This window comes from Micromonospora sp. NPDC005305 (genome assembly GCF_040607315.1).
Taxonomy (GTDB): domain Bacteria; phylum Actinomycetota; class Actinomycetes; order Mycobacteriales; family Micromonosporaceae; genus Micromonospora.
This window is the reverse complement of the sequence record NZ_JBEXGL010000007.1, coordinates 168,375-280,792: the sequence shown is the minus strand read 5'-3', so window position 1 is coordinate 280,792 and position 112,418 is coordinate 168,375. Positions and strand designations below refer to the sequence as shown.

Genomic DNA, 112,418 nt, shown 5'->3' with positions numbered 1-112,418 from the left:
ACCTGCTGCCCCTCCTTGACGGACACCGCCGAGGAGTGGCCGTAGATGGCCTCGCTGCCGTCCGCGTGCTGGACGATCACCGCGTAGCCGTAGCCGCCGAACCAACCGGCCTTGGTGACCTGGCCGTCGTGGATCGCCCGGTAGGGCGTGCCCTCGGGGGCCACCAGGTCGATGCCGGTGTGCAGCTTGCCCCAGCGCATGCCGTAGGGCGACTGGAAGTCGTAGCCGTGCAGGGGGAGCAGCCAGGTGTCCTGCTCGGCGGCGGTCTTGCCGGCGCGGTCGTCACGGGTGGCGCGGTCCGCGCTGTCGGCCCGGGCCGCGGCGTCCTGGCTGGTGATCGAGGCCTGCTTGAGCTCGTCGAGGACCGACGGGCTGACGCTCTTGGCGTCGGGGAGGGCGTTCGCGCCGAGGGCGACGATGCCGGCGCCCACGAAGGCGGTGGTCACGACCGCCGCGTAGCGGCTCCGCGGGGGGGTGGGTACGCGGCGGCGGCCGCGATATCTATCGGGCTCAGACGACAGGCGCTGGCGCACGCACACCCTCCGTTGTCGGGGATCCGATGCGACCTCGGACCGTTCGGTGAAGCTCCGCCGAACCTCCGGTGTCGCGTCATCACCCGTCCGTGGACCTGATGACAACCGTGGACACGTTAGCCAACTGCCACTCTGGTCACAAGCTGAAGCGCCGAATTGGCGTTTCGTTCTGTCCGTTTCCATCCCTTCTTGTCATAGCTCGTGCCGCCGGTCGGGTGGCCCGACCACCGCCCGTTCGTCGCGGACAGTGACCGTTCGGCGGAGGTGTCCGGCTTCCCGCGCGTGGCGCCGGGCGGTAAGGCGCAGCCCGGGTTTCCGGCCCCGGGAAGGGCGGGTTACCGTTCGTTCAGGTCAGGAGTGCCGGAGCCGGTGAAAGGTGTGCGCTGATGAGCTCTCGTATCCGGGTCGTCGTCGCGAAGCCCGGCCTGGACGGCCACGACCGGGGCGCGAAGGTGGTCGCCCGCGCCCTGCGGGACGCGGGCATGGAGGTCATCTACACCGGCCTGCACCAGACCCCGGAGCAGATCGTGGAGACCGCGATCCAGGAGGACGCCGACGCGGTCGGCCTCTCGGTGCTGTCCGGCGCGCACATGACCCTCTTCAAGCGTGTCCTCGAGCTGCTCGCCGAGCGCGACGCGGCCGACATCGTCGTCTTCGGCGGCGGCATCATCCCGGACGCCGACATCCCGGAGCTCCAGCGGCTCGGCGTCGCGAAGATCTTCACGCCCGGCGCCACCACCCAGTCGATCGTGGAGTGGGTCCGGGAGAACGTCGCCCAGCCGGTCGCCTGACCCTTCCCGGCGTCGGCGGTTGGCTCCCCATCCCGCTGCGGACCGGATACGTGCCCCTTCCCGGGCGGTGCCGGCGTGGCGGGCCGTTCGGTCGGGTGCACAGGTGTCGGTCGGCCGCTACGAACGTGATGACGTGAACGGATCGGGCCCTACGGCTCTCTCAACGCGCCTTTCGAGCTGACGTCATCGGTGATGCAGCGCGGTCAACGAGGTCCAGCCGTGAGTCGTTCACGACATCAAGTTGGTAGCGGGTCCCGGAACTGACCGAGGACCGCCAGGTCCGGCGCCGCCGGGGACTGCCAGCGAACCTGGCAACGCGTTCGGGATCGCGCCGGCTCGCCGAGGTGGCGGTGCCGGGCCGGGATGCCGCCCGGGCGGCGAGGTGATGGCGGGCCGCCGGTGTGCGGACAGGGGGAGGGGCCGGACGCACCCCTCACACGCCCGGCCCCTCTATGCACGATGCCCCGCCGCCACCCCTCGACCGACAGGGCATCGGCCGCTCCCGCCGTCGCGCCTTACCAGCGCTCCGACATCAGACTCAACGACGCCCCCAACAGGGGGTTACGCCCGTTCCGCAACATCCCCCGGACGGCTGACGGCCCGCGTCCCGGGCCGGCCGGACGGGCCGGTTTTCCGGGGGCCTCGTGGCACGGAGGTGGCCCGTATGGTGTGCCTGCCCGAACCGCGTTCCCGCGGTCGACGACCCCGCCGGGAGTTCGCCGTGACCCAGCCGCCGTACCCCCAGCCGGACCCCGCGGGCGGCCAGCCCTCGCCGACCCCGCCTCCCGGCGGGTGGCCGGCGCCGCAGCAGGCACCCCCGCCGGGCGCCCCCCATCCGGGCTGGCCCGCTCCGCAGCAGCCCCCGGCGGGTTGGCCGGCCCCGCAGCAGCAGCCGGCACCCGGTTGGCCCGCCCCGCAGCAGCAGCACGGGGCGCCGTACCAGCAGCACGGCGGGCCGTACCAGCAGCACGGCGGGCCGTACCAGCAGCCCGCGCCGGGCTGGCCGGGTGCGCAGCAGGCGTATCACCCCGGTGGCGTCGGGCCGGGGCAGGCGCCCGCCGTGCCGACCGGGAAGCGGATCCCGGAGGACCTGCCGTTCGTGGTGCGGCCGAGCCTGCGCAAGCGGGCGCTGACGCTAGGCCTCGTGACCCTGGTGATCGGCCTGGTGATGGCCTGCCCGATCGGCCTCGCCGCGTCGTCCGAGGGCGGCGGCGCCGGGCTGCTCTTCATCATCCCGGTGGTCATGCTCGTCTTCGCCGTGCCGGTGGGCCTCCAGCTCTGGCTGGTCTCCTCCGGCGGCCCGGTGCTCGCGCTGGGGCCGGCCGGGCTGTGGATCAAGACGCGGCCGACCCGGGGGCAGGCGATCTGGCTGCCGTGGGAGCTGGTCGAGCGGATCTACCTGCGGCGCTGGGGGCTGGAGAAGATGCTCTGCGTGAAGCCCCGGGACCCGCGGGTCGGCAGCGGCCTGGGCGCGTTCACCGCGCTCGATTCCGGGATGCAGCAGGCCTTCTTCGGCACCGGCTTCACGGCCACGGTCAACCACGCCGACCGGAGCGAGGACGAGATCATGCGAGCCGTGGTCGGGTACGCGGCCGGTCGCTGCCGGGTGGGCTGACCCCGGCGCGACGCAGTGGTGGCTGTGCATTACCGCACACCGTGCACCCGCTCGGTTGCCCCCGGTTCCCATCTCGTTAGGCTGCGGCAAATGGCCTGTCTCATCTGATGACAGGCGTCAAACTGATTTTCCAACGCTGGTGGCGGCGCGACGGCGCGCCGCGGAGACGGGACGGGACGCGCAATCGTGGACCTGTACGAGTACCAGGGGCGGGACCTGTTCGAGCGGCACGGCTTGCCCGTGCTCGCCGGCGGCGTCGCCACTACCCCGGAGGAGGCCCGCGCGATCGCCGAGCGCCTCGGCGGCCGGGTTGTCGTCAAGGCGCAGGTGAAGGTCGGCGGCCGCGGCAAGGCCGGTGGCGTGAAGCTGGCCGAGGGCGCGGAGGAGACGGTGGCCCGCGCCACCGACATCCTCGGCATGGACATCAAGGGTCACACGGTCCACAAGGTCATGATCACGGTGACCGCGGACGTGGCCGACGAGTACTACTTCTCGTACCTGCTCGACCGGGCGAACCGCACCTTCCTCTGCATCGCCAGCGTCGCCGGCGGCATGGACATCGAGCAGGTCGCCGCCGAGACCCCCGAGAAGGTCGTCAAGGCTCCGATCGACGCCAACACCGGCGTGGACGAGGCCAAGGCGCGCGAGATCGTCAGCGCGGCCGGCTTCCCGGCCGAGGTCGCCGACCAGGTGGTCGAGGTCGCGGTCAAGCTGTGGCAGGCGTTCGTCGCCGAGGACGCCACGCTGGTCGAGGTGAACCCGCTGGCCACGACCAAGGACGGCAAGCTGCTGCTGCTGGACGCCAAGGTCACCCTCGACGAGAACGCCGCGTTCCGGCACCCGGACCACGAGGCCCTGGTCGACCAGGCGTCGGTGGACCCGCTGGAGCAGGCCGCCAAGGAGAAGGACCTCAACTACGTCAAGCTCGACGGCGAGGTCGGCATCATCGGCAACGGCGCGGGTCTGGTCATGTCCACCCTCGACGTGGTCGCGTACGCGGGTGAGCGGCACGGCGGCGTCAAGCCGGCCAACTTCCTCGACATCGGCGGCGGCGCGAGCGCCGAGGTCATGGCGAACGGCCTGGAGATCGTCCTCTCCGACCCGTCGGTGAAGAGCGTCTTCGTCAACGTCTTCGGCGGCATCACCGCCTGCGACGCGGTCGCCAACGGCATCGTGCAGGCGCTGGCGCTGCTCGAGCAGCGCGGCGAGAAGGCCACCAAGCCGCTCGTCGTCCGCCTCGACGGCAACAACGCCGAGGCCGGTCGGGCGATTCTCGACGGCGCGAACAACCCGCTGATCCAGCGGGTCGACACCATGGACGGCGCGGCCGAGCGGGCCGCCGAGCTGGCAGCTGCGGGGGTCTGACAATGGCTATCTGGCTGACCAAGGACTCCAAGGTCATCGTGCAGGGGATGACCGGTTCCGAGGGTTCCAAGCACACCCGGCGGATGCTCGCCGCCGGCACCAACGTCGTCGGCGGCGTCAACCCGCGCAAGGCGGGCCAGAAGGTCGACTTCGACGGCACTGAGCTGCCGGTCTTCGCGTCCGTCGCGGACGCCATGAAGGAGACCGGGGCGGACGTCACGGTCATCTTCGTGCCGCCGCAGTTCACCAAGGCCGCCGTGGTCGAGGCGATCGACGCCGGCATCGACCTGGCCGTGGTGATCACCGAGGGCGTGCCGGTGCACGACACCGCCGCGTTCTGGGCGTACAACGTGTCCCAGGGCGAGCGGACCCGGATCATCGGCCCGAACTGCCCGGGCATCGCCTCGCCGGGCGCGTCCAACGCCGGCATCATCCCGGCCGACATCACCGGCTCCGGCCGGATCGGCCTGGTCAGCAAGAGCGGCACGCTGACCTACCAGATGATGTACGAGCTGCGCGACATCGGCTTCTCCACCTGCGTCGGCATCGGCGGCGACCCGATCATCGGCACCACGCACATCGACGCCCTGGCCGCCTTCGAGGCGGACCCGGAGACCGACGCGATCGTCATGATCGGTGAGATCGGCGGTGACGCCGAGGAGCGGGCGGCCGAGTTCATCAAGGCCAACGTCACCAAGCCCGTGGTCGGCTACATCGCCGGCTTCACCGCCCCGCCCGGCAAGACCATGGGCCACGCGGGCGCCATCATCTCCGGCTCGGCGGGCACCGCCGACGCCAAGAAGGCGGCGCTGGAGGCGGTCGGCGTGAAGGTCGGCAAGACCCCGACCGAGACCGCCAAGCTGATGCGGGAGATCATGTCCGGCCGCTGAGCGGTCGCATGACGTGCCGAGGGGGTCGACCGGGTCCGGTCGGCCCCCTCACGCTTCCTACCGGTACCAGTAGGGGGTGTAGTAGTTGCCCCGCGTCCGGATGATGGCGCTGGCGATGATGTTGATGACGCCGAACGCGATGGCCAGCCAGCCGAGCAGCGGGGACTTGCCGGAGCGCTTCGCGTCCCGGATCGACAGGTAGCCGAAGACGATGCCCAGGATGCCGCAGCAGAGCAGGCCGGTGATGATCCCCAGGACGCCCCAGAGGGTGGTCCGGTCCCGACCGGCGGCCGGTGGCGGCGGGGGCGGCGGATACGGAGCGTTCACGGCTTCCTCCGAGCGGTCTGTGCCGCGACAGGAAAGGTCGCGTCCTGGGCCGAGGCTAAACCGGATCCGCGCCGCCGAGCCGGTGGATCAGGGAACTCGCCGCGGTCCCGGGGCGGTATCGGACTGCCGTCGCCCGCGCGGCATGCCAGAGTAGAGCCGATGTCACGCGTCACCCCTGACCAGCCCCGCCACCCCGCCGCCGAGGTCACCGCCGACGCCCGGCCGGGCGGCCGTGCCCGGCCGGCGCCGCGGGTGCCCGCGCCCCGGTCGGGGGAGTCGCCGCGCGGCCGGGCCCCACTGCCCGTCGCCGCCGGGGTGGCGGCCCTCTGGGCCGCCGTGACGTCGTGGCTGCCGGTCACCCTGGTGCTCGGCCTGGCCCAGCTCAGCGAGGACGCCGGCTCACTGCCCGGCGCGCTGCGCGCCGGCCTGGTCGGCTGGCTGCTCGGCCACGGCGTGCCGCTGGAGACCTCCGCCGGGCCGCTCGGTCTGGCGCCGCTGGCCCTGACCGCGCTCGCCGTCTGGCGGCTCACCCGCGCCGGGGTACACGTCAGCCGGGCCGTCGGCGCGCGGGGCAACCGTTCGCCCGGGCGGGCGCTCACCGTCGCGGTCGCGGTCGGCATCGCGTACGGGCTGCTCGGCGCCCTCGCGGCGATCGCGGTCGGCGCGGGCGGGTTGCGGGTGTCCCCGCTCCGGGCCGGGGTGACCTTCGCGGTCCTCGGCGGGCTCGCCGCCCTGGTCGGCGCGCTGCGGACCACCGGCGTCTGGGTCCTGCTGGCCCGCCGTTCCCCGGCGGCGCTGCGCGACGGGCTGCGCACCGGGCTGGTCGCCGGCCTGCTGCTGTTCGGCGCGGGCGCCGGGGCGGCCGGGCTGGCCGTGGCCACCGGGGGCGGCGACGCGGCCGACATGATCGGGGCGTACCGGACCGGGGTGGCCGGTCAGGCGGGCATCACCCTGGTCAGCCTCGCCTACGCGCCGAACGCCACGGTCTGGTCGGTCAGTTACCTGCTCGGTCCGGGGTTCGCCGTCGGCACCGACACCGCCGTGCAGACCAGCGAGGTCTCCGTCGGCGCGCTGCCGGCCGTACCGTTGCTGGCCGGTCTGCCGCGGGGCCCGGTGGACGGGCTGGGCGCCGCGCTGCTCGCGGTGCCGGTGCTGGCCGCGATGGCGGCCGGCTGGCTGCTGGCCCGGCGGCTGCTGCGGCTCGCGGCCGAGGACCGCGCGCCGGTCGGGTGGTCCACCCTGCTCGTTCCGGCGGCGCTCGCCGGCCCGGTCGCGGGGCTGCTGCTCGGCCTGGCCGCGGCGGCGTCCGGCGGCCCGCTCGGCGGCGGCCGGCTCGCCGACATCGGTCCGTCGGCCTGGCCGGTGGCCGGCGTGGCCACCCTGGTGATCGCCGTCGGGACCGTCCTCGGCGCCGCGGCCGGCCGCAGCCTCACCCGCACCCCGGCCCGCACCCCCACCCCGCCGCGTCCCGGCCCCACGTCGCGTTGATCAAGAAGTTCGCGTCACGGCAGCGCCGGATCACGACGCAAACCTCTTGATCAGCAACTCCGGGGGCGCCGGGAACGGGCGAGGGGGCGGCCGGCACGCCGGACGCCCCCTCGTCGGAACCCGTCAGGAACCGAGGTTGCTCAGGTTGATCGCGGCGCCGGCGATGGCGTTGATGATGCCGATGACCACGCCGATGCCGCCGCAGATGAGGGCGGCCTTGACCTGGCCGGCGTTGCTGGCCTCGCCCGCCTGGACCTTCTTCTGGCCCATGAAGCCCAGCACGATGCCGGCGATGCCGGCCGGGATGCCGATGATCGGGCAGCAGAGGCCGAGCACGATCGAGGCGATACCGGCGATCATGCCGATCAGGCCGAGCGTGTTGTTCTGGCCGCCGCCGGTCGGGTGACCGGCCTGCGGGTACTGGGGCGCGGCGCCGTACGGCTGCTGCTGCTGCGCGTACGGGTCCTGGCCGTAGGGCTGGCCGGAGGTCGGCTGGCCGTACGGCTGGCCCGAGGCCGGCTGCTGCCCGTACTGCGGCGCCTGCGGCGGCTGGCCGTACGGGTCCTGCCCGTACGGCTGCCCCGAGGTGGGCTGCTGCCCGTACTGCGGGGCCTGCGGCGGCTGGCCGTAAGGGTCGTACTGCGGGGAGGTCGGGTCCTGGTTCGGCTGCTGGCCGTGCGGGTCCTGACCGGGGTAACCGGGCTGCATGTGCGGAGCGCTCCTCAAAGTGGGGGTCGACGGTCCATGGTCGGTTGTTGCCGCTCATCATTCCGCCCGGACACGGGACGCCGCGGCACACGGGCCCGGGACCAAGGTCAGTCACGATGCCGACGCCGGGCCGGGCGTACGCACGGCACCGGGCGACGGCAGCGTATCGTGCCGGCGCCACGAGGGAGATCACCAGCGGCGGCGCGGCCCGAGCGTGGGACACCGCCGCAGGCCCGATAGGGTTGCCGCGTGACCGAGCCCGCGTCCGTCGCCCGCCTCGTCGTCCTCGTCTCCGGCTCCGGCAGCAACCTCCAGGCGTTGCTGGACGCCGCCGCCGACCCCGCGTACGGGGCACGGGTGGTGGCCGTGGGCGCCGACCGCGACGGGATCGCGGGCCTGGACCGGGCCGCCGCAGCCGGTGTGCCGACCTTCGTGGAGCGGCTGAAGGACCACCCGACCCGCGCGGACTGGGACAAGGCGCTGACCGCCCGGGTCGCCGAGCACCGGCCGGACCTGGTCATCAGCGCCGGCTTCCTCAAGCTCGTCGGCCCGCAGTTCCTGGCCGCGTTCGGGGACCGCTACCTCAACACGCACAACACCCTGCTGCCGGCGTTCCCCGGCATCCACGGCCCGCGGGACGCACTCGCGTACGGCGTGAAGGTCACCGGGGCCACCCTGTTCTTCGTCGACGCCGGAATGGACACCGGCCCGATCGTCGCCCAGGTCGCGGTGCCGGTGCGGGACGACGACGACGTGGAGACGCTCACCGAGCGCATCAAGTCGGCCGAGCGGCGCCAGCTCGTCGAGCAGGTCGGTCGGCTGGTCCGTGAAGGTTGGACGATCACCGGCAGAAAGGTCACCGTTCCGTGAGTGCCACTGAGGACGCCCGCCGCCCGATCAGGCGGGCGCTGGTCAGCGTCTACGACAAGACCGGCCTGGTCGAGCTGGCCCGGGCCCTGCACGAGGCGGGGGTGGAGATCGTCTCGACCGGCAGCACCGCGTCGACGATCTCCGGCGCGGGCGTGCCGGTGACCCCGGTCGAGCAGGTGACCGGCTTCCCGGAGATCCTCGACGGCCGGGTGAAGACGCTGCACCCGAAGATCCACGGCGGTCTCCTCGCCGACCTGCGCAAGGACGCGCACGCCGCCCAGCTCGACGAACACGGGATCGCCGGCATCGACCTGCTGGTCTCCAACCTCTACCCGTTCCAGGCCACGGTCGCCTCCGGCGCGGGCCAGGACGAGTGTGTCGAGCAGATCGACATCGGCGGTCCGGCGATGGTGCGGGCCGCGGCCAAGAACCACGCCTCGGTGGCCGTGGTGACCGACCCGGCGGCGTACCCGGCGCTGCGGGACGCGCTCGCCGAGGGCGGCTTCACCCTGGCCCAGCGCCGGGCCCTCGCGGCCCGCGCGTTCGCCGACATCGCCGACTACGACGTGGCCGTCGCCGAGTGGTTCGCCCGGGAGCTGGCGCCGGCCGCTGACGGGTGGCCGGCGTTCGCCGGGCTGGCGCTGCGCCGCCAGGCGGTGCTGCGCTACGGCGAGAACCCGCACCAGGCGGCCGCCCTCTACGCCGACCCGGCCAGCCCGGCCGGCCTCGCCCAGGCCGAGCAGCTGCACGGCAAGGAGATGTCCTACAACAACTACGTCGACGCCGACGCCGCCTGGCGGGCCGCGAACGACTTCCCCGAGCAGCCGGCGGTGGCGATCATCAAGCACGCCAACCCGTGCGGCATCGCGGTCGGGGCGGACGTGGCTGAGGCGCACCGCCGGGCGCACGCCTGTGACCCGGTGTCCGCGTACGGCGGGGTGATCGCGGTCAACCGGCCGGTCTCGGTGGAGCTGGCCCGGCAGGTGGCGGAGATCTTCACCGAGGTGCTGGTGGCGCCCGGCTTCGACGAGGGCGCCCTGGAGGTCCTCCGGGCGAAGAAGAACATCCGCCTGCTGCGGGCCCCCGGGTTCGACCCGCTGCCGGCCGAGTGGCGGCAGGTCACCGGTGGTGTGCTGGTGCAGCTGCGGGACCGGATCGACGCCGCGGGCGACGACCCGGCGAACTGGACGCTGGCCACCGGCGAGGCGGCCGACGAGGCCACCCTCCGCGACCTGGCGTTCGCCTGGCGGGCGGTCCGGGCGGTGAAGAGCAACGCGATCCTGCTGGCCCGGGAGGGCGCCACCGTCGGCGTCGGCATGGGCCAGGTCAACCGGGTCGACTCGGCGCAGCTCGCGGTGAGCCGGGCCGGCGCCGAGCGCGCCCGCGGCTCGGTCTGCGCCTCGGACGCGTTCTTCCCGTTCGCAGACGGCCCGAAGATCCTCATCGAGGCGGGCGTCCGGGCGATCGTCCAGCCCGGCGGCTCGATCCGCGACGAGGAGACCATCGCCGCCTGCAAGGAGGCCGGTGTGACCATGTACCTCACCGGCACCCGGCACTTCTTCCACTGACCGCGGACCCGGAGCGGGGGGCGCGGCCGACAGGCCGTGCCCCCGTTTCACATTGTGTCGTCCCGATGCCCAGATGGTGTCACGTCGACACGGCTGACCAGCCGATGTGCGACCGCCCACCGTTGCCCGCCCGCAATTGTTGTTGCTAGCGTGGCGCCAGCGATCGATCCATCCCGTTGTCTCCGCTGGCCGCAGCGGCCCCCGTCCGACAGGTGTCCCCATGCGCGTGCTCGACCGGTTGACCGCCGTCGCCGTCGCGCTGGCGTTCGTCCTAGCCGGTCTGGGCGTGCCCGCCCACGCGGAGACCCTCGAAGCCGGCGCGGCGGGCACGGCCGCCCAGCGGTCGATCATGCACGACGGGCACGCGCCGTCGGAGCTGCGGACGGAGTTCTCCGGCGGACCCCGCGGTGACCACGTCGCCGGCGTCGCCTCCGGCGACGGACCGGACGATCTCCTCCTGGTCGCGCCCCCGCGGGTCGCCGACGTGGCCGGGTTTGCCGTCGCGGCCGTCCGCTACCGGCCGCCCGCCGTCCCGTCGCCGTCGCCGTCGCTCCCACCCGGGCCCCGCCGGCCGGCGTCTGATCCCACCCCGGTAGATCCCGGTGTCGCCCCGGCGGCACCGCGGCCGACCCTGGCGTCCCGTCCGATGACGACACGGGGACGCCTTCCGCCACGCCGCGCACGCCGCCGCCCGGTGGCCCCGTGCCCCCTTCCTCCGGGGCACGGGGCTGCGGGACCGACGGGTCAGGCGCCGGGGCGTACCTCGGCGAAGTGGCAGGCCGAGGGGTGCGGGTCGGCCGCGCGCAGCACCGCGTGCGGCTCCTGGGTGGCGCAGACCTCCTGCGCCTTCCAGCAGCGGGTGCGGAACCGGCAGCCCGAGGGCGGGTCGGCCGGGCTGGGCACGTCGCCGGTGAGCCGGATGATGGTGCGTTCCTCGCGGGCGTCCGGGTCGGGCACCGGCACTGCGGACAGCAGCGCCTGGGTGTACGGGTGGGTGGCCCGCTCGTAGATCTCCTCCTCGGTGCCGATCTCCACGATCTTGCCGAGGTACATGACCGCGACCCGGTCGGCGATGTGCCGGACCACCGACAGGTCGTGCGCGATGAAGATGTACGACAGCCCGAACTCGTCCTGGAGCTGCTCCAGCAGGTTGATGACCTGGGCCTGGATGGAGACGTCCAGGGCGGAGACCGGCTCGTCGCAGACGATCACCTCGGGGCGCAGGGCGAGCGCCCGGGCGATGCCGATGCGCTGCCGCTGGCCGCCGGAGAACTGGTGCGGGTAGCGGTTGATGTGCTCGGGGTTGAGACCGACCACGTCCAGCAGCTCCTGCACCCGCCGCTGCCGGCTGCCCTTCGGCGCCGCCTCCGGGTGGATCTGGAACGGCTCGCCGATGATGTCGCCGACCGTCATGCGCGGGTTCAGCGAGGTGTACGGGTCCTGCATCACCATCTGCATGTTGCGGCGCAGCCGGCGCAGCTCCGAGCCGGACGCCTTCAACAGGTCCCGGCCCTCCAGGGTGGCCCGGCCCGAGGTCGGCGTCTCCAGGCGCATGAGCAGCCGGGCCAGCGTGGACTTGCCGCAGCCGGACTCGCCGACCACGCCGAGTGTCTCGCCGCGGCGCAGCTCGAAGCTGACCCCGTCGACCGCCTTGACCGCGCCGATCTGCTTCTGGAACAGCACGCCCCGGTTGATCGGGAAGTGCTTCACCAGGTTGTCGACGGAGAGGATCGTCTCGCCGCGGACCTTGGTCGGGCTAGCGGGCGCTGTCATCACGGACCTCCTGCGCGAAGTGGCACGCGCTGGTCCGGCCGTCGCCGAGGACCAGGTCGTGCGGCACCACGTCCACGCAGACCTGCTGCACGTACGGGCACCGGGGGTGGAACGGGCAGCCGGAGGGAATCCGCATGAGGTTCGGCGGCAACCCCTTGATCGTCGACAGCGCCTGGCCGCGGACGTCCATGCGCGGGATCGACTCCAGCAACCCCTTGGTGTACGGGTGGGCCGGCGCCCGGTACAGCGAGCGCACGTCGGCGTGCTCGACGATCCGGCCGGCGTACATGACGGCGATGCGGTCCGCGACGCCGGCGACCACGCCGAGGTCGTGGGTGATCAGGATCATCGCCATGTTCAGGTCGCGGCGCAGGTCGGCCAGCAGGTCCATGATCTGGGCCTGCACGGTGACGTCGAGCGCCGTGGTCGGCTCGTCGGCGATGAGCACCTTCGGGTCGAGGGCGAGCGCCATGGCGATCATGACGCGCTGCCGCATGCCCCCGGAGAACTGGTGCGGGTAGTCGCCGAGCCGCTTCGCCGCGGCCGGGATCTTCACGAGGTCCATGAGCTCGACGGCCCGCCGGCGGGCGTCGCCCCGGGACATCCCCTCGCGCTGGCGCAGCGTCTCGCCGATCTGCCAGCCGACCGGGAAGACCGGGTTCAACGCGGAGAGCGCGTCCTGGAAGATCATCGCGATCTCCTTGCCGCGCACCTGCCGGCGCTGCTCCTCGGACTGGGTCAGCAGGTCCCGGCCCTGGTAGAGGATCTGGCCGGAGCGAACGTGCGCCGGGGGCGTGTCCAGGATGCCCATGATCGCCTGGGCGGTGACGGACTTGCCGGAGCCGGACTCCCCGAGCACGGCCAGGGTCTCGCCCGCGTCGAGGTGGTAGGTCACCCCGTTGATCACCTTGGCCACGCCCTCGGTCGTGCGGAACTCGACGTGCAGGTCCCGTACCTCGAGCAGGTGGCCACCGGGCGGGGTGGGGGAGGCCGGCGTGGGCCGGACCGCGGACTGGCTCATGAGGTTCTCACCGCAGCTTCGGGTCGAAGGCGTCGCGGATCGCGTCGCCCAGCATGATGAAGGCGAGCACGGTCAGCGCCAGGAAGGCGGACGGCACGATCAGCGGGGTCGCCGACTCGCGCATGTGGATGCGGCCGGTGTCGATGTCCTGGCCCCAGGAGATGGTCGGGGCCTTCAGGCCGATGCCGAGGAAGCTCAGCGTCGCCTCGGCGGCGATGAAGGAGCCGAGCGCGATGGTGAGCACCACGATCGCCGGGGCGAGCGCGTTCGGCAGGATGTGCCGCCACATGATCCGGCCGTTGCTGGCGCCGAGCATGCGGGCCGCCGCGACGTAGTCCTGCTCCTTCGCGGTGATCACCGAGGAGCGGACGACCCGCGCCGCGGTGGTCCAGCCGAGCACCGCCAGCACGAAGATCACCGCGAACAGCCGGACGTTGTCGCTGCTGGTGCTCAGCCGCTTGAGCAGCACGATCGCGGCGAGCAGCAGCGGGATGCCGAGCACGATGTCGATCACGCGGGAGAGCACCGCGTCCACCCAGCCGCCGAAGTAGCCGGCGAGCATGCCGACGACCAGCGCGATCACGCCGGTGGCCAGCGCGGCGAGCGCACCGACCAGCAGCGAGGCCCGGGTGCCGTAGACCGCCCGGGCGTAGACGTCGCAGCCCTGGAAGTCGTACCCCAGGATGGCCCCGCCGGACGGCGCGGCGTGCTGCCGGGAGAGCAGACAGTCGCGCGGGTCGTTGGCCGTGAACAGCGACGGCACCGCGGCCATCGCGGTGATCAGCACGACCAGGCCCAGGCTGACCCAGAAGATCGGGTTGCGGCGCAGGTCCCGCCAGGCGTCGCCGGCCAGGCTGCGCGGCTTCTGCGGCTCGCCGACCCGGTTGGGCGTGCCGGGCTCGCCGGACACACCCCGCCGCGCGGCCTGGTCCTCCGTGGCCGCCACAGTCTCGAAATCACTCATGCCCGCACCTCGCTCGGCTCGGCGCGGTCATGAGCGACCCGGCACACTGCGCTGACGATTCGTTCGCTGCGCTCACTCATAGCGGATCCTCGGGTCGAGTACGGCGTAGAGCACGTCCACCACCAGGTTGGAGATCAGGTAGACCACGACGAGCACGCTCACGATGCCGACCACCAGTGGGCCGTCCTCGGTGCGGATGCCGCGAAAGAGGTTGAAGCCCACGCCGGGGATGTTGAAGACGCCCTCGGTGATGATCGCGCCGCTCATCAGGTTGCCCAGCTCGACGCCGAGGAAGGTGACCACCGGGATGAGCGAGTTGCGCAGCACGTGCACGCTGACGATCCGGCGCTTGACCAGGCCCTTCGACCGGGCGGTCCGGACGTAGTCGGCGCGCAGGTTCTCCGCCACCGAGGTGCGGGTCAGCCGCAGGGCGGTGGCCAGGGACAGCGAGCCGAGCACGATGCCGGGCAGCAGCAGCGCGTAGAAGCTCGGTTGGGTCCCGGCGGTGGGCGGGAAGAGCTGCCACTTGACGCCGAGGAAGTACTGCGCGAGCGGCGCCAGGACGATGGTCGGGATGCCCAGCACCAGCAGGGTGAGCACCAGCGTCGAGTTGTCGAAGATGCCGGCCCGCCGGATGCCGGCGATGACGCCGGCCGTGACGCCGAAGACGATGGCCACGGCGAGCGCGATGAGCGCCAGCCGCACCGTGACGGGCCAGGCCTGCTGGAGGATGTCCCCGATCTGCCGGCCGGTGAGCGACTGGCCCAGGTCGCCCTGGAGCAGGTTCTTGACGTAGTCGAGGTACCGGTAGAAGAAGCCGCCCACGCCGGTCTGGTCCAGGTGGTACTTCTGCGTGAGGTATGCCCGCTGGGCTGCCGTCACCGGCCGCTCCCCGGCGAGGGCCTGGATCGGGTCGCCCTGTCCGGCGAACATCAGCGCGTAGACGATCAGCGTGGTCCCGAAGAACGCGAGGACCATCTGCAGGAGGCGCCGCAGGATGAAGCGGAACATGCTGTCCAGTCTCTCCGGAAAAACGCGAATGGGGCGCTGGATGACATCTCTGGCGTACCGGAAGTTGGCGGCCGGCGCCCTCCGGCCCGGGCCGCGACGTGCTCGGGCCACCCGGGTCGCCCCGGGTGGCCCGTGCCACGGTCAGCTCAGCCGGCCGCCTCGATCTTGACGAGGTTGACCCGCTGGAACAGGTCCATCTGGACGTTCTTGACCTTGCTGGAGTGCCCGTACACGTTCTCGCCGAAGCGGAGCGGGATCACCGGCATGTCCTTGGCCAGGATGTCCTCGGCCTGCTGGTACTTCTTGATCGCCTCTGCCTGGGTGGGCGCGGCCGCGCCCTCCTTGACCAGGCGGTCGAACTCCGGGTTGCTGTAGCCGTAGTAGTTCGACGAACCGTTGGTGCTGTACAGCGGGCCGAGGTAGTCCTCCATGGACGGGTAGTCCATGACCCAGCCCATCCGGAACAGACCCACCGGCTGCTTCTTCTCGACCTTGGTCAGCAGGTCGGCGAACTTCGGCTCGGCGGAGCCGACGCAGTCGACGCCCAGGTTGGCCTTGAGCTGGTTGCAGGTCGCGTCGACCCAGTCCTTGTGACCGCCGTCCCCGTTGTAGGAGATGGTGATCTTCGACGGGCCGCCGGCGGCCTGGTAGAGCTTCTTGGCCTCGGCCGGGTTGAACTGGCCCGCGGCGCCCGTGGTGTTGTCCCGGTAGCCCGGCAGGACCGGCGAGACGAACGAGCGGGCCGACTGCTGCGAACCCTTGAAGATCGACTTGGTGATCTCGTCACGGTCGATCGCCATCGAGATCGCCTTGCGCACGTCCGGCTTGCTGTAGTCCTTCTCGAACGTGGGGAAGGCCAGGAACTGGAACGACGACATGGGGCTGGTCTGGTAGTTGTCGCCCAGGTCGCTCGGCGCGGTGCTCAGGTTCTCGGTCGGGATCGTCGGCAGCACGTCGAGGTTGTCCGACTGCAGGTCCGAGTACGCCGCGGTGAGCTGCTGGTACACCCGGAACTCGACGTCCTTCACCTTGGGCTTCTCGCCCGGGTACGCGTCGTAGCGCTCGACGTCGAGCTTGCTGTCGTGCTGCCAGGTGCCCTTCATCTTGAACGGACCCTGGCCGATCGGCGCCTGCTCGTACGAGTCGTTGAGCACGCCCGGCGCGGAGAACGCGGCCTTCGGCAGCGGGTAGAACGCGGTGTAGCCGAGCATGGACTTGAAGTCGATGTACGGCTCGGCAAGCGTCACCTGGAAGGACTGGTCGTCCAGCTTCTTCAGGCCGGACATCGTCTTGGCCTTCGGCTTCTCGCCCTGCAGGTCCTGGTAGCCCGCGATCTTCTCGAAGAAGTAGCTGGCGCCCTGGCCGTTGGGCGCGTACGCGCCGTAGTTCCAGGCGTTGATGTAGTCGTCGGACGTGACCTTCTCACCGTTGTGGAAGGTGAACCCGTCCTTGAGCGCGATCGTCCAGACCTTGTTGTTGTCGGACGGCGTCACCGACTTGGCCGCGACCTCGTACGGCTTGTTCTGCGCGTCGTAGTCGACGAGCGGGCTGAACAGGCCGGCGAGCACCTGCGAGCCGGACGTTTCGGTGGTGTTGGTCGGAACCAGGTGCTGCGGCTCGGAAATCTGGATACTGACCGCCGCGTCCTGGCCGCCGCCACTCGATCCGCCGTCCCCGCCGCTGCCGCAGGCCGCCAGGCCCAGCGTCACCACGAGCGGGAGGGCGGTCCAGGCGGCGAGTCTACGAACCCGCATGAACTCTCCTCATCTCCTCATGCTGCGCAGTCAGGCCCGGCGCTGGGTGACGCTACGCAACGAGCGGTAACGGTAGGTCGCGATCCGCCCCGTCGACAACGACCGCGTTGCGAACCGATAACGGAACGTGCCGCCAGGGGTGGTCGGCGCCTGGCTGGCGTGCTACAGAGCTGGCCCCTCAGGGAGCCGGCCAGGGCTTTCGCGCCACTCGGCCGCGCCTTCCGGTGGGGTCGCGGTGCGCTCGGGGGGATGAGCCGGCCGTGTCCGGCCCATCCCGTCCGGTGCCCGCCCGTCCGTTCCGGCGTGTGGTGCACTCCACATTTGGTGACTGTCCGTGACTTAACCCACGTCACGGTTCGTCACCCTTCGCCGTCGTCGGCCGGCCGGGCGCGGGGCGTGAGACGATCCAGTCGTGACGGCGACGATCCTGGACGGCAAGGCGACCGCGGCGGAGATCAAGGACGAACTGCGGACACGGGTCAAGGCGCTGGCGGAGCGCGGCATCACGCCCGGGCTCGGCACGGTCCTCGTGGGCGAGGACCCCGGCTCGCAGGCGTACGTCAACGGCAAGCACCGCGACTGCGCCGAGGTGGGCATCGCCTCGATCCGTCGCGAGCTGCCCGCCGACGCCACCCAGGAGCAGCTCGACGCGGTGCTGACCGAGCTGAACGCCGACCCGGGCTGCCACGGCTACATCGTCCAGCTGCCGCTCCCGGCCCACCTGGACACCCAGCGGGCGCTGGAGATGATCGACCCGGACAAGGACGCCGACGGCCTGCACCCGGTCAACCTGGGCCGGCTCGTGCTCGGTTACGACGCCCCGCTGCCCTGCACCCCGCGCGGCATCGTCGAGTTGCTCCGCCGGCACGACGTGCCGCTGCGCGGCGCGAAGGTCGCGCTGGTCGGCCGGGGCAACACCGTGGGCCGGCCGCTCGGCCTGCTGCTCACGAGGCGCAGCGAGAACGCCACCGTGACCCTCTGCCACACCGGCACCCTGGACCTCGCGGCGCAGACCCGTGAGGCCGACATCGTCATCGTCGCGGCCGGCGTGCCGGGGCTGCTCACGGTCGACATGGTCAACCCGGGCGCGACAGTGGTCGACGTGGGCATCACCCGGGTGATCGGGTCCGACGGCAAGGGCCGCTACACCGGCGACGTCGACCCCGAGGTGACCGAGGTGGCCGGCAAGCTGGTGCCGATGCCCGGCGGGGTCGGTCCGATGACCCGGGCCATGCTGCTGACCAACGTCGTGGAGCGGGCGGAGCGGCAGGACTGAGCCGCCCAGGCATGTCATAACCGTCCGCCCCTGGCCCGATCGGTGCCAGGATGGCTGATACGGTCCGGAAAACCGACTGGTATCAGGGAGTGGGACGACCATGGGTAAGAAGGTCACTGTCGTCGGGGCCGGCTTCTACGGCTCCACCACCGCACAGCGCCTGGCCGAGTACGACGTCTTCGACACCGTCGTGATCACCGACATCGTGGAGGGCAAGCCGGCGGGTCTCGCGCTGGACCTCAACCAGTCCCGCGCCGTCGAGGGCTTCGAGACCAAGGTCGTCGGCGTCACCACCGGGCCGAACGGAGAGGGCTACGAGGCCATCGAGGGTTCGGACGTCGTCGTCATCACCGCCGGCCTGCCCCGCAAGCCGGGCATGAGCCGCATGGACCTGCTGGCGACCAACGCCAAGATCGTGCGTCAGGTCGCCGAGAACGTCGCCAAGTACGCCCCGAACGCCGTCGTCATCGTCGTCTCCAACCCGCTCGACGAGATGACCGCGCTGGCCCAGCTCGCCACCCAGTTCCCGAAGAACCGGGTGCTCGGCCAGGCCGGCATGCTGGACACCGCCCGCTTCACCAACTTCGTGGCCGAGGCGCTGAACGTCCCGGTGAAGTCGGTGAAGACCCTGACCCTGGGCTCGCACGGCGACACCATGGTGCCGGTCCCCTCGAAGAGCACCGTGGACGGCAAGCCGCTGCGCGAGGCCATGCCGGCCGAGCAGATCGAGGAGCTGGTCGTCAAGACCCGCAACGGCGGCGCCGAGGTCGTCGCGCTGCTGAAGACCGGCTCGGCGTACTACGCCCCGTCGGCCGCCGCCGCCCGGATGGCCAAGGCCGTCGCCGAGGACTCCGGCGAGGTCATGCCGGTCTGCGCCTGGGTCGACGGGCAGTACGGCATCTCCGGCGTCTACCTGGGCGTCGAGGCCGAGATCGGCGCCGAGGGCGTCAAGCGGGTCGTCGAGACCGACCTGGACGCCGACGAGCTGGCCGCCCTCAAGGAGGCCGCCGAGGCCGTCCGCGCGAAGCAGGCCGACGTCGCCTCCATGTGACCCGAAAACACCCGTGAAGGGCGGGCCGGCTGACGCCGGCCCGCCCTTCACGCATCCCAACCCCGCCCCTCCGGCGTTGATCATGAAGTTATTGCCCGCCATCTCGGCGTGTCGTGGCAATAACTTCATGATCACCGGGGTCGGGCGGCGGGGGGAGCGGGGGAGGGGTGGGGGGTGAAGGGGGTGCCCAGGTGCGGGGTGGCCAGGGTTACCGGGGCGAGGGTGTCGAGGAGGTTCGTTCGGGAGGTGGCCGCCGTCGGCGCGTCCTCCTCGTGGGCGTACGCCAGGGTGGGGTCGATCAACTGGAGGGTGTGGACCAGGAGGTCGCCGGTCACCAGGAGGCGGTCGGCGCCGTCGTCGACCAGCACGGACTGGTGGCCGGGGGTGTGTCCGGGCGTCGCGAGCACGCGTACCCGCGGGGTGAGGTCGGTGTCGCCGTCGACCACCCGGAGCTGGCCCGCGGCGCGCAACGGCCCCAGGAGCCGGGCCGGCAGCTCGGGATGGAACAGCTCCAGCGCGGCCAGCTCGGCGCGCTGCACCAGGTGGTCCGCGTTCGGGAAGAGCGGGCCCGCCCAGCCGATGTGGTCGGTGTGCAGGTGGGTGAGCACCACGGTGCGGACGTCGGCCGGGTCGATGCCGGCGGCGGCCAGCTCGGCCGGCAGCCGGCCGGGCACGGGCGCCCAGCTCGCGGCGAGCGCGTCGGCCGGGCCGATCCCCGCGTCGACCAGGGTGACCGGCCCGTCCCCGGCACGCAGCGCGAACGCCCGGAACGGCAGCCACCAGCGACCGTCCGGAGTGACCGTGTCCGGGTCCCGCCGGTCGGCCTCGCGCCACTGCTCGGCGGTCGCGTTCGGGAACGCCTCGGCGCGCGGTTGGAAGAAGAGACCCGCGCCGTCGAGCAGGGCGGTGACCGTGATAGACCCGACCGTGTGAGTCAGCGGCATCCGGGAAGGATGTCACCGCGGCCCGTCCCGGGCGACCCCGTTTTCCCGCGGGGTGAGGCCGGCTGGGGAGCCCCGGTCAGTTTCCAGTACGCTCGTACTGCTTGAGCACGTGTCCCCCGAGAGGAGCGCCGGCCGATGGCGAAGATCAAGGTAAACAACCCGGTCGTGGAAATCGACGGCGACGAGATGACCCGGATCATCTGGAAGCAGATCCGGGAGCAGCTGATCCTGCCCTACCTCGACGTCGACCTGCACTACTACGACCTGTCGATCCAGCACCGCGACGAGACCGACGACCAGGTCACCGTCGACGCCGCCAACGCCATCAAGGAGCACGGCGTCGGCGTCAAGTGCGCCACCATCACCCCGGACGAGGCCCGGGTGGAGGAGTTCGGCCTCAAGAAGATGTGGCGGTCGCCGAACGGGACCATCCGCAACATCCTCGGCGGCGTGGTCTTCCGCGAGCCGATCATCATGTCGAACGTCCCGCGGCTCGTCCCCGGCTGGACCAAGCCGATCATCATCGGCCGGCACGCGCACGGCGACCAGTACAAGGCCACCGACTTCGTCGTCCCCGGCCCCGGCAAGGTGACCGTCACCTACACCCCGGCCGACGGCGGCGCGCCCATGGAGATGGAGGTCGCCAACTTCTCCGGCGGCGGCATCGCCATGGGCATGTACAACTTCGACGAGTCGATCCGGGACTTCGCCCGCGCCTCGTTCCGGTACGGCCTGGACCGCGGCTACCCGGTCTACCTGTCCACCAAGAACACCATCCTCAAGGCGTACGACGGCCGGTTCAAGGACATCTTCGCCGAGGTGTTCGAGAACGAGTTCAAGGCCGAGTTCGACGCCGCCGGCATCACCTACGAGCACCGGCTGATCGACGACATGGTCGCCGCCGCGCTGAAGTGGGAGGGCGGCTACGTCTGGGCCTGCAAGAACTACGACGGTGACGTCCAGTCCGACACCGTCGCGCAGGGCTTCGGCTCGCTGGGTCTGATGACCTCCGTCCTGCTCTCCCCGGACGGCCGCACCGTCGAGGCCGAGGCCGCGCACGGCACGGTCACCCGGCACTACCGGCAGTGGCAGAAGGGTGAGAAGACCTCGACCAACCCGATCGCCTCGATCTACGCCTGGACCCGGGGCCTGGCCCACCGGGGCAAGCTGGACGGCACCCCGGCGGTCACCGAGTTCGCCAACACCCTGGAGCAGGTCATCGTGGAGACCGTCGAGGGCGGCCAGATGACCAAGGACCTCGCGCTGCTCATCTCGCGGGACGCCCCGTGGCTGACCACCGACGAGTTCATGAACGCGCTCGACGAGAACCTGGCCCGCAAGCTGTCGGCCTGACCGTCACCGTTCGCACCGGAGCCCGCCGGACCTGTCCGGCGGGCTCCGTCGTGTCCGCGGCACGGCGTCACCCGGGGTGGGCGCGCCTCGTTGAGCAGGGTGGACGTGATGCCAGTCCCGTCCAGGAAGGTTGACCGCGGTCGCCTCGCGGCTTGAGTGCCGATCAGCCAGCCTTCCCGGCTGTCGCGCACAGCCAGCCGTCCCTTCCCTTGCGGGGGGCCCTGTCCCGGGCCCCCCGCGCCCTGTTGTGGGGCGGGAGGGTCAGGCGGCCCGGAGCAGCTCCGCGGCCCGCTCGGGGGCGATGTCGTTGATGAACACGCCCATCCCCGACTCGGAGCCGGCCAGGTACTTCAGCTTGTCCTTGGCGCGTCGGATGCTGAACAGCTGCAGGTGCAGGTGCCCCAGCTCCCGGTCGACGCGCACCGGGGCCTGGTGCCAGGCGGCGATGTAGGGCATCGGCAGGTCGAACAGCCCGTCGAAGCGGCGCAGGACGTCCAGGTAGAGCGGCCCGAAGGCGTCCCGCTCGGCGTCGTCCAGGGCCGGGATGTCGGGCACCGGGCGGTGCGGCGCCACGTGCACCTCGAACGGCCAGCGGGCGGCGGCCGGCACGTACGCCGTCCAGTGCTCGTTGCTCGCCACGACCCGGTCGCCGGCCGCGCGTTCGGCGGCGAGCACGTCGGCGTAGAGGTTGCCCCCGGTGCGGTCGACGTGCCGGCGGGCGGCGGCCAGCATGGTCCGGGTCCGCGGCGTGACGAACGGGTACGCGTAGATCTGGCCGTGCGGGTGGTGCAGGGTCACGCCGATCTCCACGCCCCGGTTCTCGAACGGGAAGATCTGCTCCACGCCGGGCAGCTCGCTCAGCGCGGTGGTGCGGTCGGCGATGGCGTCGAGCACGGTCCGCACCCGGCCGGGGGAGAGGCTGGCGAACGAGGCGTTGTGGTCGTCGGTGAAGCAGACCACCTCGCACTTGCCGAGCCCCGGGCGGACCGGGGTGAACGGGGTGATCTCGGCCGGCTCCTCGGCGACCCGCTGGCTCAGCGACGGGAACCGGTTCTCGAAGACGACCACGTCGTAGTCGGGTGCGGGGATCTCGCTGAGCCGGTCACGCCGGGAGGGGCAGAGCGGGCACTGGTCGGCCGGGGGGAGGAAGGTCCGGGTCTGCCGGTGCACGGCGACCGCCACCCACTCGTCGGTCAACGGGTCGTACCGGAGCTGGGACGCGTGCGGGGGCGGCGGCAGCTCCCGCCGGTCCGGCTGGTCGCGGACCGCGTCGTCCCGCTCGTCGAAGTAGATCAACTCGCGGCCGTCGGCCAGCTCGATCTGCCTACGCTTCACTCCGCACCCTCCGTGCCCGGCACGATCACCAGTTCGCCAACCCTGTCCTCGAGTACCCGTCGCGCGTCGGGCTCCAACCGGTCGTCGGTGACCAGCACGTCCGCCGCGTCCAGGCCGACGATCGAGGAGATGCCGACCGTGCCCCACTTGGTGTGGTCGGCGAGCACCACCAGCCGGTCGGCGGCCGCCACCAGGGCCCGGTCCGTGTCCGCCTCCATGAGGTTGGGGGTGGTGAACCCGGCCCGCTCGCTGATCCCGTGCACGCCGAGGAAGAGCAGGTCCAGGTGGAGCGCGCCGATCGCGGCCACGGCCAGCGGGCCGACCAGCGCGTCCGAGGGGGTGCGCACCCCGCCGGTGAGCACCACGGTCTGGTCCGGCCGGCCGCCGACGTGCAGGATCTCGGCCACCGGCAGGGAGTTCGTCACCACGGTCAGGCCCGGCACGTCGGTCAGGCGGCGGGCCAGCTCGGCGGTGGTGGTGCCGGCCGAGAGCGCGATGGCGGCGCCGGGGCGGACCAGCCCCGCGGCCCGGCCGGCGATGGCGGCCTTCTCGACGGACTGGCGGACCGACTTCGCGCGGAAGCCGGGTTCGTCGGTCGAGCCGGGGCCGGCCAGCGTCGCCCCGCCGTGCACCTTGGCGAGCAGGCCCTGGTCGTGCAGCGTCTCCAGGTCGCGCCGGATGGTCATGTCCGAGACGCCGAACTCGGTGGCCAGCTCGGTGACCCGGACGCCTCCGGCGGCGCGGACCCGTTCCAGGATGACCGCCTGCCGCTGTCGCGCCAGCACCCCGCCGTCACCTCCCGACTCCCGACCCGTTTCCACGCGGTCGAACGTGTTCCAACAAAGACGAACACTACCGCGCAGCGAGGGACAACGGAAGTAAACGCGGAACCGCCGCCGTCCCGGGGCGGAACGGCGGCGGTCGGTCGTGCCGGGGGTCAGGCCGGCTGGAGGCGGGGCTCCACCCAACCGCTCTCGGTGAGGTGCTCCATGACCCGCTGGACCGCCTCCTCGACGGTCATGTCGGTGGTGTCCACCACCAGGTCGGCGTCGGTCGGCTCCTCGTACGGGTCGTCGATCCCGGTCATCCCGGTGATCAGGCCGGCCCGGGCGCGCGCGTACAGGCCCTTGCGGTCGCGCTGCTCGCAGACCTCCAGCGGAGTGGCCACGTGCACCAGCAGGAAGCCAGCCCCGGCGGCGTGCGCCATCTCCCGGGCGGTGGCCCGGGCCGCCGCGTAGGGGGCGATCGGGCAGCAGATGCCCACCCCCCGGTGCCGGGCGATCTCGGCGGCCACCCAGCCGATCCGGCGCACGTTGAGATCCCGGTCGGCCTTGCTGAAGCCCAGCCCGGCCGAGAGTTCCCGGCGCACCACGTCCCCGTCGAGCAGCGTGATGGTCCGGTCGCCGCCCTCGCGCAGATGGTCGGCCAGCCCACGGGCGATGGTCGACTTCCCGGAGCCGGACAGGCCGGTCAGGAAGATCACCAGACCCCGGTGGCGGCGCGGCGGGCGGGCCCGGGCCAGCTCCTTGGCCACCGCCGGCGGGGTGTGCCACTCCGGCAGCGGGAAGCCCCGGTCCAGCAGGTCGTCGATCTCCTCCTGGCTGAGCGCCAGCTTCCGGTTGCGCGGCGGGATGTCCTCCCGCCACCGCCACTGCCCGTCGCGGCTGTCGTAGGCCAGCTCGCGGGGGACCAGCACCCGCAGGCCCGCCCCGGAGAGCATGCCCTCGGTGGAGAGCAGGTGGGTCACCCCGTAGGCGGCCGCGACCCGGGCGCGCAGCAGCGCGTCGCTGATCTCGTCGCGCCGCCGGGCCAGCGGCACCGCCACGAGGGTGGCGGGGGGCATCCGGTCCCGGGCGGCGAACACGCTGCGCACCAGCGCCTCGGCCGGCACCCCGCCGGTCGCCTCCTCACCCACCGGGATCAGCACCAGCAGGTGCGCGCCGAGCGTCCGCGCGGCGTGCGCGATCTGCGCGAGCTGCGGCCGGTGCAGCGGACGGTCGGCGAAGACGCCGAGCACCCGCCCCGGGGGCAGCAGCCCCCGCACCTCGTCCGGGCTGCGCCGCAGCCGCTGGAACGGCCCGTGGCCGCCGTCACCCAGCCGGCGCACCACGCCGCCCACGCCCGCCACGCCCTCGCGGACCGGCCAGACGTCGGTGACGTCCATCGCGGCCACCGGCGCGCCCTCGCCGTCGGTGAGCACCAGCGCCCGGCGCAGCGGGTCGTCCAGCACCAGCCCCTCGGCGAGCGCGGCCGGCACCTGCAGCGTCACCGGCACCGGCCACGGCGTGCCGTCGGCGAGCCGGCCACGCCGGCCCAGCGAGGCCAGGTCGGCCCGGGTCATGAAGCCGGTCAGCGGGGCGTACGCCCCGGTCAGCAGCAACTCCAGATCGGCCAGCTCACCGGGCCTTGGCGCGTACGCCGGCGCATCCCGGAGAACGTCCTCGGGCAGCACCCACCCGTTGCTCATGAAACCCCCAACTCACCGGCCGGCACATAGTTTCTCAGCCCACCGGCGATCGGTCGAGAGCGCCACTCCACCTCCCGGTAACCGGCCGGCAAACCGGCCGTCCCGGGGCGGTCTCAGCCGGCGGCGGTGAGCGGGGCCGCGCCGAACGAGACGGCGAACCGCTCGCACCAGATCGAGACGCTGGTCAGCCCGCTGAAGTCGGTCCCGGCCGGAATCTCGTACGCCTGGTCGCCGCGGTTGCCCTTGAGCGGGCCGAGCGCCACATGCCGGCCGTCGTCGAACACGTGCCACCCGGACGGCCCGGTCCGAACGGGCTGGTCGGTCAGCCAGACCTGAAGATCCGGACCGTTCGAGGTGTCCAGCCCGACCAGTTCCAGCCGGTGCCGGCCGTCGGCGGTGCGGACGATCCGGGCGCCGCCGCGGGTCTCGTGCTCGTGGCTGACGAAGTCACCCCGGCTGACCAGCACCGGCCCGGTGGACGCGGGGGCGGCGGCCGGCGTGGCGGTGCCGGGCGGGGGCGTCGGCTCGGCGGAGACCGCCGTGAGCTTCTCGTGCACCTCGGTGTCGGTGACCAGCTTCCACGGCTGGAACCAGTACAGGCCGGTGGCCGCGCCGGCGGCGAGGACCGCGACGGCGACCCAGGTCAGCGGAGCGCGGAGCAGGCGGATCGACATGGGTCGAGTCTGCCGCCGCGGCGGCCCACGGTCACCGGCCCGGCCGCTTACGGAAGCCTTACCGACCCGTCCGGGCGGAATCAGGGGCAACCCCGAGCGTTTCCCGATACCGGGAGGGGCTCGGGCTACCTACGCTGGCCGCGTGACACTGCTCGCGACCGAGTCGCTGACCAAGACGTACGGAGGCCGGGTCACCGCGTTGGCCGACCTCACCGTGTCGGTCGAGCCGGGGATCATCGGGCTGGTGGGCGCGAACGGCGCCGGCAAGTCGACCCTGATCAAGATCCTGCTGGGCCTGCTCGCCCCGACCAGCGGCCGGGTCTCCGTGCTCGGCCTCGACCCCACCACCGATCCCGCGGCCGTCCGCGCCCGCGTGGGCTACATGCCCGAGCACGACGCCCTCCCGCCCGACCTCTCCGCCGCCGAGCTGGTCACCCACCTCGGCCGGATCAGCGGGCTGCCCCGCACGGTCGCCCGGGAACGGGCCTCCGAGGCGCTGCGTCACGTCGGCCTGCACGAGGAGCGGCACCGGGCCGTCGGTGGCTACTCCACCGGCATGAAGCAGCGGGTGAAGCTCGCCCAGGCCCTGGTGCACGACCCGGACCTGCTGCTGCTCGACGAGCCGACCAACGGCCTCGACCCGGCCGGCCGGGACGCCATGCTCGCCCTGATCCACCGGATCGGCACCGAGTTCGGCATCTCGGTGGTGGTCTGCTCGCACCTGCTCGGTGAGGTGGAGCGGATCTGCGACACCCTGGTCGCCATCGACGGCGGCCGGCTGCTGCGCGCCGACCGGATCTCCGCGATGACCACCGCCACCGACGTGCTCGCCGTCGAGGTGAGCGAGGGTACGGACGAACTGGCCGCCCGGCTCGCCGCGCTCGACCTGCCGGTGTCCCGGGAGGGGCGGCTGCTGCTGGTCCCGCTCGCCGACGACGCCACCTACGACCTGATCATCGGCGCGGTCGCCGAGCTGGACCTGCCGCTGCACCGGCTCGACCAGCGGCGGCACCGGGTGGCCGAACTCTTCGCCACGAGGGAGCCCAGCCATGTCTGAGCCGACCGGCGTCATCCACGACATCGGCTATCAGCGCTACACCGGCCCGCGGCTCGGCCGCCGGCACGTCTTCGGCGCGCTCTACCTGCACGGCCTGCGGACCGCGTTCGGGCTGGGCCGCTCCGCCAAGGCGAAGATCTTTCCCTGGCTGGTGGTCGGCATCGTGCTGATCGTCGCCGCCGGGCTGACCGCGGTTCGCACCCAGACCGGCCAGGTCGTCATGACGTACGCCCAGTTCGCCGACGCGATGAGCTGGCTGGTCATCTTCTTCGTCGCGGTGGTCGGGCCGGAGCTGGTCTCCCGCGACCTGCACAGCGGCGTGCTGCCGCTCTACTTCTCCCGCCCGCTGCCCCGCGGCGACTACGCCCTGGCCAAGCTCGGCGCGCTGGGCACCGCGCTCTGGCTGCTGCTCGGCGCGCCGCAGCTGGTGATGTTCCTGGGCGCCGCGTTCACCACCGACGACGGGATGCACGGGGTCTGGAACGAGCTGCTCGACCTGCTGCCCGGCCTGCTCTACGCGGCCCTGTGGGCGGTGGTCTTCGCCTCGGTCGGACTGCTCATTGCCTCGCTCACCGGCAAGCGGGCGTTCGGGGCCGGCGGCATCGTGGCGGTGTTCCTGATGACCGCCCCGATCGTCGGCATCCTGTCGATCATGCCGTCCCGCACGGTCAACGAGCTGGCGATGCTCGGCTCGCCCACCGCCCTGGTCCATGCTGTCGGCCAGTACACCCTCGGTGACCTGCTCATCCCCGGCGGGCAGACCGAAGATCAGATCGGTGGTTTCGGGCCGGTCTACGTGGCCGTCGCCGTGCTGCTGGTGGCCGGCTGCGTCGCCCTGCTGTTGCTGCGATACCGGAAGGTGGCCGCCCGATGACCACGATCAGCGCGGAGCCGGCGGCCCCGGCCACCCCCGCCTCCACCCTCGACCTGGCCGGCGTCTCCCGCTGGTACGGCAACGTGGTGGCGGTCAACGACGTCACCATGCGGCTCGGCCCCGGGGTGACCGGGCTGCTCGGCCCGAACGGCGCCGGCAAGACCACCCTGCTGCACATGATGGCCGGCTTCCTCTCCCCGTCCCGGGGCGAGGTCACGCTCGACGGCATGCCGACCTGGCGCAACCCGGAGGTCTACCGGCGGCTCGGCCTGGTCAGCGAGCGGGAGGCGGTGCACTCCTTCCTCAGCGCGTACGAGTTCGTGCTGGCCAGCGCCAAGCTGCACCGGCTGTCCGACCCGGAGGCGGCGGCCCGCCGGGCCATCGCGCTGGTCGAGATGGAGGACGCGCAGGACCGGAAGATCGGCACCTACTCGAAGGGCATGCGGCAGCGGACCCGGGTGGCCGCCGCCCTGGTGCACGACCCGCAGGTGCTGCTGCTCGACGAGCCGTTCAACGGGATGGACCCGCGGCAGCGGCTGCACATGATGGCCCTGCTGCACCGGCTCGGCGACGCCGGCCGGACCATCCTGTTCAGCTCGCACATCCTGGAGGAGGTCGAGCAGGTCTCCGGCACCGTGCAGGTGATGGTCGCCGGCCGGCTGGCCGCCTCCGGCGACTACCGGACCATCCGCCGGCTGATGACCAACCGGCCGCACGTCTTCCGGGTCCGCTCCACCGACGACCGGGCTCTCGCTGTCGCGTTGATGGCCGAGGAGTCGGTGACCGGGGTGGAACTGGGCCGGGACGGGCTGACCGTGCAGGCCGGCGACTACGGCGCCTTCACCCGGGCGCTGCCGAAGATCGCGCTGGCCCGGAGCCTCCGGGTCCGGTCGCTGACGCCCGAGGACGAATCGCTGGAGAGCGTCTTCTCCTACCTGGTGGGGAGCTGAACGATGTCGACCGTTTCCTGGATCACCGCGCGCGGCCTGTTCGGCCGGCGCCGGTTCCTGCTGCTCCTCCCGCTGCCCGCGCTGCTGCTGGTGTTGGCGATCCTCTCCCGCTCGCTCGGCGTCGACCCGGGCGAGTGGGGGCCGGCCGTGCTGGTCGGGCTCGGCCTGGCCGTCGTGCTGCCGGTCGTCGCGCTGATCGTCGGCACCGGCGTACTCGGCGCGGAGATCGACGACGGCACGGTGGTGCACATTCTCACCAAGCCGCTGCCGCGCTGGCAGATCGTCCTGCCGAAGCTGGCCGTGGCCGCCGGCGTCACGGCGGTCACCGTCGCCGTGCCGCTCTACGTCGCGGGCGTGCTTGCCCATTCGGTACGCCTCGGCCTGGCGCTCGCCGTCGCCGCGTCGATCGGGTCGCTGGCCTACTGCGCGTTCTTCGTCGCGCTCAGCCTGGTCACCCGGCGGCCGGTGCTGCTCGGCCTCGTCTACGTGCTGATCTGGGAGGGGCTGCTCGGCAACTTCGTCAGCGGCACGAAGGTGCTCTCCATCCAGCAGTACGTGATCACCCTCGCCGACCGGATCGCGCCGACCGGACTGCTCACCAGCGACGTGTCGGTGCCGGTCGCCTCGGTGATGAGCGCGCTGATCGCGGTCGGCTTCACCGCCCTCGCGATCGACCGCCTCCGCTCGTTCAGCGTGGCCGGCGAGACCAGCTGACCCGCCGCGCGCAAGGGCCCTGCCCCGGCGCCGCCGACACCAGGCGCGCCGGGCGGGGCCCCGCTCGTATCCGCGAACGCCCACGTCCCCAATGGACCGCGGCGCCACCGGACCGTCGATGTCCGGCACCGCGACGACCTCACGGTCTGGTAGCTTCCGGCGGGCCCAGGCACGAGACCAACGGGGAGAAACGAATGCGCAGAACTCGGCTCGCACTGCTGATTCCGGCCGCTGTGGCGGTGCTCGTCATGACCGGCTGCGACGACGGCGCCAAGCCGGCGGCGTCGGGTAGCACCGACGCGACGACCACGACGCCGGCCGCCGCGCCGAGCGCCACCGCGCCGGCCACGCCCGCCATGGACGCCGCCACGAAGGCCGCTTGCGCCGCCGCGGACAAGGACATCAAGGCCGCGCTGAAGAAGGTCGCCTCGGCGGAGAAGATCGGGCCGCCGGCCGGGCACTCCGCGGTCAGCGCCCAGTACTCCGCCGGCGCCGCGTCGCTCTACGTGAACGCCTTCACCACCAGCGACACGGTCAACGACGCCGTGAAGGGGGTCGCGACCGCGATGTCGGAGCTGGCCGACACCTGGGCGACCGCTCCGAAGAAGGCGCCGAGCAAGGCTCCGCTGACCACCGCCGTGAAGCAGCTCGAAACCGCCTGCTCGGCCACCTGAGCCGGCCGCTCACCGGGAACGGAGTGACCGAGCAGCCACTCCGTTCCCGGCGGACCGGGCTAGTGCGGCGGCTCAGAAGGCGCAGGCGACGACCAGTTCGGTGGTGCGGTCGGGGAGCAGGTCGAGCTTGGCGATCCGGCCCGCCGCCCGCACGTCGTCGGCCACCAGGGTCAGCCGGTCCAGCAGGGCCGCCGGCCCGAGCGCCTCGGCCAGCGGCACCTCCGCCTTCATCGACAGCTTCCGCTCCGACTTCGCCCGGCGCACCTGACCCAGCGCGTCCGCCGCCAGCCGCAGCAGCTCCGGGTCACCTGGCCCCTGCACGGCCCGGCCCACCTCGTAGGTGGTGGGCCACGGCGCCCGGTGCACCGACCCGTAGCGCCACCACGACCAGACCTCCTCGGTGACGAAGGGCAGCACCGGGGCGAACAGCCGCAGCTGCACCGAGAGCGCGGTGGCCAGCGCCGCCCGGGCCGAGTCGGCCCCCGGCCCGGTGCCGTAGGCGCGCTCCTTCACCAACTCGATGTAGTCGTCGCAGAACCGCCAGAAGAACGCCTCCGTGGCGATCAGCGCCGCCGTGTGGTCGTACCCGTCGAAGGCGGTGGTCGCGGTGGCGACCACGCCGGACAGCTCGGCGAGCATGGCGGTGTCCAACGGGGCCGTGGCCGGGGCCCGCAGCGCGTCCGCGGCGCCCAGCCCGAGGGCGAACTTCGACGCGTTGAGCAGCTTCGTGGCGAGCCGGCGACCCACCTTGATCTGCGCCGGGTCGAAGGCCAGGTCCATGCCGGGCTTGCCGTTGGCCGCCCAGTAGCGGACGGCGTCCGAGCCGTGCTGCTCCAGCAGCCCCACCGGGGTGACCACGTTCCCCTTGGACTTGGACATCTTCTTCCGGTCGGGATCCAGGATCCAGCCGGAGAGCACGGCGTCCCGCCAGGGCAGCACGCCCTGCTCCTGGTGCGCCCGCACCACCGAGGCGAAGAGCCAGGTCCGGATGATCTCCTGGCCCTGCGGGCGCAGGTCCATCGGGAAGACCCGCCGGAACAGGTCCTCGTCGGTCTCCCAGCCGCCGACGATCTGCGGGGTCAGCGACGAGGTGGCCCAGGTGTCCAGCACGTCCGGGTCGCCGACGAAGCCGCCCGGCACCCCCCGCTGCGCCTCCTCGTAACCCGGCGGCGGCTCGCTGGACGGGTCGACCGGGAGCATCGACTCATCCGGTGTGAGACGCTGGGACCAGTCCGGCTCGCCAGCGTCGTCGAGCCGGTACCACACCGGCACCGGCACGCCGAAGAAGCGCTGCCGACTGACCAGCCAGTCACCGGTCAGGCCGCCCACCCAGTGCTCGTAGCGGTGCCGCATGTGCTCCGGCACCCAGCGCAGCTCCCGCCCCCGGGCCAGCAGCTCCTCGCGCAGGTCGAGATCCCGGCCGCCGTTGCGCAGATACCACTGCCGGGTGGAGACGATCTCCAGCGGCCGGTCGCCGCGCTCGTAGAACTTCACCGGGTGGGTGATCGGCCGCGGCTCGCCCACCAGGTCACCCGCGTCGGCCAGCAGCTCGACGATCGTGCGCCGGGCGCCGTTCACGGTCTGCCCCGCCACCGCCGCGTAGGGCTCGGCCGGCACGCCGGCCGGCGGCTCCGGCAGCAGCCGCCCGTCCCGGCCGATCACCACCCGCGTGTCCAGCCGCAGCTCCCGCCACCAGGTCACGTCGGCCAGGTCACCGAAGGTGCAGACCATCGCGATGCCCGTGCCCTTGGCCGGGTCCGCCAGCGGATGTGCGCGCACCGGCACCTCGACCCCGAACAACGGGGTACGCACCGACGTGCCCACCAGACCCGCGTAGCGCTCGTCGTCGGGGTGGCAGACCAGCGCCACGCAGGCCGGCAGCAGCTCCGGCCGGGTCGTGTCGATCAACACCTCGCGCCCGCCGGGCGCCTGGAAACGCAGCCGGTGGTAGGCGCCCGGTCGCTCCCGGTCCTCCAGCTCGGCCTGGGCCACCGCGGTGGCGAAGCCGACGTCCCAGAGCGTCGGCGCCTCGGCCTGGTAGGCCTCGCCCCGGGCCAGGTTGCGCAGGAACGCCCGCTGGCTGGTCGCCCGGGCCGCCCGCCCGATCGTCGTGTAGGTCAGCGACCAGTCCACCGACAGGCCGAGCCGCCGCCACAGCGCCTCGAAGACCTTCTCGTCCTCCGCGGTGAGCACCTCGCACAGCTCGATGAAGTTGCGCCGGGAGATCGCCACCGGGTCCTTCCGGGCCGCCTCACTCACCGGCGTCGCCGGCGGCCGCCAGCCCGGGTCGTAGGGCAGCGCCGGGTCGGGACGCACCCCGTAGACGTTCTGCACCCGCCGCTCGGTGGGCAGGCCGTTGTCGTCCCAGCCCATCGGGTAGAAGACCGTGCGGCCCCGCATCCGCTGGAACCGCGCCACCGTGTCGGTGTGCGTGTAGGAGAAGACGTGCCCCATGTGCAGCTCGCCCGATACGGTCGGCGGCGGGGTGTCGATCGCGTAGACGTCCGACCGCTCCTTCGTGCGGTCGAACGCGTACGTCCCGTCCTCCTGCCAGCGGCGCGCCCAGGTCTCCTCGATGCCGTCCAGGGTCGGACGCTCGGGGACGCCGGCGCGGGCCGTCCTCGCCGTATCGGTCATCAGCCGATCGTAGGCAGCCGGCGCGCGCCGCTCCACGACTTTCGGCCTCGTGGCGGTATCGGGCCCCCGCTCCGCGGGGACAGCGAGCCAGGGCGGCGTGTGACAGCATCGGCCCGTCCACGGACGCGGGGGAGGCATCGCCATGGACGACATCGCACGTACACCGTTGGTGACTTGGTCCACAATGGCCGGCACGGTCGCGGCCATCGCCGTCGGCGCCTTCTTCGGGGCCCGCGGGCTCGCCGTGGCCCGGCAGACCGGCTTCGCCGACCTGACCCAGGGCTTCCCGTTCGGGCCGGCGGAGTTCACCGTCACGCTTGTCGCACTGGCCGGCGGCGCGCTCCTCGCCGTCGTGCTGGCCGGCGTCGCCGCGTTCGGCCGGCTGCCCGGCTGGCCGGTCGCCGCGGCCGGCCTGGCGCTCGACTACCTGGCCGGCGAGCTGGCCTTCGACCACGGAGTCGGGCTGGTGCCCCGCCAGTCGCCCACCACCGGGCAGGTGCTGACCGTGCTGGCCGGCGCCCTCGGCGCCGGGCTGGTGCTGGGCGGGGCGCTGCTGGCGCTGTCCCGGCCCGCCCGGTCGCTGCGCTGGCCCCTCGCCGCCGGGCTGGCCGCCGGCCTCGTGCTGCACTCCGCCGTCGAGGACCTGCTCCGCCAGGCGGCGGGGGTGGGCTACCCGGACGGCGGCCGCGTGTGGCCGGCCCAGGTCGGGGTGACCATGCTGGTCGTGGTCGTCGCCGCGGTGCTCGCCCACCGCGACCGGCCCGGCCCGGGCGCGCCCTCCGGTCGGCCGTGGATCGGCCCGCTGGTGGCGACCGCCGTCGCGGCGCTGGTCACCCTCGGCGGGCTGGTGATCCGCTGGTGGGTGGTCGACGTGTTCCGGATCAGCCAGGACGGCCTGGTCGGGCCGCGCCGGGAGCAGTTCGTCGAATCCTTCGCCTACTTCTCGCCGGTGGCCGTCGCCACCGTGGCCGCGCTGGTGCTGCTCGGCTACGCGTACCGGGCCGGTCGGGCGGTGGCCGCCCGCTGGGTGGTGCTCGGCTTCGCCGCGGGTCCGCTCCTGCTCGTCGGACTGCGGCTCACCTTCGCCGGCGACCCGGCGCAGGCCTCCCTGGTCGCGCTGGTCGGCCTGGCGGCGGTCACCGCGGGCGCGGCGCTGGCCCGCTTCACACCGAACCTGCTGCCCTGGGACGCGGCCGGCCTGCTGCTGGCCGCGCTGGCGATGCCGCTCGCCGCACCGGTCGTCCGCGCCGAGCTGCCGGCCACCGGGCAGGTGCCGTCGCTGCTCTCGGCGATCGGGCTCGGCCTGGCCGTCGGCTTCGGCCTGGCGCTCGCCGCCACCACCGGCGCCACCACCCCCGGCGCGACCGTCCCGGGCGCGACCGTCTCTGGCGGTGGCGTGGCGGGCGGTGGCGTGGAGGAGTCGGGGCGGGTGGCGGGGGTGCTGGCGCTCGGGATGGCCGCGCTGGTGCTCTCCGCCCTCGCGTTGGCCCCGCCGCTGCTCCGCGGCTTGAGCACCGACCGGGGCGAGCCGCCACTGACGATTCCGGTGCTCACCGGGGTGGCCGCGCTGGTCCTGGTGCTGCTCTTCGGCTTCGGCCGGGCAATCGACCGCATCCGCCGCGATCTGCGCGCCGAGGCCGCCCTGGTCGCCGCCCAGGCCCCGCCCTCGCCACCCACCGCCCCGGCCACGGCTCCGCCCTCGGCATCCGCCGCGCCGGCTCCGGCCGGCGTCGGGCAGTCTTCGGGTCCGGAGACCGCAGCTCCGGTGGGACCAGGTGCGGACGCGGCCGGGGATCCCGCGCCGGGTCCGGGTCCTGCCGGGGAATCCCCGCCCGGTTCCGGCGCTGCCGGACAGGCGGAGCGGGAAGAACCGCGCGCCGACTGACGCGCCGAACCGAACCGGTCGGCGAAACCCGCCGGCACCCGTCGAGATCTTGGAAGGAAACCGCCCCTCCAGGGGCGCTCAGCTTCCAACATCTCCCTGATCGCGGGCGTCGTCCCTGCGGGGCGGGCGGGTCAGAGCAGGGAGTCGCGCCACTGGCGGTGCAGGGCGGCGTACCGGCCGCCGGCGGCGGCCAGCTCGGTCGGGGATCCGTCCTCCACGATCCGCCCGTCGTCGAGGACGAGCACCCGGTCGGCGGTCTCCACGGTGGAGAGGCGGTGCGCGATCACCAGCGCGGTGCGGTCCCGCAGGACGCTGCGCAGGGCCCGCTGCACCATGCGCTCGGTGGGCACGTCCAGCGACGAGGTGGCCTCGTCGAGGATCAGGACCCGAGGGTCGGCCAGGAACGCCCGGGCGAACGCGACGAGCTGCCGCTGCCCGGCGGAGAGGCGGCCGCCGCGCCGGTGCACGTCGGTGGCGTACCCGTCGGGGAGCGCGGCGATGAAGTCGTGCGCGCCGATGGCGCGGGCGGCGGCCTCCACGGTCGCGTCGTCGGCGTCCGGGCGGCCGAACCGGATGTTCTCGGCTACCGAGCCGCTGAACAGGTGGTTCTCCTGGGTGACCAGCACCACCGCCCGGCGCAGTTCGGCGTCCGCGAGGTGGCGCAGGTCCACCCCGTCGAGGCTGACGGTGCCGGACGCCGGGTCGTGGAACCGGGCCAGCAGCTTGGCGATGGTGGACTTGCCGGCGCCGGTCGGCCCGATCAGCGCGACGGTCTGCCCGGCCGGCACGGTCAGCTCCAGCCCGGACAGGATCGGCGCCTCGGGCCGGTAGCCGAAGTGGACGCAGCGGAACACCACCGCTCCCCGCCCCGGGCCGGCGGGCAGCGGCACCGGTCGCGCGGGCTCGGCCACGGCCGGCCGCTCGTCGAGCACCCCGGCCAGCTTCTCCAGCGCGGCGGTGGCCGACTGCAGCGCGTTGTAGAACTGGCTCAGCTCCTCCATCGGCTCGAAGAACCGGCGCAGGTAGAGCAGGAACGCGGCGAGCACCCCGACCTCGGTCCGCCCGCCCAGCACCCGCCAGCCGCCGTAGCCGAGCACCGCCGCGGCGGTGAGGTTGCCGATCAGCCGGATGCCCGGCGAGTAGACCGCGATCAGCCGGAACGCGCGCAGGCTGGCCTGCCGGTAGTCGTCGTTCACCGCCGCGAAGATGCGCTGGTTGCGGGGCTCCCGCCGGTAGGCCTGCACCGCCCGGATCCCGCGCAGCGACTCGACGAAGTGCACGATGACCAGCGCCACCGCCTCCCGGGTCCGCCGATACGCCCCGGCGGAGGCACGGGCGAACCAGCGGGACAGCCAGAACAGGAACGGGAAGGCGAGCAGGGTGACCGCGGCCAGCGGCAGGTCCAGCCAGAGCAGGATGCCCGCCACGGACAGCACCGACAGCGCGGCCATCACCAGCTTGTCGATCCCGCCGTCGACGAGTTCGGCGATCGAGTCCAGGTCGCTGGTCAGCCGGGACACCATCCGGCCCGAGGTGTAGCGCTCGTGGAAGCCGACGTCGAGGCGGAGGAAGTGGCCGTACACCCGTTTGCGGAGGTCGAGCAGGACGGCCTGGCCGATCCGGGCGGCGAGGGCGAGGAAGGCGCGCCGGGTCGCGTACTCGGTGGCGGTGGCGACGACGAACGCGGCGGCGACGGCGACCAGCGGGCCGGGGTCGCCGGCCCGCAGCGGCCCGATGCCCCGGTCGATGCCGAGCATCACCAGGTACGGGCCGGCCATCGCGGCGGCGTTCTGGGCCAGCAGCAGGGACACCGCCAGCCCGAGCCGGGCCCGGTGCGGGCGGAGCAGGTCGCGGATCAGGGCTCGGCTGCGGGTCCGGAGCCGGGCCACCGCCTCCGGCGACGAGTCCTCGGCCCGGCTGCGGTCGGCGTCGGGGTCGGTGGCCCGCCCGCGCCACCGGGACAGGTCGAGGTCGGGGTCGCCGCGCTGCCGGGCCCGGTCGGGGTCGGGGTCGCCGCGCTGCCGGGCCCGGTCGGGGGCGCCCCGCTGCTGGGGTATCCGGGGTGGGCCGGCGGCCCCCGTCACGACCGCACCAGGCCGACGCCGTCCGCCTGCCGCTCCGGCGCGGCCGAGAGCACCGCCCGGTAGGCCGGGACCTCGGCGAGCAGCTCGCTGTGGGTGCCCACGGCGACGATCCGGCCGCCGTCGAGCAGGGCCACCCGGTCGGCGAGTGCCACCGTGGACGGCCGGTGCACCACCAGCAGCGCCGTGGTGTCCCGCAGCACCCGGCGCAGGGCCGCCTCGACCAGGGCCTCGGTGTGCACGTCGAGCGCGGAGAGCGGGTCGTCGAGCACGAGCAGCGCGGGCCGGCCGAGCACCGCCCGGGCCAGCGCCAGCCGCTGCCGTTGCCCGCCGGAGAGGGAGAGCCCCTGCTCGCCGACGCGGGTGGCCAGCCCCCACGGCAGGTCGTACGCGAATTCGGCCTGGGCCAGCGCGAGCGCGGCCCGGACCTCCTCCTCGCCGGCCTCCGGCCGGCCCAGCGTCAGGTTCTCCCAGACCGACATGGAGAACAGGGTCGGCTCCTCGAAGGCCACCCCGACCAGCCGGCGCAGCGAGCCGAGCCGCAGGTCGCGCAGGTCGTGCCCGTCCAGCGTGACCCGGCCGCCGGTCACCTCGTGCAGCCGGGGGACCAGGGACAGCAGTGTGCTCTTGCCGCAGCCGGTCGCACCCACGAGGGCCAGCGTCTCACCGGGCTCCACGGTCAGCTCGATCTCGCGGAGCACCGGCGCCGGGCTGCCGGGGTAGCGAAAGCTCACCCGCTCGAAGCGGAGCCGGCCGCGCACCTCGGTGCGGTCCAGCGCGCGGGCGTGCGGAGCGTCGACGATGGACGGCCGGGTGTCCCGCACTTCCTGGATCCGGTCGGCGGCGGTCGCCGCCTCCTGCCCGTTCGCGATGATCCAGCCGAGCGACTGCACCGGCCACACCAGCATGAGCTGGAGGCTGACGAAGGCGACCAGCTCGCCGATGCTGAGCGTGCCCCGGGCGACGGCGGCGGCGCCGGCCACCAGCACCACCGCGAGGGTCAGGTTGGGCACCAGGTCGAACAGGGCGGAGGTGCGGGCCAGCAGGCGGGCCTTGCCGATCCCGGTGTCGTGCAGGCGGCGGGCGCCGGTGGCGAACCGGGCGGCCAGTTCGGGCCCCCGCCCGTACGCCCGCATGGTGCGCAGGCCCTGCGCGGTCTCCTCGACCAGCGTGGCCACGTCGCCCTGCTGGTCCTGCATGCGGCGGGACGCCGCGTGGTAGTGCCGGGCGAACCGGCGGCTGATCAGGAACAGCGGGATGGCGCTGGCGCCCACCAGCAGGCCGAGCCAGGGGTGCAGCCGGATCAGCAGCACCACCACGGCGGCGTAGGTGATCAGGTTGAGCACCAGGAAGAGCAGGCCGAAGGAGAGGAACCGGCGGATCACCGACAGGTCGCTGGTGATCCGGGAGAGCAGCTGGCCGGACTGCCACCGGTCGTGGAAGTCGGTCGGGAGGCGTTGCAGGTGGGCGTAGATGTCGGCGCGGATGGCCGCCTCCATGCCGACCGAGGAGGAGGACTGGGCCCACCTCCGGATGAAGATCAGCACCGCCTCGGCCAGGCCGAGCAGCAGGGCGAGGGCGCCGAGCCGGAGCAGCCCGGCCTCGTCGTGCCGGGCCACCGGCCCGTCCACCACCCGCTGCACGACCAGGGGCACGGCGAGGCTGGCCGCCGTGGCGGTCAGCGCGGCGAGCAGCAGCCAGGCGAACTCGGCCGCGTGGGGGCGCAGGTAGGGCCGCAGTCGCCAGAGGTTGCGCAGCGGGTGGGGACGGGCGTCGGGACACGCCACGTGGTTGCCGTCGCTCTGCGCAGGCACTACCCGACGGTAGCGTCAGGGGGCGACATCACCGCTGTCAGCTAGCCGTCACCCGTCCCTCATGCCCGAGAAGCCACTTCTTCACGTCCAGCCCCCAGCGGTAGCCGCCGAGCGTGCCGTCGGTGCGCAGCACCCGGTGACAGGGCACGAAGAGCGCGGCGGCGTTGCGGGCACAGGCCGCCGCGGCGGCACGGACCGCCGCCGGCCGCCCGGCCAGGGCCGCGAAACCGGTGTACGTCACGGGGTCGCCCGGCTTGACCTCCCGCAACACCTGCCAGGCGTGGGCCATGAAGGCGCCGCCGGTCTGCTGCGCGACCGGGACGGTGTCGATCGCGGTCAGGTCCCCGGCCAGGTAGGCGCGGACCGCCGCGGTCACCGGGCCGAGGTCGGCCCGCTCGCGCAGCGCGCCGCGCAGTCCGGGATGGACCAGGGGTACGAGGGCCGCCGGGTCGGCGGTGAAGCCGGCCGCGCGTACCGCCCCGTCGGGGCCGGCGAGCACGCTCAGCGGGCCGGCGGGGGTGTCGATGACGGTGCTGTCCAGTGTGGTCATGCCGCTCTCCAGAGTCGGATCACCGCGTACGACCGCCAGGGGCGCCAGCGGTCCGCGTACGCGTTCAGGGTCTTCGGGTCGTCGGGCAGGCCGAGCGCGGCGGCGCCCCGGCGTACGCCCAGGTCGGTGGGGAGGAGGACGTCGGGGTCGCCGAGCGCCCGCATGGCCACGTAGCCCGCGGTCCACGGCCCGACCCCGGGCAGCGCGGTGAGCCGCCGCACCGCGTCCTCCCGGTCCCCACCCGGTGCCAGGTCCAGGTCCCCGTCGGCGACGGCACGCGCCACCGCGCGGATCGTCTCCCGCCGCGCCCCCGGCATCCGGAACGCGCTGTCCGCCGCCCCGAGCACCTCCTCGGCGCTGGGAAACGCCCGCAGGCCCCGTGGCCGGTCGTCGGCGGCGTCGCCGTCGACCTCGTCCGCGGGTGGCGCCGCGGTGGCCGCCAGGAGGTGGGTGAGGGTGGTCCTGGCCGAGCGGAGGGAGATCTGCTGGGTGGTGACGGCGCGGACGGCCATCTCGAAGCCGTCCACGGCGTGCGGGAGGCGGACGCCGGGTTCGGCGGCCACCGCCGGGGCCAGGGCCGGGTCCGCCGCCAGGGTGGCGTCGACCGCGGCCGGGTCGGCGTCCAGGTCGAGCAGCCGCCGGCAGCGGGCCACGGCCGGTGCCAGGTCGCGCATGTCGGCCAGCCGCAGGGTGGCGGCCACGTGCCCGTCGGCCGGGGCCAGCGACACGGTGCCGGGCCCGTGCGGCAGGCGCAACCCCCGGTGGTACGCCCCGTCGCGGACCTCCTCGACGCCGGGCAGCGCGCGCAGCGCCAGGAAGTCCAGCAGCGCCCCCACGTGCAACGGCGGCCGGTACGCGAGCCGCAGCGTGATGGTGCCCGCCCCGCCGACCGCCCGCCGGCCGCCCCGGCTCACCCGCAGCTCGGACGGGGTGGCCCCGTACACCTCGCGGACGGTGTCGTTGAACTGCCGGACGCTGCCGAACCCGGCGGCGAACGCCACCTCGGCCAGGCCGAGCCCGGTGGTCTCGATGAGGATGCGGGCGGTCTGTGCCCGCTGCGCCCGGGCCAGCGCCAGCGGCCCGGCGCCCAGTTCGGCCCGGAGCATCCGGTGCAGGTGCCGCTCGGTGTAGCCGAGCCGCGCCGCCAGCCCCGGCACGCCGTCCCGGTCGACCACCCCGTCGGCGATCAGTCGCATCGCCCGCCCGACCACGTCGGCCCGGACGTCCCACTGCGGGGAGCCCGGGGCGGCGTCGGGGCGGCAGCGGCGGCAGGCCCGCAGCCCGGCGCCCTGCGCGGCGGCGGCCGACGGGAAGAACCGGACGTTCTGCCGCTTCGGCGTCGTCGCCGGGCAGGACGGCCGGCAGTAGATCCCGGTCGACGTCACGCCGGTGTAGAACCAGCCGTCGAACCGCTGGTCGCGGCTGTCGACGGCCCGGTAGCACCGCTCGAAGTCGAGTTCCATGACACCGATCCTGCCTCGCAGGTCGGGCCACCGGCTGGCGGGATTCGGACGCGGCCGTGCGCGCGCTCGAAACCGGGCTCCGGGAGGGGTCGCGCGGCCGCCTCCCGCCGCCGTGCCACCGGTGAGTGGAACGCCATGGAGGCCACCGGGGCCGGGACACCTCCATGGCGTTCCACCCGTCGCGGTCGACCCGCCCGGCCGCCGCCTGCCGGGGCGGTGACGGCGCCCGCCGGGCCGTCGGGGTCAGCGGCGCGGGCTGGGGGACGCGGTGGGCAGGGGGCCCGGGGCGCCGCCCGGTGCCGCGGGGGAGGGGACCGCGGTGGGCTCGCCCGGCCGGCTCGGGCTCGGCACCGGGCGGCCCGGGCGGCCCGGCGGCGAGGCGCTGGGCACGGGCCCGGCCGTCGGGTCACCGGGCGGGCCCGGCACGCCGGTGGGCGACGGGACCACGGTGGGTCCGGCGGGGGAGGGGGACGGACGCACCGTGGGTACGGCCGGGGACGGGGACGGGCCCGCTGGGGTCGGGGGCGCCGACGGCGCGGCCGGGCGGGGAGCGTCCGCGCCGCCGGCCGCCAGCGCGATCGGCGCGCCGATCAGCACGGCGGCCACCACGCCCGCCACGCCGAGCGTCACCGTGGTCCGCCGGCGGTTCCGGAACCGGCGCTCCGCCGGGGTCAACTGGTCCTGCACTCTGGGTGCCTCCTCGGCAAGGTCGGAGAGGGTGGCGCGGATGAGGTCCTCGAAGGGCGTGGTCACCGCCGTACCTCCAGGAGTTCGACGTCCGGCATGAGCTGGCGCAGCCGGGTCACCGCCCGGTGGGTCCGGCTGCGCACCGTGCCGACCGTGCATCCCAGCGCCTCGGCGACCTGGGTCTCGGTGAGGTCCTCGTAGTAGCGCAGGACCAGCACCGTGCGCTGGGCCGGCGGCAGCAGCCGCAGCGCCGCCCGCATCGCCAGGCGTACGTCGGTGCCGCCGCTGGGGTCCGGCTGGACCGCCTCGGCGGCCCCGGTGAGCGCCGTCTCCCGGCGTCGCCGCAGCCGCCGCCACCAGCTCACCTGCTCCCGGTACATGACCGTGCGGAGGTAGCCCTCCGGGTCGGCGTGCCGGAGCGTCCGCCACCTCGGGATGGTCTTGGCCAGCGCCGACTGGAACAGGTCCTCGGCCGCATGCCGGTCGCCGGTGAGCAGGTACGCGACCCGCATCAGCGCCGGCGTGCGGCTGGTCACGAACTCGGCCAGCCGGGCCCGGTCGTCCTCGTCCACCCACCCTCCCGCTCGTCGTCGTCACCAATACAGACGCCCCAGCTCACGCCAGCTATCCCTGGCGTGGCAACGGATCCCGGCGACGAAAGTGTCGGTAGTGGTCGGTACGGTCGCGCCACCAACTCAAGAAAAGGTGCGGGGCATGGCGAGCGTGGCCGGGCGGGGTGTCCGCTGATGCGGTCGGGGCGGGCACGGCTGGACGCGGCGGTGGTGCAGGGCTTCTACGACCGGATGCGGGTGGTGGCCCCGGCCGCGTACGGGGCGATCGAGCGGGACCGGGCCGACGACCCGGGGCGGGCCTTCGCCGACACCGCGTGCGGTCGGCTGGTCAGCTCCCTCGACGCGCCCGGGCTCCGCGCGCTCGGCATGTGGGCCCACCACTGGTGCATGCGCTTCTACGACGACGACACGCGTGTCGGCCTGCGGCTGGTCCGGGAGCTCGCCGGCCGGGCCGGGCTGGGCTGGACGGTCGACGAGGTGCGCTGGCTGCTGGACCAGTCGCACGCGGCCGTGCCGTCCGCGGCGCACCGGTTCACCCTGCCGCTCGCGGCGGCGGCGGAGCTGCCGCCCGGGGCGTTGCCCGAGGGCGTGGCCGCCGACGTCCCGCTCGACGACTGGCGCCGCCTGCGCGCCGGCTGACGGGGGCCTCCACCGGGCGAGGCCGCTCCGGTGAGCTGGCCGGGCAGTGCCGGCTGGCCGCCCCGCTCGCCCGGCGTGGTCCGTCCGGGGAGCTGGCCGAGCACCATGGCGGCGACGGCCACCGCGAAGCCGGCGAGCTGGGTCGGGTCGAGCGCCTGGCCGAGCACCAGCCAGCCGAGGGTCGCGGCGGTCAACGGGCTGAGCGCGCCGAGCACCGACACCCGGGTGACCGGCAGCCGGGCCGCGCCCCGGAACCACAGCGCGTACGCCAGCGCGGTGCCGACCAGCCCGAGCCAGGCGTACCCGAGCAGGGCCGGCCCGTCCGGCGTGGGCGGCGCGCCCTCGACGGCGGCGGCGACCGGCACGATCAGCAGGCCGCCGGCGACGAGCTGCCAGCTGGTCGCGGCGAGGGTGCCCACCCCGGGCGGCCGGCCCCAGCGGCGGGTGAGCACCAGGCCGGCGGCCATGGCCGCGGTGCCGGCCAGGCCGGCGGCGACGCCCAGCGGGTCGAGGCCGGCGCCCGGCCGCAGCACCACGAGGGCGACCCCGGCCGGGGCGGCCAGCGCGGCGAGCAGCGCCGGCCGGCCGGGCCGGTCCCGGAGCAGGGCGACGGTGAGCGCGGCGACCAGCAGTGGCTGGGCGGCCCCGAGCACGGCCGCGGTGCCGCCGGGCAGCCGGTACGCGGCGACGAAGAGCAGTGGGAAGAACGCGCCGATGTTGAGCGCGCCGAGCAGGGCGGCGCGCCCCCACCAGACGCCGCGCGGCAGCCGGCGGGTCAGCGCGAGCAGCAGGAGGCCGGCCGGCAGGGCGCGGATCGCGCCGGACCAGAGCGGCCGGCCGGCGGGCAGCAGCTCGGCCGTGACCAGGTAGGTGGTGCCCCAGACGGTCGGGGCGACGGCGGTGAGCGCGATGTCGGTCCAGCGGCGGGTCACGACCGACCTCCTTTCCTCGATGCTAAGTAGCTTAGCGCTAAGCTAGTCAGTGCCGAGTAAAAGCGGAAGTGCGAGGTGGGGCACAATCGACAGCCGTGGCAACCGACGACGTGGACCTGATCGTCGAGCAGTGGCGCCGGGAGCGGGCCGGCATGCGGCCCGAGCCGATGGCCGTCTTCGGCCGCATCTACCGGCTGGCCCGGCTGGTCGGCGACCGCCAGGAGAAGGTGTACGCCGGCTGGGGCATCGGCCGGGGCGACTTCGACGTGCTCGCCGCGCTGCGCCGGTCCGGCGCGCCGTACACCCTGGCGCCGAAGGCGCTCGCGGCCGCGCTGATGCTCACCTCCGGCGGGATGACCGGCCGGCTCGACCGGCTGGAGCGGGCCGGGCTGGTCCGGCGCTCGCCCGACCCGGCCGACCGGCGGGCGCTGCGGGTCAGTCTCACCGACGCCGGCCGCCGGGTGGTCGAGGAGTCGGCCGAGGCCGGGCTGGAGGTGCAGCGGCAGTTCCTCGACGCGCTGCCCCCCGCCGACCAGGACCGGCTGGCCGATCTGCTGCGCACATTGCTCGCCGCGGTCGAGGCGGAGCCGGCGGATCGGGCAGGATGATCTCCATCAGCACCGACCGGAAGGACGGCCATGCCCGCCAGTGAACCGACCATCGTCGCCACCAGCATGGGTTTCTTCAGCCGGCACCGCGGCCCGTGGGACGCCCGGCCCAGCCAGCTCTTCGACCTGATGGCCGAGTTGGCGCAGGCCGGCGAGGCGCCCCGGATCTGCTACCTCAACCAGGCGGTCGGCGACCAGCCCACCTCGTTCACCGTCTTCTACGGCGCGTTCGCCGGCACCCGGTTCCGCCCCTCCCACCTGGCGCTCTACCCGATGCCCAACGTCGAGGACATCCGCGCCCACCTGCTCGCCCAGGACATCATCTGGGTCGGCGGCGGCAGCGTGGCCAACCTCTGCGCGGTGTGGCGGGTGCACGGCCTGCCGGACATCCTGCGCGAGTGCTGGGAGGCCGGCGTGGTGCTGGGCGGGGTCTCCGCCGGGTCGATCTGCTGGCACCTCGGTGGCGCCACCGACAGCTACGGCCCCACCCTGCGCCCCTTCACCGACGGGCTCGGCTGGCTCCCGTACGGCAACGGCGTGCACTACGACAGCGAGGACCAGCGCCGGCCGCTCATGCACCGGCTCGTCGCCGACGGCACGCTGCCGACCAGCCACTGCACGGACGACGGGGTCGGGCTGATCTACCGGGGCACGCGGCTGGCCGAGGCCGTGGCCGACCGGGAGGGCGTGGCCGCGTACGAGCTGGCCCGCGCCGAGGACGGCACCGTGCGGGAGACCCGGATCGAGCCCCGGCTGCTGCCCGCCGGGCCCGCCTGACCGGTTCCCGCCGCCAACCGCGTAAGCTGGCTCGTCGTGAGTCTCACCATCGGCATCGTCGGCCTGCCCAACGTGGGCAAGAGCACCCTGTTCAACGCGCTGACCAAGAACGACGTGCTCGCGGCGAACTACCCGTTCGCCACCATCGAGCCGAACGTCGGCGTGGTCGGGCTCCCCGACGAGCGGCTGGCTACGCTCGCCGAGATCTTCTCCTCGCAGAAGGTGCTGCCGGCGCCGGTCTCGTTCGTCGACATCGCCGGCCTGGTCCGGGGCGCCTCCAAGGGGCAGGGCCGGGGCAACGCGTTCCTGGCCAACATCCGCGACGCCTCGGCGATCTGCCAGGTCGTGCGGGCCTTCTCCGACCCGAACGTGGTGCACGTCGACGGCAAGGTCTCCCCGGCCGACGACATCGAGACGATCAACACCGAGCTGATCCTGGCTGACATCCAGACGCTGGAGAAGGCGCTGCCCCGGCTGGAGAAGGAGGCCAAGCTCCGCAAGGACCGGGCCGCCGCCGTCGAGGCCGCCAAGAAGGCCGTCGAGGTCCTCGACGGCGGCACCACCCTGTACGCGGGCGCCGCCGCCGCCAAGATCGAGCTGGAACACCTGCGCGAGCTGCACCTGCTCACCACGAAGCCGTTCCTCTACGTCTTCAACGTCGACGAGGCCGAGCTGGGCAACGCCGAGTTCCTCGACGAGCTGCGCGGCCTGGTCGCCCCGGCCGAGGCGGTCTTCATGGACGCCAAGATCGAGTCCGAGCTGGTGGACCTGCCCGAGGAGGAGGCCCGCGAGCTGCTGGAGTCGATCGGGCAGTCCGAGCCGGGGCTGGACCAGCTCGTCCGGGTGGGCTTCCGCACGCTGGGGCTCCAGACGTACCTGACGGCCGGCCCGAAGGAGGCGCGGGCCTGGACCGTCCCGGTCGGCGCCACCGCGCCGGAGGCCGCCGGGGTCATCCACAGCGACTTCCAGCGCGGCTTCATCAAGGCCGAGGTGGTCTCCTACGCCGACCTGGTCGAGGCCGGATCCATGGCGGCGGCGAAGGCCGCCGGCAAGGTCCGGATCGAGGGCAAGGAGTACGTCATGCAGGACGGCGACGTGGTGGAGTTCCGCTTCAACGTCTGAAACCGGCCCATCTCCGCAGGTCAGGCCGTCCTGACAGGCGTCGGCTAGTCTGTGGCCGATCTTGGAGAGGGTGGGCGATGCGCCGCTGGCTTGTGACGCCTGCTGTCGTGGTTCTCGGGTTGATCCCCGCCGGGTGCGGCACATCATCCGTGGGTGCCCCGGACCCGGTCGACAACACAGCGCAGGTCTGTGGCGACTTCCGCACGGTCTTCGACCGTTACTCGAACGGCGATTCCCCGGAGCGGCTCGCCTACGTGCAGGCGGTGCAGGCGGACTACGCGGGCAACGGGAAGCCAGGCGCGGCAAGCGCGGCGAAGGTGGCCTACTTTCAGGCGTGGGCTCGTGACCTCCGTCCGGTCGCCGTCCACGCGAGTAGCCGGGAGCTGGAAGCAGCTCTGAGCCGGGCAGCCGATGCCCTCGACGCGGTCGCTGATGGGCGGGCATCGGCCACGGCGGAATTGACCAACACCTGGCAGCCGCTCCTCGACACCTGCCCGGAGTCGTCACCCGGTGTCTCACCCACCCGGTAGACGCACCGCCTGGGCGGACGCCGTCACACCGCCGGAGCTGGATCGTGCGCGGTGCCGTCCGGCGTGGTCTCGCCGTCCAGCTTCCGCCGCTTGAGCCGGGCCAGGCCGACGATGTTCAGACCGACACCCCAGATCAGGAGTACGACGAGCCACTGGGCCCAGTTCGCTGCGCTCATCCGGCCCGAGAGCAGGTTCCGGACCGTGGCGTAGGGGGTGAAGGCCTGCGCGGGCTGGAGGACGTCGATCCCGCCCAGCACGGCCCAGAGGCCCAGCGGCAGCACGATGGTGGCGAGGCATGCGAGGACAGCGGGCCGCAGTAGCAAGCCGAGCCCGGTCCCCACCAGTTGGGCGACGATCTGCACGAGCACGCCGCCCAGCGCGATGGTTGCGGCGTGCCGCCAGGGGGTCGGGGCGGTGCCCGACGGTGCGAGCGCGAGAGCGGCGGCGCACACCAGGACGCCGAAGAGTCCGACGGCGGCGGCCAGGAGCGTCGCCGCCAGCAGGGTCGGTGCGGGCCGGGTGGTGCGGGGTGCCCGGCGCAGGTCGTGAGCCAGCAGGACGCCGAGGAACGGCACCGTCACCGACATCAGGCTCTGCACCATGTCCGAGAGGGTGGCAAAGGTGCGGTCCTCCGATTGCCCTGCCGTGGCCATCGCGACGGCGGCCAGCAGGCCCAGCAGCAGAGTGATCGTGATCAGCCATCGCCGGGGCCGCGTCCCGACGGAACGCCGGAGCGCGTCGAAGGTCGCCCCACCAAAGCCGCCCGGCTGCTCGTCGATGTGCACGGTGTTCTTCTCCACGTCCCTGCCCCCGTTCTGCCCTTTCCGTCAGACTCTCCTATCCGGACCGATAGGCGCTGTCCCGGACCCGGGATCGTGCTCGAACTGTGGCTGCTCCCGGCCCGCCTCACCGTCTGGTCGGGTGCGGGTCAGGGCGCGTAGCCGGGGCCGGCGACGGTCTCGGCGATGCGGGTGAGCCAGTGCAGGTCGTTCGCGCGGGATTCCGCGCTGGCCTCGGAGTTGAGGATGCTCTCCAGGAAGACGGCGACATCGTCGAGGTGCCGTTCGCTGCGGTAGTAGCTCAGCAGGGTCTGGTCCGGCTCCAGCGGGCCGTAGCCTCGGCGGAAGAGTTCGGCGCAGTGCGCGTCGATCGGGTGGTCGCCGAAGTCCTGGCTGAAGACGAACATCAGGTCCCGCTCGCGCGGCGCGAGGATCGGCGCATCCCAGTCCACGACGTGCAGTGGACCGTCCCCGTCGGCGATCAGGTTGCCGGGGTGGATGTCGGCGTGGCACACGACGTGTCGACCGTGCGTCACGCGGGAGGCGAGGTCGTCGACCGTCGCGGACAACCGCCGCAGCGCGGCGCCGTACCGGTCCCAGAAGGCGCCGAGAACCTGGCTCGCCGCAGCCCGCTCGCCGAGGGCCCGTAGCCGCTCGCCGGCGCTCGATCGCCAGGTCTCGACGGGCAGGACGGCGGCGATGTCGGCGCTCGGCGTGACCGCGTGCAGCCGACCCAGGAACTCGCCGTACTCGATCCACTGGCGCTCGGTGAGGCCGCGGCCCCACAGGCTGCCGCCGTCGTGGAACGGGTAGAGCAGCAGCCGGTGGTCGCCGAAGCCGTGGCTGGCCCCGCCGTCCGGCAGGTCGATCGGCGCGACGACCTGCCGAACCCCGTGCGCGCGGAGGAAACCGGGCAGCAGGACGGCGGCGGGGGTGTACTCGCCGCGGCGCAGCTTCACGAAGTAGCGCTCGCCGTCGGACGTGTCCACCCGGTACGCCCATGCGTTCACGTCGAGTCCGACGGGCATGAAGACGAGGTCGGCGATGTCCACGCCCCAGGCGGCGGCCACCTCGGCCGCCAGCAACCGCTCGTCGACGTCCGGCTTGTCGAGCACGGTCGCAGCGTCGCAGCCGCTCGACCGGCCGGCAAGGCCATTTCGCCCGCCGATCGGGCGAGCGCCGGGACCGTGGTGCGTGCGCCGCCGCGTTCTGCGGGGCGCGAAGTGTCGGGCGTCGCGGTTAGCCTGCTGGCGTGGCTGAATTCACCGACGCCGATCTGCGCGGCTCTCGGTTCGAGCACGTCGACCTCAGCGGCGCCGAGCTCCGCGCCGTCGACCTGTCCGGCGCCCGGTTCCGTGGCGTCGACCTGAGCGGGGTCACCATGCGGGGGGTCGAGCTGGTCGGCGTCGACATCCACGGCGAGATCGAGAACCTGACGATCAACGCCGTCGACGTCGGGCCGCGACCGGGGCGCGCGGCCCTCGCTCGACACGGTGCTCGCGCTGCGCCGCGACCGGATGTCCACCGTGCGCCGGGTCATCGAGGGGCTGACCCACGAGTCACTGGACGGCCACACCGAGCCGGTGGAGGGCCCGGGCTGGCCGCGACCCCGCAGCTACCCGGTCCGTGAGTGCCTGCTCGTCGTCCTCAACGAGGAGTGGGAGCACCGGCTCTACGCGGAGCGTGACCTGGACGCGCTGGAGGCATGCGGGGCGGGTTCAGGCTGACCCGTTCACCAGCTTGCGGAGCGCGGCCACGGCGGCCCGGTCGCTGACCTCGGCGTAGATCTTCTTGTCCGGGCCGGCCAGGACCACGTACGGGCATGCCTGGTCGTCGCCGGTCATGGCCTTCTCGAGCAGCTTGCGGCCCGTCGACACCTCGTACACCCGAAGTCGCCAGCTCGCCCGCAGCAGCGTCAACGTCAGTGGCTTCGGGTCGTCGTACTTGCAGCGGCGGATCGTCGTGCCGGTGCTGACCCGGTCCAGGCAGGCGACCATCTGCACCTTCGTGGGTGACTCCGGCGCCCAGGTCTGCTCCACCTTCTTCGACAGGCCCTGCGAGAAGTAGTAGGTGCCGTTCTGGTAGCGCAGGCCCGAGCCGTTCCCGATGAGCAGCACGACCGGGTGCGGCGCCTTGCCGGCGCGTTTCGGCGACTGCGGGTAGAAGACCCCGTCGTCGCACACCCGGTTCAGGTCGGAGATCTCCTCGGCCGGGTACGCGCTGGCCTCGGGCCCCTGCTGCACCGGCTCCTCGCTGGCCTCCGGTTCGGGGGTTGCGCCGGGGCTGTGTTCGGTGGTGGGCGCCGCTGGCGCCTCCCGGGCCGGTCCGGAGGCGGTGGTCGTCGCGGAGCGCAGCAGGAGCATGCCGCCGGTCAGGCCGAGGCAGCCCACCAGCAGCACCACACCCACGATGACGGCGGCGACGACGAGGGTGCGGTTGCGCGGGCCGGGTGGCGGCGCCCACGGCACCGGCGGCTGCGGCGCGAACGGCACCGGCTGCTCTCCCGCCGGCGGCACCCACTGCGGCGGCCCGTAGCTCGACGGCGGCTGCCCGAGTGGGTGAGGTGGGGAAGGATCGGCTGCTCCAGTGCCCGGCACCGGCTCCATCGCCGGTCCCGCGCCCGATTCGGCCCCCGTGCCGGTCATGCGCAGTTCCTCTTTCGATCGAGGCGAAGCGCGAATGTACCAGGACGTTCAGCCCGGGTGGGGGCGCGTGCGTGGCGTCTGGAGCGTGATCCAGTAGCGCCGGGCGGCGCCCAGCCCGGTGTCCCGGATGTCCTCGAGGACGCCACCCTGGCGCTCGATGGTGCGCGCCGAGGCGGTGTTGCCGTCGGCGCAGACGAGCAGCACCCGCTCCAGGCCGAGCGCACGGGCCTCGTCGAGCATCCGGCCCAGCGCCCAGGTGGCCAGGCCCCGCCGCCGGGCCGAGGGCCGGATGCCGTAGCCGATGTGGCCCGCGACCCGCAGCAGGGCGTCGTCGAGTTCGTGCCGCAGCGCGATCCCGCCGAGCACCGTCTCGTCCTCGACGATCCACCGGTACGTGCACCGCACCCCGCCCGGGCCCGGAGTCCGGTCCGACTCGTCGGTCAACCGGGCGACCCAGGCCGCGAACCCGGCCGGGGAGACCACCTCGTCGGTGGGACGGAGCCCGAAACCGTCCTCGTGAGGGCCGGGACCCCACTCCCGATGGGCCGCCAGCCAGGCGGGGTGCAGCCGGACGGTGGGCGCGATCAGCTCGGGCATCCGACGACGATAGCGCCGGCGAGCGACCGCGGCGAAGCCCCGGCTAGTCGGTCCCCTGTGGAGTGAGGATCCGGTCGTGCAGGACGTCCCGGCAGCGCAGCAGCCGCGCGGTGATCTCGTCGAACAGCGCCGGATCGGTCCGGCCGCCGCGCCACACGGCCCGCAGCGCGGCGTGGCCCACGGCCAGCTGGGTGGCCGCCCCCTCGACCAGACTCGCGTACTCCACGCGGATCGCCGGGGGCGCGGACCGCGCCGCCTCGCGGGCCGCGCGCAGCGGCGCTCCGGCCCGCGCGAAGATCTCGTCGGCGTCCGCCTCGCCCGCGCCGAGCCGGGACAGCACGTGTTCCAGCTCGGTCGCCGCGACCGTCATCCGACCGACCGCCGCGAGGGTCCCCTCGGCCAGCTTCACCACGCCGCGACCCTACCGCCGGCGGGCGGCCGCACGTCACCCCGCGCGCAGGGCGTCGTCCACTCCGGTCTCGCGGCGGCCCAGGTGGACGGGATCGCGGCCGGAGACCACGTCCACCGTGGCCTTGACGCAGGCGCCGTACTCCCGGGTGGCGCTGACCCGCCAGCGTTCCGCGTACCGGCGGGCGGTGTCGTCGCCCACGCCGTTGGCGGCCACGCCGAGGTGCCGGCAGACCGACACGGCGCGGGGGAGGTGGAAGGACTGGGTCACCACGGTCGCCCGCTCCACGCCGAAGATGCGCCGGGCCCGGGCGCAGGAGTCGTAGGTGTCGAAGCCGGCGTGGTCGAGCACCACCTTCTCCGCCGGCACGCCCCGGTCGACCAGCCAGCGGCGCATGGCGTCGGGCTCGTCGTAGTCGTCGTTCATGTGGTCGCCGGAGACCAGGATGACCCGGACCTTGCCGGCGGCGAAGAGCCGCTGCGCGATCTCCAGCCGGGCGGCGAGGAACGGCGACGGGGCGCCGTCGGCCTCCACCTTGGTGCCCAGGACCAGGGCGACCGGGGCCTCCGGCACGTCGGCCTCGGTGAACACGTGGCCCTCCGCGCCGGCCCGGACCCAGGCCACGCTGGCCCCGGTGCCGGCGGCCAGCAGCGCCGCGCCGGCCACGACCGCCACCACGGTACGGCGGATCCGGCGTACGGTCGGTCTGCGGTCGGTGCACCAGCCCCTGACCCTCACGAACAGCCCCCGCATGCGGGCGATTCTGTCAGGCGGCGGCGCCCACCGGGTTCCCGGCGGCAGGAGGAGGGACGACATGGGGAAGCGGCACCCGGCGCTCGCACGGCTCGACGTGCTGGTCGGCCGGTGGACCGTGCAGCCGGAGGTCGAGGGTCTCGGTGCCGGCTGGACGGAGTTCAGCTGGGTGGAGGAGGGCCGGTTCGTGTGGCGGATGTGGCGGGAGGCGTCCGGCTTCCACCAGCGGTTCATCGGGACGCTGGGCGTGGACGGCGCCGCCATGGACGGCCGCTGGGAGCGGTCCGCCGACGGCACCGACTGGGCGCTCGACTTCAAGCTGGCGTACCGGCGCTGACTCCCGCCCGGGTCACCGTGCGGCGCGGGCGAGCACGATCAGCTCTCCGTCGTCGCCCGCGCCGACCGGCTCCCCGGCCCAGCCGCCGAGCACCCGCTCGACGGTGAAGCCGGCCCCGGCTAGGGCGGTCCGCAGCTCCGTCTCGGTGCGGAAGCGCAGCGTGCCGGGGTTGCGCAGCTCCGCGCCGTCGGGCAGCAGGTAGTGGTGCAGGAAGCTCACCAGGCCGTCGCGCACGGCGGTCAGCTCGGTCCAGGCGTCCACCGTCGTGCCGTCCGGCAGGGTGCGCCGGCGGAGTGAGTCGGTGGGGTTCCAGCGCTCCCAGCGCCGCGCGGCCGGGTCGCGCGAGTCGAACGCCAGCCGGCCGCCGTCGACCAGGGTCCGCCGCAGGTGGCGGAGGGTCTGCGCCCACGTCCCGTCGTCGAGGATCTCCTGCGCCACGTGGCTGGTCAGCACGGCCACGTCGTACGCCGCGTCGGGCAGGTCGGTGGCGGTGCCGGCGAGCCAGGTGACCCGGTCACCGCCGGGTTTGGCCCGGGCGGCGGCGAGCGACCCCGGCTCCGGGTCGACGCCGGTGACCCGGTGGCCGGCGGCGGCCAGGGCCAGGGTGAGCCGCCCGGTGCCGCACCCCAGGTCGAGGACCCGGGTCGGCGCCCGCCCGACGAAGCGCAGGAAGAACTCGTCGTCGCGCCCCCACGCGTTGTCCGCGTCGTAGAGCGCGGCGGACAGGTCGACCGGCACGTCAGGAGATGTGGTGGAGGATGACGTTGTGCACGTGGTGGCTCTTCTGCGCGCCCCGGAACTCCACCTCGTACGTGTGCGTGCCGACGTGGATGGCGATGGCCCCGGTGGAGAAGAACGAGCCGCCCCACGACTTGTTGCTCACCACGCTCACGCTGGTGATCTTCGCATACGGGATGCTGGTGATGGCGTACCGCTTTCCGACGAAGGAGCGGTCCTGGATGACGACCCGCCGGTCGGTCAGGCCGATGAACCCGGTGCCCGTGCCGACGGCGTCGTAGACGGCGATGATCTGCTCGCCGGGCAGGAGCCCGCTCTGGATCTGCTGGAACTGTTCCTTGCGGTCGTACGTCGGATCGGCCATGCCCCCGACGGTAGGCGGGGCCCGCCAGCCCGCCAGCCCGCCAGCCCGCCGGCGTCCCGGTGGAACGGCGGCAGCCCCCGTCCTCGTGGACGGGGGCTGCCGGGGTCCGGGGGTCAGTGGTCGACGCGCGGGTCGTGGTCCCGGCTGCGGCTGCCGGCCTTGGCCAGGCCCCGGCTGATCAGGTAGCCGACGGTCAGCAGGGCGATGTACCACCAGGCCTTGTCCGCGGCGAAGTAGTCGCCGCCGTTGTTCGCGGCGCCGTCGCCGACGGCGTTCGAGGCGATCAGGACGCCGATGACGGCGAGCAGGTAGACCGCCAGCTCGGTGGTCTTCCACGCCGGCTTGGTCTCCTCGCCGTGCCGGTGCAGGTGCCGGACGTCGCGTTCGACGTGGTCGGTGGCCCGGTCGGTGGCGGTGGGCGTCGTCATGGTCAGCTCCTCAAGGGGTTTGGCACATTTCGTCGTCTTCGGGAGCCTTTGCGGTTCCCTGTGCCGGAAGTCCTACCCCGGAGGATTTAGTTGCTAACCAGAAACTTTCAGGGATCTTTCAGGAGAGCGCTCAGAGGTCGGTGACCGCGCGGACCGCGTCCTCGATGCGCGCCGCCAGCAGGACCTCGCCCTCGGTCAGCGGCTCGCCGTCGCCGTGGCCCACCCTGATCTGGGTGCGGTCGGCCCTGCGGCTGATCTCCGGACGCAGCCGCAGCGCGTCGGCGACCACCGCGACGCGCTCGGTGAGCGCGGCGTGCTGGGTGTCGTCGATGACGAGCGTCCGGCGGATCTGTTCACCCTCCCGGGTCCAACCGGACAGCAGGGCGAGCGCATCGCTGAGGTAGTCGTGTTTCGCCCGGCCGTTGAACAGCACGCGCATCACCGCACCTCCCAGGCGTCGTTGCCGGCTTGTGGCCAAATCGTCGCCATCCCGTGTCCCTGTCGACGCCCTCCAGTCTGTCGTCGCACAGATGGTGTGTCCACGCCCACACTTCCGTGTTCTGCTGACCTGACGGTCGACTCAGCTACCCAAACCGCCGATTGATCTGGCACGCTGGACGGCCGTGCAGACCGAACGGGTTAGCGGGAACGGGCAGGACCGGCGGGAGCCGAGGGTTGTCGTCGGCGCGGCCATCGTCGTGGACGGCAGGGTCCTGGCCTGTGCGCGGTCCGCGCCGCCGGAGGTGGCCGGGCGCTGGGAGTTCCCCGGCGGCAAGGTGGAGCCGGGGGAGACCGAAACCGACGCGTTGATCCGGGAGTGCGCCGAGGAACTCGGCGTCCGCGTGGAGATCGGCGCGCGGGTCGGCCGCGACGTCCGGATGGCCCACGGCCGTTCCGTCCTCCGGGTGTACGTGGCCCGCCTCCTCCACGGTGACCAGCCGAAGGCCCTGGAGCACCTGGAGCTGCGCTGGCTCGCGGCCGGCGAACTCGACAGCGTCCCCTGGCTGCCGGCTGACGTGCCGATCGTCGCCGCCCTGCGCCCGCTGCTCGCCGGCTCCTGACCGGCGGAACCGGACGCGGGGACGGAAACGGAACGGGGGCCGGCGGCATGTGCCGCGGCCCCCGTCATCGTTGTCGGCGTGCTGCTCAGTGCTTCGGCTCGTCCTGCTGCGGGTGGGCGAAGTTCAGGTGCTCCGGGGGCAGCGGGAAGGTCACGTCGTCACCGAACGGCGACGGCGCGGCGGCCCGGTCGAAGGTCAGTTCGGTCAGCGGCAGCTTGCCGTTGACGTCGACCGCGGGGGCGGTCGGGTGCGGCACCTCGCGGTGCCAGTTGACGCCCTGCTGCGCCTGCCGCTCGGCCGCCGCGTCGTGCGAGCCGCCGGCGTGCGAGTGCACCCCGCCGTGGGCTCCGCTGGCGGTCACGGCGCCACTCGAATGCCCGCTGGTCACGCTGGTCTGAGGCACCTGACCCCTCCGGAAGATCTTGCTACCAAGCCACACAAGGGGATCGTACCTGCGGTCGACGACCCGCTCCTTCATGGGGATGATCCCGTTGTCGGTGATCTTGATGTGCTCGGGGCAGACCTCGGTGCAGCACTTGGTGATGTTGCAGAAGCCGAGTCCCATCTCGGACTGCGCGTACTCCTTGCGGTCGGTCTTCGCGTCGAGCGGGTGCATGTCCAGCTCGGCGGCCCGGATGAAGAACCGGGGACCGGAGAACGCCTGCTTGTTCTCCTCGTGGTCGCGGATCACGTGGCAGACGTTCTGGCAGAGGAAGCACTCGATGCACTTGCGGAACTCCTGCGAGCGCTCGACGTCGACCTGCTGCATCCGGTAGTCGCCCGGGGCCACGTCGGCCGGCGGCGCGAACGCCGGGGTCTCCCGCGCCTTCTCGTAGTTGAACGAGACGTCGGTGACCAGGTCCCGGATGACCGGGAAGGTGCGCAGCGGGGTGACCGTGACGGTCTCCCCCTCCTCGAAGGTCGACATCCGGGTCATGCAGCTCAGCCGGGGCTTGCCGTTGATCTCCATGGAGCAGGAGCCGCACTTGCCGGCCTTGCAGTTCCACCGGCACGCCAGGTCCGGCGCGTCGGTGGCCTGGAGGCGGTGGATCACGTCGAGGACGACCTCGCCCTCGTTCACCTCGACCGTGTAGTCGCGCAGCTCGCCGCCGTTCTCATCGCCCCGCCAGATGCGGAAGGGCCGCTTCGCGCCCGGCTTGCCGGCCGCCTGCGTGTTGTCAGTTCCCATTCCTCAGCGCTCCTCCTCGGTGAGGGCGTCGAACTCGGCGAGTTCCTCGTCGGTCAGGTACTTGGCCAGCTCGGCCCGGTCGAACAGCGAGATCAGCTCGGAGCGCATCTTCGGCAGCGGCTTCCGGGTCAGCCGGACCGTGTCGCCGTCCAGCGCGCAGACGAGGTTCACCCGGCGCCACTTCGGGTCCATGGCCGGGTGGTCCTCCCGGGTGTGCCCACCGCGCGACTCCTGCCGCTCCAGGGCGGCCTTCGCGGTGCACTCCGAGACGACCAGCATGTTGCGCAGGTCGAGGGCGAGGTGCCAGCCCGGGTTGTAGCGCCGGCCGCCGGCCGCGCTCACCTTCGCCACCCGCTCCCGCAGCTCGGCCAGCCGGCGCAGCGCGTCGACCAGCTCACCCTCCCGCCGGATGATGCCGACCAGATCGCCCATGACGGCCTGGAGGTCCTGCTGGAGGACGTACGGGCTCTCGCCGGTGTCCCGCTGCAGCGGGGCCAGCGCCGTCTCCACCGCGGCCTCCACGGCCGCCACCGACACCGCCGGGCGCGAGGTCAGCTGGTCGGCGTACGAGGCGGCGTGGCCGCCCGCCCGCTTGCCGAAGACCAGCAGGTCCGACAGCGAGTTGCCGCCGAGCCGGTTGGAGCCGTGCATGCCGCCGGAGACCTCACCGGCCGCGAAGAGCCCGCGCACGGTGCCGTACGCCGCGCCGGAGTCCGGGTCCACCTCGACGCCACCCATCACGTAGTGGCAGGTCGGGCCGACCTCCATCGGCTCGGCGGTGATGTCGACGTCGGCCAGCTCCTTGAACTGGTGGTACATCGACGGCAGACGGCGACGGATCTCCTCGGCCGAGCGCCGGGACGCGATGTCCAGGAAGACGCCGCCGGCCGGCGTACCCCGACCGGCCTTGACCTCGCTGTTGATGGCGCGGGCGACCTCGTCGCGGGGCAGCAGCTCCGGCGGACGCCGGTTGTTGTCCGGGTCGGTGTACCAGCGGTCCGCCTCCTCCTCGGTCTCCGCGTACTGCTTGCGGAAGACGTCGGGGACGTAGTCGAACATGAACCGCGTGCCCTCGGAGTTCTTGAGGACGCCGCCGTCACCGCGGACCGACTCGGTGACCAGGATGCCCTTCACCGAGGGCGGCCAGACCATGCCGGTCGGGTGGAACTGGAGGAACTCCATGTTGATGAGGGTCGCCCCGGCGCGCAGCGCGAGCGCGTGACCGTCCCCCGTGTACTCCCAGGAGTTCGAGGTGACCTTGTAGGAGCGGCCGACGCCGCCGGTCGCCAGGACCACGGCGGGGGCCTCGAAGAGGACGAAGTCGCCGGACTCACGGAAGTAGCCGAACGCGCCGGCGACCCGGTCGCCGTCGAGCAGCAGCTCCGTGATGGTGGTCTCGGAGAAGACCTTGATGCGGGCCTCGTAGTCGCCGTGGTCCCGCTTGTCCTCCTGCTGGAGGGAGACGATCTTCTGCTGGAGGGTGCGGATCAGCTCCAGGCCCGTCCGGTCGCCCACGTGCGCGAGGCGCGGGTACTCGTGGCCGCCGAAGTTGCGCTGGGAGATCTTCCCGTCCTTGGTCCGGTCGAAGAGCGCCCCGTACGTCTCCAGCTCCCAGATCCGCTGCGGCGACTCCTTCGCGTGCAGCTCGGCCATCCGGAAGTTGTTGAGGAACTTGCCGCCGCGCATGGTGTCCCGGAAGTGCACCTGCCAGTTGTCCCGGGAGTTCACGTTGCCCATGGCGGCCGCGGCGCCGCCCTCGGCCATCACCGTGTGGGCCTTGCCGAACAGCGACTTCGAGATGATCGCGGTCTTCTTGCCGGCCAGCCGGGCCTCGATCGCCGCGCGCAGGCCGGCGCCGCCGGCCCCGATCACGACGACGTCGTAGTGGTGTCGTTCGATTCGCGTCTCAGTCATGTCCAGGCTCTCAGTTGATGAACCGCAGGTCGTTGAACCAGCCGGCCGCCACCGCCATGACGTAGAAGTCGGTCAGCGCCAGGGTGCCGAGGGTGATCCAGGCGAGCTGCATGTGCCGGACGTTCAGCCAGGACACGCCGGTCCACGCCCGGTAGCGCAGCGGGTGCTTGGAGAAGTGCTTGAGCCGCCCGCCGATGATGTGCCGGCAGGAGTGGCAGGAGATCGTGTACGCCCAGAGCATCACCACGTTGAGCAGCAGGACGAGGTTGCCCAGGCCGAAGCCGAAGCCCTTGGGCGAGTGGAACGCGTAGATCGCGTCGTAGGTGTTGATCAGCGAGATGATCGCGGCGGCGTAGAAGAAGTAGCGGTGCAGGTTCTGGCCGAGCAGCGGGATCCGGGTCTCACCGCTGTACGCCTGGTGCCCGTCGGGCACGGCGCAGGCCGGCGGCGACAGCCAGAACGACCGGTAGTAGGCCTTGCGGTAGTAGTAGCAGGTGAGCCGGAACAGCAGCAGGAACGGCAGGGTCAGCGCCGCGTCCGGGATGATCCACCAGCCGGGCAGGAAGCTGCCGAAGTGCGAGGACCCCTCGACGCACCGCTCGGTGACGCAGGGGGAGTAGAACGGCGTCAGGTAGTGGTACTGGTCCACCCAGTACCACTTGTGCATGAAGACCCGGACCGTCGCGTAGATGACCCAGGCGCTGAGCCCGACGACGGTGATCAGTGGCGCGAACCACCAGCGGTCCGTTCGCAACGTCTTCGCCGCGATGGCGGCGCGCCCCCGCGCTCCCCGCGGCCTCGTTGCCGTTGATGTCATTCGAGTCGTCTCCCTGACGGCGCCCTCGCGGGGGCGGCGGATCACACCTTCCGTACCGGTCAGCGGACCGGCGAGACCGCGTCCACTGCCACGTCTTGCGCACGCACAGACCGCACCGGCGAACCGGTGCAGCTAAATGACACACGTTACGCCGATCTTCGCGGCCCGGCCGCGCAACGCAGTGTCCCGTGTGTCCGGGAGGTTGGAAAGACCCGCACCAAGATCAATATCTTGGACCGTCAGCCGGACGCGCCCCCGGTGAAGTTCCAGGACGCCAGCCGCAGCGCCGGAGCCTCCCACCAGGAGCCGTCCATCCGGTCCGGTTGGCGGACCGGCGCCCGGCCCACGCCGAGCACCCGACCGGGGCCCATCGCCCGGGGGTAGGACTCGGTGAACCGGAAGTCGCGCACCGCGCGGGTGGGCACCCCGTCCTCCACCAGCCAGACGCCGTTGCGGGTCAGCCCGGTGACCACCAGTTGCTTCGGGTCCAGCACCCGCGTGTACCAGAAGTCGCTGACCAGCAGGCCCCGCGCCATCCCGGCCACCAGGGCGGCGGTGTCCGGGTCGGCCACCGCGCCGGTCACCCCGGCGCTGAGCTGCCCGGTGGCCACCTCCGCCGGGCCGCCGGTGGGCAGCAGGCGCAGGTTGCGCGGGAGCGGACCGAACGTCGACGCGCCGAGCATCCCGTGGCCGGTGGACCCGGTGCCCGCCTCGGCGCCGCTGCGCCGGTCGTGCGCCACCGCCGCCGTGGTGCCCGCCTCGACCAGGGTCAGCGAGCGCCGGGGCGTGCCCTCCAGGTCGTACGGCAGCCCGGAGGCGTGCAGCGGATCGTCCACGAGGGTCACCGCCGGGTCGAACTGGGCCCTGCCCGGCTCGGCGAAGGACTGCCGCTCGGCGTGCCGCTTGCCGTTGAAGCCGTACCAGGAAAGGTTCTGCAGGAGGTCGGCCCCGGCGGCCGGTTCGAGCACCACCTCGTAGCGCCCCGGGGGCAGCTCGACGGGGTCGGCCGCGGCCCGCGCCTTCGCCGCGGCCCGCGCGCCCAGGGCCCCGCCGTCCAGGTCGGCCAGGCGGTCGGCGGCGTGCCGGGCCACCCCGTCCGCGCCGCCGGTGCGGGCGATGCCGTCCATGGCCGCCTCGACCGACCGCCCCACCGCCGACTGCCCGGCCGAGTTGGCGAACGCCCCGGACCGGTGCGCCGTCCGGCAGTAGCCGGCGGCCTCCAGCCCCTCGACCGCGTCCACGAAGGCGCGTACGCGGGCGGCCCGCTCGTCGGGTGAGGCGGCCGCGGTGGCCTCGTCGACGGGCGGGCCGGACGGGACCGGCGCCGGCGGGGCGAGCCCCGGCCAGGCCGGGTCGGGCGGGGCGAGCCGGGTCGCGGCCAGGGTCCGCTCGACCAGCGCGGTCAACCCGTCGGGGTCGACCAGGCTGCCGCTGCCCGCGGCCGTCCGCCCGTCGGCGTGCAGCCGGAGCCGGACCGAGGTGCCCGACTCGGCGACGTTCTGGTGGATGAACGAGTTGGCGAACCGGGTCAACGCCAGGTCGGCCCGGGTCACCACCACCTCGGCCTCGGCGGCCGGCCCGGCCAGCCGCCGGACCAGCTCCACCACCCGGCCGGCGAGGTCCAGCTCGCTCATGCCCGCACCCCCACCCGGACGTTGCGGAAGCGGGCCGGCGCGGCCGGGTGGCCGGTGTGCCCGGTCTGGCCCGGCTGCCCCTTGCCGCAGTTCGGCGTGCCCCACGGCACGACCTCCGACGAGAGCATGTCCATCGAACGCCAGAAGACCGGCCCGATCCCCGTGTAGGTGGGGTTGCGCAGCATCCGCCCCCGGCGGCCCTTCTTCACCTCCCAGCCGACCTCGCAGCCGAACTGGAAGTTGAGCCGCTTGTCGTCGATGGACCAGGAGCGGTTGAGGTCCATGAGCACCCCGTCGTCGGTTTCCGCGATGATCTCGTCGAGCGTGTGCGGGCCCGGCTCCAGGCCCACGTTGGTCATCCGCACCATGGGCAGCCGCGCCCAGCCGTCCGCCCGTACGCTGCCGCCGTGGTCCAGGCCCGCGACGGCGGCCGAGTCCCGGCCGGCGAGCACCCCCACCCAGCGCCCCTCGCGGACCGCGTCGCGCTTCACCGCCGGGGAGCCCTCGTCGTCGAAGCCGAAGCTGCCCAGCGCGCCGGGGATGGTCGGGTCGATGGTGACGTTCATGAGCTCGGAGCCGTAGCGCAGCGCGCCGAGCCGGCTCAGGTCCAGCCAGGACGTGCCGGCGAAGGCGGCCTCCCAGCCGAGGATCCGGTCCAGCTCGATGGCGTGCCCGACCGACTCGTGGATCTGGAGGGCGAGCTGCTCGCCGCCGAGGATCAGGTCGGTCTCGCCGGACGGGCACTCCGGGGCGGTGAGCAGCTCCCGGGACTCCTCGGCGATCCGGGCTGCGTGCGCGGCCAGGTCCAGCGAGGTGACCAGCTCCCAGCCGGTGGTGCCGTACTGGCCGCGGTAGCTCGGATAGGAGCGGCGCTGGGTCTCGCCGGCGCCGATCGAGGTGGCCGAGATGCCGCCGCCGCACTCGCGGATGCGCTGGTCGATGCGGTGCCCCTCGCTGGAGACGAACCACTTGGCGGTGTCCCAGATCTGGTAGAGCCCCTCGGCCAGGTCGGCGCCGTGCTCCCGCATCGTCGCGGTGGCACGGGTCAGCAGGTCGCCCTTGTCGGAGAGCGGCACGCCGAGCGGGTCGACCTCGCAGGCCGAGGCCCAGCTCGCCACCGTGGCCTCCACCGGTACCAGGTCGATGGGCGGGCCCGGGACCCGCGCGCTCGCGGTGGCGATCGCCGCGGCGCGCCGGCCGGCGTCGCGGACCGCGGCGTCGGACAACTCGGGTAAGGCATGGAAGCCCCAACTCGACCCGACCAGGGCGCGGACGCCCAGCCCGATGCTCTCGTCCTGGGTCAGCTCCTCGATGTCGCCGTTCCGGGCCGACATCGACTCGTAGCGGCGATGCATCACCCGGGCGTCCGCGTATCGGGCTCCCGCGTCGAGGGCGGCCTGGACGGCGGCGGTGGCCGCGTCGAACTCCGTCATGCGCCCGACCCTAGGCGAGCGCACCGACACGCGTCAGGCGAGCAGCTCCTCGGGGCGGATCGTCGCCCGGACGGGATCGGTCAGTTCCAGCACCTCGCCCGCCTTCGTGACGGACCGCTCGACGTAGTGCCCACCCTGTCGCTGGTAGAGGTGCATCGTCAGGGTTTCCTGCTCGATCAGCAGGTACCACTCGATCCCGGCAGCGGCGTAGTAGTGCATCTTGAGCACCTTGTCGGTGGCCGCGTTGCTGGGGGAGACGATCTCGCAGACCAGGTGCACGTCGCTGGCCTCGATCACGAGCACGCTCAGATCGATGTCGTTGGTGATGACCAGGTCGGGGATCGGGATCCGCCCTGCCCTCAGGCGGACGTTCACGGCTTCGAGCACACGGAGGCCGGCGTCCCGCACGGGTCGGCGGAGCACGGCGCGAAGTTCGCCGGAGATGTTCTGGTGCAGAGGAGTGGGCCCAGGGGTCACGTGGAGGCTCCAGTCGAAGAGTTCGACGCGTTGCTGCGTCTCGCCGAGGGCGAGGTACTCCTCTTCGGTCCACGGGCCGTCATGGCCGAACACCGCCGCGGTCATGGTCACCTCCACCTCGTGTCGGCGGGAATCCTCCATTGGTAGCCGCGTCCATGGTCGCACCTCATGTGCGGGGACGACGCGGCGTTGCCCAGTCGCAACCATGAATGTCCTGGTGAGGGCTGTTCAGGTGGGAAACTCAGTCGTTACGCTCGGGCCGCTGACAGGCTGCGTTCTGTAGCTTATTTTCGCCTCCAGAAGTTTGTTGTAAGTTCTCTTCGTCACTGAGGGAGGCGGTCATGGACAGGTCGGAGACGGTGCCGTCCGGGGAGCCGGACCGCCCCGAGGTGCCGGAGCAGCGCACCGGCGAAGGTCCCTATCTGCAGGTCCGGGACCTGCGGGTGCGGTTCGACACCGAGGACGGCGTGGTGAAGGCCGTCGACGGGGTGTCGTTCGCCGTCGAGCGCGGTCGCACGCTGGGCATCGTGGGCGAGTCGGGCTCGGGGAAGAGCGTCACGTCGCTGGCGGTCCTCGGCCTGCACAACGCGAAGCGGGCCACCATCACCGGGGAGATCTCGGTGGGTGGTCGTCAGCTGGTCGGGCTGCCGGAGGAGGAGGTGCGGCGGCTCCGGGGCCGGGACATGGCGATGATCTTCCAGGATCCGCTGTCGGCGCTGCACCCCTACTACACGGTCGGCAAGCAGATCGCCGAGGCGTACCGGGTGCACCATCCGAGGGCCGGGAAGCGGGAGGCGCGTACCCGGGCCGTGGACATGCTGGGCCGGGTCGGCATCCCGCAGCCGGCGAAGCGGTTCGACCAGTACCCGCACGAGTTCTCCGGTGGCATGCGGCAGCGGGCGATGATCGCCATGGCCCTGGTCAACGACCCGGACCTGCTGATCGCCGACGAGCCGACCACCGCGCTGGACGTGACCGTGCAGGCGCAGATCCTCGACCTGCTCAGCGGCCTCCAGGACGAGTTCCGGTCGGCGATCATCCTGATCACCCACGACCTGGGCGTGGTCAGCCAGGTGGCCGACGACGTCCTCGTCATGTACGGGGGCCGGGCCGTCGAGCACGGCAGCGTGGAGCAGGTGTTGCGGCGGCCGCAGCATCCGTACACCTGGGGGTTGTTGTCGAGCGTGCCGTCCCTGCACGGTGACGCGGACGCGGACCTCGTGCCGATCAGGGGCAACCCGCCGTCGTTGATCAACCTGCCGTCGGGGTGCGCGTTCCACCCGCGCTGCCGCTACGCGGACCGCAACGGCGACCGCTCCCGCACGGAGGTGCCCGAGCTCCGGGCGGCCGGGGAGGCGGGCCATCTGGTCGCCTGCCACCTGCCGGCCGAGGAGCGCACCCGGCTCTACCAGCAGGACATCGCCCAGGTGGGAGTGGCCCGATGAGCACCGAGACCGAGTCGCTGCTGCGCGTGCGGGGGCTGACCAAGCACTTCCCGGTGCGGGAGGGCTTCCGCGCCCGGGGCGCCGTCCAGGCCGTGGACGGCCTGGACTTCGACGTGCGGCCGGGGGAGACCCTGGGCCTGGTCGGGGAGTCCGGGTGCGGCAAGACCACCACCGGCCGGATGCTGGTGCGGCTGCTGGAGCCCACTTCCGGCACCATCGAGTTCGCGGGGCGGGACATCACCCACGCCCGCCGGGGGGCGCTGCGGCCGCTGCGGCAGGACCTCCAGATCATCTTCCAGGATCCCTACGCCTCGCTGAATCCCCGGCACACCGTGGGGCGGATCGTGGCCATGCCGTTGCAGGTCAACGGCATCAACCCGCCGGGTGGCATCCGCAAGCGCGTGCAGGAACTGCTCGAACTGGTCGGGTTGAACCCGGAGCACTACAACCGCTACCCGCACGAGTTCTCCGGCGGGCAGCGCCAGCGCATCGGCATCGCCCGCGCCCTCGCGCTGCGCCCGAAGCTGATCGTCGCCGACGAACCCGTCTCCGCCCTGGACGTCTCGATCCAGGCCCAGGTCATCAACCTGCTGCGCGACCTGCAACGCGACCTCGACCTGGCGTTCGTCTTCATCGCCCACGACCTCGCCGTCGTGCGGCACTTCTGCCACCGCGTCGCCGTCATGTACCTCGGCAAGATCGTCGAGATCGGTGACCGCGACGACATCTACCAGCGGCCGCAGCACCCCTACACCCGGGCCCTGCTGTCGGCCATCCCCGACGTCACGACGCTCGGGCCGGCCGGGCGGATCCGGCTCACCGGCGACGTGCCCACCCCGCTCAACCCGCCGTCGGGCTGCCGCTTCCGCACCCGCTGCTGGAAGGCGCAGGAGCGGTGCGCCACCGAGGAGCCGGCGCTGGTCCCCCGGGACGGCGGCAACCAGGCGACCGCCTGCCACTTCCCGGAGACGGGAACGATCAGCCAGGGCGCCGGACCGGCCGCCGCGACCGCCGAGGAGGTGTCGAAATGAGCCTGTCCCCGGTCGAGGGCGTGGCGCTTGCCGAGATCGAGTCCACCGGTGCGAGCCCCGAGGAGAAGGGGCTCGTCGGGCGCTCGCCCGGCCAGCTGGTCTGGGCCCGGCTGCGCCGGGACCGCACGGCCCTGATCAGCGGCATCGTGCTCGCCGTGTTCATCGTGGCGGCACTGGCGGCGCCCCTGCTCCAGCGGCTCTACGGGATGTCGCCGAGCCAGCAGTTCGGCGACCTGCTGGACAGCACCGGCATGCCGCTCGGTTACGTGGGCGGGGTGAGCGGCGACCACTGGTTCGGGCTCGAACCGGGCCTGGGCCGGGACATCTTCATCCGGATGATCTACGGCATCCGCACCTCGCTGCTGATCGCCCTGGGCGCCGCGGTGGTCACCACGACGATCGGCGTGGTGCTGGGCATCGTCGCCGGCTACCTGGGCGGCGTGGTCGACTCGGTGATCATGTGGGTCACCGACGTCGCCCTGGCCATGCCGTTCCTCATCTTCGCGCTGGCCGTGGTCCCGACGTTCTCGCTGCGGTTCTACGGGCCCCGGGACGCGGTGCCCACCTGGTTCGCGGTGACCACGCTGATCGTGGTGTTCGCCGCGTTCGGCTGGACCGGCACGGCGCGACTCGTCCGCGGGCAGGTGGTGTCGCTGCGCGAGCGGGAGTTCGTCGAGGCGGCCCGGGCCAGTGGCGCGGGGCTCGGCCACATGCTCTTCCGGCAGTTGCTGCCGAACATCTGGGCGCCGATCCTGGTCGCGTTCTCGCTCGCGGTGCCGTCGTACGTGACCGGTGAGGCGGCACTGTCCTTCCTGGGCGTCGGGCTGCCCGAGTCGGTGCCGAGCTTCGGCCGGATGATCTACCGCAGCATCGACTACCTGCAGACCGACCCGGCGTACGTCTTCTTCCCGGGCATCACCATCTTCGCGCTCGTGCTGGCGTTCAACCTCTTCGGCGACGCGCTGCGCGATGCGCTCGACCCGAAGTCGTCACGGTAAGGGGTTCCACGCATGGTGCGGTTCCTGCTGAAGCGGCTGCTGCTGGCGGTCTCGGTGCTGCTCGCGGTGAGCATCGTCAGCTTCCTGATGTTCTTCGCGCTGCCCCGCGATCCGGTGACCGGCATGTGCCCGAAGAACTGCAACGCCGAGCGCCTGGAGCGGGTGCGGACGGAGCTGGGGCTCAACGACCCCAAGCCGACGCAGTACGCCAACTACATGAAGGGCATCTTCGTCGGCCGCGACCTGGGCAGCGCGCAGGGCGGCGAGTGCGAGGCGCCCTGCCTCGGCTACTCGTACGTCAACAGCGAGGCGGTCAAGGACACCTTCGCCCGGGTGCTGCCGGTGACGTTGAACATCGTGCTCCCGGCGGCGGTGCTCTGGCTCGCCCTCGGGGTGGGGCTCGGGATGATATCGGCGCTGCGGCGGGGCTCGCTGCTCGACCGCGTCTCGATCGGGCTCACGCTCACGTTCGCCTCGCTGCAGCTCTACTTCGTCGGTGCCGTGCTGTTGCTGATCTTCGTGTACTCGTTGAAGATCCTGCCGACGCCGCGGTACGTGCCCTTCCTCGACAACCCGGTGGAGTGGGCGCGCGGGCTGGTGCTGGCCTGGGTGACGCTGGCCCTGCTCTTCTCCGCGATCTACGCCCGGCTGTCCCGGGCGCAGATGCTGGAGACGCTCTCCGAGGACTATGTCCGCACCGCCCGGGCCAAGGGCGTGGCGAAGCGGAAGGTCTACGGGCGGCACGCGTTGCGGGCGGCCATCACGCCGATCGTGACGATCGCCGGCCTGGACGTGGGCGCGGCGCTCGGCGGCACGGTCATCACCGAGACGACCTTCGGCATCCAGGGGCTGGGGCGTACCGCCGTGGAGGCGGTCCGCCAGGGCGACCTGCCGACCATCATGGCCACCGTGCTGGTCTCCGCGCTCTTCGTGGTCGTCGCGAACATCGTGGTCGACCTGCTCTACGCGTTCATCGATCCGCGGGTGCGCCTCGGCTGAGCTCGCGTTCGCCGTCGATTCGTTATCTGCTCGAAATTTACCGCGGATGAAAGCTGAGCGAAGCTTTCCTTCATCGGACCCGGAGGAGTAAGTATGCGAGCAAGACTCGCCACCGCCATGGGCGGTGCGATGGCACTGGTGGTCGCACTCAGTGCATGCAGCAAGAACACCGGCGACAACGCCGACAGCGTGGACACCAACAAGCCGCGCAGCGGCGCCATCGCCACCGACCCCAAGGACTCGCTCGGCCCGGCGGCGGAGGTGCCCGGCGCGGCCAAGGGCGGGACCTTCTACATCCTGCGCGAGAACAAGATCTCCCACCTGGACCCGCAGCGGGTCTACTCGTTCGCCGGCCTGATGGGGAGCCAGCTCTACGCCCGCTTCCTCACCGCCTTCAAGGACGACGGCAAGGGCAACGTGACCCTGGTCGGCGACCTGGCCGAGACCCCCGGCAAGAACGTCAACAACGACTGCAAGGTCTGGGAATTCAAGATCAAGCAGGGCGTCAAGTTCGAGGACGGCAGCCCGATCACCTCCAAGGAGATCGCGTACGGCATCGCCCGCTCGTTCGACCCCGACCTGACCGGTGGCCCGACCTACCTGCAGGAGTGGCTGGTCGACAGCCCGCAGTACGACACCAAGTGGAACTTCAAGGCCAACAAGAGCTCGCTGCCGCCGGGCCTGAGCACCCCGGACGCGCAGACGCTGCGCTTCGAGTTCAACAAGCCGCGCTGTGACCTGCCGTTCGCCGTGTCGCTGCCGGCCACCGCGCCGCTGCCCGCGGACAAGGACACCGGCGTCAACCTGGACAACAAGCCGTTCTCGTCCGGGCCCTACAAGTTCACCAAGCACACGCCCGGCGTGGAGATGGTCCTCGAGCGCAACGAGAACTGGGACCCGGCGACCGACCCGGTGCGGCACGCGTACCCGGACAAGTTCGTGTGGACCCTCGGCGCGGACAACGCCACCCAGACCAACCGGGTGCTCGCCGGCACCGGCAACGACGCCGCCGCGGTGGCGACCGGCGGTGTGCCCTCGGAGCTGATCGCGAAGGTCACCGGCGACGCCAAGCTCAAGGAGCGGATGATCGTCGCCGCCACGCCGAACGCCTACCGGCTGAGCATCAACACGACGCGGGTCACCGACCTGTCCGTGCGGCAGGCCATCAACTACGCGATCGACCGCAGCAGCATCACCAAGAACCTCGGCGGCCCGTACGGCGCCGTGCCGCTGACCACGCTGCTGCCGCCCACCACGCTCGGCTACAAGCAGTTCGACGCGTACCCGGCCGGGGAGAGCGGCAACCCGGAGAAGGCGAAGGAACTGCTCGCCGGCAAGGCCGTGAACCTGGTCCTCGGCACCTCCGACGACACCCCGTCGCAGGAGACCGCCACCCAGGTCAAGACCGCCCTGGAGAAGGCCGGCTTCACCGTCACCATCAAGCCGATCCCCGAGGACGGTTACCTCGACTTCGTGAAGAAGAAGAGCAACCCGTGGGACATCTGGGTCGACTCGTGGGCGGCGGACTGGCCCAGCGGCGCGTCGATCCTGCCGGTGCTCTTCGACGGCCGCAACATCAAGGCCGAGGGCAACAGCAACACCTCGCAGCTGAACAACGAGGCCGTCAACGCCGAGTTCGACCGGGTGCTCGCGGAGGACCCGGCCAAGCAGGCGGAGGAGTGGAGCAAGATCGACGAGAAGCTCATGAAGGATTCGGCGCCGGCGGTGCCGCTGTACAACGAGGTCGTCTCCGTCGCGCACGGCGAGAAGGCCGGCGGCCTCTTCATCGGCAGCATCTTCGGCTGGCCCAGCTTCGTGAACGCCTACGTGAAGCAGTAACCCCTTGCAAGGAAGGGCCCCTTCTTAACGCCTGGCGTTAAGAAGGGGCCCTTGCTCTACCGCAGGCGTTAACAGGGGGCCCTTCCTTACAGGTGGTGGCGGAGGAAGTCCAGCTCCAGCCGGAGCAGTCGCTCGGCCACCCCGCCGGCAGCCATGTGGCTGGCACCGGTGAGCGGCAGCACCGCGTGCGGCCGGCCGGCGGCCAGCAGCGCCGCCGAGAGCCGCAGCGTGTGCGCGGCCAGCACGTTGTCGTCGACCAGGCCGTGCACCAGCAGCATCGGCCGGGCCTGCGCCGGGTCGCCGACCGGCTCGGCGGCCAGCTCGACCAGCGAGTGGTGGGCGTAGACGTCCATCCCGTCGTCCGGCATCCCCAGGTAGCGCTCGGTGTACGCGGTGTCGTACAGCGTCCAGTCGGTGACCGGGGCGCCGACGATCGCGCACCGGAACAGCTCCGGGTGGCGCAGCACGGCCAGCCCGGCCAGCCAGCCGCCGAACGACCAGCCGCGCACCGCCACCCGTTCCAGATCCAGGTCCGGATGCTTGCCGGCCAGGGCGGTCAGCGCGTCCACCTGGTCGGTCAGGATCACGTCCGCCACCCGCCGGTGGATCGCCTTCTCGAAGGAGGGGGCGATGCCGGGGGTGCCCCGGTTGTCGATGGTCACCACGGCGAAGCCCTGCTCGGCCCACCACTGCCGCTCCAGCCAGGCCGCCCGGGCGGCGATCACCTCCTGGTGGCCCGGGCCGCCGTAGACGTCCAGCAGCACCGGCAGCTTCGTGCCCTTCACGTGCTCGCCCGGGTAGAGCACCGCGCTCGGCAGCCGCCGGTCGGTCACCCGGACCAGCGTCGGCCGCGGCGCGTACGGCGGGGTCGCGGCCCGGGAGGCCAGCTCAGCCACCTCGCGGTCGCCGTGCCAGACCCGCCAGCGGGTGCCCGGGTGCTCCAGCGAGGCCACCCCGACGGCCAGGGTGCTGCCGCCGATCGCGGCGGTGTGCCAGCCGGGGTCGCTGCCCAGCCGGCGGGCGTCGACCCCACCGCCGATCGCCGTGCGCACCCGGTAGAGGTGGCGCTGGCTCGGCTCGCCCTCGCTCGCCTCGACCAGCAGGTCCGCCGCCGAGTTCGGCCCGGCCGGCAGCCGGCCCACCACCCGCCGCACGTAGAGCGAGGGCGGGGTGAGCAGGGTGCCGTCGGCGAACAGGCAGCGGGCGTCGTACCCGTCGTGGGCCAGCTCGCCGCCGACCAGCACCCGCCCGTCGGGCAGGTGCGCCGGGGTGCCCGGGACCGGCTCCACCCAGCGCGGGTCGGCCAGCTCCGCGTGCACCTGCGTCTCCCCGGTGCGCGGGTCGACGGCCAGCACCAGCCCGTGCTGCTGCGACCGGCGCAGCACCGTGATCAGCGGGCCGCCGTCCGCCCAGTCCACCGACGTCAGGTACGGGTAGGTCTCCCGGTCCCAGTGCACGTCGACCCAGCCACCGTCGAGGTCCAGCAGGTGCAGGCTGACCTCCGCGTTGGGCCCGCCGGCCCGGGGGTACGCCACGGACGTCGGCGGGCTCGCCGGGTCGGCCGGGTCGTGCAGGTGCCAGCGGTCCAGCCGGGACTCGTCGACCCGGGCGGCCAGCACCGAGCGCCCGTCCGGGGACCACCAGTAGCCCCGGAACCGGCCGAACTCCTCCGCCGCGATGTGCTCGGCCAGCCCCCACGTCACCCCGCTGTCCTCGCCGGCCAGCAGGTTGTCGGTGCCGTCCGGCTCGACGACCCGCAACTGCCCCCGGCGCACCCCCTCGGCGGCGTCGGTGACGTAGGCCAGCCGGTCGCCGGTCGGGTCGGGACGCGGGTCGATCACCGGGCCGACGGCGGCCACCTCGACCACGTCGCCGTGCACCAGGTCGGCCCGGAACAGCCGGCCGGCCAGCGCGAACGCGGCCACCCGGCCGGCGGCGTCCAGGGCGTACGAGCCGATGCCGGCGGCGCTGAGCCGCAGCCGCTCCCGCAGGGCCCGCTCGCCCGGCGCGAGCGTGGCCGGTTCGCCGTCCGCGCCGAGCAGCACCGCCGGGTCGGCGACGAGGTGCTCCTCGCCGGAGGCGACGTCGAGTAGCCAGAGCGCGTCGGCCGGGTCCTCCGGTCCCGACGAGCGCAGGAAGATGACCCGGGAGCCGTCGTCGGCGACGGAGACGGAGCGCGGCGCCCCGTGGCTGAACCGACGGGTGCGGGCGGCCAGCTCGGGAAAGTCCACGCCTGTAGAGAGTAGGCGCGGGCCGGGCGTGATGTGGCCGACCTGGGCGGACGCGTAAGCATCGGGCGGGCAGGACCGCCGGTTAGAGTGACGGGCGTGACGACGCTGCCCGACCGACGCCTGCTGCTGGTCCACGCGCACCCCGACGACGAGTCCATCGGCACCGGCGCGACGATGGCGCACTACGCCGCCGCGGGCGCGCACGTCACCCTGGTCACCTGCACGCTGGGCGAGGAGGGCGAGATCCACGTGCCGGCGCTGGCCCAGCTCGCCGCGGCCGAGGCCGACCAGCTCGGCGGCTACCGGATCGGCGAGCTGGCGGCCGCCTGCGCCGCGCTCGGCGTCACCGACCACCGCTTCCTCGGCGGCGCGGGCCGCTACCGCGACTCCGGGATGATGGGGCTGGCCACCAACGAGCACCCCCGGGCGTTCTGGCAGGCCGACCTCGACGAGGCCGCCGGCCACCTGCTGGAGGTCATCCGCGAGGTCCGCCCGCAGGTGATGATCACGTACGACCCGAACGGCTTCTACGGCCATCCCGACCACATCCAGGCGCACCGGGTCGCCATGCGCGGCGTGGAACTCGCCGCCGCCGAGGGGATCGCCCCGGCGAAGGTCTACTGGACGGCGATGCCGCGCGGCGTGCTGGAGGCCGGCCTGGACGCGTTCACCGAGTCGTCGGACAACCCCTTCGCCGGCATCGACAGCATCGACGAACTGCCCTTCGGCACCCCCGACGAGGGGATCGCCGCGCGCATCGACGGCACCGACCGGCACGCCGCCAAGGAGGCGGCCATGCGCGCCCACGCCACCCAGATCCCGGCCACCTCCTGGCTCTACTCGATCGCCGGCAACTTCGGCGCCGAGTTCATGGGGGTCGAGTTCTTCACCCTCGCCGTCGGTGAGAAGGGCCCGGGCAGCGGCCCGTACGGCTGGGAGGACGACCTGTTCGCCGGGTTGGCGCCGGACAGGCCGGACCGGTCCCCGGTCACGGCGGCGGCCGGCCTCCGGTGACGGTGCCCACCGCATCCATGTCGGTCGCCCCCGAGCAGGAGCCCGCCGCGCCGCCCGAGCCGTCGGGCCGGGCGGTCGACCTCGCGCTGCGCGTCGCCGGCGGGGCGGTGGCGGTCTGGGCCGGCGTGCTCGCCGCGGTGCTCGACCTGCTCTACGCCACGTGGGCCTGGGAGGTGGTCAAGGGCCGTCCCGGCGGTGCCGGCAAGGCCCTGGTCGGCATCGCGCTCGCGCTGGTCGGGATCGCCGCGGTGGTGCTGCTGACGGTGCTGGTGAGCGGGTTCGCCCACCGGGCCGTGGGCACCCGCTGGGCGGCCGCGCTGGCCGCCCTGCCCTGGTTCGTGGTGATCGTCGCGGGCGGCTTCCGCACGGTCGAGGGCGATCTCGCGCTCAGCGGCGACAACGTGCTCGGCCTCGGGTTGATCGTCGCCGGCGCGATCACCTTCGCGGTGCTGGGCTTCCGGCAGCTCGTGGTGCCGCCGCCCGCCGTCCGCTGAGGGTGCAGACGCCGCACAGGTTGCGGTGGTAAGTATTCCTGCCAGGAGCCCATCCGTGGGGCGGGCGGTACGGCGGGAGGCGTGCGATGTTCCAGCGGTGGCGTGCGGTCGGTGTGCTGGCGGTCGCGCTGTTCGCGGTCAACGTGGTGGCCCGGTTGGTCATCAAGCTGGCCTATCCGGACGACGACACCGCCGCGGGCCGGGTCTCGCTGGTGATGTTCCTGGCCATCGGGCTGATCCTTGCCGGCACGGCGTTCCGTTGGGGCGCGGACCGGCCGGCCGGCCACTGGACCGGCGACCTGGCCGTCGCGGTGGTCGTGGCGCTGGCGCTGACCGTCTTCGTGGGCCCGCTGCTGGTCGGCGAGAACCCGTTCGAGGGCGGCGCCGGCCTCTTTTTCGCCCAGATCTGGCTGTACCTCGCGGCCACCGTGGCCGGTGTGCTGGCCGGCTACCTGATCCTCACCGCGCTGGGCCGCGACCACCGCTCCCGGCAGCTCAAGCGCTACGCCGAGTTGAAGGCCGCGAAGCCCCGCAAGATCGTCCGCCGCTGAGGCGGCTCGCGACCTCGCGGCGTACCGGAGGCGGTTGATCCCGCCGGGCGCCGTCCCTCGGGGAACGGCGCCCGGGGCGGGACCTGCCGCGCTCACGGTCGGCGCGGTCCTTCGCGCTCAGTTCCGGTCGGCCGGAGAGCCGGACCGGCCGCCGGCGGGCAGGGGTGGCGTGGCGACCGACTCGGCGCCCCCGGTGATCATGGTGCCCTCCGGGGTGACCACCTCGTCCACCCCGTCCACCTGCGGCGGCACCATGGCGGCCACCACCCGGTCCGCCCGGTCGATGGTGAGCGTGCTGCCGGCGCGGGACTCGTCGGCGACCCGGACGGGCTGCGGGTCACCGGCCTTCCCGACGCCGGCCTGGGCGCCGGATCGCTGCCGCGGGACCGTACCGCCGTCCGCCTCGGCCCCCGGCGTCGGAGCGGCCGGGAGCGCGGGGGCCGTCCCGTCCGTGTCCCCGTCCGGCCCGGCCGGCGCCGCCGGCAGGGCGGGCACCTCGGTCGCCTCCGTACCCGACGCCTCCAGCTCGGCGGCCCGGCGCTCGACCTCCTCGACCTCCGGGGCCTGCGGTGCGACGTCGGCCAGTTCCGCCGCCCGTCGTTCCAGGTCCGCCAGCTCCGTCGACTCCGTCGCGGCGGCCTGCCCGCCGGTTGCCGATCGGGAGCCGGCGGACCGGCCACGCCCGGAGCCAGAGCCGGAGCCGCCTCCCGACCGGGTGGTCTTCCGGCCTTCGCGCAGGGCCTGGATGAGGGCGTCGACCAGTTCGGGCTTGCGCATGTCCGCGGTGCCGGTGACGCCGCGCCGGCGGAGACGGTCGCGGAGCTGGTCGACCTTCAGGCGGGCGATCTCGCTCTCGTTGATGTCGGGGGTGTCCGGCGTCTGGTTGCCGGGCTCGTTCTTCGTCGCCGCCGCGCCGCTCCCGCGCCGCGCCGTGTGCTGCTTGGCCATCGAGCAGGTCCTTCCTCACCGGGGTACGGGTACTCCGTACCCGGACGACCTGCCGGAATCCTTCGATCAGGCCGGGGCGACCCGGGTCAGGTAGGTGTGGTGGGTGGTGAAGCCGAGTCGCTGGTAGAGGGCCACCGCGGGGGCGTTGCGCTGCTCCACCTGGAGGAAGGCGTGTGTGGCGCCCTCCGCGCGGCCCCAGTCGGCCAGCGCCTGGATGACCGCGCCGGCGAAGCCGCGCCGGCGGGCCTCCGGCAGCACCTCGATGAGCGTGAGGCCGAGCCAGCGCCCCTCGCCGGTGACCGTGCCCCGGCCCACCGCGAGCAGCCGCCCGTCGGCGTGCAGGTGGGCGAAGCGGATCCGGTCCACGGCGGTGAGCACGTGCCGGGACGCGTCCGGCAGCCCGCCCTTGCGGCCGGCGGCCACCGCCAGCCACTCCGCCGAGGGGGTAGCCGAGAGGCCGACCGGGGGCAGGTCGGGGCGCCCCGCCGGCAGCGCCGTGAGCGGGGCGGTCTGCACCAGCACCGGTGGCCGGGCGGTCCAGCCGCGCGCGTCCAGTTCGGCGCCCACCGGCGCGGCCAGCGGCAGTGGGGTGTTCACCATGGCGGGCTGGCCGCGTTCGGCGTACCAGCGCTCCACGGCGTCGAGCGCGGCGGGCAGCGGGCGGTCCGGGTCGCCGACCGGCAGCGCGCTGTTCGCCCGACCGGTCCAGCCCTCGGCGCCGCGCAGCAGCCAGTCGCCGAGCCGCCCACGTACCGGGGCGGGCCACGCCTCGTCGGCGGCCAGTTCCAGGGCGACCACGGCGGCGGCGGTGGGTCGGCGGGCCGGCGGCACGCGCTTCGCGCGGTGCACCTCGTCCACCGGCACCTGCAGCCGGCCCCGGTCGGTGGACAGCGTGATGTGGGTCTCGCTCAGCTCGACCAGCTCCCCGAGGGCGTCGGAGAAGAGCGGTCGGCCTTCGCGAATCCCCACAATCCGCCGGACCACGATCCGGTGTCCCACGTCCTGCTGTCGGAGCACGATCGACCCCCTCCCCGGCGAGATACTAGGCTCTTACCGTCGCGGATGATCGCGACGAGTCTTTGCGGAGGAGAAGACCGGTGACCTACATCATCGCCGAGCCGTGCGTGGATGTGCTCGACAAGGCATGCATCGAGGAGTGCCCGGTCGACTGCATCTACGAGGGCAATCGGATGCTCTACATCCACCCCGACGAGTGCGTCGACTGTGGTGCCTGTGAGCCGGTCTGCCCGGTCGAAGCGATCTTCTACGAGGACGACGTCCCGGAGCAGTGGAAGGACTACACCGGGGCGAACTACGAGTTCTTCGAGGACCTGGGCTCGCCGGGCGGCGCTTCCAAGATCGGCAAGGTGGAGAAGGACGCGACCTTCGTGGCCGCGCAGCCGCCGCGCGGAGAGGGCCACTGAACCGGCCCGCGCCGGTCTCGTCGCGGCTGCCCGAGTTCACCTGGGACACCCTGGACGCCGCGGCCGCGACGGCCGCGGCGCACCCGGACGGTCTCATCAACCTCTCGATGGGCACGCCGGTCGACCCGGTGCCGGCGCTGATCCGGCAGGCGCTGGCCGACGCGTCGGACGCGCCGGGCTACCCGCTGACCGCGGGCACGCCCGCGCTGCGGGCCGCCATCGCGGCCTGGGTGGCCCGCGCCTGCGGGGCGGGCGTCGACGGGCTCGGGGTGCTGCCGACCATCGGCTCCAAGGAACTGGTCGCCTGGCTGCCCACGCTGCTCGGCGTCGGCCCCGGTGACGTGGTCGTGGTGCCGTCCATCGCATACCCGACGTACGAGGACGGGGCCCGGCTGGCCGGCGCCACCACGGTGCGCACCGACTCGCTGACCGCCCTCGGCCCCGACCCGCGGGTGCGGCTCGTGTGGGTGAACTCGCCCGGCAACCCGACCGGTCGGGTGCTGCCCGCCGGCCACCTGCGCAAGGTGGTCGACTGGGCGCGGGAGCGCGGCGCGGTGGTCGCCAGCGACGAGTGCTACCTGCCGCTGGGCTGGGACGCCGAGCCCGTCTCGGTCCTCTCGCCCGAGGTCTGCGGCGGGTCGTACGAGGGTGTGCTGGCGGTGCACTCGCTCTCCAAGCGCTCCAACCTGGCCGGCTACCGGGCCGGTTTCGTGGCCGGTGACCCGGCGCTGGTGGCCGAGCTGCTCAAGGTCCGCAAGCACGCCGGCATGATCGTGCCCGCCCCGGTGCAGGCGGCCATGGTGGCGGCCCTGGGCGACCAGGCCCACGCCGACGCGCAGCGGGAGCGCTACCGGGCCCGGCGGGAGAAGCTCCACGCCGCGTTCACCGGTGCCGGCTTCACGGTCGAGCACTCCGAGGCGGGGCTCTACCTCTGGATGACCCGGGACGAGGACTGCTGGGACACCGTCGAGTGGCTGGCCCGCCGGGGCATCCTGGTCGCGGCCGGCGTCTTCTACGGCCCGGCCGGCGCCCGGCACGTCCGGGCGGCGCTCACCGAGTCCGACGAGCACGTCGACGCGGTCGCCGGTCGGCTCGCCCAGCCCTGACCGTGGTGCCGCGGCGGCCGGGCCCCGTGGGGCTCGGCCGCCGCGTACGCGTCAGTCGTTGATCCGCTGGAACACCCGCAGCAGGGTGTCCCGGCTGCGCTTCTCCAGGAACTCGCTGGCCATCAGCTCCTGCACCGACACGGTCCGGCCGTCGAAGAGGGTGAGGGTCGCCTTCAGCGGCACCTCCCGCTTCACCTCGACCGAGGTGATCTCCTCATACGGCAGGTACGGGTGCCGGGTGGCCAGGTCGGCGACCGGCACCGCGCCGACGAGCGACACGAGCCGCTTCTCGCCCTCGCTCGACTTGCCCGGGTCCGGGATCAGGATCAGGCCGTTGTCGAGCACGAGCACGTCGTGCTCCCGGCCGTCGATCTTGATGTTGGCGAGCCCGCCGATCAGGTCGGCGTTGCGGGCCGAGGCCCGGGCCTGCACCACGGTGGCGTGGGCGGCGTCGACGCCCAGCTCGGCGAGGCGGGTCAGCGCCTCGTCCAGGGTCTCCGGCGCGACCGCCAGCTTGGCGATGCCGGCCAGGTCCAGCGGCTCGCCCGCCGGGCCGACCAGCTGGGCCGGGCCGGACCAGGAGAGCTGCCAGCGCGCCCGCCCCGAGCGGACCGCCGCGTTGTCCAGCAGGGTCTCCATCGGCCCGGCGAAGGCGGCGGCGGCCTCCTTGCGGGTGGCGCCGCTGAAGAACTGCTCGGCGAACTCGCCGAGCCGGCCGGCGCGGACCAGGTCCAGCAGGGTCGGCAGGCCCGGCGCGGGCGTGCCGGTGAACCGCCCGACCGCCCGGTAGATGCCGTCCGCCTGCCGCTGCACCGAGGCGGCCACCGACTCGGCCACGAACTCCGCCCAGGGCAGCAGCCGACGGCCGCCGTGCTCGACCACCAGGCCCTGGAGGTGCCGCCCGGCGCCGGCCACGTCGGCCAGCAGGGTCCAGGCCGGCCGGTCGTCCGGCGCCACCACCGAGGGTGGCGTGGCGGTCATCGCGGCGACGCGTACGCCGATCGGGGGGTGCGTGTCCCAGCGGGAGGGCTCGTCCTCCGGCGCGTTCTCCCGCAGCTCGTCGATCTCCTCCCGGCGGGCCTGGAGCAGCAGGGCGAACCCGCCGAAGAGGTCGTCCGGCGCGAGCCCGGCGGACCAGCCGGGCTCGACGTAGCGGCGCATGTAGAAGCCCCAGGCCGCGTCGAGCGCGGGCAGCGTACGCAGCGCCGAGGTGGCCGCCTCGGTGCCGGCGAGCGCCACCGACGACCGGTCCGCCTCCAGCTCCTGGCGGCGGGAGGCCGCGTTGTCGACCATCAGGTAGAGCTTCGCGTAGCCCTTGAAGATCCAGCCGACCGGGTTGCGCGGGCTGATCCGCTCGACGGTCTCGGAGATGGCCAGCCGTCCCCGGTAGGCGACGCCGCCCAGCCGGGTGTGCCGGCCCGAGTAGTGGCCCAGCTCGTGCGCCAGCACCGAGCGGAGCTGGTCGATCCGCATGGCCTGGAGCAGCGGCAGTCCGACGTAGAGGGTCCGCCGGCCGCCGATCAGGCCGAGCAGCCTGCTCTGCTCGCCGACCGCCGCGTTCACCTCGGGCACCAGGCGGATCTCGTCGGGCGCGCGGGTGCCGACCGCGGTGGCCAGCTCCCGCACCGTGGCCCAGAGCCACGGCGCCGCCCGCTCGTCCAGGATGAGGCCGGGCGCCGGCTCGTTCTTCGTGCGGATCGCCTTCCACAGCCCGACCCCGACGGCGCCGAGGGCGACGACCAGCGGCAGCAGCAGCTTGCCGGTGATCACGCCGCTGGTGTGACTGAACAGCCAGACGCCGAGCGCGGCCACGGCGGCGAGCTGGAGCAGCGCGACGACGTAGAAACCGATCAACATGGCCACCGAGGCGAGAGCCCGGTACGTGGCGGACAATGTGCTTCCTTTCCCCCGTTGAGACCGGCCCGTCCGGTCGGGCCGCCGGGGGACCGTACGACGCGAGCGCGCCTCGGACAACCCCCTTCCGTGCCCATCCGACCGCACCTACGATCTCCGTCGACAGGCACGGGGGAGGACGAGGACATGTGGCCGTTCCGGCGGAGGACGAAGCAGCAGAGTGGACCGGCGCTGCCGGTCGACCCGACGATGGGTGACCCCGCCGCCGGGGCGCTCTCCGAGGCGCTGGCCCGGCGGGACTGGCGGGCCGCCCGGGACGTGCTGGTCACCGTCACGGACCCCGACCATCAGGCGTTCTGCCTCTCCGCGGCCGGCCGGGTGCCGGGCGTGCAGGAGTGGATCGGCGAGTGGGCCGATGCCGAGCCGCGCGCCACCCTCCCGCTGCTGGTCCGGGGAACGCACGCGGTGCACTGGGCCTGGGAGGCCCGCGGCGGTGCCTCCTCCTCGCTGACCAGCCAGGAGCAGTTCCGCGAGTTCCGCAAGCGGCTCACCTTCGCGGAGAACCTGCTCGACGAGGTGGCCGCGCGGGACCCGGACGACACCACGGCACGGGCCTTCCTGGTCACCTCGGCGCGGGGTCGCCAGGTGGACCGGGACGAGGCGGCGCGGCGCTTCGCCGAGGTGGTCGCCCGGCACCCCTGGCACCGGCTGGCGCACGTCCAGATGCTCCAGTACCGGTGCGCCAAGTGGTTCGGCAGCGACGAGGAGATGTTCGACTTCGCCCGGTCGGCGGCGGCGAAGGCGCCGGCCGCCAGCGGCCTGGCCCACCTGGTCGCGGCGGCCCACCTGGAGATGTGGCTCAAGCTGCCCTCCGGCGAGGACGACGCCCACCTCCGCGACCCCGAGGTGCTCGCCGAGCTGCGCGCGGCGGCCGACCAGTCGGTGCGCCACCCGGAGCACGGCCACTACCCGGGCTGGCCGCAGCCGCACAACAACTTCGCGATGTGCTTCCCCGTGGGCGGCGACCACGCCGCCGCGGCAGAGCGCTTCCAGGTGCTCGGTGACCTGGTGACCGAGCTGCCGTGGACGTACTTCGGCGACCCGGGCCGGGCGTTCACCGGGTGGCGGCGGACGGTGACGCAACGCCAGGGCTGAGCCGCGGACGGTATCCTCGGCGGGACTTCCAGCGGGCCGGGTCCGGCTCCGGACGACGGAACGCCGAGGTGGGGCCGATGGTGGGCGGGGCCGGCGGACAGGCACGCGCGGCGGTGGTCGGCACCGGCCTGATCGGCGGGTCGGTGCTGCTCCGGCTCCGCGACGCCGGGCTCGACGTGGCCGGCTGGGACCCGGACCCGGCGACCCGGCGGCGGGTCCGTGAGCAGGGCGTCGCCGCGCCGGACACGGTCGAGGAGGCGGTCCGCGGCCGGGACGTCGTGTTCCTCTGCGGCCCGCTGCCCACCCTGCCCGCGACGGTGGCGTCGGTGGCCGCGGCCACCGACGACCGGTGTGTGCTCACCGACGTGGGCAGCACCAAGGCCGACGTGGCCACGGCCGCCGTCGCGCAGGGGCTCGGGCACCGGTTCGTGCCCGGCCACCCGATGGCCGGCGCCGACCGGGCCGGCCTCGACGCGGCCAGCCCGGCGCTGCTCGACGGGGCCGCGTGGGTGCTCTGCCCCGGGCCGACCGGGATGCCCGCGTTCCGGCGGCTCGCCGCGCTGCTCGTCGACGTCTTCCACGCGCGGGTGGTGCCGATGTCCGCCCCGGAGCACGACAGCGCCGCCGCGCTCGCCTCCCACCTGCCTCACCTGCTCGCCGGCGCGCTGGCCGGCACCGTGCAGCGCTCGGCGCTGCGCGACGCGGTGCTCGCGCTCGCCGCCGGCAGCTTCTCCGACGGCACCCGGGTGGCCGGCGGGCCGCCCGAGCGGACCGCGAACATGCTGCTCGGCAACCGGGATCGCGTGCTGGTCGAGCTGGACGCGGTCCGGGCCTACCTCGACGAGCTGGCCGAGGCGTTGCGGGCCGGCGACCCCGGGAAGCTGGCCGGCCGGCTCACCGAGGGTCGCACCGCCCGGGCCGCGTTGCGCGGCCGCGCGTTCACCGCCCACCGGCGCGAGTTCCCGGCCGCCGCCGACCACGCCGGGGAGCTGGCATATCTGCGGGAGCTGGGCGCGGCCGGCGGCCACCTGACCGGCTGCCGGGTGGCGGAGGGCGGGGTCACCTACACGGGCCACCTTCCGGCGACCCCGCCACTAGGCTGAGCGGCATGGCGGACGCACCGGTCGTGGCGGTACGCGGCGAGGCGTACCGGGAGGTCGCCCCCGAGCTGGCCCGGTTCGCGGTGACCGCGACCGCACGGGACCGCGACCGGGAGACCACGCTGACCCGGCTGGCCGAGCGCGCGGCCGCCGTGCGGGTGCTGCTCGACGCGGCCGAGCCGGCCGTGGAGCGGCGGGAGACCGGCCAGCTCCGGGTCTGGCCGGAGACGAAGCGCTCCGGTGAGCGGGTGGTGGCCTACCACGGCAGCGTGACCACCACGGTCACGGTGGTCGACTTCACCGCGCTAGGCGAGCTGATGCTCCGCCTGGCCGACCAGGAGCAGGTCGAGCTGGCCGGCCCGTGGTGGTCGCTGCGGCCGGACAGCCCGGCCTACCGGGAGGCCCGGCACGCCGCCATCGCGGACGCCCTGGCCCGCGCCCGGGAATACGCGGAGGCGCTCGGCGCCCGGGTGACCGCCCTCGTGGAGCTGGCCGACACCGGCCTGGCCACCGCCCCGTCGATGATGGCGAAGGCGGCCTTCGCGAGGGGCGGGGAGGCCGCAACCGAGCTGGAGCTGGATCCGCAGCCGCAGCCGGTGCAGGCGGCGGTCGAGGCCCGGTTCACCATCAGCGAACCAGTGCTCGGCTGATGGCGCCCGCGCAGGTGCTCCCGCTCGCTGAGCTGGTGGCCCGGGCGCGGGCCCTCGCCGGGGACGGCCCGCGGCAGCTGCTCGGCATCACCGGCGCGCCGGGGGCGGGCAAGTCCACGCTGGCCGAGCGGATCGTCGCCGAGGTCGGTCCGGCCGCCCGGCTGGTGCCCATGGACGGCTTCCACCTGGCCCAGTCGGAGCTGGTCCGGCTGGGCCGGGAGGCACGCAAGGGCGCGCCGGACACGTTCGACGTCAACGGCTTCGCGTCGACCCTGCGCCGGCTGCGCCGGCTGGAGCCGACCTCGGTGTGGGCGCCGGCGTTCCGCCGCGACCTGGAGGAGCCGGTCGCCGCGGCGATCGAGGTGCCGCCCGAGGTGCGGCTCGTGGTGACCGAGGGCAACTACCTGCTGCTGCGTGACGACCCGTGGGAGGAGGTGGGCACGTTGCTGCACCAGGTCTGGTTCCTCGACCTCGACGCCGAGCTGCGGGTGCGCCGGCTCACCGCCCGGCACGAGGCGTACGGGAAGACGCCGGACCAGGCCCGCGCCTGGGCGCTCGGCAGCGACGAGGCCAACGCTCGGCTCGTGGCCGGCACCGCCGAACACGCCGACCTCGTGGTCCGGCTAGCCGACCCCCTGCCGGGGTGACGGCACGGCCCGGCGCAGCAGCCGCGCCACCACCGCCCGCTCGCGGGTGAACTCGGCCGCCTCCGGATAGCCGCTGTGGTTGCGGATCGGCGGGTCGGCCACCTCGCCCCCGACGGGGTGCAGCGCCTCCGGGTCGGCCACCGGCACGTCCCGTTCCCCGGCGCTGACCGGCCAGCCGAGCGGATCGGTGTCGCGCCAGAAGTTGGTCCACGAGACGTGCCCGCCGGGCCAGGTGAGCGCCCGGGCCAGGGTGCGCAACCGCTCCGGGCCGAAGTAGGCGGGGAAGACCCGGCCGTAGAGGCGGGTGAGCTGGCAACCGTAGGAGAAGAACCAGATGCGCCGCCGCCAGCGGCGGGGGAGCTGCAGCAGCATGGCGGCGCAGATGACGGTGCCCTGACTGTGCCCGGAGAGGATCACCCCGTCCATCCGGTCGGGGTGCAGCGGGGGGAGCGCGAGCAGGCCGGCGACCCGGGTCTGGAGTTCCGGTACGGCGCGCTCGGCGTAGCTGGGCGGGGCGAGCGGGTGCGCGGCGCGGGGCCAGAAGGTGCCGACGTCCCAGATGACGCCGACCGACCGGCGCACCGTGTCGGTGCGGTAGACGAGCAGCCCGAGCGCGCTCATCACCACGGGCAGCCAGCCGAGCATGGTGTCGCCCCGGTTGGCCGCCCAGTGGATGATCGTCTGCCAGCCGGAGGGGGAGAGCGGGCTGGGCCGGCTGCGGGAGAGCGCGGCCGCGCAGCAGAGCGTCACCAGCACCACGGAGACGGTCGCGTAGCAGCCGACCAGCCGGATCGCGTGCTCGCCGACCAGCCGGTGCAGCGCCCGGAAGGTGCTGACGTCGCGGCAGCGGCGCAGGTCGTGCGCGGAGAGGCCGGCGTGACCGGAGGTGAGGGCGGCGTACTCGGCACGGCGGAGCGTCTGGAGCAGGATGCCGGCCCGGACCAGCAGCGCGAGCAGGGCGAGCAGGGCGACCACGCAGGCCAGCCCGGCCCAGAACACGGCGAGCGGGGGCACGACCCGGCTGTTGCCGCTCGGGTCGGCCCGGCTGTCGAGCCGGTCGCTCACCCAGTAGAGGAGGCCGGCGCAGTAGGCGATCGCCATCATCCAGCCGAAGCCGGCGATGAGGGCCGGGGCGCGCCCGCCCCAGGCGAGGTCGGTGTGCGCGGCGAGCGGCTGCACCGGCACGGCCGGCCGGGTCCGGGGCAGCAGCAGCCCGGTCACGGCGATGGCGATGGCCGGCCCGGCGAGCATCCAGCTGCTCAGCGCGTCCGGCGCGTCGGGCAGGCCGGGCAGGCCGTGCTCGGTCCAGGCCACCCCGAGCGGCAGCAGCAGGCTGCCGGCCACCGGCCCGAACAGGGCGCGCCGTCCGGAGCGGTTCACCGCGCCGATGGTGACCAGCAGCAGCGCCTGGTAGGTGGCGAGCCAGGCGACCGCGGTGTCGTAGCCGGGCAGCGACCGGTCGGTGCGGCAGCCGGGGATGCCCGGGTCGGCGACGCACCCGATGGGCGGCCGGTACGCGGACAGCGGCCGGCCGGCGGGACCGTCGGGCAGCAGCAGCAGGGTGAACGTGCCGGCCAGCCCCAGCCCGGTGAGCAGCGCCACGGTCGCGCTCCACCGGCCGAGCGGCGTGGCGCCCTGCCGCCGGGTCAACCAGGGCCGGCCCAACGCCACCACGGCGATCGCGACCACGGCCGCGAGCACTCCGACGGTCGGCCAGGCGACCGCGGCCCGCAGCCCGCGCGGCGGGTCCATGACGATCACCGCGCCGACCGGGACCGCCGCCGCGATCACCGCCCCGGTGCAGAGGTGCAGCACGGCGGCCCGGCGCAGTTGCCCCTCGCCGTTCCAGAAGGTCGGGTCCTGGAGCGGGTTCTCCAGCGGCTCCGGCGGGTCTGCGGGTGAGCCGTCCTCCCGCGTCGCGGGGCGGGGGTGCGGTTCGGCGGGCATCTCCGCCTCGTACTGGTAGGTGCGCCAGGCGACGGCGCCGAGCCCGGTGAGCAGGAGCAGCGGCAGCAGCAGGCCCGCGGCGAGCGCCCGGGTGTCCTGGCGCCACCAGGCGTTGCCGAGGAACTCCATCGGGCCGGGGAGGTGGCCGAGGCAGTCCGGGCCGACGCACTGCCAGCCGATCAGGTCCACTCCGATCCCGGTCGCCGTGATCACGAGGGTGCCGGTGAGGCTCAGGCAGAACAGCCGGATGAGCCAGGCCGTGACGCCGGAGCGGCTGGCCCAGCGTTCCCGGTCCGGGTCCGGCGGGATGCCGACGCGCGCGTAGAGCGCCACGTTGGCCAGGGTGAAGGGGAGCAGCAGCGTCCACAGGGCACGCTCGACGTCGCGCCGGGTCCGCGCGCCGGAGGTCAACTGCCCCCAGCTGTACGCCTCGACCGTGATCGGGTCGTCCCGGCCGGCGGTGCTGGTGCGGTAGAAGCCGGTGACCGCGCCGCCGGCGACCAGGTCGGGTTGCGCGCCGTCACCACCGGGGGCGGGGCGCAGCCCGAGCAGTTGGTCGGGCGGGGTGTTCGACACCCCGTGGACGCGCAGTTCGAGCACCCGTTCCATGACGCCCCCTGGGTGAACCGGTCACTACCCAGAGTGCACCCTGTGGTCGGAATCCGCACCCCCCTGGAGGCGTCGTTTTAGCAGCTCAGACCGTATCTTCGAGGATCCGGACCGGACGAGCGGGGTTACCCACGGCGACCACATTGGCGGGTAGATCCTTGGTCACCACCGCGCCCGCGCCGACCACGGTGTTCGCTCCGATGGTCACGCCGGCCAGCACGACGACCCCGCCGCCGAGCCAGACGTTGTCGGCGATGGTGATCGGCTCGGCCGCCTCCCACTTGGCCCGCCGGGCCGCCGGCTCGACCGGGTGGGTGGCGGTGAGGAGTTGCACGTTCGGTCCGATCTGGACGTCGGCGCCGATGGTGATCCGGGCGACGTCGAGGAAGACCGCGTTGAAGTTGACGAAGCTGCGCGGCCCGATGTGAGTCTGGTAGCCGAAGTCGCAGTAGAGCGGCGGCCGTACCCAGGTGTCCTCGCCGACCGAGCCGAGCAGGTCGCGGAGGGCGGCGAGGCGCCCCTCGGGGTCGTCGGCGGAGCTGCGGTTGAAGCGCTTGCCGAGCCGGGCGGCCCGGTCCAGATCGGCAATGATCTCCGGGTCGTCAGCGATGTACGGCTCGCCGGCGAGCATGCGGTCCTTCATGGCGGTCACCGGGCGATCATGCCCCGGGCGGCGGCGGCCGGGGCACCGGTTTAGTCGGATTGGCGACTTCCTTTTGCATACGCGGTATGCAATTCTGGCAATCTCCATCGATGTCCCCCATTGATGAAGACGCTTGACGAAGGAGGAACGTTGCGCCGAAATCGAAGAAGAGTCGCCGGCCTCGGCCTCACCCTGGGGCTGGCGCTGGGCCTGCCCGTGCCGGCCTCCGCGGCCCCGCCGGCGGCCCCCGACGCCACTCCCGCCCGCGCCGCGGCCGCGCGCGCCGGCGAGCCGGTCACCGTCACCCTCATCACCGGCGACCGGGTCACCGTCACCGCCGCCGGGCAGGCGGCGGTCCGCCCCGGCGCCGGCCGCGCCGGTGTGGGCTTCCTGGTCGGCCGGGAACGCGGCCGTCTCACCGTGCTGCCGCAGGACGCGCTGCCCCTGGTCCGGGCCGGCCGGGTCGACCGGCGGCTGTTCGACGTCACCGGGCTGGTCGCGGCCGGCTACGACGACGCCCGGCGGGACACGTTGCCGCTGCTCGTGTCGTACCGGCCGGGGTCGGCCCGACGGGCGGCGGCCCCGATGGCCGGCACCCGGGTGACCCGCGACCTGCCGGCGATCGGCGGCGCGGCGCTGGTCGCGACGAAGGCCGACACCGGCGCGGTCTGGGGCGCGGTCACGGCGGACCGGGCCGGGGCCCGGGTCGACGCGGCGGGGGATGTCGACCGGATCTGGCTGGACGGCCGGCGGCGGGTCACCCTCGACCACAGCGTGCCGCAGATCGGCGCACCCACCGCCTGGGCGGCCGGCTTCACCGGCAAGGGGGTCAGCGTCGCGGTGCTCGACACCGGCGTCGACCTCACCCACCCGGACCTGGCCGGCCGGGTCGCCGACTCGCGCAACTTCAGCGAGGCGGCCGAGTCCGACGACATGGTCGGGCACGGCACCCACGTCGCCTCGATCATCGCGGGCAGCGGGGCCGCCTCCGGCGGGAAGTACCGCGGCGTCGCCCCCGACGCCACCCTGCTCTCCGGCAAGGTCTGCGAGAACCAGGGCTGCACCGAGTCGGCGATCCTCGCCGGCATGCAGTGGGCCGCGGCCGAGAAGCACGCCAGCGTGGTCAACATGAGCCTCAGCGGCGCGGACTTCCCCGAGGTCGACCCGCTGGAGCAGGCCGTCGAGACGCTGACCGCGCAGACCGGCACGCTGTTCGTGGTGGCCGCCGGCAACGACGGCGCCGACGGCTCGGTCGGCTCGCCGGCCACCGCCGACGCCGCGCTGGCCGTCGGCGCGGTCGACCGGGACGACGCGCTGGCCGACTTCTCCAGCCGGGGGCCGCGGGTCGACGGCGGGCTCAAGCCCGACATCACCGCGCCCGGCGTCGAGATCGTGGCCGCCCGGGCGGCCAACGGCGCCATCGGCGACCCGGTGGGGGACCGCTACGTCTCCCTCTCCGGCACCTCGATGGCCACGCCGCACGTGGCCGGCGCCGCGGCACTGCTCGCCCAGCAGCACCCGGGCTGGACCGCCGGACGGTACAAGGCCACGCTGATGGCCTCGGCGAAGCCGCACCCCGAACAGACGGCGTTCCAGCAGGGCGCGGGACGGGTCGACGTGGCCCACGCGATCACGGAGCAGGTCAGCAGCGACCCGCCCAGCGTCTCGTTCGGGGTGACGGCCTGGCCGCACGGTGACGACCAGCCGGTGGCCCGCACGGTCACCTACCGCAACGGTGGGACCGGCCCGCTCACCCTCGACCTCACCGCCGAGGTCACCGGCCCGGACGGGCGCGCCGCCCCGGCCGGGATGTTCACCCTCGGCGCGTCCCGGCTCACCGTGCCGGCCGGCGGGACGGCCCAGGTCACCGTCACCGCCGACACCCGGCTCGGCGGCCTCGACGGCTACTGGACCGGCCGGCTGGTCGCCCGTGCCGGCGACGCGGTCGCGGTCACCCCGCTGGCGGTCAACCGCGAGGTGGAGAGCTACGACCTGACCGTCGCGCACCGCGACCGGGCCGGCAAGCTCACCGGTGACTACTTCACCACCCTGGTCGGGCTGGACGGCGCCGTCTACCGGGACGTGTACGACCCCGACGGCGAGGCGCGGGTCCGCCTCCCCAAGGGCCGGTACGGCCTGAACAGCCTCATCTACCTGCCGGGGGAGGAGGGCTGGACCGAGGTCTCCATGCTGGCCCAGCCCGAGCTGGTGGTGAGCGGCAACCAGCGGCTCACCGTCGACGCCCGGCGGGCGAAGCCGGTCCGGTCCACGGTGCCGCAGCGGGGCGCGGCGCCGCTGCTGATCGACCTCTCGGCCAACTGGTCCACCGAGGACTCCTCCTACGGGTTCGGGCTCTGGACGTTCAGCTTCGACGGCCTGCACAGCGGCCAGCTGGGGCACGGCGTCTCCGACTCCCTCTTCGTCGCCGCCCTGGCCAGCCAGTGGCTCGAACCGACGGCGCCGGAGCGCAGCCCGTACTTCTACGCCCTCAACGAGCTGTTCCCGGGCCGGATGCCGACCGGGTTCGTCCGGCACTACCAGCCGGGCGACCTGGCGACCGTCACGCACCGGTTCGCGGCCGGCTACGCCGGGCTGGAGAACGAGAGGATCGTCTTCCCGGAGTCCGACTACAACATCGGCGGCTCGGCGATCGTCGTGCCGGTTCCGGTGCCCGGGAAGCGGGTCGAGCACTACAGCACGACCCGCACCGGCTGGAGTTCCGAGCTGGACTTCGGTGAGCGGGGCGAGGACGGCTGGCTGGAGGTGCGGGCGGTGCTGGAGTCGGTGCCCACCCGGTACCGGGCCGGCCGGACCTACCGGGAGGACTGGAACAGCGCGCCGTACGGGCCGTCCTTCCCGCAGCCCCGCTGGCCGGAGCAGGGCATCACCCGCAACGGCGACACCCTCGTGGTCGCCCTGCCGGTGCACAGCGACGCGGCCGGCCACCCCGGCGGCTCGCTCAACGACACCGAACGGACGGCGCTCTACCGCAACGGGAAGCTGCTCGCCGAGCAGCCCGCCGCGGGGTACGGCGAGTTCCAGGTGCCGCCGGGCGCCGCGAGCTACCGGCTGGAGACCTCGGCAACGCGGGGCTTCACCGACCTGAGCACCGAGGTCTCGGCCACCTGGACGTTCCGCTCCCGGCGCGTCCCCGGTGACGACTGGGCGCGGCTGCCGGCCATGGCCGTCCGCTTCACCCCGCCGCTGGCCGTGGACAACAGCGCCCCGGCCGGCCGGACCTTCACCATCCCGGTGACGGTGCAGCGGCAGCCCGGCGCGCCGGCCGCCTCCGTCGCGGCGCTCACCGTCGACGTCTCGTACGACGGCGGGAAGACCTGGCGCAAGGCGGCCCTGCACAAGCAGGGCGCGGGCTGGGCGGCCACGGTCCGGCACCCGGCCGGCCCCGGCTACGTCTCGTTGCGGGCGACCGCCCGGGACGGCGCCGGCAACACGGTCACCCAGCGGATCATCCAGGCGTACCGCCTGCGGTGATCCGGTCGTCCGGGTCGGCGGTCCGCCGGCCCGGACGGCGGACGGGCCGGGGCGTTCCGCCCCGGCCCGTCCCGCGTCGTCGCTCAGTCGTTGGCGTGCAGCGCCGCGTTCAGCTCGATGCCCCGGCCGGTGCGCGGCTTCGCCTCCAGCGCGCCGGTCACCGAGTTGCGCCAGAAGAGCAGGCCGTCCACCCCGGACAGCTCCCGGGCCTTGACCACTCGGCCGTCCGGCAGCGTGATCTTCGAGGCGGCGGTGATGTAGCAGCCGGCCTCCACCACGCAGTCGTCGCCCAGGGTGATGCCCACGCCCGCGTTCGCGCCGACCAGGCTCCGCTCGCCGATGCGCACCTTCTCGGTGCCGCCGCCGGAGAGGGTGCCCATGATCGACGCGCCGCCGCCGATGTCGGAGCCGTCGCCGACCACCACGCCCTGCACGATCCGCCCCTCGACCATCGAGGTGCCCAGCGTGCCGGCGTTGAAGTTGACGAAGCCCTCCTGCATCACGGTGGTGCCGGCGGCCAGGTGCGCGCCGAGCCGGACCCGGTCCGCGTCGGCGATGCGCACGCCGGCCGGGACCACGTAGTCGGTCATCCGGGGGAACTTGTCCACCCCGTGGACGGCCAGGTGGCGGCCGGCTGACCGCTCGATGACCCGCAGCTCGTCGACCCGCTCCGGCGGGCACGGCCCGGCCGAGGTCCAGGCCACGTTGGCCAGCTTGCCGAAGATGCCGTCGAGGTTGAGCTCGTTGGGCCGCACCAGGCGGTGGGAGAGCAGGTGCAACCGGAGGTACGCGTCCGCGGCGTCCTTGATCGGGTCGTCCAGCGAGCCGATCACGGTGACCACCTGGGCCGTGCGCAGGCCGGGCAGCGCCCGCTCGCCGACCGCGCCGGGCGGCAGGTCCAGCACGTCGGCCTCGTCCTCACCGGCGACCAGCGGCAGCTCGCCGAGCCCCAGCTTGCCGGTCGGGTACCAGGTGTCCAGCACCTGGTCGTCAGCGGTGATCGTGGCCAGGCCGATGCCCCAGGCAGACTGTGCGGTCGTCACGCTGCTGACGGTACCGTGCGAGACATGCAGAACCCGTTGACCCCCGAGGTCTTGGCCGATCCGGTGGCGCTGACCCGCGCGCTGGTCGACATCGAGTCCGTGTCGCTCAACGAGAAGGCGATCGCCGACTGCGTCGAGGAGGTGCTGCGGGGCGTGCCGCACCTCACCACCTACCGGCACTCCAACACCGTGATGGCGCGCACCGACCTGGGCCGGCCGCAGCGGGTGGTGCTCGCCGGCCACCTGGACACCGTGCCGCTCAACGACAACTTCCCGTCGACCATGCGCGGCGACCTGATGTACGGCTGCGGCACCTCCGACATGAAGTCCGGGGTGGCCTTCGCGCTGCACCTGGCGGTGACCCTGCCCCACCCACGCTACGACGTCACCTACCTCTTCTACGAGGCCGAGGAGATCGAGTCGAGGTACAACGGGCTCACCCTCGTCTCCCAGGCCCACCCCGAGTGGCTGGCGGCCGACTTCGCGCTGCTGCTGGAACCGACGTACGGGATCGTCGAGGCGGGTTGCCAGGGCACCATGCGGGCGATCGTCACCACACACGGCGAGCGGGCCCACGCGGCGCGGTCGTGGCACGGGGTGAACGCCATCCACGGCGCCGGCGAGGTGCTGCGCCGGCTGACCACGTACGAGGCGCGCCGGGTGACCATCGAGGGCTGCGACTACCGCGAGGGCCTGAACGCGGTGCGGATCACCGGCGGGGTGGCGGGCAACGTCGTCCCGGACCGCTGCGAGATCGAGATCAACTACCGGTACGCCCCGGACCGTGACCCGGCGGCGGCCGAGGCGCACCTGCGCGAGGTCTTCGCGGGCTTCGACCTGGCGGTCACCGACGCGGCGGCCGGCGCGGCCCCGGGCCTGGACAACCCGCCGGCGCAGGAGTTCCTGGCCGCGGTCGGCGCGGCCCCGATCGGCAAGTTGGGCTGGACGGACGTGGCCCGGTTCGCGGCCATGGGCATCCCGGCGCTGAACTTCGGTCCGGGCGACCCCAACCTGGCCCATCACAAGGACGAGCACGTCGAGCTGACGAAGATCCGCGACGGCGCGGCCACCCTGCACCGCTGGCTCGCCTCGTCCTGAGCACGCGACCGGGGGCCCGCGTCGGTGACGCGGACCCCCGGGTCGTGCCGGACCGTCAGAGCGTGGTCGTCAGCGGGGTTTCGGTCTCGGTGGTCTCGCCGGTGAGGTCGGTGTGGTGGGCTTCCATCATCCGGGCGCGGCGGCGCTCGGCCACCACGTCCCGGATCCGCCGCTGCATCTGCCGGCGAATCCGGATCATCTCGCTGTTGCTGATCAACGCTGGCTCCTCCCCCGAAGGCGCGCGCCCGGGCATACCCGGTATGTGAATAGTAAGACGTACGAGCGAGCCATTTAGTTGCCCATGATCACGAAGAATTTCTCCGCGTCGCCCGCCTCCGCACCGCGCCGCCCCCGCTCCACTACGGTGGCCCCATGAGCCAGAGCAACGGGCGGCCACCCGGCCGCGGGCCGAGCGGGGTACGGCACCGGGGCGCCGTCACCCTGCGCAACCAGGCCATCCCCACCAGCACCGCCGACCAGCGGCTGCTCGACTCCCGGGGCCGGGGCGACTGGAAGACCAGGGACGCCTGGCGGGCGCTGCGCATCCTGTCCGAGTTCGTCGAGGGCTTCGACACCCTCGCCGACCTGCCGCCCGCGGTCAGCGTCTTCGGCTCGGCCCGGAGCAAGCCGGACAGCGCCGAGTGCCGGCTGGCCGAGGAACTGGGCGGTGCGCTGGCCCGGGCCGGCTACGCGGTGATCACCGGCGGTGGGCCGGGCGTGATGGAGGCGGCCAACCGGGGCGCCAACGGGGCGGGCGGGCTCTCCGTCGGGCTCGGCATCGAGCTGCCGTTCGAGCAGGGCATCAACGACTGGGTCGACCTGGCCATCGACTTCCGCTACTTCTTCGCCCGCAAGACCATGTTCGTCAAGTACGCCCAGGCCTTCGTGGTGCTGCCCGGCGGCTTCGGCACCATGGACGAGCTCTTCGAGGCGCTCACCCTGGTGCAGACCGGCAAGGTGACCCGCTTCCCGGTGGTGCTCATGGGCGTCGACTACTGGCGGGGCCTGCTCGACTGGCTCCGGGACAGCATGACCGCCGAGGGCAAGATCGGCCCGAACGACCTGGACCTCATCTGCCTCACCGACGACGTCAACGAGGCGGTCCGGCACATCGTGGAGGCCGAGGCGGTGCTCTCCGCCGAGCAGGAGGCGATCCGCGAGGAGGCCGTCGCCCGCCTCGGCGCCGATCAGCAGGCCGCCGCCGAGGCCGCCCCCGACGGGCCGGCGGAGCAGGGCTGACCGTGGCCAACGTCTGCGTGTTCTGCGCGTCCTCGCGTACCCTCGACGCCCGCTGGCTGGACCTGGCCACCGAGACCGGCGCGGAGCTGGCCCGGCGCGGGCACACGCTGGTCAGCGGCGGCGGGTGCGTGGGGATGATGGGCGCCGTGGCCGACGGGGCGCGGGCGGCCGGCGGCCGGACCCTGGGTGTCATCCCACAGGCCCTGGTCGACCTGGAGGTCGCCGACCTGGCGTCCGACGAGCTGCTGGTCACCGACGGGATGGCCAGCCGCAAGACCCTGATGATCGACAAGTCGGACGCGTTCGTGGCCCTGCCCGGCGGGCTCGGCACCCTGGACGAGCTGTTCGAGGTCTGGACCACCGCCACCCTGGCCATGCACGCCAAGCCCATGGTGCTGGTCGACGCCGACGGCTTCTACCGCCCGCTGCTCGACTGGCTGGGCACCCTGGCCGACCGCCACTTCCTCAAACCGGCCGGCCTGGACCTCCTGCAGATCGCGGAAACCGTCCCCGAGGCCCTCGACCTCCTGGACGCCCGCCTCACCTGACGCCGGCCCCCCGGTTGATCATGAAGTTGTTGCCGGCGATGCCGGCGTGTCGCGACAACAACTTCATGATCGACGGGAGCTGGCGGTGTGGGGGCCGGCGGCGGGTTCTCCGGTGTCGTACCGGCGTGGTGGGATGTCGGGGATGCAGGCGTACCGGTTGGTGCGCCGGCCCGGTGGGGTGGGGGCGGGGGTCTCCCAGGTCGCCGGGGCGGGGCAGGGGGATGGTCGGTCCACGGGGCCGGCCGAGACGGAGCCGCGATCCGGGGGGTCCGCGGGCGATGCCGCGCACCCGCCGTCGCGCCGGCCGGACCCGGTGCAGGCCGAGGTCGTCGCGCACACCGACGGCCCGATGCTGGTCGTCGGCGGCCCCGGCACCGGCAAGACCGCCACCCTGGTCGAGGCGGTCGCCGCCCGGGTGGCCGAGGGCGTCGACCCGGAACACGTCCTGGTGCTCACCTTCGGCCGGCGGGGTGCCACCGAGCTGCGCCACCGGATCGAGGCGCGGATCGCCGGCAACGGCCACCGCGTGGTCCGCGAGCCGCTGGTCCGCACCTTCCCGGCGTACGCCTTCGGGCTGCTCCGCCGGGCCGCCGCCGAGCGCGGCGAACCCTCGCCCCGGCTGCTCACCGGCCCCGAGCAGGACCTGATCATCCGCGAGCTGCTCGACATCGTGGGCGAGGAGCCGGCGGACGACCCGGTCGGCTGGCCGGAGGACCTGCGCCCGGCGCTGCGCACCCGGGCCTTCGCCCAGCAGCTCCGCGACCTGCTGATGCGCGCCGCCGAGCGGGGCGTCGGCCCGGTCGAACTGGCCCGGCTGGGCGAAAAGCTGGGCCGCGCCGACTGGCCGGCCGCCGCCCGCTTCCTCCGCGAGTACGTGGCCGTCCTCGCCCTGCGTGACGTGAGCAACCGGGGTTCGATCGCGTACGACCCGGCCGAGCTGGTCCGGGCCGCCACCGGCATGCTGCTGGACGACCCGGAGCTGCTGGCCGCCGAGCGCCGCCGGGTCGCCCACGTCTACGTCGACGAGCTGGCCGACACCGACCCGGCCCAACTCGACCTGCTCGCCGTCGTGGCGGGGGGCGGCAAGTCCCTGGTCGCCTTCGCCGACCCGGACTCCTCCACGTACGCCTTCCGCGGCGCCGACCCGGCCGGGGTGACCACCTTCCCGCACCGGTTCCGCACGGCCTCCGGCGCGCCGGCCGCCCAGGTCACGCTCACCACCTCCTACCGGGCCGGGCCGGAGCTGCTGGCCGCGACCGCCCGGCTGGCCCGCCGGCTGCGCGGCCCGGCGGCGCACCGGCGGCTGCGCCCGCTCCCCGACGCCGCGCCGGGCGCGCTGGAGGTCCGCACCTTCCGCTCGGCCACCAGCGAGTCCGCCTGGCTGGCCCACGCGCTGCGCGAGGCGCACCTGCTCGACGGGGTGCCGTGGTCCCGGATGGCGGTGCTGGTCCGCTCCACCGGCCGGCAGCTGCCCTCGCTGCGGCGCGCCCTGCACACCGCCGGGGTGCCGACCGTGGTGCACGGCGAGGACCTGCCGTTGCACCTCCAGCCCGGCGTGGCCCCGCTGCTGCTCCTGCTCCGCTGCGCGCTCGACCCCGACCGGCTGGACGAGGAGTCGGCCGTCGCCCTGCTGCACTCGCCGCTGGGCGGCGCGGACCCGCTCGCCGAGCGGCGGCTGCGCCAGGGGCTGCGCGCGCTCGCGCTGGCCGCCGGCGACCGCCGTCCGTCCGGCGAGCTGATCGTCGAGGCGCTGCGCGACCCGGCCGAGCTGGCCGCCGTCGAGCGGCGCTGGGCGGCCCCGGCGCAGACCGTGGCGCACCTGCTGGATATCGCCCGGCAGGCCGCCGCCGCACCCGGCGCGACCGCCGAGGACGTGCTCTGGGCGGTGTGGCGGGAGAGCGGCCTGGCCGAGCGCTGGGCCGGGGCCATCACCCGCGGCCGGGCCGCGACCGGCGAGCACGAGACCGCGCAGCGCTGGCGCGCCGAGGCCGCCGACCGCGACCTCGACGCGGTCATGGTGCTCTTCGACGCGGCCGCCCGGTTCACCGACCGGCTGCCCGGCGCGCGCACCGAGGTCTTCCTCGACCACGTGCTAGGGCAGGAGCTGCCGGCGGACACGCTCGCTGCCAGCGCCGACCGGGGCGAGGCGGTCCGGCTGCTCACCGCCCACGCCGCCAAGGGCCTGGAGTGGGACCTGGTCGCGGTCGCCGGCGTGCAGGAGGGCGTCTGGCCCGACCTGCGGCTGCGGGGCAGCCTGCTCGGTTCGGAGCGGCTGGTCGACGTGCTCGCCGGCCGGGCCGACGGCGCCGGGCTGCGGGCCAGCCTGGTCGGGCAGACCTCGGCGCTGCTGGACGAGGAGCGCCGGCTGTTCCACGTGGCCGTGAGCCGGGCGCGGCGGCGGCTGCTGGTCACCGCGGTGGCCTCGGTGGCGGTCGGCGGCGACGACCACGAGGAGCAGCCCAGCCGCTTCCTGCACGAGCTGGCCGCCACCGACCCACCCGCCGTCGGCGGGAGCGGCGGCGTACCCGCCGGCCCGGACCCGGAGCCGGGCCCGAGCGACCCGGCCGACGGCGCCCCGACCGGCGGTGCCGCCCCGGCCGGTGGTGCCGCTTCGACCGGGGCGGCGGGCCGGGGGCGGGACCGGCGTGCCGGCGACGGCGCCGCCGCGGTCCCGGCGAACGCGTCCGGGCGGCCCGGCGACGGCGCCGCGCTGGACGTGCCCGCGTCCGACGGGCCGGTGCCGGTGGGGGACGAGGACCCGCAGGACGGGGCGCCCGGCACGCTGCCGGTCACCCTGCCGCCGCGCGGGCTCACCCTGTCCGCGCTGGTGGCGGAGCTGCGTACCGCGATCACCGACCCGGCGGCGCCGGTCACCCGGCGGCGTGCGGCGGCGGCCGAGCTGGCCCGGCTGGCCGCCGCCGGGGTGCCCGGCGCGCATCCGGACGACTGGTGGGGCCTGCGCGGCCTCTCCGACGACCGGCCGCTGGTCGACGAGGGCGAACCGGTGCGGGTCACCCCGTCGGCCATGGAGAGCGCGTTGCGGTGCAGCCTGCGCTGGCTGCTGGAACGGCACGGAGGCAGCGCCCCGGCCAGCGCCGCGCAGGGTGTCGGCAACCTGGTGCACGCCGCCGCCATGCTGGCCGAGGACGCGAGCGTCGACCGGACGGCCCTGCTGGAGTACGTGGCCGCCCGGTTCGACGCCATCGAGCTGGCCGCCCGCTGGATGGTCGGCCCGGAACGGTCCCGCGCCGAGGCCATGGTGGACAAGCTGCTCCGCTGGCTGGCCGGCAACCCGCGGCGGCTGCTCGCCATCGAGCACGAGTTCGCGGTGCGCCTCGACGACCCGCGCCGGCCGGTCGAGCTGACCGGCCGGGTCGACCGGCTGGAGGTCGACGCCGAGGGGCGGCTCGTGGTGATCGACCTGAAGACCGGCAAGTCCACCGCGGTCACCGAGCGGGAGGTGGCCGAACACCCGCAGCTCGGCGCCTACCAGGCGGCCGTGGAGGCGGGGGCGTTCGCCGACTTCGGCGAGGAGTCCGGTGGCGCCGCGCTCGTGCAGCTCGGCACCGGCGCGAAGGAGGCCAAGGAGCAGGCGCAGGCGGCCGCCGGGGAGGGCCCCGAGGCCGGCTGGGCCACCGCGTTGGTCCGGCGTACCGCCGACACGATGGCCGCCGCCACCTTCGCCGCCGTCGCCAACTCGAAGTGCCGGGTCTGCCCGGTGCGCACGAGCTGCCCGGTCTCCGGGCAGGGCCGCCAGGTCGTCGAGCCGCCCACGGAGTACCCGTGAGCGCGAGGACGCGCGTTCCGGGGCGGCTCGCGTGGGACGCGGCCGAGCCGGAACGCGCGCTTGAGCCGGTTCTGCGAGCCCCGCAGTTGCGAACGAAGAGGGCACCCGTGAGCGCGAGGAGTGAGCCGGTTCTGCGAGCCCCGCAGTTGCGAACGAAGAGGGCACCGTGACGACCCAGCCGACGCTGTTCAGCACCAGCGCCACCCCGACGCCCCGGGCCGCCGACGCCGGCCCCCGCTACACCCCGGTCGAGCTGGCCAGGTTGCTCCGGCTGCCGGCGCCCACCCGGGAACAGGCGGCGATCATCGCCGCGCCGGTGGAGCCGCTGCTGGTCGTCGCGGGCGCCGGCTCCGGCAAGACCGAGACGATGGCCGCCCGGGTGGTCTGGCTGGTCGCCAACTCCTACGTCCGCCCCGAGCAGATCCTCGGCCTCACCTTCACCCGCAAGGCGGCCGGCGAGCTGGCGCACCGGGTACGCACCCGGCTCGACCAGCTCATCCGGCGGCTCGGCCGGCAGGGCCGGGACCCGCACGCCGACCCCCTCGTGGGTGAGCCGACCGTCTCCACCTACCACTCGTACGCGGGCCGGATCGTCACCGAGCACGGGCTGCGCGCCGGCTACGAGCCGACCACCCGGCTGCTCACCGAGGCGTCCCGCTGGCAGCTCGTCGACCTGCTGGTGCGCAACTACGACGGCGACATGTCCGAGGTGGACCGGATGCCGTCGACCATCACCGACGCCGTGCTCGCCCTGGCCGGGGAGCTGGACGAGCACCTGGTCGACCCGGACGAGCTGGCCGCCTGGACCGGCCGGTTCTTCGCCGAGGTGCAGTCCCGCCCGGGGCGGGTGTACGCCGACGTGCGCAAGGCCCTCCAGCTCCAGCGGACCCGGCTGAAGCTGCTGCCGCTGGTCCGCGCGTACGCCCGGCGCAAGGACGACTTCGAGGCCATGGACTTCGCCGACCAGTTGGCCCGGGCCGCGCGGGTGGCCCGCGACCATCCCGCCGTGGGGGTGATCGAGCGGGACCGGTTCCGGGTGGTGCTGCTCGACGAGTACCAGGACACCAGCCACGCCCAGGTGGTGCTGCTCAACGCCCTGTTCGGCGGCGGCCACCCGGTCACCGCGGTGGGCGACCCCTGCCAGTCCATCTACGGCTGGCGGGGGGCCAGCGCCGGCACGCTGGACCGGTTCCCCACCGAGTTCGCCCGCACCGACGGCGCCCCCGCCGAGGTGCTCAGCCTCACCACGAGCTGGCGCAACCGCCCCGAGATCCTCGGCGTCGCCAACGCGCTGTCGGTGCCGCTGCGGGCGGCCGGCGCCCGGGTGCCAGAGCTGCACGCCGCGCTCAGCGTCCGCGACCCGATCCCGCACCGCAGCCCCGGCGGGCGGGCCGCCGGCACCGTGCACAGCGCGCTGCTGGAGACGTACGCCGACGAGGCCGACTGGATCGCCGACAGCGTGCTGGCCGCCTGGCGTGGCGCGGCCGGGATGCCGGAGGCGCTGCCCGAACACATCCCGGCGCACCGGCGCCCCACCACCGCCGTGCTGGTCCGGCTGCGCAGCCAGATCCCGGCTCTCGAGGCGGCGCTCCGCGCCCGCGGGCTGCCCGTCGACGTGGTCGGCCTGGGCGGCCTGCTGGACACCCCCGAGATCCGGGACGTGGTCTGCTCGCTGCGGGTGCTCGCCGACCCGACCGACGGGGCGGCGTTGCTGCGGCTGCTCACCGGCGCGCGCTGGCGGATCGGGCCGCGCGACCTGGTCGCCCTGCACCGGCGGGCCCGGGCCATCGCGCGGGCCCGCCGGGAGGTGACCGGCGACGACGGGCCGGAGATCACCGTGGACGCGCTGGACGAGGCCACCCTGGTCGAGGCGCTGGCCGACCTGGGGCCGGCACAGGCGTACTCGGCGGAGGGGTACGCGCGGCTCCGGTCGTACGGGATGGAGCTGGCGCTGCTGCGCTACCGGCTGGACCAGTCCCTGCCGGAGCTGATCGCGGACATCGAGCGGACCATCGGCCTGGACGTGGAGGTGGCGGTCCGGGCCGGCCGGGACGGCGCCGGCGACGCCGGCCTGGCCCGCGCCCACCTGGACGCGCTCGGCGACGTGGCGGCCCGGTTCAGCGGTGAGACGCCCGGCGCCACGCTGGCTGGTTTCCTCGCCTACCTGGCCGCCGCCGAGGACGAGGAGCGCGGCCTCACCCCGGGCGAGGTCGAGGTGGTGGAAGGTGCGGTGCAGATACTTACCGCGCACGCCGCCAAGGGCCTGGAGTGGGACGTGGTGTCGGTGGCCGGGCTGACCCGGGGCGTCTGGCCGGGGCCGGTGCGCAACTCCGACCACTGGCTGGGCGGGCTGGGCGTGCTGCCGTTCCCGCTCCGCGGCGACGCGGACGGGCTGCCCGAGCTGGGCCTTTCCGGTGCGGAGGACCAGCGCGGGGTGGCCCGGGCGGTGGAGGACTTCACCGACGCCTGGCGGGCGCACGACGAGCGGGAGGAGCGCCGGCTGGCGTACGTGGCGGTGACCCGTCCCCGCCGGCTGCTGCTCTGCTCCGGCTACTGGTGGGGGGAGGGGACGAAGAAGTTCCGCGGCCCCTCGGTCTTCCTCCGGGAGGTGCACGACGCCTGCCTGGCCGGCGGGGACGGCCACCTGGTCGACGCCTGGGCGCCCGAGCCCGCCGGGGACGCGGTCAACCCGACCACGGAGACGGTGCTGCGGGCGGAGTGGCCGGCCGACCCGCTGGGCGCCCGCCGTCCGGCGCTGGCCGAGGCGGCCGCCCTGGTCCGCCGCTGCCTGGCCGACCCGGAGGCGGCCCGCCGCGAGGAGGCCCTGCTGGCGACCGCCGTGACGGGTGCGCCCGCCGAGGACGCCGACACGCGGGCGCCCGCCGAGGACGCCGAGGTGACCCGCTGGCGGCGGGAGGCCGACCTGCTCCTCGCCGAACGGGCCGAGCTGGCCCGGCGGGCCGAGGCGGTCGAGGTGGAGCTGCCCGGGCACCTGTCGGTGACGCAGCTGGTGGCGCTGCGCCGCGACCCGGAGGCCCTGGCCCGGACGCTGCGCCGGCCGATGCCCACCGAGCCCAACCCGTACGCCCGGCGGGGCACCGCCTTCCACACCTGGCTGGAGCAGCGCTTCGGCGCCGACCGGCTGCTCGATGTGGACGAGCTGCCCGGCGCGGCCGACGAGGACGCCGCACCGGACGACGCGCTCACCGAGCTCCAGGAACGCTTCCTGGCCAGCGAGTGGGCCGACCGGGTGCCGGTGGAGGTGGAGGTGCCCTTCGCCACGGTGATCGCCGGGGTGGTGGTCCGGGGCCGGATGGACGCCGTCTTCGCCCGCCCCGGCGGCCGCTTCGACGTGGTCGACTGGAAGACCGGCCGGCAGCCGGCCGGGCGGGAGGCCGACGCGGCTGCCGTGCAGCTCGCCGTCTACCGGCTGGCCTGGGCCGAGCTGGCCGGGGTGCCGGTCGAGCGGGTGGGGGCCGCCTTCCACTACGTGCGGGACGGCGTGACCGTGCGCCCCGCCGACCTGCTCGACGCCGCCGGGCTGACCGCGCTCGTCGCCGCCGTGCCGGAATTTCCGACAGAGGGCGCGGTGTTGCAGAGATCGTGCTAGGCTGACCACGTTGCAGTTTTGGTTTCCAGAGACTCTGTGTGCGCCTGGCGGATTGTGGCCCCAGGCGCTCTTTGTTGTGTCCGGAGTTCTCCGGGCGGGGCGACCAGCAGCGACAGGTGCGGCGCGCGGCCACGCGCGGCGCACTCCTCGGGTCCGCAACAGGTGCGGGTCCGAACGTTCCGTCAAGGAGACGAACAAATGGCAATTGGCACCGTCAAGTGGTTCAACGCTGACAAGGGCTTCGGCTTCATCACCCCCGACGACGGCGGCGCCGACGTCTTCGCCCACTTCTCGGCGATCCAGTCCTCCGGCTACCGGAGCCTGGATGAGAACCAGCGGGTCGAGTTCGAGGTGACCCAGGGCCAGAAGGGCCCGCAGGCGGAGAACATCCGTCCGCTCTGATCTTCGGATCATCCGGTAACACCCATCGCGCCCCCCGGGCGCGGTGACGGGCCGGTCCGCTGCGCCGCCCACCCGCTCAGCGGGACGTGGCGTGCTGCGGCGGGCCGGCCCGTACCTTTCGGTTCGTGCTTGTGACCACCGGCGACGCCGGTGACGCGCCGCTCCCCGGCGCCCTTCCTCGACACGTGCCGCCTCGAGGAAGGCTTTTCGCATGACCATGACCGTTCCCACTTTCGCCGCCACCGGCCTGGCGCCGGCGCTGGTCGCCGAGCTGGCCGCGCAGGGCATCGCCGCGCCGTTCCCGATCCAGGCGGCCACCCTGCCGGACTCGCTGGCCGGCCGCGACGTGCTGGGCCGCGGGCGCACCGGCTCCGGCAAGACCCTCGCCTTCGGGCTGCCGCTGCTGCACCGCACGGCCGGCCACCGCGCCCGCCCCGGCCGCCCGCTGGCGCTCGTGCTGGTGCCCACCCGCGAGCTGGCCCAGCAGGTCACCGCGGCGCTCACCCCGTACGCCCGGGCGCTCGGGCTGCGCTGCGCCACCGTGGTGGGCGGGCTGTCCCTCCAGCGGCAGGCCGACGCGCTGCGCGCCGGCGCCGAGGTGCTGGTGGCCACCCCGGGCCGGCTGCACGACCTGATCGACCGGCGGGACGCCCGGCTGGACGACGTGGCCGTCACCGTGCTCGACGAGGCCGACCAGATGGCCGACATGGGCTTCCTGCCGCAGGTGACGAAGCTGCTGGAGCAGGTCGCCCCGAACGGCCAGACGATGCTCTTCTCGGCCACCCTGGACGGCGGCGTGGACAAGCTGGTCCGCCGCTTCCTGAGCCGCCCGGTCTCGCACTCCGTCGACCCGGGAACCGCCACGGTGACCGCGATGACGCACCACGTGCTGCACGTCGAGGCGGACGACAAGCCGTCCGCGCTGGCCCACATCGCCGCCCGCGAGGGACGCACCATCCTGTTCATGGCGACCAAGCACCGCGCCGACCGGGTCGCCCGCCAACTGCTCGCCAAGGGCGTACGCGCGGCCGCGCTGCACGGCGGCAAGACCCAGCCGCAGCGCACCCGGATCCTGGAGCAGTTCCGCACCGGCCAGGTCACCGCCCTGGTGGCCACCGACGTGGCGGCCCGGGGCATCCACGTCGACGGGCTGGACCTGGTGGTCAACGCCGACCCGCCCACCGAGGCGAAGGACTACCTGCACCGGGGCGGCCGGACCGCCCGGGCGGGGGAGTCCGGCACCGTCGTCACCCTGGTCCTGCCGGAGCAGCGCCGCGACGTCTCCCGGCTGATGACCGTCGCCGGCATCACCCCGCAGACCGCCCGGGTACGCGCCGGCGACGAGGAACTGGTCCGGGTCACCGGCGCCCGTCAGCCCACCGGCGTCCCGGTCACCGTCACCCCGCCGCCCGCACCCCACCCGGCGCAGGCCTCGCGGCCGGCCCGGTCCCGCCGCCCGCGTCGCCGCTGACCGCCTGATCCTCCGCTCCAGCGCGGCGAGGTGGCGGTGTCCGGCATGCCGGGATGCCGCCACCTCGCCGAGCCGGAGTCGATCACGTGCGGGCCGCGTCGCACCCGCGGCCCGATCCCGGCGCCGCCGTCAGGACGCCGCGGCGCGGTCCACCAGCAGGTCGGCGAGGGTGGTCCGGTCGACCACCAGGGCGATGGCGCCGTCCACCGCGAGCCAGACGTCCCGCAGCCCGGCGGCCACCCCGTGGTAGCCGGCCCGGTCGGCGGGCATGCCCCGCACGCTGGTCAGCGCCCCGCCCACCGCCCGCAGCACGTCACCCACACTGATCTCGGCGGGCGGGCGGGTGAGCGCGTACCCGCCCTCGGTGCCGCGGTGGCTGTGCAGCAGCCCGGCCCGGCGCAGGTCGAGCAGGATGCCCTGGAGGAAGCTGAGCGGGATGCCCTGGCGCTCGGCCAGGCTCGCCGCCTTGACCAGCTCGCCGCCGCCGAGCCCCCCGTCGCCGGTGGACCCGGCGGCGTCGGCGACGGCGAGCATGGCCCGGAGCGCGTAGTCGGCGCGCGCGGAGACGTACACGGCGTCAGTTGCCGGCCTGGTCCAGCACGCCCCACCGGCGCCGGATCGCCTTGTCGGCCGCGCCGAACGCGGCGTCCACCGCGATGCCGACCACCAGGATGACGATCATGATGGCCATCAGCCGGGTCGCCTCGCTCAGCTCCCGGGCATAGGTGAGCTGCGCGCCGATCGACGTCCGGGTGGCGATGACCACCAGCAGCTCGCCGGCCATCAGGCTGCGCCAGGCGAACGCCCAGCCCTGCTTGAGCCCGGCCACGATGGCGGGCAGCGCGGCCGGCGCGATCACGTACCGGTAGAGGTTGAGCCCGCGGGCGCCGAGGTTGCGGCCGGCCCGGACCAGCAGCGGCGGCACGTAGTCGACGCCGTGGATGACGCCGTTGGCGACCGAGGGCGCCGCGCCGAGCACCACCACGAAGAAGATGGCCTGCTCGCTGAGCTGGAAGAGCAGGATGGCCAGCGGGAACCAGGCGATCGACGGCATGGTCTGCAACGCGGTGATCATCGAGCCGATCGCGGCACGGAGCACCTTCACCCGGGCCACGGCCAGGCCCAGCAGGAGCCCGACGGCGACCGCGGCGGCGAAGCCCACGGCGGCCCGCCGCGCGGTGGTGGCCAGGCCCTCCCAGAGCGCCGAGGTGAGCGCGTAGTGGCCGAGGTCCGCGAAGACCGGCGCCGGTCCGGGCAGTGCCCACGGGTCCTTCCAGCCGCTCCAGACCACGGCCTGCCAGAGGGCGATGGCCAGGGCCAGCGCGGCCAGCTTGGGCCAGGTGGCCGACCAGAGCCGGCGCAGCCGGGACGGCGCCTTCTCCCGCCCGGCGATCTCCAGGGCGTCGAGGCCGGAGATCTCCGCGTCGGTGCGCGGCGTCCCGGCGAGGGTGTCACTGGCCATGGCGGCCCACCTCCGTACGCAGCCGGTCGGTGACCTCGGCGGCGATGGCCGCGATCTCCGGCGAGTCGATCCGCCGGGGTCGCGGCACGTCGACCTCGGTGGAGTAGATGATCCGGCCGGGCCGGCTGGACAGCAGGATGATCCGGTCGGCGAGCCGGGCCGCCTCGCGGACGTTGTGCGTCACGAAGAGCACGGTGAGCTTCCGCTCCGACCAGATCCGTTCCAGCTCGTCGTGCAGGATGTCCCGGGTCATCGCGTCGAGCGCGCCGAACGGCTCGTCCATCAGCAGCACCGGGGTGTCCAGGGCGAGGGTGCGGGCGAGCGCGACCCGCTGCCGCATGCCGCCGGAGAGCTGGTGCGGGCGCTTGCGGCCGAAGTCGGAGAGGTGGACGGTCCGCAGCAGTTCGGCGACCCGGGCCTTGCGCTCGTTGCGCGGCAGCCCGCGCAGCTTGAGCGGCACCTCGACGTTGGCCTCGACGGTGAGCCACGGGAAGAGCGCCGGCTCCTGGAACATCAGGCCGGGATTGACCCCCTCGCCGAGCTCGATCCGGCCGCCGCTGGCGCGGTCCAGCCCGGCGACCAGGTTGAGCAGGGTGCTCTTGCCGCAGCCGGACGCGCCGACCAGGCAGACGAACTCGCCGGGGCTGACGTCCAGCGACACCCCGTCCAGCGCCAGGACGGCCTGCTCGCCCTGGCCGTACACCTTGGTCACGCCGCGCAGCGCGACCGAGCCGGTCGCGCTGCGCGGGGTCGTCGTGGTCGACGTCACGGCTGGACGACCTCGGGCTTGCCCTCGGCCTTGAGCACCTCGTTGAGGTACTTCAGGTCGTAGAGGCCGTTCAGGTCCACCGGCTGGGTCAGCCCGACGGCGACGGCGTGGTCCAGGCCGGTCTTCAGCGAGGACGGGATCGGGTCGTTGGTGAACTCCAACGTCGGCCAGGCCTGCTTGATCAGCTTGAGGTCCAGCGGCTTGCCGGTGATCTTGCCGATGTGGTCGGAGATGGCCTGCTGGGCCTCGTCCGGCTTGCTGTTGACGAACTCGTTCGCCGCGACCTGCCCCTCGACCAGCTTCTTCACCACGTCCGGGTGCGCCTTGAGGAACTTGGTGCTGACCAGCAGGTTGGTGATGACGAACTTCTTGTCCGGCCACAGGTCGCGCTCGTCGACCAGCACCTTGCCGCCCGCGTTGACCAGCCGGGAGACGAAGGGCTCCGGCACCCACGCGCCGTCGATGGCGCCGCTGGCGAAGGTCTCGACGGTCTGCGCGTTCTCCTGGGGGACGACCTTGACGTCGCCGCCGCCCTCCTTGGTGGTCTGCAGGCCCTTCTCCTTGAGCCAGTAGCGCAGCGCGACGTCCTGGGTGTTGCCGAGCTGCGGGGTGGCGATCTTCTTGCCGCGCAGCTGCTCCACCGAGGTGATCTCGGGCTTCACCACGAGCGCGACGCCGCCGGACGCGGCGCCGGACACCACCCGGACCGCCTCGCCCTTGGACTTCGAGAAGGCGTTCACGGTCGGGTTCGGACCGATGTACGTGGCGTCGAGCGCGCCGGAGAAGACCGCCTCGATGGCCGCCGGTCCGGCGTTGAAGGTCTTGGTCTCCAGCGTGACGTCGCCGCCCAGCTTCTCCTTGAAGATGCCCTTCTCCACGCCCACCACGGCGGGCGCGTGCGTGATGTTCGGGAAGTAGCCCAGGCGCAGGGTTACCGGACCGGAGCCGCCGGCCGCGTCGTCGCTGTCGTCGCCGCAGGCCGCGGTGGCGCCCAGGGTGGCCGCGCCGACCACGGCGAGGGTGGCCAGGGTGACCAGGCGGCGGAAGGGGAGCCGTCTCATCGTGTATCCAATCCGCAGTATTCCTACTTAGTTGGTAGGAAGACTGGGGCAGGCCGTGGGCGGCGTCAAGACCCGTCCGCGATCCGGGACGCGCGACCTGGGGATTCTCGGCAATTCCTACCTGTTCGGTGGAGATGGCTGCGCCGGTCGGCTGCTGCCCGGCACCGCCGTCCGGTGGGCCCGCCCACACCGCCGGTGCGGGGACTGCCGACGCGTTAGGGTCGATCTCGTGCCGACGCGGAGAGCGAGAATTCCAGCGACGAAATACCCGGTCGAGCGGTTCACCCTCGACAACGGCCTGCGGGTGGTGCTCACCCCCGACCGCAGCGCCCCGGTCATCGGGGTGGCGGTGGTCTACGACGTCGGCATCCGCTCCGAGCCGGAGGGGCGCACCGGCTTTGCGCACCTCTTCGAGCACCTGATGTTCCAGGGCTCGGAGAATCTGGAGAAGCTGGCCCACTTCCGGCACGTCCAGGGCGCCGGCGGCACCTTCAACGGCTCCACCCACCTGGACTACACCGACTACTACGAGACCCTGCCCAGCAATGCGCTGGAGCGGGCGCTCTTCCTGGAGGCCGACCGGATGCGCGGCCCCCGCCTGACCGAGGAGAACCTGCGCAACCAGGTCGACGTGGTCAAGGAGGAGATCCGGGTCAACGTGCTCAACCGGCCGTACGGCGGGTTCCCCTGGCTCACCCTGCCGCCGGTCATGTTCGACACCTTCCCCAACGCGCACGACGGCTACGGCTCCTTCGACGACCTGGAGTCGGCCACCGTCGGCGACGCGGCCGACTTCTTCCGCCGCTACTACGCCAGCGGCAACGCCGTCCTGGCGGTGAGCGGGGACGTCGACGTGGCCGAGGCGACGGCGCTGATCGAGCGGCACTTCGGCGACGTGCCGGCCCGCCCCGCCCCGGAGCGCCCCGACTTCACCGAGCCGGACCTCACGGCGGAGCGGCGCACCTCGTACACCGACAAGCTGGCCCCGCTGCCCGCGGTGGCCGGGGCGTGGCGCGTGCCCGACCCGGTCACCGACTTCGCCGGCTACCTGCCGTACGTGGTGCTGGCCGAGGTCCTCACCGACGGCGACGCCTCGCGGCTGGTCGAGCGGCTGGTCCAGCGGGACCGCTCGGTCACCAGCCTGGGCGGCTACCTCGGCTTCATGGGCGACCCGTTCGACGTGCGCGACCCCACCGCGCTGCTGCTCCAGGCGCACCTGCCCCCCGGCGGCGACGTGGACAAGGTGCTGCGCACCATCGACGAGGAGTTGGACCGGCTGGCCACCGACGGGCTGACCGAGGGGGAGCTGGCCCGGACCCAGGCGCGGATGGCCACCCACCTGCTGCGGGACACCGACGCGGTGCTCGGCCGGGCGCTGGGAATGGCCGTCCTGGAACAGCAGCGCGGCGCGCCGGGCCTGATGAACGAGCTGCCCCGGCTGGTCGGCGAGGTGACCGACGAGCAGGTCCGCGCCGCCGCCGCCACCCTGCGGCCGGAACGCCGCGCGTCCATCGAGGTCATTGCCGGAGGTGGCCGGTGAGCGCGAGGAGTGAGCCGGGGTTGCGAGCCCCGCAGTCGCGAACGGAGAAAGCTCAGTGACGGCAATCGTGGAGACGGGACACCGGCCGCTGCCGGCGCTCGGTCCCAACCGCAGGCTCAAGCTGCCCCAGCAGGCCGAGCGCACGCTCGGCAACGGGCTCACCGTGATCGCGGTACGCCGCAGCGCGATCCCGCTGGTCGAGTTGCGGCTCTGGATGCCGTTCGGGCGTACCCACCTGGCCCGCGGCGGGATGCTCGCGCAGACCCTGCTCTCCGGCACGGAGACCTACACGGCGACCCAGCTCGCCGCGGAGTTGCAGAAGGTCGGCGGCGGGCTCTCCGCCGGCATCGACCCGGACCGGCTGATGCTCTCCGGTGCGGGCCTGGTCACCGGCCTGGACCGGATGCTGGAGCTGCTCGCCGACGTGCTCACCGGGGCCACCTACCCGGCCGACTGGGTGGAGACCGAGCGGGAGCGGCTGGTGGACCGCATCCAGGTGGCCCAGAGCCAGCCCGCCCACCTGGCCCGCACCGCGCTGCTCAAGCGGATCTACGGCCGGCACCCGTACGCGGTGCAGACCCCCGAGCCGGACCAGGTACGCGCGGTGAAGCCCCCGGTGCTGCGCCGGCTGCACGCCGAGCGGGTGCACCCGGCCGGCGCGGTGCTGGTGCTCGTCGGCGACGTGCAGCCGGAGAAGGCGCTGGACGCCGCCGAGCGGGCGCTGTCCGGCTGGAAGGGGGAGGGGCAGCCGGCCGAGCTGCCGCCCGCGCCGCCGCTGGAGCCCGGCCCGGTGCTGCTGGTCGACCGGCCCGGCTCGGTGCAGTCCTCGCTGCGGATCGCGCTGCCCGCGGTGCCCCGCACCCATCCCGACCATGCCGCGCTGCAACTGGCCAACCTGCTCTTCGGCGGCTACTTCTCCTCCCGCTGGGTGGAGAACATCCGTGAGGACAAGGGCTACACGTACGGGCCGCACTCGCTGGTCGAGCATTCGGTGGCCGGGTCGGTGCTGGTCGCCGCCGCCGAGGTGGCCACCGAGGTGACCGCGCCCGCCCTGCTGGAGACCATGTACGAGCTGGGCCGGCTGGCCGCCCTGCCGCCCAAGCCGGACGAGCTGGAGCAGGCCCGCCAGTACGCCCTCGGCACGCTCCAGCTCGGCATGTCCACGCAGGCGGGTCTGGCCTCGCTGACCAGCGCGTACGCGGGCAACGGGCTGCGCCTGGACTTCCTCGCCGAGCACGCCGCCCGGCTGGCTGCGGCGACCGTGGACGACGTGGCCGCGGCGGCGGCCCGCTACCTCGCCCCGGCGCAGGCGGTCACCGTGGTGCTCGGCGACGCCGAGCGGGTCGCCGACTCCTTGGCCGCGCTCGCCCCGGTCCGCACGGAGTCACCGTGAGCGCGAGGAGTGAGCCGGGTCTGCGAGCCCCGCAGTCGCGAACGAAGGAAGGCACCGTGACTGGCGAGCCCGCCCCACCGCTGGCCCGGACGACACTGGACCGGGCGGCGCACCGGCGGACCGACCCGGGGTGGCTCGCCGAGGCGTGGGAGCAGGCCCGGGTGCTCGTGCTGGACTCGACCGACGACGGTCGGGCGCTGGTCCGCGGCGTGGCGGCCCCGCCGGAGCTGGTGCTGGTCGGCTCCGGCGAGCTGCCCGAGGTGCCCCGGTCGGTGCCGATGTTCCTCGGCGTCGAGTCGGACGGCGTGCCGGTCTTCGCCGTGGACGCGCCGCTTCCGGAGCTGGCCGGCACCCGCCGGGTCAACCTGCGGGAGGTCGGCCACCTGCTGACCGACCGCGACGCCGGGATCTTCACCACCGCGCTGGCGCTGCTCAACTGGCACGTCCGGCACGGCTACTCCTCGTCGACCGGCCAGCCGACCGAGGTGGACGAGGCCGGCTGGTCCCGCGTCGACCCGGGCGGCGACCGGATCTGGCCGCGCACGGACCCGGCGATGATCGTGCTGGTGCACGACGGCGTGGACGGCCCGGACGGCCGCTGCCTGCTGGGCAACAACGCCACCTGGCCGAGCACCCCGGGGCGGCGCCGCTACTCCTGCCTGGCCGGCTACGTGGAGCCGGGGGAGTCGGCCGAGGCCGCCGTGCTGCGCGAGGTCAGCGAGGAGGTCGGCGTCGCGGTCGAGGAGATCGGGTACGCCGGCAGCCAGTCCTGGCCGTTCCCGGGCTCGCTAATGCTCGGCTTCCTGGCCCGCGCCGACGCGGACGCGCCGATCCAGGTGGACCCGGCTGAGATCGCCCACGCCCGCTGGTTCACCCGGCGGGAGATCGGCGCCGCGCTGGCCGACCAGCCGGTCCGGGTGGACGGCGGGGACCTCCTGGTGCTCCCGCCACCCTCGTCGATCGCCCTCTTCCTGGTCCACCGCTGGCTCGACGGCCACTGCTGAACACCGGAAACCCGGGCCGGTGGGAGGCCGCGGAGATTGTGGAGGCGCGGGCGGCGGGTCGGCTGGCCGGCGGGAACGCGGGCCGGATGCGGTCCCGGCCCGGGACCGTCGTTGCCGCGGCGGTCTCGGGCCGGGAACACGGGCCGTCGTGACCGGTGAGGCGTGGAACGCGGCGGGGGAGCCGGTCCGGTCGCGACGGACGTCAGTGGCGGGTCAACTGCCGCCCCAGTGGTAGGGGTGACCCGGGTTCATGTCCTCGATGGGCAGCACCTTGACCCGGTGCCGGCCGGCGCGGACGGCTCCCACGGTGGACAGCGCGCGGGCGAGCAGCAGGGCGGCGTCGCGGTCCTCGGCGTGGACGACCTGGCGGCGGGGTTCCGGCGCGCTGGTCTCGTCCCGCAGCCGACTTCCACCGGCCCAGGCGGCGGCGATGTCGGTGTCGGCGGCGGCACGGATCTCGGTGCGGACGATCAGGAACCGCATGGTGGCCCCCGGGTGCGGACGGACGGATGCAGGCTGCAACTTCCACGTCACTCTTGCGTCATGTTACGCCCGTGCGCCGTCCCAGCAAGTGAAACCCGCCTATCGTTCGCGGCGTCGACCGATCGGGTGACCCCAGGTCCGCACAGTTGTCGGGGATGGACGCCAAGGGGCCGCCGGCGCCACGCCGACGGCCCCCGGATGTTCGCCGGATCAGTTCAGGTCGAACTGGCCGTTCTTCGCGCCGGCGATGAAGCCGAGCCAGCCGGCCCGGTTGAACAGCAGCACCGGCCCGCGCGGGTCCTTGCTGTCCCGCAGGGCCACCGCCTCGGGCCCGGTGCGCAGCGGCGCGACCTCCACGCAGTTGGAGGTCTGGCTGCGGGTGCTCTTGCGCCAGGCGGCGCCGGCGAGCTGCTCGGACGAGCTGTTGCGGATCTCGTTCATGGTTCTGCTCCTGGTCTGGAGTGTTCCGATGGGGACGAGTGACGCAGCGGGCCGCCGGACCGTCCCCGTCGATCACCGGTCCGTCGTCAGGCGCCCCGAGTCGCGGCGGCGCTGGGTCGGCGCCGTTGCCGGCCCGAACGCCACTGGGGACTCGACTGCCGTGCCGGTCAGCCGTCCCGTCGCCTCGATCAGCCAGGAGAGGGTGTCCGATGCGGAGAGCGCCGCCGAGCTCAGCCACTCGAACACCACTTTATAGCGATTTAGGGTGTTTACCTCGGTCGACATGACGTCGGTGAAGCCACCTTCGATGGCCAGCGTCTCCGGATCGAGCGGATCGGCGAACCGGTAGACCGAGAAGGCGGTCGGCGGGAGGTACCAGTCGCCGACCCGCGTGTCCCGCAGCAGCAGGCGCAGCGTCACGTTCGGCAGCAGCGCCAGCTCGCAGAGGTGGACGATCTGCTCGTGCAGCACCTCGGTCGGGCCGGCCCGGCGGCCGAGCGCCGCCTCCTCCAGCACGGCCGTGTAGCGCGGCGCGTCGGGGGAGCGGGTCAGCAGCGACTGGCGGGCCTGCCGGGCGCGTACCTCGGTTTCCGGGTCCTCGGTCTCCAGGTCGCCGGCCTTCTCGGCCACCTGGGCCGCGGACATGATCCGGTGCCGGGCGTACCCCGGGGTCTGCAACAGCCCGGGCACCAGGACCGGGTTGTACTCCGAGATCTCCGCGCACCCCGCCTCCAGCTCGGCGAAGGCGCGCTGCTGCTGGGTCATCACCGGGAAGTTGCGCAGCCAGCCGCGCATGTCGCCGGCGTCGTGGGTGATGCCCAGCAGTTCCTCGCGCAGCTCATCCTGCGCGCCATAGAGGGTCAACAGGACGCCCACGTCGTCCGGGTCGGGACGGCTGCGGCCGTTCTCCAGGCGGGACAGCTTGGACGCGGAGGCCCAGCCGATCCGCTCGATGACCTGGTCGCCGGTGAGGCCGGCCTGTTCACGGAGTCGGCGCAGCTCGATGCCGAGCCTGCGACGGCGCAGGATCGGGCCTGGTGCGGCAGGAGGCACGGCGTCCTCTTTCCCGTCGACCGTCGCAGGACGCGACGGTAACTGTATGAAATTCGCCCCCCACGGTCAGTATGGACGGCGCGACCGGTGTCGGAGGGTCCGGCGGGGGCGTGTCACGCGACAAAAAGAGGACTGTGGAGAGGTGCCTTCACCGGCGCCCGACCCGACGCGCCGGATGGCGCACCCCCGCCGGAGGGAACCCGATGCGCACCGTCCTGCGCCGCCCCGACTTCCGCCTGCTCTTCGTCGCGCTGCTGGCGAGCATGGCGGCCGAGTCGATCCTGCTGCTGGCCCTGGCCGTCTGGGTCAAGGACCTCACCGGGTCGGACGGGATGGCCGGGGCGACGATCTTCGCGGTGATCGCGCCGATGGCGCTGGCCCCGCTGGTCGGGTGGGTGGTCGACCGGTGCCGCCGCCGGCCCTTCTTCGTGGCCGCGAACCTGGGCACGGCCGTGCTGCTCTGCCCGCTGTTCGCGGTCCACGACCGCGCCGACGTCTGGGTGATCTACCTGGTGGCGGCGCTGTACGGCCTGTCGTACATCACCCTGAGCGCGGTGCTCAGCGGGCTCATCCGGCACCTGGTGCCGAGCGACCTGCTGGCCGACGCCAACGGAGTGCTGCAGACCGTCCGGCAGGGCCTGCGGCTGGTCGGCCCGCTGGCCGGGGCCGGGCTCTACGCCGCGGTCGGCGGCTGGCTGCTGGTCGCCCTGGCCATGTCCGGCTTCCTCACCGCCGCCGCGGTCGTCGGCGTGCTCCCGGTCACCGAGACCGCACCCGCCCGGTCCGCGCGCCGCTGGCCGGCCGGGCTGGGCGCCGGGCTGCGGCACCTGTCCGGCGACCCCGCGCTGCGCCGGGCCCTGCTCGGGTACGGGCTGGGCTCGCTCATGATGGGCTTCACCGAGTCGCTGATCTTCGCGTACGTCGACCTGGGGCTGGGCCGGGACGCCGCGTTCGTCGGTGTGCTGGTCACCGTGCAGGGGGTCGGCGGGCTGGTCGGCGGGCTCGTCTCGGCCGCCGTGGTGCGCCGGGCCGGCGAGGTGGGGGCGCTCGCCGCCGGGGTGACCTTCTTCGGGCCGGCCGCGCTGGCGCTCGCGTACCCCCGGCTCTGGCTCGGCGTGGTGGCGCTGCTGCTGGCCGGGGTCTCCCTGCCGCTGACCATGGTCGGGCTGAACACGCTGATCCAGCGGCGGACCCCGCCGGGGCTGCTGGGCCGGGTCGCCGCCGCCGCGGAGGCGCTGGTCAGCGGCCCGCAGGCGGTCTCCATCGGCGCGGGCGCGCTGCTCGTCGGCGTCTTCGACTACCGCCTGCTCTTCGCCCTGGTCGGGGTGATGACGACAGCCGCCGGCCTCTACCTCTGGCGTGGCCGCCGGCTCACCGCGCCGCGGCCCGTCGTGGTCCACGTCCCGGCCCCGCGGCGCCCGCTCGACCACGAGGTGCTCGCCGCGCCGCGCCCGCGCCGGGCGCCCTGAGACGCGACAGCGGCCGCCCCCGGTCGGGGGCGGCCGCTGTGGCAGGGTGCGGGCCGGTCAGCCGGCGATGCTGGTCAGGTGCTGCTTGACCTGGGTGATCGAGGGGTTGGTCAGGGCGCTGCCGTCGTCGAACTTCAGCGTCGGGACGGTCTGGTTGCCGCCGTTGACGCTCATCACGAACTCCGCGGCCTTCGTGTCCTGTTCGATGTCGACCACCTCGTACGCGATGCCCTCCCGGTCGAGCTGCGACTTCAGCCGGTGGCAGTAGCCGCACCACGGGGTGGAATACATCGTCAACATGGTCAGGTCCTCCAAGGGGTGACTCGCGCCCGGTCCGATCAGGCCAGGCTAATCGCTGCAACATCGTCGAAGGCTGGAATGATTCCTGGCTGTGGTGGTTCACTCAGCGGCGGAACGGGTGCTGGCCGGCCTCGACCCGGAGCAGCGGT

At 73.7% G+C, this 112,418-nt stretch carries 103 protein-coding genes and 2 pseudogenes (2 of these 105 cut by a window edge); 52 read left to right on the top strand and 53 right to left on the bottom strand.

Going from position 1 to position 112,418, the window contains the following annotated elements; all coding sequences use genetic code 11:
- A protein-coding gene (locus ABZS80_RS15125) for a M23 family metallopeptidase (protein WP_151464658.1) crosses the window boundary here: on the bottom strand, positions 1-533 show its 5' portion. The gene continues 178 nt to the left of window position 1, outside the view; 533 of the gene's 711 nt are visible here — the first part of the coding sequence; its start codon is at positions 531-533; its stop codon lies beyond the left edge, outside the window.
- A gap of 386 nt (positions 534-919) precedes the next feature.
- On the opposite strand from ABZS80_RS15125, the gene ABZS80_RS15120 reads away from it, so the two are divergent.
- The 4 genes from ABZS80_RS15120 (at position 920) to sucD (ending at position 5,194) form a co-directional block, all read left to right on the top strand.
- The gene (locus tag ABZS80_RS15120) at positions 920-1,324 is read left to right on the top strand and encodes a cobalamin B12-binding domain-containing protein (protein WP_091318208.1); all 405 of its coding nucleotides are present in this window, start codon (positions 920-922) and stop codon (positions 1,322-1,324) included.
- A 721-nt stretch (positions 1,325-2,045) separates the two neighbouring features.
- A complete protein-coding gene (locus tag ABZS80_RS15115; protein ID WP_355056240.1) occupies positions 2,046-2,939 on the top strand; it encodes a hypothetical protein in 894 nt (297 codons plus the stop codon).
- 186 nt (positions 2,940-3,125) lie between these two features.
- Entirely contained in the window at positions 3,126-4,304 is a 1,179-nt protein-coding gene (gene sucC / locus ABZS80_RS15110; protein WP_151465740.1) for an ADP-forming succinate--CoA ligase subunit beta, read from the top strand.
- Positions 4,305-4,306: 2 nt separating this feature from the next.
- Positions 4,307-5,194, top strand: coding sequence for a succinate--CoA ligase subunit alpha (sucD, locus tag ABZS80_RS15105; RefSeq protein WP_151465738.1), 888 nt, complete (start codon positions 4,307-4,309; stop codon positions 5,192-5,194).
- 57 nt (positions 5,195-5,251) lie between these two features.
- Here sucD and ABZS80_RS15100 read toward each other — a convergent pair whose 3' ends face one another.
- The gene (locus ABZS80_RS15100) at positions 5,252-5,521 is read right to left on the bottom strand and encodes a DUF2207 domain-containing protein (protein WP_151465736.1); all 270 of its coding nucleotides are present in this window, start codon (positions 5,519-5,521) and stop codon (positions 5,252-5,254) included.
- Between the two features lie 159 nt (positions 5,522-5,680).
- Between ABZS80_RS15100 and ABZS80_RS15095 the strand changes: the two genes are divergently transcribed.
- Positions 5,681-7,009 carry a DUF6350 family protein gene (locus ABZS80_RS15095; RefSeq protein WP_355056239.1) on the top strand — a complete coding sequence of 443 codons (1,329 nt, stop codon included), beginning with the start codon at positions 5,681-5,683 and terminating at the stop codon, positions 7,007-7,009.
- 123 nt (positions 7,010-7,132) lie between these two features.
- On the opposite strand, the gene ABZS80_RS15090 is transcribed toward ABZS80_RS15095, so the two are convergent.
- Positions 7,133-7,717, bottom strand: coding sequence for a hypothetical protein (locus ABZS80_RS15090; protein ID WP_355056238.1), 585 nt, complete (start codon positions 7,715-7,717; stop codon positions 7,133-7,135).
- A 249-nt stretch (positions 7,718-7,966) separates the two neighbouring features.
- On the opposite strand from ABZS80_RS15090, the gene purN reads away from it, so the two are divergent.
- On the top strand, positions 7,967-8,587 hold the full coding sequence (gene purN, locus ABZS80_RS15085) for a phosphoribosylglycinamide formyltransferase (protein WP_151465712.1): 621 nt from the start codon (positions 7,967-7,969) through the stop codon (positions 8,585-8,587).
- The gene (gene purH / locus ABZS80_RS15080; RefSeq protein WP_355056237.1) at positions 8,584-10,155 is read left to right on the top strand and encodes a bifunctional phosphoribosylaminoimidazolecarboxamide formyltransferase/IMP cyclohydrolase; all 1,572 of its coding nucleotides are present in this window, start codon (positions 8,584-8,586) and stop codon (positions 10,153-10,155) included. Before purN ends, purH begins: the two co-directional genes overlap by 4 nt.
- Before the next feature lie 744 nt (positions 10,156-10,899).
- On the opposite strand, the gene ABZS80_RS15075 is transcribed toward purH, so the two are convergent.
- From ABZS80_RS15075 to ABZS80_RS15055, 5 genes are all read right to left on the bottom strand, one after another.
- Positions 10,900-11,928, bottom strand: a complete 1,029-nt coding sequence (locus tag ABZS80_RS15075) for a dipeptide ABC transporter ATP-binding protein (protein WP_151465502.1) — start codon at positions 11,926-11,928, stop codon at positions 10,900-10,902.
- Entirely contained in the window at positions 11,912-12,949 is a 1,038-nt protein-coding gene (locus ABZS80_RS15070) for an ABC transporter ATP-binding protein (protein ID WP_355056236.1), read from the bottom strand. The genes ABZS80_RS15075 and ABZS80_RS15070 overlap by 17 nt, the downstream gene beginning before the upstream one ends.
- A 7-nt stretch (positions 12,950-12,956) precedes the next feature.
- A complete protein-coding gene (locus ABZS80_RS15065) occupies positions 12,957-13,913 on the bottom strand; it encodes an ABC transporter permease (protein ID WP_355056235.1) in 957 nt (318 codons plus the stop codon).
- A 72-nt stretch (positions 13,914-13,985) separates the two neighbouring features.
- The gene (locus ABZS80_RS15060; RefSeq protein ID WP_262283150.1) at positions 13,986-14,924 is read right to left on the bottom strand and encodes an ABC transporter permease; all 939 of its coding nucleotides are present in this window, start codon (positions 14,922-14,924) and stop codon (positions 13,986-13,988) included.
- A 146-nt stretch (positions 14,925-15,070) separates the two neighbouring features.
- A complete protein-coding gene (locus tag ABZS80_RS15055) occupies positions 15,071-16,678 on the bottom strand; it encodes an ABC transporter substrate-binding protein (protein ID WP_355056234.1) in 1,608 nt (535 codons plus the stop codon).
- A 412-nt stretch (positions 16,679-17,090) separates the two neighbouring features.
- Here ABZS80_RS15055 and ABZS80_RS15050 point away from each other — a divergent pair, with 412 nt between their 5' ends.
- Together ABZS80_RS15050 and mdh are read left to right on the top strand one after the other, a co-directional pair.
- A complete protein-coding gene (locus ABZS80_RS15050; RefSeq protein ID WP_355056233.1) occupies positions 17,091-17,954 on the top strand; it encodes a bifunctional methylenetetrahydrofolate dehydrogenase/methenyltetrahydrofolate cyclohydrolase in 864 nt (287 codons plus the stop codon).
- Positions 17,955-18,054: 100 nt separating this feature from the next.
- Positions 18,055-19,005 (top strand): malate dehydrogenase, encoded by a 951-nt coding sequence (gene mdh, locus ABZS80_RS15045; RefSeq protein WP_355056232.1) that lies wholly within the window; start codon positions 18,055-18,057, stop codon positions 19,003-19,005.
- Positions 19,006-19,136: 131 nt separating this feature from the next.
- On the opposite strand, the gene ABZS80_RS15040 is transcribed toward mdh, so the two are convergent.
- A complete protein-coding gene (locus ABZS80_RS15040) occupies positions 19,137-19,949 on the bottom strand; it encodes an MBL fold metallo-hydrolase (protein ID WP_355056231.1) in 813 nt (270 codons plus the stop codon).
- Positions 19,950-20,084: 135 nt separating this feature from the next.
- On the opposite strand from ABZS80_RS15040, the gene ABZS80_RS15035 reads away from it, so the two are divergent.
- Positions 20,085-21,302 carry an NADP-dependent isocitrate dehydrogenase gene (locus tag ABZS80_RS15035; protein WP_151464737.1) on the top strand — a complete coding sequence of 406 codons (1,218 nt, stop codon included), beginning with the start codon at positions 20,085-20,087 and terminating at the stop codon, positions 21,300-21,302.
- A gap of 261 nt (positions 21,303-21,563) precedes the next feature.
- On the opposite strand, the gene galT is transcribed toward ABZS80_RS15035, so the two are convergent.
- The 4 genes from galT to ABZS80_RS15015 form a co-directional block, all read right to left on the bottom strand.
- The gene (gene galT, locus ABZS80_RS15030) at positions 21,564-22,637 is read right to left on the bottom strand and encodes a galactose-1-phosphate uridylyltransferase (protein WP_355056230.1); all 1,074 of its coding nucleotides are present in this window, start codon (positions 22,635-22,637) and stop codon (positions 21,564-21,566) included.
- Complete coding sequence (locus ABZS80_RS15025) at positions 22,634-23,422, bottom strand: DeoR/GlpR family DNA-binding transcription regulator (protein WP_355056307.1); 789 nt, start codon at positions 23,420-23,422, stop codon at positions 22,634-22,636. Before ABZS80_RS15025 ends, galT begins: the two co-directional genes overlap by 4 nt.
- Before the next feature lie 152 nt (positions 23,423-23,574).
- The gene (gene cysC / locus ABZS80_RS15020) at positions 23,575-25,104 is read right to left on the bottom strand and encodes an adenylyl-sulfate kinase (RefSeq protein ID WP_355056229.1); all 1,530 of its coding nucleotides are present in this window, start codon (positions 25,102-25,104) and stop codon (positions 23,575-23,577) included.
- 113 nt (positions 25,105-25,217) lie between these two features.
- Positions 25,218-25,778 (bottom strand): DM13 domain-containing protein, encoded by a 561-nt coding sequence (locus ABZS80_RS15015; RefSeq protein WP_355056228.1) that lies wholly within the window; start codon positions 25,776-25,778, stop codon positions 25,218-25,220.
- 142 nt (positions 25,779-25,920) lie between these two features.
- On the opposite strand from ABZS80_RS15015, the gene ABZS80_RS15010 reads away from it, so the two are divergent.
- The 5 genes from ABZS80_RS15010 to ABZS80_RS14990 all read left to right on the top strand — a co-directional run bounded on the left by ABZS80_RS15010 (position 25,921) and on the right by ABZS80_RS14990 (position 30,047).
- Entirely contained in the window at positions 25,921-26,835 is a 915-nt protein-coding gene (locus ABZS80_RS15010; protein ID WP_151464732.1) for an ABC transporter ATP-binding protein, read from the top strand.
- Entirely contained in the window at positions 26,828-27,709 is an 882-nt protein-coding gene (locus ABZS80_RS15005; RefSeq protein ID WP_355056227.1) for an ABC transporter permease, read from the top strand. The genes ABZS80_RS15010 and ABZS80_RS15005 overlap by 8 nt, the downstream gene beginning before the upstream one ends.
- Positions 27,706-28,659, top strand: a complete 954-nt coding sequence (locus ABZS80_RS15000) for an ABC transporter ATP-binding protein (protein ID WP_355056226.1) — start codon at positions 27,706-27,708, stop codon at positions 28,657-28,659. Before ABZS80_RS15005 ends, ABZS80_RS15000 begins: the two co-directional genes overlap by 4 nt.
- Positions 28,660-28,662: 3 nt before the next feature.
- Complete coding sequence (locus ABZS80_RS14995; protein WP_151464729.1) at positions 28,663-29,373, top strand: ABC transporter permease subunit; 711 nt, start codon at positions 28,663-28,665, stop codon at positions 29,371-29,373.
- A gap of 194 nt (positions 29,374-29,567) precedes the next feature.
- Positions 29,568-30,047, top strand: coding sequence for a hypothetical protein (locus ABZS80_RS14990; RefSeq protein ID WP_355056225.1), 480 nt, complete (start codon positions 29,568-29,570; stop codon positions 30,045-30,047).
- A gap of 72 nt (positions 30,048-30,119) precedes the next feature.
- Here the strand turns inward: ABZS80_RS14990 and valS are convergent, their stop codons facing one another.
- Positions 30,120-32,684: a valine--tRNA ligase gene (valS, locus tag ABZS80_RS14985; protein ID WP_355056224.1), complete on the bottom strand. Its 2,565-nt coding sequence runs from the start codon at positions 32,682-32,684 to the stop codon at positions 30,120-30,122.
- A gap of 169 nt (positions 32,685-32,853) precedes the next feature.
- Here valS and ABZS80_RS14980 point away from each other — a divergent pair, with 169 nt between their 5' ends.
- On the top strand, positions 32,854-34,569 hold the full coding sequence (locus ABZS80_RS14980) for a hypothetical protein (protein ID WP_355056223.1): 1,716 nt from the start codon (positions 32,854-32,856) through the stop codon (positions 34,567-34,569).
- A gap of 131 nt (positions 34,570-34,700) precedes the next feature.
- Here ABZS80_RS14980 and ABZS80_RS14975 read toward each other — a convergent pair whose 3' ends face one another.
- From ABZS80_RS14975 to ABZS80_RS14950, 6 genes are all read right to left on the bottom strand, one after another.
- Complete coding sequence (locus ABZS80_RS14975) at positions 34,701-36,653, bottom strand: ABC transporter ATP-binding protein (RefSeq protein WP_355056222.1); 1,953 nt, start codon at positions 36,651-36,653, stop codon at positions 34,701-34,703.
- On the bottom strand, positions 36,650-38,464 hold the full coding sequence (locus tag ABZS80_RS14970; RefSeq protein ID WP_355056221.1) for an ABC transporter ATP-binding protein: 1,815 nt from the start codon (positions 38,462-38,464) through the stop codon (positions 36,650-36,652). Before ABZS80_RS14970 ends, ABZS80_RS14975 begins: the two co-directional genes overlap by 4 nt.
- 37 nt (positions 38,465-38,501) lie before the next feature.
- Positions 38,502-39,014 (bottom strand): methylated-DNA--[protein]-cysteine S-methyltransferase, encoded by a 513-nt coding sequence (locus tag ABZS80_RS14965; RefSeq protein WP_355056220.1) that lies wholly within the window; start codon positions 39,012-39,014, stop codon positions 38,502-38,504.
- The gene (locus ABZS80_RS14960) at positions 39,011-40,477 is read right to left on the bottom strand and encodes an AlkA N-terminal domain-containing protein (protein WP_355056219.1); all 1,467 of its coding nucleotides are present in this window, start codon (positions 40,475-40,477) and stop codon (positions 39,011-39,013) included. The genes ABZS80_RS14965 and ABZS80_RS14960 overlap by 4 nt, the downstream gene beginning before the upstream one ends.
- Positions 40,478-40,720: 243 nt before the next feature.
- Positions 40,721-41,230 carry a hypothetical protein gene (locus ABZS80_RS14955; protein ID WP_355056218.1) on the bottom strand — a complete coding sequence of 170 codons (510 nt, stop codon included), beginning with the start codon at positions 41,228-41,230 and terminating at the stop codon, positions 40,721-40,723.
- A complete protein-coding gene (locus ABZS80_RS14950; RefSeq protein WP_355056217.1) occupies positions 41,227-41,736 on the bottom strand; it encodes a SigE family RNA polymerase sigma factor in 510 nt (169 codons plus the stop codon). Before ABZS80_RS14950 ends, ABZS80_RS14955 begins: the two co-directional genes overlap by 4 nt.
- A 174-nt stretch (positions 41,737-41,910) precedes the next feature.
- Here ABZS80_RS14950 and ABZS80_RS14945 point away from each other — a divergent pair, with 174 nt between their 5' ends.
- Positions 41,911-42,375: a hypothetical protein gene (locus tag ABZS80_RS14945; RefSeq protein ID WP_355056216.1), complete on the top strand. Its 465-nt coding sequence runs from the start codon at positions 41,911-41,913 to the stop codon at positions 42,373-42,375.
- Between the two features lie 158 nt (positions 42,376-42,533).
- Here the strand turns inward: ABZS80_RS14945 and ABZS80_RS14940 are convergent.
- Positions 42,534-43,307: pseudogene (locus tag ABZS80_RS14940) on the bottom strand (EamA family transporter); the annotation flags it as partial.
- Positions 43,308-43,402: 95 nt separating this feature from the next.
- On the opposite strand from ABZS80_RS14940, the gene ABZS80_RS14935 reads away from it, so the two are divergent.
- From ABZS80_RS14935 to ABZS80_RS14920, 4 genes are all read left to right on the top strand, one after another.
- Complete coding sequence (locus ABZS80_RS14935; protein ID WP_355056215.1) at positions 43,403-43,915, top strand: MarR family transcriptional regulator; 513 nt, start codon at positions 43,403-43,405, stop codon at positions 43,913-43,915.
- A gap of 30 nt (positions 43,916-43,945) precedes the next feature.
- Complete coding sequence (locus tag ABZS80_RS14930; RefSeq protein ID WP_355056214.1) at positions 43,946-44,692, top strand: peptidase E; 747 nt, start codon at positions 43,946-43,948, stop codon at positions 44,690-44,692.
- Between the two features lie 36 nt (positions 44,693-44,728).
- Positions 44,729-45,814, top strand: a complete 1,086-nt coding sequence (gene ychF, locus ABZS80_RS14925) for a redox-regulated ATPase YchF (RefSeq protein ID WP_151462104.1) — start codon at positions 44,729-44,731, stop codon at positions 45,812-45,814.
- A 77-nt stretch (positions 45,815-45,891) separates the two neighbouring features.
- Positions 45,892-46,344, top strand: a complete 453-nt coding sequence (locus tag ABZS80_RS14920; protein WP_355056213.1) for a hypothetical protein — start codon at positions 45,892-45,894, stop codon at positions 46,342-46,344.
- A gap of 23 nt (positions 46,345-46,367) precedes the next feature.
- Here the strand turns inward: ABZS80_RS14920 and ABZS80_RS14915 are convergent, their stop codons facing one another.
- Together ABZS80_RS14915 and ABZS80_RS14910 are read right to left on the bottom strand one after the other, a co-directional pair.
- Positions 46,368-47,144 (bottom strand): hypothetical protein, encoded by a 777-nt coding sequence (locus tag ABZS80_RS14915; RefSeq protein ID WP_355056212.1) that lies wholly within the window; start codon positions 47,142-47,144, stop codon positions 46,368-46,370.
- 128 nt (positions 47,145-47,272) lie between these two features.
- The gene (locus ABZS80_RS14910; RefSeq protein WP_355056211.1) at positions 47,273-48,238 is read right to left on the bottom strand and encodes an aminoglycoside phosphotransferase family protein; all 966 of its coding nucleotides are present in this window, start codon (positions 48,236-48,238) and stop codon (positions 47,273-47,275) included.
- A gap of 137 nt (positions 48,239-48,375) precedes the next feature.
- On the opposite strand from ABZS80_RS14910, the pseudogene ABZS80_RS14905 reads away from it, so the two are divergent.
- A pseudogene (locus ABZS80_RS14905) lies at positions 48,376-48,495 on the top strand (pentapeptide repeat-containing protein); the annotation flags it as partial.
- Between the two features lie 121 nt (positions 48,496-48,616).
- A complete protein-coding gene (locus ABZS80_RS14900; protein ID WP_355056210.1) occupies positions 48,617-48,850 on the top strand; it encodes a hypothetical protein in 234 nt (77 codons plus the stop codon).
- Here the strand turns inward: ABZS80_RS14900 and ABZS80_RS14895 are convergent.
- From ABZS80_RS14895 to ABZS80_RS14880, 4 genes are all read right to left on the bottom strand, one after another.
- Positions 48,842-49,615 carry a hypothetical protein gene (locus tag ABZS80_RS14895; RefSeq protein ID WP_355056209.1) on the bottom strand — a complete coding sequence of 258 codons (774 nt, stop codon included), beginning with the start codon at positions 49,613-49,615 and terminating at the stop codon, positions 48,842-48,844. The two genes, ABZS80_RS14900 and ABZS80_RS14895, sit on opposite strands and share 9 nt — an antisense overlap.
- Positions 49,616-49,816: 201 nt before the next feature.
- Complete coding sequence (locus tag ABZS80_RS14890; RefSeq protein ID WP_355056208.1) at positions 49,817-50,365, bottom strand: GNAT family N-acetyltransferase; 549 nt, start codon at positions 50,363-50,365, stop codon at positions 49,817-49,819.
- A 43-nt stretch (positions 50,366-50,408) separates the two neighbouring features.
- Positions 50,409-50,777 carry a hypothetical protein gene (locus ABZS80_RS14885; protein WP_355056207.1) on the bottom strand — a complete coding sequence of 123 codons (369 nt, stop codon included), beginning with the start codon at positions 50,775-50,777 and terminating at the stop codon, positions 50,409-50,411.
- A 33-nt stretch (positions 50,778-50,810) separates the two neighbouring features.
- A complete protein-coding gene (locus ABZS80_RS14880; protein ID WP_355056206.1) occupies positions 50,811-51,527 on the bottom strand; it encodes an ElyC/SanA/YdcF family protein in 717 nt (238 codons plus the stop codon).
- Positions 51,528-51,588: 61 nt separating this feature from the next.
- On the opposite strand from ABZS80_RS14880, the gene ABZS80_RS14875 reads away from it, so the two are divergent.
- A complete protein-coding gene (locus ABZS80_RS14875) occupies positions 51,589-51,864 on the top strand; it encodes a hypothetical protein (protein ID WP_355056205.1) in 276 nt (91 codons plus the stop codon).
- Positions 51,865-51,876: 12 nt separating this feature from the next.
- On the opposite strand, the gene ABZS80_RS14870 is transcribed toward ABZS80_RS14875, so the two are convergent.
- From ABZS80_RS14870 to ABZS80_RS14855, 4 genes are all read right to left on the bottom strand, one after another.
- A complete protein-coding gene (locus ABZS80_RS14870) occupies positions 51,877-52,602 on the bottom strand; it encodes a class I SAM-dependent methyltransferase (RefSeq protein WP_355056204.1) in 726 nt (241 codons plus the stop codon).
- Between the two features lies 1 nt (position 52,603).
- Positions 52,604-52,966: a PH domain-containing protein gene (locus ABZS80_RS14865; protein ID WP_151462085.1), complete on the bottom strand. Its 363-nt coding sequence runs from the start codon at positions 52,964-52,966 to the stop codon at positions 52,604-52,606.
- Positions 52,967-53,079: 113 nt separating this feature from the next.
- Complete coding sequence (locus ABZS80_RS14860) at positions 53,080-53,394, bottom strand: hypothetical protein (protein ID WP_355056203.1); 315 nt, start codon at positions 53,392-53,394, stop codon at positions 53,080-53,082.
- A gap of 130 nt (positions 53,395-53,524) precedes the next feature.
- Positions 53,525-53,833 (bottom strand): 4a-hydroxytetrahydrobiopterin dehydratase, encoded by a 309-nt coding sequence (locus ABZS80_RS14855; protein WP_151462084.1) that lies wholly within the window; start codon positions 53,831-53,833, stop codon positions 53,525-53,527.
- A gap of 184 nt (positions 53,834-54,017) precedes the next feature.
- On the opposite strand from ABZS80_RS14855, the gene ABZS80_RS14850 reads away from it, so the two are divergent.
- A complete protein-coding gene (locus ABZS80_RS14850) occupies positions 54,018-54,455 on the top strand; it encodes a (deoxy)nucleoside triphosphate pyrophosphohydrolase (protein WP_355056202.1) in 438 nt (145 codons plus the stop codon).
- A gap of 85 nt (positions 54,456-54,540) precedes the next feature.
- Here the strand turns inward: ABZS80_RS14850 and ABZS80_RS14845 are convergent, their stop codons facing one another.
- The 6 genes from ABZS80_RS14845 to ABZS80_RS14820 all read right to left on the bottom strand — a co-directional run bounded on the left by ABZS80_RS14845 (position 54,541) and on the right by ABZS80_RS14820 (position 62,024).
- Positions 54,541-55,644, bottom strand: coding sequence for a succinate dehydrogenase/fumarate reductase iron-sulfur subunit (locus tag ABZS80_RS14845; protein WP_355056201.1), 1,104 nt, complete (start codon positions 55,642-55,644; stop codon positions 54,541-54,543).
- A 3-nt stretch (positions 55,645-55,647) separates the two neighbouring features.
- The gene (locus ABZS80_RS14840) at positions 55,648-57,558 is read right to left on the bottom strand and encodes a fumarate reductase/succinate dehydrogenase flavoprotein subunit (protein WP_355056200.1); all 1,911 of its coding nucleotides are present in this window, start codon (positions 57,556-57,558) and stop codon (positions 55,648-55,650) included.
- A gap of 10 nt (positions 57,559-57,568) precedes the next feature.
- Positions 57,569-58,375 carry a hypothetical protein gene (locus ABZS80_RS14835; protein WP_355056199.1) on the bottom strand — a complete coding sequence of 269 codons (807 nt, stop codon included), beginning with the start codon at positions 58,373-58,375 and terminating at the stop codon, positions 57,569-57,571.
- Positions 58,376-58,614: 239 nt separating this feature from the next.
- On the bottom strand, positions 58,615-60,009 hold the full coding sequence (locus ABZS80_RS14830) for a metallopeptidase TldD-related protein (RefSeq protein WP_355056198.1): 1,395 nt from the start codon (positions 60,007-60,009) through the stop codon (positions 58,615-58,617).
- A complete protein-coding gene (locus ABZS80_RS14825; RefSeq protein WP_355056197.1) occupies positions 60,006-61,442 on the bottom strand; it encodes a TldD/PmbA family protein in 1,437 nt (478 codons plus the stop codon). The genes ABZS80_RS14830 and ABZS80_RS14825 overlap by 4 nt, the downstream gene beginning before the upstream one ends.
- A 33-nt stretch (positions 61,443-61,475) precedes the next feature.
- Positions 61,476-62,024 carry a Uma2 family endonuclease gene (locus ABZS80_RS14820; protein ID WP_355056196.1) on the bottom strand — a complete coding sequence of 183 codons (549 nt, stop codon included), beginning with the start codon at positions 62,022-62,024 and terminating at the stop codon, positions 61,476-61,478.
- Between the two features lie 236 nt (positions 62,025-62,260).
- Here ABZS80_RS14820 and ABZS80_RS14815 point away from each other — a divergent pair, with 236 nt between their 5' ends.
- The 5 genes from ABZS80_RS14815 (at position 62,261) to ABZS80_RS14795 (ending at position 68,231) form a co-directional block, all read left to right on the top strand.
- Positions 62,261-63,364: an ABC transporter ATP-binding protein gene (locus tag ABZS80_RS14815; protein WP_355056195.1), complete on the top strand. Its 1,104-nt coding sequence runs from the start codon at positions 62,261-62,263 to the stop codon at positions 63,362-63,364.
- Positions 63,361-64,395, top strand: coding sequence for a dipeptide ABC transporter ATP-binding protein (locus ABZS80_RS14810; RefSeq protein WP_355056194.1), 1,035 nt, complete (start codon positions 63,361-63,363; stop codon positions 64,393-64,395). Before ABZS80_RS14815 ends, ABZS80_RS14810 begins: the two co-directional genes overlap by 4 nt.
- Positions 64,392-65,393 carry an ABC transporter permease gene (locus tag ABZS80_RS14805; RefSeq protein WP_355056193.1) on the top strand — a complete coding sequence of 334 codons (1,002 nt, stop codon included), beginning with the start codon at positions 64,392-64,394 and terminating at the stop codon, positions 65,391-65,393. Before ABZS80_RS14810 ends, ABZS80_RS14805 begins: the two co-directional genes overlap by 4 nt.
- A gap of 12 nt (positions 65,394-65,405) precedes the next feature.
- Positions 65,406-66,392 (top strand): ABC transporter permease, encoded by a 987-nt coding sequence (locus ABZS80_RS14800; RefSeq protein WP_355056192.1) that lies wholly within the window; start codon positions 65,406-65,408, stop codon positions 66,390-66,392.
- Between the two features lie 93 nt (positions 66,393-66,485).
- Entirely contained in the window at positions 66,486-68,231 is a 1,746-nt protein-coding gene (locus ABZS80_RS14795) for an ABC transporter substrate-binding protein (RefSeq protein WP_355056191.1), read from the top strand.
- 86 nt (positions 68,232-68,317) lie between these two features.
- Here the strand turns inward: ABZS80_RS14795 and ABZS80_RS14790 are convergent, their stop codons facing one another.
- Positions 68,318-70,462, bottom strand: a complete 2,145-nt coding sequence (locus ABZS80_RS14790) for a prolyl oligopeptidase family serine peptidase (protein WP_355056190.1) — start codon at positions 70,460-70,462, stop codon at positions 68,318-68,320.
- An 87-nt stretch (positions 70,463-70,549) separates the two neighbouring features.
- Here ABZS80_RS14790 and mshB point away from each other — a divergent pair, with 87 nt between their 5' ends.
- The 3 genes from mshB to ABZS80_RS14775 all read left to right on the top strand — a co-directional run bounded on the left by mshB (position 70,550) and on the right by ABZS80_RS14775 (position 72,521).
- Positions 70,550-71,476, top strand: coding sequence for an N-acetyl-1-D-myo-inositol-2-amino-2-deoxy-alpha-D-glucopyranoside deacetylase (gene mshB / locus ABZS80_RS14785; RefSeq protein ID WP_355056189.1), 927 nt, complete (start codon positions 70,550-70,552; stop codon positions 71,474-71,476).
- Between the two features lie 17 nt (positions 71,477-71,493).
- Positions 71,494-71,970 (top strand): hypothetical protein, encoded by a 477-nt coding sequence (locus ABZS80_RS14780; protein WP_355056188.1) that lies wholly within the window; start codon positions 71,494-71,496, stop codon positions 71,968-71,970.
- A gap of 86 nt (positions 71,971-72,056) precedes the next feature.
- Positions 72,057-72,521: a hypothetical protein gene (locus ABZS80_RS14775; RefSeq protein WP_355056187.1), complete on the top strand. Its 465-nt coding sequence runs from the start codon at positions 72,057-72,059 to the stop codon at positions 72,519-72,521.
- Between the two features lie 117 nt (positions 72,522-72,638).
- Here ABZS80_RS14775 and ABZS80_RS14770 read toward each other — a convergent pair whose 3' ends face one another.
- On the bottom strand, positions 72,639-73,469 hold the full coding sequence (locus tag ABZS80_RS14770) for a hypothetical protein (RefSeq protein ID WP_355056186.1): 831 nt from the start codon (positions 73,467-73,469) through the stop codon (positions 72,639-72,641).
- Between the two features lie 66 nt (positions 73,470-73,535).
- Positions 73,536-74,486, bottom strand: a complete 951-nt coding sequence (locus ABZS80_RS14765; protein WP_355056185.1) for a GNAT family N-acetyltransferase — start codon at positions 74,484-74,486, stop codon at positions 73,536-73,538.
- A gap of 80 nt (positions 74,487-74,566) precedes the next feature.
- Between ABZS80_RS14765 and fdxA the strand changes: the two genes are divergently transcribed.
- Positions 74,567-74,893 carry a ferredoxin gene (gene fdxA / locus ABZS80_RS14760; protein WP_007464872.1) on the top strand — a complete coding sequence of 109 codons (327 nt, stop codon included), beginning with the start codon at positions 74,567-74,569 and terminating at the stop codon, positions 74,891-74,893.
- Complete coding sequence (dapC, locus tag ABZS80_RS14755; RefSeq protein WP_355056306.1) at positions 74,890-75,999, top strand: succinyldiaminopimelate transaminase; 1,110 nt, start codon at positions 74,890-74,892, stop codon at positions 75,997-75,999. Before fdxA ends, dapC begins: the two co-directional genes overlap by 4 nt.
- Positions 76,000-76,050: 51 nt before the next feature.
- Here the strand turns inward: dapC and ABZS80_RS14750 are convergent, their stop codons facing one another.
- Positions 76,051-77,892 carry a M48 family metallopeptidase gene (locus tag ABZS80_RS14750; protein ID WP_355056184.1) on the bottom strand — a complete coding sequence of 614 codons (1,842 nt, stop codon included), beginning with the start codon at positions 77,890-77,892 and terminating at the stop codon, positions 76,051-76,053.
- A gap of 147 nt (positions 77,893-78,039) precedes the next feature.
- Between ABZS80_RS14750 and ABZS80_RS14745 the strand changes: the two genes are divergently transcribed.
- The 4 genes from ABZS80_RS14745 to ABZS80_RS14730 all read left to right on the top strand — a co-directional run bounded on the left by ABZS80_RS14745 (position 78,040) and on the right by ABZS80_RS14730 (position 81,405).
- On the top strand, positions 78,040-79,008 hold the full coding sequence (locus ABZS80_RS14745; protein ID WP_355056183.1) for a DUF4034 domain-containing protein: 969 nt from the start codon (positions 78,040-78,042) through the stop codon (positions 79,006-79,008).
- Between the two features lie 77 nt (positions 79,009-79,085).
- Complete coding sequence (locus ABZS80_RS14740) at positions 79,086-80,111, top strand: prephenate dehydrogenase/arogenate dehydrogenase family protein (protein WP_355056182.1); 1,026 nt, start codon at positions 79,086-79,088, stop codon at positions 80,109-80,111.
- A gap of 5 nt (positions 80,112-80,116) precedes the next feature.
- The gene (locus tag ABZS80_RS14735) at positions 80,117-80,758 is read left to right on the top strand and encodes an SIMPL domain-containing protein (protein WP_355056181.1); all 642 of its coding nucleotides are present in this window, start codon (positions 80,117-80,119) and stop codon (positions 80,756-80,758) included.
- Positions 80,758-81,405, top strand: coding sequence for a nucleoside/nucleotide kinase family protein (locus ABZS80_RS14730; RefSeq protein WP_355056180.1), 648 nt, complete (start codon positions 80,758-80,760; stop codon positions 81,403-81,405). The genes ABZS80_RS14735 and ABZS80_RS14730 overlap by 1 nt, the downstream gene beginning before the upstream one ends.
- Here ABZS80_RS14730 and ABZS80_RS14725 read toward each other — a convergent pair.
- Positions 81,382-83,961 (bottom strand): hypothetical protein, encoded by a 2,580-nt coding sequence (locus ABZS80_RS14725; protein ID WP_355056179.1) that lies wholly within the window; start codon positions 83,959-83,961, stop codon positions 81,382-81,384. The genes ABZS80_RS14730 and ABZS80_RS14725 overlap by 24 nt on opposite strands.
- An 85-nt stretch (positions 83,962-84,046) precedes the next feature.
- Complete coding sequence (locus ABZS80_RS14720) at positions 84,047-84,613, bottom strand: sugar O-acetyltransferase (protein ID WP_355056178.1); 567 nt, start codon at positions 84,611-84,613, stop codon at positions 84,047-84,049.
- 141 nt (positions 84,614-84,754) lie between these two features.
- On the opposite strand from ABZS80_RS14720, the gene ABZS80_RS14715 reads away from it, so the two are divergent.
- The gene (locus ABZS80_RS14715) at positions 84,755-88,096 is read left to right on the top strand and encodes a S8 family serine peptidase (RefSeq protein WP_355056177.1); all 3,342 of its coding nucleotides are present in this window, start codon (positions 84,755-84,757) and stop codon (positions 88,094-88,096) included.
- Between the two features lie 83 nt (positions 88,097-88,179).
- Here the strand turns inward: ABZS80_RS14715 and dapD are convergent, their stop codons facing one another.
- Positions 88,180-89,139: a 2,3,4,5-tetrahydropyridine-2,6-dicarboxylate N-succinyltransferase gene (gene dapD, locus ABZS80_RS14710; protein WP_355056176.1), complete on the bottom strand. Its 960-nt coding sequence runs from the start codon at positions 89,137-89,139 to the stop codon at positions 88,180-88,182.
- Positions 89,140-89,163: 24 nt separating this feature from the next.
- On the opposite strand from dapD, the gene dapE reads away from it, so the two are divergent.
- Entirely contained in the window at positions 89,164-90,237 is a 1,074-nt protein-coding gene (dapE, locus tag ABZS80_RS14705; protein ID WP_355056175.1) for a succinyl-diaminopimelate desuccinylase, read from the top strand.
- 55 nt (positions 90,238-90,292) lie between these two features.
- Here the strand turns inward: dapE and ABZS80_RS14700 are convergent, their stop codons facing one another.
- Positions 90,293-90,454, bottom strand: a complete 162-nt coding sequence (locus ABZS80_RS14700) for a hypothetical protein (protein ID WP_167364265.1) — start codon at positions 90,452-90,454, stop codon at positions 90,293-90,295.
- 155 nt (positions 90,455-90,609) lie between these two features.
- Between ABZS80_RS14700 and ABZS80_RS14695 the strand changes: the two genes are divergently transcribed.
- The 6 genes from ABZS80_RS14695 (at position 90,610) to ABZS80_RS14670 (ending at position 101,294) form a co-directional block, all read left to right on the top strand.
- On the top strand, positions 90,610-91,476 hold the full coding sequence (locus tag ABZS80_RS14695) for a TIGR00730 family Rossman fold protein (RefSeq protein ID WP_355056174.1): 867 nt from the start codon (positions 90,610-90,612) through the stop codon (positions 91,474-91,476).
- 2 nt (positions 91,477-91,478) lie between these two features.
- Positions 91,479-92,024: a TIGR00730 family Rossman fold protein gene (locus ABZS80_RS14690; RefSeq protein ID WP_355056173.1), complete on the top strand. Its 546-nt coding sequence runs from the start codon at positions 91,479-91,481 to the stop codon at positions 92,022-92,024.
- Between the two features lie 142 nt (positions 92,025-92,166).
- The gene (locus tag ABZS80_RS14685) at positions 92,167-95,811 is read left to right on the top strand and encodes an ATP-dependent DNA helicase (RefSeq protein WP_355056305.1); all 3,645 of its coding nucleotides are present in this window, start codon (positions 92,167-92,169) and stop codon (positions 95,809-95,811) included.
- Between the two features lie 166 nt (positions 95,812-95,977).
- Entirely contained in the window at positions 95,978-99,421 is a 3,444-nt protein-coding gene (locus ABZS80_RS14680) for a UvrD-helicase domain-containing protein (RefSeq protein ID WP_355056172.1), read from the top strand.
- 198 nt (positions 99,422-99,619) lie between these two features.
- Positions 99,620-99,823: a cold-shock protein gene (locus tag ABZS80_RS14675; RefSeq protein WP_107079793.1), complete on the top strand. Its 204-nt coding sequence runs from the start codon at positions 99,620-99,622 to the stop codon at positions 99,821-99,823.
- Between the two features lie 211 nt (positions 99,824-100,034).
- Positions 100,035-101,294, top strand: a complete 1,260-nt coding sequence (locus tag ABZS80_RS14670; RefSeq protein WP_355056171.1) for a DEAD/DEAH box helicase — start codon at positions 100,035-100,037, stop codon at positions 101,292-101,294.
- Positions 101,295-101,423: 129 nt separating this feature from the next.
- Here ABZS80_RS14670 and ABZS80_RS14665 read toward each other — a convergent pair whose 3' ends face one another.
- The 4 genes from ABZS80_RS14665 to ABZS80_RS14650 are packed head-to-tail and all read right to left on the bottom strand — an operon-like array spanning position 101,424 to position 104,586.
- Positions 101,424-101,867 (bottom strand): Rrf2 family transcriptional regulator, encoded by a 444-nt coding sequence (locus ABZS80_RS14665; RefSeq protein ID WP_355056170.1) that lies wholly within the window; start codon positions 101,865-101,867, stop codon positions 101,424-101,426.
- 4 nt (positions 101,868-101,871) lie between these two features.
- The gene (locus ABZS80_RS14660; protein ID WP_151462835.1) at positions 101,872-102,756 is read right to left on the bottom strand and encodes an ABC transporter permease subunit; all 885 of its coding nucleotides are present in this window, start codon (positions 102,754-102,756) and stop codon (positions 101,872-101,874) included.
- Positions 102,746-103,525 carry an ABC transporter ATP-binding protein gene (locus ABZS80_RS14655; RefSeq protein WP_355056169.1) on the bottom strand — a complete coding sequence of 260 codons (780 nt, stop codon included), beginning with the start codon at positions 103,523-103,525 and terminating at the stop codon, positions 102,746-102,748. The genes ABZS80_RS14660 and ABZS80_RS14655 overlap by 11 nt, the downstream gene beginning before the upstream one ends.
- Entirely contained in the window at positions 103,522-104,586 is a 1,065-nt protein-coding gene (locus ABZS80_RS14650) for an ABC transporter substrate-binding protein (RefSeq protein WP_355056168.1), read from the bottom strand. The genes ABZS80_RS14655 and ABZS80_RS14650 overlap by 4 nt, the downstream gene beginning before the upstream one ends.
- 229 nt (positions 104,587-104,815) lie before the next feature.
- Here ABZS80_RS14650 and ABZS80_RS14645 point away from each other — a divergent pair, with 229 nt between their 5' ends.
- The 3 genes from ABZS80_RS14645 to nudC are packed head-to-tail and all read left to right on the top strand — an operon-like array spanning position 104,816 to position 108,523.
- Positions 104,816-106,126, top strand: a complete 1,311-nt coding sequence (locus tag ABZS80_RS14645) for a pitrilysin family protein (protein ID WP_355056167.1) — start codon at positions 104,816-104,818, stop codon at positions 106,124-106,126.
- A gap of 55 nt (positions 106,127-106,181) precedes the next feature.
- Positions 106,182-107,519, top strand: coding sequence for a pitrilysin family protein (locus ABZS80_RS14640; RefSeq protein WP_355056166.1), 1,338 nt, complete (start codon positions 106,182-106,184; stop codon positions 107,517-107,519).
- A gap of 56 nt (positions 107,520-107,575) precedes the next feature.
- Positions 107,576-108,523 (top strand): NAD(+) diphosphatase, encoded by a 948-nt coding sequence (gene nudC, locus ABZS80_RS14635; protein ID WP_355056165.1) that lies wholly within the window; start codon positions 107,576-107,578, stop codon positions 108,521-108,523.
- Between the two features lie 213 nt (positions 108,524-108,736).
- Here nudC and ABZS80_RS14630 read toward each other — a convergent pair whose 3' ends face one another.
- From ABZS80_RS14630 to ABZS80_RS14620, 3 genes are all read right to left on the bottom strand, one after another.
- Positions 108,737-109,006 carry a hypothetical protein gene (locus tag ABZS80_RS14630; RefSeq protein WP_151462827.1) on the bottom strand — a complete coding sequence of 90 codons (270 nt, stop codon included), beginning with the start codon at positions 109,004-109,006 and terminating at the stop codon, positions 108,737-108,739.
- 210 nt (positions 109,007-109,216) lie between these two features.
- Entirely contained in the window at positions 109,217-109,447 is a 231-nt protein-coding gene (locus ABZS80_RS14625; protein ID WP_262284869.1) for a DUF397 domain-containing protein, read from the bottom strand.
- 72 nt (positions 109,448-109,519) lie between these two features.
- Positions 109,520-110,500 (bottom strand): helix-turn-helix transcriptional regulator, encoded by a 981-nt coding sequence (locus tag ABZS80_RS14620; RefSeq protein ID WP_355056164.1) that lies wholly within the window; start codon positions 110,498-110,500, stop codon positions 109,520-109,522.
- Between the two features lie 203 nt (positions 110,501-110,703).
- Here ABZS80_RS14620 and ABZS80_RS14615 point away from each other — a divergent pair, with 203 nt between their 5' ends.
- Positions 110,704-111,969 carry an MFS transporter gene (locus ABZS80_RS14615; RefSeq protein ID WP_355056163.1) on the top strand — a complete coding sequence of 422 codons (1,266 nt, stop codon included), beginning with the start codon at positions 110,704-110,706 and terminating at the stop codon, positions 111,967-111,969.
- Positions 111,970-112,026: 57 nt separating this feature from the next.
- On the opposite strand, the gene ABZS80_RS14610 is transcribed toward ABZS80_RS14615, so the two are convergent.
- Positions 112,027-112,269 carry a mycoredoxin gene (locus tag ABZS80_RS14610; RefSeq protein WP_355056162.1) on the bottom strand — a complete coding sequence of 81 codons (243 nt, stop codon included), beginning with the start codon at positions 112,267-112,269 and terminating at the stop codon, positions 112,027-112,029.
- Positions 112,270-112,360: 91 nt separating this feature from the next.
- Between ABZS80_RS14610 and ABZS80_RS14605 the strand changes: the two genes are divergently transcribed.
- Positions 112,361-112,418 carry the 5' portion of an ATP-dependent DNA helicase UvrD2 gene (locus tag ABZS80_RS14605; protein WP_355056161.1) on the top strand. It continues 2,102 nt past the right edge of the window, so 58 of the gene's 2,160 nt are visible here — the first part of the coding sequence; its start codon is at positions 112,361-112,363; its stop codon lies off the right edge, out of view.

Coding starts and splice junctions, on each gene's coding strand:
- ABZS80_RS15120 (WP_091318208.1), top strand. CDS start 920: ATGAGCTCTCGTATCCGGGTCGTCGTCGCGAAGCCCGGCCTGGACGGC.
- sucD (WP_151465738.1), top strand. CDS start 4,307: ATGGCTATCTGGCTGACCAAGGACTCCAAGGTCATCGTGCAGGGGATG.
- ABZS80_RS15095 (WP_355056239.1), top strand. CDS start 5,681: ATGTCACGCGTCACCCCTGACCAGCCCCGCCACCCCGCCGCCGAGGTC.
- ABZS80_RS15090 (WP_355056238.1), bottom strand. CDS start 7,717: ATGCAGCCCGGTTACCCCGGTCAGGACCCGCACGGCCAGCAGCCGAAC.
- ABZS80_RS15075 (WP_151465502.1), bottom strand. CDS start 11,928: ATGACAGCGCCCGCTAGCCCGACCAAGGTCCGCGGCGAGACGATCCTC.
- ABZS80_RS15070 (WP_355056236.1), bottom strand. CDS start 12,949: ATGAGCCAGTCCGCGGTCCGGCCCACGCCGGCCTCCCCCACCCCGCCC.
- ABZS80_RS15065 (WP_355056235.1), bottom strand. CDS start 13,913: ATGAGTGATTTCGAGACTGTGGCGGCCACGGAGGACCAGGCCGCGCGG.
- ABZS80_RS15060 (WP_262283150.1), bottom strand. CDS start 14,924: ATGTTCCGCTTCATCCTGCGGCGCCTCCTGCAGATGGTCCTCGCGTTC.
- ABZS80_RS15055 (WP_355056234.1), bottom strand. CDS start 16,678: ATGCGGGTTCGTAGACTCGCCGCCTGGACCGCCCTCCCGCTCGTGGTG.
- mdh (WP_355056232.1), top strand. CDS start 18,055: ATGGGTAAGAAGGTCACTGTCGTCGGGGCCGGCTTCTACGGCTCCACC.
- ABZS80_RS15040 (WP_355056231.1), bottom strand. CDS start 19,949: ATGCCGCTGACTCACACGGTCGGGTCTATCACGGTCACCGCCCTGCTC.
- ABZS80_RS15035 (WP_151464737.1), top strand. CDS start 20,085: ATGGCGAAGATCAAGGTAAACAACCCGGTCGTGGAAATCGACGGCGAC.
- cysC (WP_355056229.1), bottom strand. CDS start 25,104: ATGAGCAACGGGTGGGTGCTGCCCGAGGACGTTCTCCGGGATGCGCCG.
- ABZS80_RS15015 (WP_355056228.1), bottom strand. CDS start 25,778: ATGTCGATCCGCCTGCTCCGCGCTCCGCTGACCTGGGTCGCCGTCGCG.
- ABZS80_RS15005 (WP_355056227.1), top strand. CDS start 26,828: ATGTCTGAGCCGACCGGCGTCATCCACGACATCGGCTATCAGCGCTAC.
- ABZS80_RS15000 (WP_355056226.1), top strand. CDS start 27,706: ATGACCACGATCAGCGCGGAGCCGGCGGCCCCGGCCACCCCCGCCTCC.
- ABZS80_RS14995 (WP_151464729.1), top strand. CDS start 28,663: ATGTCGACCGTTTCCTGGATCACCGCGCGCGGCCTGTTCGGCCGGCGC.
- ABZS80_RS14990 (WP_355056225.1), top strand. CDS start 29,568: ATGCGCAGAACTCGGCTCGCACTGCTGATTCCGGCCGCTGTGGCGGTG.
- valS (WP_355056224.1), bottom strand. CDS start 32,684: ATGACCGATACGGCGAGGACGGCCCGCGCCGGCGTCCCCGAGCGTCCG.
- ABZS80_RS14965 (WP_355056220.1), bottom strand. CDS start 39,014: ATGACCACACTGGACAGCACCGTCATCGACACCCCCGCCGGCCCGCTG.
- ABZS80_RS14960 (WP_355056219.1), bottom strand. CDS start 40,477: ATGGAACTCGACTTCGAGCGGTGCTACCGGGCCGTCGACAGCCGCGAC.
- ABZS80_RS14945 (WP_355056216.1), top strand. CDS start 41,911: ATGCGGTCGGGGCGGGCACGGCTGGACGCGGCGGTGGTGCAGGGCTTC.
- ABZS80_RS14930 (WP_355056214.1), top strand. CDS start 43,946: ATGCCCGCCAGTGAACCGACCATCGTCGCCACCAGCATGGGTTTCTTC.
- ABZS80_RS14920 (WP_355056213.1), top strand. CDS start 45,892: ATGCGCCGCTGGCTTGTGACGCCTGCTGTCGTGGTTCTCGGGTTGATC.
- ABZS80_RS14890 (WP_355056208.1), bottom strand. CDS start 50,365: ATGCCCGAGCTGATCGCGCCCACCGTCCGGCTGCACCCCGCCTGGCTG.
- ABZS80_RS14880 (WP_355056206.1), bottom strand. CDS start 51,527: ATGCGGGGGCTGTTCGTGAGGGTCAGGGGCTGGTGCACCGACCGCAGA.
- ABZS80_RS14875 (WP_355056205.1), top strand. CDS start 51,589: ATGGGGAAGCGGCACCCGGCGCTCGCACGGCTCGACGTGCTGGTCGGC.
- ABZS80_RS14865 (WP_151462085.1), bottom strand. CDS start 52,966: ATGGCCGATCCGACGTACGACCGCAAGGAACAGTTCCAGCAGATCCAG.
- ABZS80_RS14860 (WP_355056203.1), bottom strand. CDS start 53,394: ATGACGACGCCCACCGCCACCGACCGGGCCACCGACCACGTCGAACGC.
- ABZS80_RS14855 (WP_151462084.1), bottom strand. CDS start 53,833: ATGCGCGTGCTGTTCAACGGCCGGGCGAAACACGACTACCTCAGCGAT.
- ABZS80_RS14845 (WP_355056201.1), bottom strand. CDS start 55,644: ATGGGAACTGACAACACGCAGGCGGCCGGCAAGCCGGGCGCGAAGCGG.
- ABZS80_RS14840 (WP_355056200.1), bottom strand. CDS start 57,558: ATGACTGAGACGCGAATCGAACGACACCACTACGACGTCGTCGTGATC.
- ABZS80_RS14835 (WP_355056199.1), bottom strand. CDS start 58,375: ATGACATCAACGGCAACGAGGCCGCGGGGAGCGCGGGGGCGCGCCGCC.
- ABZS80_RS14830 (WP_355056198.1), bottom strand. CDS start 60,009: ATGAGCGAGCTGGACCTCGCCGGCCGGGTGGTGGAGCTGGTCCGGCGG.
- ABZS80_RS14825 (WP_355056197.1), bottom strand. CDS start 61,442: ATGACGGAGTTCGACGCGGCCACCGCCGCCGTCCAGGCCGCCCTCGAC.
- ABZS80_RS14820 (WP_355056196.1), bottom strand. CDS start 62,024: ATGACCGCGGCGGTGTTCGGCCATGACGGCCCGTGGACCGAAGAGGAG.
- ABZS80_RS14815 (WP_355056195.1), top strand. CDS start 62,261: ATGGACAGGTCGGAGACGGTGCCGTCCGGGGAGCCGGACCGCCCCGAG.
- ABZS80_RS14810 (WP_355056194.1), top strand. CDS start 63,361: ATGAGCACCGAGACCGAGTCGCTGCTGCGCGTGCGGGGGCTGACCAAG.
- ABZS80_RS14805 (WP_355056193.1), top strand. CDS start 64,392: ATGAGCCTGTCCCCGGTCGAGGGCGTGGCGCTTGCCGAGATCGAGTCC.
- ABZS80_RS14800 (WP_355056192.1), top strand. CDS start 65,406: ATGGTGCGGTTCCTGCTGAAGCGGCTGCTGCTGGCGGTCTCGGTGCTG.
- ABZS80_RS14795 (WP_355056191.1), top strand. CDS start 66,486: ATGCGAGCAAGACTCGCCACCGCCATGGGCGGTGCGATGGCACTGGTG.
- ABZS80_RS14780 (WP_355056188.1), top strand. CDS start 71,494: ATGTCGGTCGCCCCCGAGCAGGAGCCCGCCGCGCCGCCCGAGCCGTCG.
- ABZS80_RS14775 (WP_355056187.1), top strand. CDS start 72,057: ATGTTCCAGCGGTGGCGTGCGGTCGGTGTGCTGGCGGTCGCGCTGTTC.
- ABZS80_RS14770 (WP_355056186.1), bottom strand. CDS start 73,469: ATGGCCAAGCAGCACACGGCGCGGCGCGGGAGCGGCGCGGCGGCGACG.
- ABZS80_RS14745 (WP_355056183.1), top strand. CDS start 78,040: ATGTGGCCGTTCCGGCGGAGGACGAAGCAGCAGAGTGGACCGGCGCTG.
- ABZS80_RS14740 (WP_355056182.1), top strand. CDS start 79,086: ATGGTGGGCGGGGCCGGCGGACAGGCACGCGCGGCGGTGGTCGGCACC.
- ABZS80_RS14735 (WP_355056181.1), top strand. CDS start 80,117: ATGGCGGACGCACCGGTCGTGGCGGTACGCGGCGAGGCGTACCGGGAG.
- ABZS80_RS14730 (WP_355056180.1), top strand. CDS start 80,758: ATGGCGCCCGCGCAGGTGCTCCCGCTCGCTGAGCTGGTGGCCCGGGCG.
- ABZS80_RS14725 (WP_355056179.1), bottom strand. CDS start 83,961: ATGGAACGGGTGCTCGAACTGCGCGTCCACGGGGTGTCGAACACCCCG.
- dapE (WP_355056175.1), top strand. CDS start 89,164: ATGCAGAACCCGTTGACCCCCGAGGTCTTGGCCGATCCGGTGGCGCTG.
- ABZS80_RS14695 (WP_355056174.1), top strand. CDS start 90,610: ATGAGCCAGAGCAACGGGCGGCCACCCGGCCGCGGGCCGAGCGGGGTA.
- ABZS80_RS14685 (WP_355056305.1), top strand. CDS start 92,167: ATGCAGGCGTACCGGTTGGTGCGCCGGCCCGGTGGGGTGGGGGCGGGG.
- ABZS80_RS14675 (WP_107079793.1), top strand. CDS start 99,620: ATGGCAATTGGCACCGTCAAGTGGTTCAACGCTGACAAGGGCTTCGGC.
- ABZS80_RS14670 (WP_355056171.1), top strand. CDS start 100,035: ATGACCATGACCGTTCCCACTTTCGCCGCCACCGGCCTGGCGCCGGCG.
- ABZS80_RS14660 (WP_151462835.1), bottom strand. CDS start 102,756: ATGGCCAGTGACACCCTCGCCGGGACGCCGCGCACCGACGCGGAGATC.
- ABZS80_RS14650 (WP_355056168.1), bottom strand. CDS start 104,586: ATGAGACGGCTCCCCTTCCGCCGCCTGGTCACCCTGGCCACCCTCGCC.
- ABZS80_RS14630 (WP_151462827.1), bottom strand. CDS start 109,006: ATGCGGTTCCTGATCGTCCGCACCGAGATCCGTGCCGCCGCCGACACC.
- ABZS80_RS14625 (WP_262284869.1), bottom strand. CDS start 109,447: ATGAACGAGATCCGCAACAGCTCGTCCGAGCAGCTCGCCGGCGCCGCC.
- ABZS80_RS14615 (WP_355056163.1), top strand. CDS start 110,704: ATGCGCACCGTCCTGCGCCGCCCCGACTTCCGCCTGCTCTTCGTCGCG.
- ABZS80_RS14610 (WP_355056162.1), bottom strand. CDS start 112,269: ATGTTGACGATGTATTCCACCCCGTGGTGCGGCTACTGCCACCGGCTG.